Consider the following 115,343-nt stretch of genomic DNA (forward strand, 5'->3'; position numbering starts at 1 on the left):
CCCCCGTGGCGGTAGAGCGGCGCGGGATCCCGCGGCGACGAGAAGTAGGGCACCAGCGCCTCGTACAGCGACTGGAGGCGGGCGGCCAGCGGGTCCTGGCCGCCCGCCGGCCGCTGCGCCCGCTCGCGTCCGCGCCAGGCGCCGGCCGCCAGCAGGGCGGCCGCGGCGAGCGGCGGCCCGTAGGGCACGAGGGCGACGATGATGACGCAGGAGGCGGCCAGCAGCAGGGCGGCGCCGCGCTGGTCGCGCGGCGTGCGCTGCCAGCCGCGCCGCCCGGCCGCGGCCAGCGACCGCAGGCCCCGGGCGACGGTGATCACCGGGTGCAGCACGTCCCGGGCGCCGTCGGCGACGGTACGGGCCAGCTCCCGGCCGCGGGGGAGCGGGGACCCGCCGGGTATGGCGCGGCCGGACGGCGTGCGGTCGGGCAGGGCGCGGGAGATCCCTCGTCGGCCCATCACGGCCTCCTGTGGACGACGTTCGGAACGGGGGGCACGCCCCGGGGCTAGAACCTGAGGCCGCCGAGCAGCCCGGCGAGGCTGGCGCCGCCCGCCTTGATGCTGGGGGCGATGGCCGTGCCCGCGAGGTAGAACCCGAACAGGGCGCAGACCAGGGCGTGGGAGGCCTTCAGCCCGTCCTTGCGGAAGAACAGGAACACGACGATGCCCAGCAGCACGACGCCGGAGATGGAGAGGATCATGGACGGTCTCCTGACTGGTGGGGCCTGACCGGTGGGCGGTCACCATGGGTCCTTCCAGAGTCACAGCAAGGCGGAACCGTGACATCCGGGAAGAGGCACACGAGTGACGGGCCGTCCGCCCGCCCGCGGACGGACCCGGACGCCCCGTCCGCGGGCGGGCACCCGCCGGCGGTACGTAGGGTGGGGCCGGAAGACCGGAACCGATCCCGAGGACGCGACCCATGCCCGAGCCCACCCCCGAGACCGAGCCCGCCCACGACCCCGAGGTGCTCCAGCTCGCGGCCAAGGTCTTCGACCTGGCGCGCCACGGCGACACCGACACCCTCGCCGCGTACGTGGACGCCGGTGTCCCCGTCAACCTCACCAACGACCGCGGCGACACCCTGCTGATGCTGGCCGCCTACCACGGCCACCCGCGCACCGTCGAGGCGCTCCTCGCCCGCGACGCCGACCCGGACCGCGCCAACGACCGCGGCCAGACGCCGCTGGCGGGCGCCGTGTTCAAGGCCGAGGACGAGGTCGTCCGGCTGCTCCTCGACCACGGGGCGGACCCGGCCGCGGGGACGCCGTCGGCGATCGAGACGGCGGGGATGTTCGGGCGCCAGGACCTGTTGGAGCTGTTCACGGGGAAGTGACCGGCGGGCGTGGGAGGGGGCTCTTAGAAAGCTCTTACGCCCTGCCGATATCAACTTCCCCATGCGCCACACCACTTCACGTCATGCCGTCCTGCGCGCCGCCGCCGTGGCCCTCGCGGTCACCCTGCCCTGCGTCGCGCCGGCCCCCTCCGCCGGCGCGGCGCCGGCCGCCGCCCCGTCCGCGGTCACCGTCCACGGCGGCCTCGTCGACATCCCCGTCCGGGGCGGCACCGCCACCGTGGACCCCGCCACCCTGCGGGTGACCGCCCGCACCGCGGCGGGGACGGTCGAACTGTCCGCGCCCGCCGCGCAGTCGCCCGGCCGGCCCGGCCGCGTCGCCGTCACCGACGGCGGCGCGCGCTGGACCTACGCCGGGACCGGACGGACCGTCACCGCGCGGGCCGAGCACGGCCGGCTGCTGGTCTCCGTGCGCTCCGACGGCGCCGCCGACGGGACCCTGGCCTGGCCCGTCACGGGCGCCGACCCGGCGGCCACCGCCCTCCAACTGCCGCGCGGCGAGGGCCTGTCGCTGCCCGTCGCCGACCGCTTCTGGAACTCCGGCCGCGCCGGGCTCGCGGGGAGCGCGATCGGGATGGACTCCGGGCTGTCCCTGCCGCTGTGGGGCTACACCCTGGGCAAGGGCCTCGGCGCGAGCTACCTCGTGCCCACCGACATCGGCACCACGCTCCGCGTCGCCTCCGAGCGCGGGCGGCTGCGCGCCACCGCCGAACACCGCTTCTCGCGGGGCGAGGGCACCACGGACTACACGGTCGCCTTCGCCCTCACCGACGGCTCCCCGGTCGCCCCGGCCGCCGACCACCGCTCCTGGCTCCAGGAGAACGGACGGCTCGGCAGCCTCCGCGACAAGATCCGGGCCAACCCGGCCGCGGGCGGGCTGCTCGGCGCCTTCCACGCCTACACCTGGGGCGAGGCCCGCACCGCCGACGGGATCAAGGCGCTGCGCGCCCTCGGCGTCGACCGCATGTGGCTCGGCTACGACGCCGACGAAAAGGGCATGTCCGCCGGGGCGGTGGCCGCCGCGAAGAAGGCCGGCTACCTCGTCGGCCCGTACGACTCCTTCGCCAACGGGCAGGACCCCAAGGCAGCCGACGCCCCCACCTCGGTCTGGCCCGGCACCGTCCACCCGGACTTCTGCGTCCGGCGCGCCGACGGCACGCCCGAGCCGGGCTTCCACGACCGCGGCTGCTACCTCAGCTCCGAGGCGTTCGAGAAGGACGCCCGGGGCCGGGGTTACCTCGCCGACCGGACGCGGGCCATGACCGCCAACGGCGCCGACAGCTACTTCCTCGACGTGGACGCGGCGGGCGAGCTCTTCCGCGACCACAGCGCCGCCCACCCCATGACCAAGTCCCGCGACCGCGCCAACCGCCTCGCCCGCATGAAGCGCGCGGGCCGCGGCCTCGTCCTCGGCTCCGAGTCGGCCGGCGCGTGGGCCAACCAGGTGCTCGCCTACGACCACGGCTCGGGCACGCCGGTGGCCGACGGGCTCTGGAAGGCCGAGCGCGACAAGGAGAAGTGGGGCGGCTACGCGCCGGCCAAGGCGCCGGCCGTGTTCTTCAAGCCGGCGGAGCTGCCGGCCGACGTCGCCAAGGCGATGTACGACCCGGCGTACCGCGTCCCGCTGTACGAGACGGCGCTGCACGACTCGCTCGTCAACGTCGAGCGGTGGGAGCTGCCCTACGACAAGCTGCCGCGCCAGAAGACGGACCGGGCGCTGCTGGCCATGCTCTACAACACGCCGCTCAACTTCGTCCTCGACGGGCCGTCGTTGCGGTCGCGCGGCGCCGAACTGGCCGCCCTCCAGAAGTACTTCTCGCCCCTGCACAAGGCGGCGGGCACGGAGGCGATGACGTCGTTCCGCACGCTGACGGGGGACCGGACCGTGCAGCGGACGGTCTTCGGCGACGGAGTCCTCACCGTGACCGCGAACTTCGGGACGAAGGAGTGGCGGGGGCTGCCGGGCGGGTGCGTGGACGCGTCGCTGAAGGGGGAGGGGAAGCCGCGGCGCCTGTGCCCGGCGCAGGTCGACCGGGACGGCCCGTCCGGCACGTGAGGAGGAGCGGCGGCCGGGGCCCGGGGGGCGAAGCCCCTGCGGCAACGGATCAGGGCGGGGGCGGGGAAGCACCCCCCAGGACCGTCTCCACGGAATCGGCCTCCTCCGCCCGCTTGTCCTCGCGGTAGCGCACCACCCGCGCGAACCGCAACGCCACCCCCGCCGGATAGCGGGACGACCGCTGGAGGCCGTCGTACGCGATCTCCACCACCAGCTCCGGCCGGACGCGCACCACCCACCCGTCGTCGCTCACCGCCAGCTCCCGCAGCCGCCGCGTCTGCCACTCCAGCATCGCGTCCGTCAGGCCCTTGAAGGTCTTGCCGAGCATGGCGAACGTGCCGTCGGGGCGCCGGGCGCCCAGGTGGAGGTTGGAGAGGCGGCCGGTGCGGCGGCCGTGGCCCCACTCGGCGGCGAGGACGACCAGGTCGAGCGTGTGGACGGGCTTGACCTTCAGCCAGGAGGCCCCCCGCCGGCCCGCCGTGTAGGGCGCGGCGAGGGCCTTGACGACGACCCCCTCGTGCCCCCGGCGCAGCACCTCCGCCGCGAAGCCGCGGGCCGCCGCCCGGGCGGACGCGTCCGCGGGGTCGGGCACGGCCAGCCGCCGTACGCGCAGCGGTTCCGGCACGACGCGGGCCAGCTCCGCGTGCCGCTCCGCCGTCGTCAGGTCCAGCAGGTCGCGCCCGTCCACGGCCAGGAGGTCGAAGAAGACCGGCGAGAGGGGTAGGCCGGTGCCGGAGCGGGTGCCGACCCGCCCGGCGACGTCCTGGAAGGGGTGCGGCCGCCCGTCGGCGTCCAGGGCGATCACCTCGCCGTCGAGGACGGCGGAGGAGACCGGCAACGCGGCCGCCGCGGCGGTCACTTCGGGCAGGCGCGCGGTGATGTCGTCGAGCGTGCGGGTGTGGACGGTGACGGACGCCCCGTCGCGGTGCACCTGGACGCGGATGCCGTCCAGCTTCTCCTCCACCGCGCAGGGCCCGAGCCGGTCCAGCGCCTCGTCCACGTCCTTGGCCGTCTGCGCGAGCATCGGCAGCACCGGGCTGCCCACCCGCAGCCGGAAGCCGGCCAGCGCCGCGGGGCCGCTCGCCAGCAGCTCCCGGGCGACGGCGCCCAGCGAGCCGCCGAGCATCACCGCGCGCCGCACCTCGGCCGGGTCGGCGCCCGTGGCGGCGGCCACGCCCTCGGCGGCCAGCGCGTCCAGGGCGCCCTGGCGCAGCTCGCCGGCGATGAGCCGGAGCAGGAAGTGCTGTTCGCGCTCGGTGGCGCGCGCCAGGAGCGCGTCCACCAGGCGCTTGCGCTCGGCCTGCGCGCCCTGCCCGGTGACGGCCGCGAGGGCGCCGAGCGCGGCGTCCACCTCCAGGACGGTCAGCGAGGGGACGGCCGCGGGGGCGGGCGGATCCCGCAGGGTGCGCCAGCCGACGCGGGTCCGGCGCTGCGGCAGCCGTCCCGCCAGGTACGAGGCGACGAGCGGCGCCTCCTCGGGCTCCGCCCGGCGGAACAGCCCGGCCAGCAGCTCCGTCTTCGCCGTCCGCGACGGCACGGCCGACACCTCCGAGGAGACCCGGGCGAGGGCGTCCAGCAACATGCCCTCATCGTGCACCGGGGCCCGCCGGGCCGCCCCTCGGGCGGGCCGCGCTCCCGCTCGACGGGCGCTCCGCGGCCCCCGCCGCCCGGCTATTCCCGCCGCACCGGCGCCCGTTCGCGCCCGGCCGCGTCGCTGATCCTCAGCAGCAGGGCGATCATGAGCCAGTTGGCCACCAGGGAGGAGCCGCCCTTGGCGAGGAAGGGCAGGGCCTTGCCGGTCAGCGGGATCAGGCCGAGCACGCCGCCGGCCACCACGAAGACCTGGAGCGCCAGCGCGGCCGCGAGTCCGACGGCGAGCAGCGTGCCGAACGGGTCGCGGGAGCGCAGCGCGACGCTCAGACCGCGCTGGACGAGCAGCGCGTAGAGCAGCAGGACGGCCATCACCCCGGCGAGCCCGAGCTCCTCGCCGACGGTGGTGAGGATGAAGTCGCTGCGGCCCGCGAAGCCGATCAGTTCGGGGTGCCCCTCGCCCAGGCCCGTGCCCGTCACCCCGCCGCTGCCGAAGCCGAAGAGGGCCTGCGCGGCCTGGTCGGAGATGAGGCCCGGGGGCCGCCGGTCCTTGGGCAGGTAGATGTCGAAGGGGTGCAGCCAGGCGACGATGCGGCCCTTGACGTGCGGCTCGGTGGAGCCGACCGCGGCGGCGCCGACGGCGGCCATCAGCAGGCCGCAGACGACCCAGCTGGTGCGCTCGGTGGCCGCGTAGAGCATGACCACGAAGAGCCCGAAGAAGATCAGCGAGGTGCCGAGGTCGCGCTCCAGGACCAGGACCATCAGGCTCAGCACCCACACCGCGAGGATGGGCGCGAGCTGCCGCCCGGGCGGCAGGCGGAAGCCGAGGACCTTGCGGCCGGTGAGGGCGAGGGCCTCGCGGTGGGTGACCAGATAGCCCGCGAAGAAGATCGCGATCATGGTCTTGACGAACTCGCCGGGCTGGAACGACAGCGGCCCGAGGAAGATCCACCGCTTGGCGCCGTAGGTGTCGCCGGGGAAGGCCGCGGGTGCCATCAGCAGCACCAGGGCGACGGTCATCGTCAGGTAGATGTAGCGCTGGAGCCGGCGGTGGTCGCGCAGGACGAGCAGCACGCCCAGGCAGACCGCCACGCCGATCACGGTCCACAGCAGCTGTCCGGACGCGGTGCCGGGGGACTCGTAGCGCTTGGCGTAGGCGAAGTCCAGCCGGAACAGCAGCACCAGTCCGATGCCCGACAGCAGCGTCGCCAGCGGAAGGATCAGCGGGTCGGCGTCCGGGGCGAAGCGGCGCAGCACGAGGTGCGGCACCAGGGCCAGGCACACCATGCTCCCCGCGAAGCCGGCGAGCTGCGGGGGGATCTCCCCGGTGGTCGCCAGCCCGGCGTACAGGTAGCCGAAGGTGCTGATCAGTACGGCGAGGCAGAGCAGCACGGCCTCGCGGGCGCGGCGCCGGCCGCGGCCCTCCGCGGGCGGCGCGGCCGCCGCGTCGCCGTCGTCCTGCACGCGCACGGGTTCCACGGTCACACCCGTCATGTTGATCGGCTCCGGCCGCGGAAAACCCGTGCCGCTCCAAGAATCCTCGGCAATCCGGTGCGTCCCGTCTCATCCTCGACATTCGCTATGTGCACGCCACCAGCGTCACATATCCGACAAGGGGGACTGTCACCCGGCGCTCCGTGGTAGCGGTGCGTCAGGACGCGCCACCCACGGTGACGTCCGTAACCGCCCGGGGGCGCGGTGAGTTGACCTCACGGCGAGCGACCGGCACAGACACGGACCGGCACAGACACACCGAACAGCCCCGGCACACCGGAACAGGAGAGTGGTTCATGAGCAAGCGCCAGAAGGGCCGCAGGCACCGCAGGGTCAACCGCACCCCGAGGCCGGTCGGCCCGTCCCGCCCGCGCACCCGCCCCGAGCCGGAGCGGACGGTCGTCCCCGACCTCGGCCGGCACACGGCCAGGACCTGGGACGGCCTGTGCTCCTACGGGACGGGGGGCGCCTCCGTCGAGGAGCTGTGCGCCGCGGTCGGCTACCAGCCGCGCACCATCCTCAAGCACGTCTCCGGGCTCGCCGGGCAGGGCCTCGCGGAACAGCGCGGCGACCGCTGGTACGCGCGCGCCGGGGCCGGGGTGCTCGTGGCGGCACAAGGCGGCTGACCGGGCCGTTTCCCGGCTCCCGGCCCCGGCGCGTCATCCGCGCGGGTGAATACCCGTGATCCGGTGCGCAGTTGGGGTCCGATGATCTACTCTCGCCCGCATGCCGGACATGGATGAGATCATCGGACGGATCCGCCGTGACATGGACTCGCAGCTGCGCAAGAGGGCGCGCCGGGCGCTCGGCGAGGGGGTGGACCGGGCCGGCTGGGCCGCCGCCCGGCCGGACGCGCCCGCGGCGGCCGCGGCCGCCGCGGGAAGCGCCGTCCCCGGACCGCCCGAGGAAGGGCCCGTGCCCGCCCGTCCCCAGTGATCCGCCGGACGGGCGGCGCGGGCCCGCCGGATCAGCGCCGGGCCCGGGAGCGGTTCACGCCCATCCCCGCCAGGGCGAGCGCCGTCACGCAGCAGACGGCGCCGACGACGACGTTGCTGACGGTGGCGGCCGTGCCGAAGGAGTGGCCGGCCACGACCCAGGGCGAAATGATCGTCCAGACCCCCACGCCCAGGGCGGCCCAGCTCATGGAGTGGGTGCGCTCGTACGCGGAACCGAAACCGCCGGCCAGCAGCGCGAAGGCGATGCCGGTGATGAGGTTGTTGGCGGTCAGGGTGGTCGTGCCGTTGAAGCCCACGATCCAGGGCGAGGCGGCCAGGTAGACGCCGCACAGGAGGGCGAGTGCCTCGACGGCCTGGGCGACGGGGAGCGCCGTCGTCTCCTCCGAATGGGCGCGGAGGGCCATGATGTCCGGGTGCTGCTCGATCCGGGGTGACGTAGGGGCGGTCACGTCAGCCACCTTCTTTCCACAAGTGGAACGGAGAGTTCGGACCTTCTAGTAGTTTAACCGCAATGGTCGTTCTTCACCCTCGTGGCGGTGGATGGTCCGATCTGATGAGGTGCGATGTCCCGGGGGCGTACCGGACGGGTGTGCGGGGAAGGGTGTTCTTCCAGGGGCCGGTGCCCTTCCGGCCCGTGTCCCCGGACCGGCACCACACGGCTCGTCAGGGGGAGGTACCGCTCATGGAACAGCCCGCAGCGCAGGAAGAACGCCTGGCGGAGCGTTTACCCGGCCTCGGCGACGGACCGGCCGCGCCCGCGCCCGCCCGCGGCGGCCCGGCGCCCGGTGAGGCCGAAACCCCCCTGCCCGACGGCTTCGACGCCTTCCGTGCCTTCCGCGCCCCCGGTGACGGGGACGACGAACCGCACATCGTCCGCGGCATCGACTGACCGCCCCGCAGGGAGGCCGGGCGGAGGCCGTCCCGGCGCTCACGCGCCGTTCCCCGGACGGAAAGGTCCCCGTGGCTCCAGCCACGCCCCTGCTGTGGAGAACAGCGATATGCGGATCGCCGTCGTCACCGAATCGTTTCCGCCCGACGTCGGCGGTGCCGCCCACTGGGCCTGGCGGACCGTCGCGGCTGGACCTGCCGGCGCCGGTCTCCGCGCTGCCCGGCGTCCGGCTCGTCCTCGCCGGCGCCGGACCGCACGCGGCGGCGCTGCGCGCCGTCCTGCCCGGGGGCGCGCTTCCTCGGGTGCCGGACGGGGGATGAAGTCGCCCGTATCCACGCCTCCTTGGACGTCTTCGTCCATCCCGGGCCGGGGCGGGCCTCTTCCTTGAGCGGGCGGGAGGCGCCGGCGAGTGGGGGTGCCGGTGATCGCGCCCGCGAGTGGTGATCCCTGCGGTCCCGTGCGGCACGGGCGCACGGGGCTGCACGTGCGCCCCGGGGACGCGCAGGCGTTGCGCGAGGCGGTGCTGGCGCTGGAGTCGGGGGAGTCGGGGCGGAGGCGGCGGGCGCGTGAGTTCTGGCCCCATGGCCTCCCCCGGAGGGGGCACCCCCTCCGGGGGAGGGCCCGGGGCCAGAACTCACCCCCGCGCCGGCACGAACCGCACCCGCACCCCCGGCCCCGCCTGCCCCGCCTCCGCCAGCGCCGCCGCGCCGTCCACCACCCCGATCACGGGGTAGCCGCCCGTCGTCGGATGGTCCGCGAGGAAGACGACGGGCCGGCCGTCCGGCGGCACCTGGACGGCGCCCAGCACCATCCCCTCGCTCGGCAGTTCGCCGGCGACGACCCGCTCCAGCGCGGGCCCCTCCGTCCGCAGCCCGATGCGGTTGCTCGCCGCGGAGACGCGGAAGCGGCCGCCGGCCAGGGCGGCCAGCGCGCCGGGGGCGAACCAGTCGTCGCGGGGACCGGGGACGAGCGGGAGGACGAGTTCGCCGCGGGGCGGCCCCGGCCGGCGGACCGCGTCCGCCGTGGCCGGCGGCCCGCAGGGGGAGCCGAGCGGCAGGACCACACCGTCCGCGAGAGGCTCGGGCCCGAGACCGGAGAGCAGGTCGCGGGAGCGGCTGCCGAGCACCGGCGGCACGTCCACCCCGCCCGCGAAGGCGACGTAGCTGCGCAGTCCCGCCGTCGCGGCCCCGACGTCGAGGACGGCACCGGCCGGCAGCCGCACCGGGGCGCCCCAGGCGACGGGCCGGCCGTCCGCCCGGACCGGGCAGGGGGCACCCGTCACGGCCGCCGTCACGGCCGAGGAGACGCACACCGCGCAGCCGTTGACCGTGGTCTCCAGGGTCGCGAGCCCGTCCGGATTGCCGACGAGCCGGTTGGCGAGCAGGTGGGCCGGACGGTCGAGGGCGCCGGAGCGGGGGACGCCGAGGTGCGCGTGGCCGGGCCGGCCCAGGTCCTGCACGGTCGTCAGCGCCCCGGCCCGGACGACCGTCAGCCGCGCGCTCACGCCAGCACCTCGAACCGCACCCGCCGCCCCGGCACCAGCAGCGCCGCGGGGTCGCGCCCGGTGTCCCACATCGTGACGTCCGTACGGCCCACGAGCAGCCAGCCACCGGGGGAGGAGCGCGGATAGACGCCGGTGTAGGCGCCGGCCAGGGCGACGGAGCCGGCGGGTACGGCCGTGCGCGGGGTCGCGCGGCGCGGCACGCGCAACTCGGGCGGCAGGCCGGTCAGATAGCCGAAGCCGGGGGCGAACCCGCAGAAGGCGACGCGGAATTCGAGCGCGGAGTGGACGCGCGCCACCTCCTCCTCGGCGACTCCCCACAGGCCCGCGACCTCGGCCAGGTCGGCGCCGTCGTAACGCACCCCTATGACCAGCGGGTCGCCCTCGGCCGGCGGCAGCGGCGGCACGGTCCACGTCGTGATCTCGGCGGCGAGGGAGCGGGGGTCGGCGAGGCCGTCCAGCAGGACGGTGCGCGCGGCCGGGACGATCTCCGTCACGGGCGGCAGCGTCCCGGCCTCCCGGCGGCGCAGCAGTTCGGCGTGGAGGGCCTGGGCCTCGGCGGTGCCGTCGACCTCGACGAGCAGGGCGTGGCGCCCGACGCGCCGCGGACGGGGGACGGCGGTCACGCGAACGCCTCCAGCCGGACGCCCGCGGCCTCCAGCGCGTCCCGGACCCGCCGGGCGAGCGCCGCCGCGCCGGGCGTGTCGCCGTGCAGGCACAGCGAGCGGGCGCGGACGGTGACGTCCTCACCGGTCAGGGCGGTGACGGTGGCGTCACGGGAGAGGCGGACGGAGCGGGCCACCACGGCCTCGGGATCCGTGACCACCGCGCCCTCGGTGCCGCGCGGGACGAGCGTGGCGGCGGAGGTGTAGGCGCGGTCGGCGAACGCCTCGGCGACGACGGGCAGTCCGGCCTTGTCGGCGGCCTCGTGCAGCCGGGAGCCGGGCAGGCCCAGGACGGGCAGCGCGGCCCCGGCGAGCAGGACGCCCGTCACGACGGCGGCGGCCTGTGCGGCGTCGTGGACGGTGCGGTTGTAGAGGGCGCCGTGCGGCTTCACATACGCCACGTCGGCCCCGGCCGACCGGGCGAAGACGCGCAACGCGCCTATCTGGTAGGCGATTTCGTCGGCTAGCTCGTCCTCGGGGACGTCCATGGCGCGGCGCCCGAAGCCGGCCAGGTCGCGGTAGGAGACCTGGGCGCCGATGCGGACCCCGCGCGCGGCGGCGAGCTCGCACACGCGGCGCATCGTCGAGGGGTCGCCCGCGTGGAAGCCGCAGGCGACGTTGGCGCTGGTGACGACGGACAGCAGGGCCTCGTCGTCGGTCAGCCGCCAGCGTCCGAAGCCCTCGCCCAGGTCGGCGTTGAGATCGAGGACGGTCACCGTCGTTCCTCCCGCATGGTGTCGACTATCAGCTGCCGGGCGTCGTCCAGATAGGTGGTCAGTTCGGTCTCGGCGCGCGCGTACTCGCCCTTGGCCAGGAGCTGTTCGATGGCGCGGTTGCGGACGAGGAACGGCTCGTGGAAGCGGCGGGGCGAGGGCATCGTGTGGAAGGCCAGGCGGAGTTCGGCCAGCAGCCGGTCCATGGCGGCGTCGACGCGGGGGCTGGCGGAGAGCCCGGCGAGCGCCCGGTGGAAGGCCAGGTCCGCGGTGGCCACGGCCGGCCAGTCGCCGTCGTCGGCCGCCCACTCGGCCTCCGTGACCGCGGTGGTCACCGCCTCGCGCAGCGCGGGGGGCGCGAGGGCGGCGGCGCGCACGCCGGCGGACTCCAGGGCGCCGCGCACCCGGTAGATGTCGATGACGTCGTCGGGGCCGAGCACGCGGACGAACACCCCCCGGTTCAGCCGGTGTTCGACGAGGCTCTCGTGGGCCAGCAGACGGAACGCCTCCCGCAGGGTGTTGCGCGAGACCCCGAGGTCGAGGCCGAGCGCCTCCTCCGAGAGCTGGCTCCCGGGCGGCAGGTCGCCGCGTTCGACGCGTTCGCGGAGGACGGCGGCGACGCGCTGCGCTGTGGAACGGGTCATGACATCTCCTCAGGAGAGGTGACCGGGCGCAAACCCTTGAGGATTGTTGAACAACATCCTAGCCTCCTCGCCAGTCGCCTCACCCGGTCGAGTGAGGTCCGAGATGCGAAAGGCGGGGCGCATGCTCGTACTTCTGGGCGTCCTCGTGGTCGTGGCCGGATTCGCCGCACGCCGCAACCCCCTGCTCGTCGTCGGGGCCGCGGGCATCGTCACCGGTCTGCTGGGCGGGCTGACGCCGCGTGAGGTGCTGGCCGCCTTCGGCACCGGCTTCGCCTCCAGCAGGGGAGTGACGATCTTCGCCGTCACCCTGCCCGTCATCGGACTGCTCGAGCACCACGGCCTCCAGGAGCAGGCCCGCCGGGTCGTCGCCCGCTTCGCCTCCCTGACCGCCGGCCGCTTCCTCGCCCTCTACCTGCTACTGCGCCAGGTGACGTCGGCGGTCGGGCTGGGCGGGGTGCTCGGACACGCCCAGACCGTACGGCCGTTGGCCGCGCCGATGGCCGAGGCGGCGGCCGAGCGGGCGCACGGGCCGCTGCCGGCGAAGGTCCGCGAGCGGATCCGTTCGTTCGCCGCCAGCGCCGACAACGTCGGCTTCTTCTTCGGCGAGGACGTCTTCCTGGCCGTCGGCTCGATCCTGCTCATCACGGGCTTCGTCAACACCACGTACCACACGCGTCTCGAACCGCTCGACCTCGCGCTGTGGGCGGTCCCGACGGCCGTGTGCGCCCTCGCGGTGCACGGCTGGCGGCTGGTGCGGCTGGACGGCAGCCTGTCCGCCGCCGGGCCGGCGGCGTGGGACCGGAAGGCGGCCGTCAAGTGATCGAGGCGGAGTGGTTCCACTGGCTCGTCGGCGGGCTGTTCCTGGTGATGGCCGCCCAGATGCTCACCGACCGCACCAATCCCCGGCGTTACGGCAGCGCCCTCTTCTGGGGGCTGCTGGGACTGGGGTTTGTCTACGGGACGTGGGTGGCCGACCACCGCGCCCCGGCCGAACCGCTGGGCGCCGCCGTCCTCGTCATGGTCTGCCTCGCGGGCTTCGGCCGTACCGGGCGCGGGGCGCCGCCCGAGGGCGCGGCGGAGCGGCGGGCGGCTGGCGCGGAGCGGTTCGGCGGGCGGCTGTTCGTCCCCGCCCTGACGATCCCCGCCGTGGCCCTCGCCTGCGCCGTCGGGCTCAAGAGGGTCCACTGGGGCGGCGGTCCGCTGCTCCAGAAGGGCAGTGAGACGGTGCTCGGGCTCGGCATCGGCTCGGTCGTCGCGCTGGCCGTCGGGATGGTGATGCTCCGCGAGCGGCGGATCTCCACGCCGCTGCACGCGGGCCGTTCGCTGCTGGAGTCCATGGGCTGGGCGATGCTCCTGCCGCAACTGCTCGCCACGCTCGGCGCGATCTTCGCCTCCGCCGGGGTGGGCGACCAGGTCCGGCGGGTCACCACCGCGGTGCTGCCCGGCGGTTCGGTCTTCCTCGCGGTCGTCGTCTACTGCGTCGGCATGTTCCTGTTCACCGTCGTCATGGGCAACGGCTTCGCCGCCTTCCCCGTGATGACGGCCGCCGTCGGCTGGCCCGTCCTGGTCGAACAGGCCCACGGCAACGCGCCCGCCGTGCTCGCGGTCGGCATGCTCGCCGGGTTCTGCGGGACGCTGGTGACGCCGATGGCCGCGAATTACAACCTCGTCCCGGCGGCCCTGCTGGAGCTGAAGGACCAGTACGGCCCCATCAAGGCCCAACTGCCCACCGCCTTCATCCTCCTTGGGTGCAATATCTCCGTTATGTTCCTTTTTGCGGTGTGAGGGCGCGGGCGGCGGGCCCGGGGAACCGTGCCGTTTCGGCCGATGTCAGTGCGACCGCTTACTCTGTGCGACGTGACATCTCCAGCCCCGGCGGCCGTTCCGCCCCAGCTCAACGGGCCCCACCGCCCTGCCCCGGGTCCGGCCGCCGACGAGGGCCTGGCCCGCCGGCTGCGCGCGCTCGCCTGCACGGCGCCCCTGCACGACCTCGACGCGCGCAAGGCCAACCTCGCGGGCGAGTACGGGGTGTACGCGATGGCCGAGGTGGCCCTGGCCGCCATCGACCTCGTCACGCTCACCATGGACTTCGACACCGGCGCGGACCACGAGCAGATAGTGACCCGCCTCCTGCCGCGGGTCGCCGCCCAGGCCCCCGAGCGGCCGCAGTCCGAGCACGAGCGCGTCGCCCGCTGGGTCCTGGAGAACCTCATCAACGTCGGCAGCGCCGACCGCGGGTTCCGCGTCGTCTACGGCACGTTCGGCACCGACGGCGCCTACGTCCGCCGTGACTACGACTTCAAGCTCATCGAGGAGGTCCCCGGCCCCGGCGGCACCGTCTTCCTGCGCGCGACCGACGAGGCCGTCAACGTCCTCGTCGGCGCGCTCGACACGGACGTCACCAGCGCCCAGATCGCCGCCGAGGTCAAGCTGGAGGTCCTCGTCAGCCGCGGCCGCCTCGCCGACGCGCAGCTCGCCGCCGAGCAGGCCCGCTACCGGACGGTTCAGTACGCCGAGACCCTCCGCAAGACCCTCGACGCCACCCGCCGCAACGTCCGCGCCGTCGACTGGCTCAACACCGTCCCCGACATGATCGCCGAGGCGCTCGACCACGTCGCCGACCGCTACCGCCACGAGAACGCGATCCTCACCAACATCCGCAAGGTGCGCGACGAGGCGGCCTCCGGCGTCGACCCCGAGCACAAGCGGCGCGCGGCCGAGCTCGTCGACATCGTCAAGGACTGCATCCGCCGGCACACCCAGCTCCAGTCCCGGCTGCTGGAGGCCGGCCCGCTCTTCCGCGCCGAGCAGGACCGCCAGGCGTTCGCCTCCCCCGCCGCCCGCTCCGGCCTCGACCTCTACGGGCAGCTGCTCGCGCCCGTCCTGACCCTGCCGCTGGAACGGGCCGGGCGCGTCACGGACGCCTTCTTCGCCCGCGGCACGGGGCTGCGCACGCCCTCGTCCGTGCGCGTCGGCGACCTCGTCGAGCTGCTGCTCACGCCCCCGGCCGAACGGGAGCACCTCGGCGCCGAGATGCCCGAGCCCGATCTCATCGCCACCCCCGACGACAGCCGCTTCAGCGAGGAGCAGCTCGCGAGCGCCATGGAGCTGCTGACGCTGCCGGCGGACGCGCCGCGCCGGCTCTCCGGCCTCCTCGCGGACGCGCGCCTGCGCGATCCCGAACTGCCCTACCTCGTCGCCCTCCTGGCCGTCCACGCGGCGAGCCCCGCCGTGGGCACGGCCTATCGCCAGGGCGAGTCCTCCCTGCTGTTCGCCGTCGACGACGGCACGCCGCTCGACGACCCCGGGTTCGGCGGGGCCGACCTCATCGTCGGGACGGCGCTGCTCGACGCGGCGGGGATGGCGGCGGACCGGTCGGAGGGGGTGTGATGATGCGGTGTGCGGCGGGGGGTGCGGGCGCGGGGGGCCGCCCGGGAGAGGGTTCGCCCCCGCCCGCCCTTTCTCCGCTTCTTCCAGGGCTGCGCCCCATGCCCCCATGCCGCGCTCCGCGCGGGGCGGGGCACAACTCCCCACCCCCGGCCAGCGCAGCGACCACGCACCACCAGGAGCACCAACCGTGACTGACGACCACGACGTCGACGAGACACCGGCACAGGCCCCGGCACAGGCACAGGCTCCGGCCCAGCCGGACGCCCCCTCCCCAGCGGGAAGCACCCCCCTCACCCCCGCCGACGCCGCCGACGCCGCCCGCCTCATCGCCTTCGGGCTGCAGCCCAAGCTGCAGCCCGCCCGCGACGCCGAGTACACGGAGCTGCTGCGCCGCCACCGCGACGACCCCGCGTTCGCGCGGCTCGCCGACGCCGTCGCGGCGGGGCTCGGGCTCGTCGTGCTGGAGGTGTCGACGCGGGCGGGCATGGCCGTCACCGCCGCCGACGACTCGGTGTTCGCGGTCCGGATGGGCGACTACGCCCGCCGGGCCACCGCCGACTCCGGCGACCGCTTCCTGCACGGACTGGCCCACCTCGCCGTGGCGGCCATGGCCTTCCCGCGCCCGGAGGACCTCGCCGACGACGGCTACATCGGCCGCGTGACCGTCAACGGCGTGGACGCGTTCGTCCGCCAGGCGTGCCGCCGGCTGGAGGAGCGGGCCGCCGAGGGCGGGGAGAACACCGACCCCGCCAGCGACGCCCCGGGCCTGGAGGCCGCCTGGCGGGTCTACGCGCGGCGAACGGCCACCGGCGCGACCAAGGACGCCCGCCGGCTGGCCGGTTCGACGACGGGCATCATCGCGAAGGCCGTCGCCTTCCTCGTCGACTCCGGCTTCCTCCAGCGCACCGGCGACGACGCGGGCGGCACGTACCGCACGACCCCGCGCTACCAGCTCCAGGTGCGCGACATGGCCGGCAGCGCCGCCATGACGGAGCTGCTGGAGCTGGGCGTCGTACCGGTGGGCGACGGCCGCCCCACCCTGCTGCCGCCGGACGACGCCGACGACCTCGAACTGGTCGCCGACGCCGGCCTGCCCTTCCACTCCTGACGACCGACCACTCCTGACGACCGACCACTCCTGACGACCGACCACTCCTGACATCCGACCAGTCCTGACCCACCCGTCCTGACGACCGACCAGTCCTGACGAACCGACCATCCGCGAGCAACGAGAGTCCGCCGCCATGTACGAGCTGTCCCGGGTCCGCCTCTACTCCATCGGGCCCGCCGGTGCGCGCTACGCCGACACCGTGCTGGATCTGCGGGGGGTGGGCGCCCCGGTGCCCTCGCCCGCGCCGACGCAGGCGGAGTTCTTCGAGGAGGAGCCGGCCGGCCCGCCGCGCCGGCCCGCCCCGGCGGGCGTGCTCTTCCTGGAGAACGGCGGCGGCAAGTCCGTCCTGCTCAAGCTGATCTTCTCGGTGATGCTGCCGGGCCACCGCAACACGCTGGGCGGCGCGAGCTCCGGCGTGCTGCGCAAGTTCCTCCTCGCCGACGACTGCGGTCACGTCGCGCTGGAGTGGCAGCACGTCCTCACCGGCGAGACGGTCGTCGTCGGCAAGGTCAGCGAGTGGCGCGGCCGTCAGGTCTCCAACGACCCGCGCAAGTTCGCCGAGGCGTGGTACTCGTTCCGCCCCGGTCCGGGCATGAGCCTGGACGCGCTGCCGGTCGCCGAGTCCACCGCCATGCGCCCGGCGGCCGAGGGCGCCTCCGGCGCCCGGGGCCGGCGCCGCACGATGAAGGGCTTCCGCGACGCCCTCACCGAGGCCGGCAAGGCGTACCCGCACCTGGACGTGGTGTGGGAGGAGATCCACGAGCGCTGGAACGAGCACCTCGGCGAGCTCGGCCTCGACCCCGAACTCTTCCGCTACCAGCGGGAGATGAACGCCGACGAGGGCGAGGCCGCCGGCCTGTTCGCGGTGAAGAACGACTCCGACTTCACCGACCTGCTGCTGCGCGCCGTCACCGACACCCGCGACACCGACGGCCTCGCCGACCTCGTGCACGGCTTCGCCCACAAGCTCGGCCGCCGCGCCGAGCTGACCGCCGAGCGGGACTTCACCGCGGGCTCCCTGGAGCTGCTCTCCCGCATCGCCGAGGCCGGCGCCCGCCGGGACACCGCCCGCGGTGTCCACGCCGGGGCCGAGCGCCGCACCCGCGCCCTGGCCCGCCGCCTCTCGGCCCGCGCCGCCGAGGAGCGCGGGCGCGCCGCCGAGCTGGCCGAGCAGGTGGCCGGCGCCGCGCACCGCGTCACCGACGCCGAGGACGCCCGCGGCCGCGCCGCCGCGATCGCCGCCGAACTCGCCTACCGGCACGCCTCGTTGGCCCTGGCCGCCGCCGAGAAGTCGGCCGCCGCCCAGCGCCGCGAGCTCAACGACGCCCGTACGCTGCACTCCGCGTGGCAGGCCGCCGAGACCGTGCTGCGCCACCGTGCCGCGGCCGACCGCTCGGCCCGCGTGGCCGCCGCCATCCACGAGGCCGAGCGCGACGCGGCCCCCGCGCTGGAGGCCCGCTCCCGCGCGGCCGCCGCCCTGGTGCGCGCGCTCAACGCCGCGGCGGAGGACGCCGAGCGGCTCGCCAACGAGCAGGAGGAGCGCTCGGCGGTCCTCCAGGAGACCGGGGAGGCCGCCCACCGCGACGCCACCGCCGCCGCCACCGAGGCCCAGCGCGCCCGCAGCGAGTCCGGCCACCTGCGCCAGCGCCTCGCGGAGGTCGAGCAGGAGACCGCGGAGGCCGTCCGGGCCGGCTGGCTCGACGACTCGGCGCCCGACGCCGACCCGGCCCGCGCCGCGCTCGCCGCCAGCGACGCCGAGAAGTCCGCCTCCGCCGCGTACGAGACGGCCCGCGAGGCCGCCGCGCAGGCCGCCGCGCGGGCCAAGGAGACCTCGGGCGCCGAGTCGCGCGCCGAGCTGGCGGCGGCCCGGGCGGCCGACGCCGCGGCCTCCGCCGAGGCGGCGTACGAGGGCGAGCGGCGCGCCGCCGAGGCGCTCGGCGCCGAGCCCCGCATCGCCGAACTCCTCGGCCTGCCCGGCGGGCCGGCCGCCGGGCAGCTCCCGGCGCAGCGCTCCGGCGAGGCCCCGGCCCCGGGCCTGACCGCCGAGGAGCTCGACCGCAACGCGGACGCGCTGCGCGAGCTGCTGGAGGAGAACGTCGCAGGTGCCGAGCGCACCCTGTTCGACCTGCGCACCGCCGCCGCCGACGACTCCCGCATCCTGGGCGCCCTGGGCGACGGCGGACTGCTGCCCCCCGGCCCGGACGTCCTGGCCGCCGTCGAGTTCCTCGGCGAGCACGGCATCCCGGCGCTCCCCGGCTGGCGCTACCTGGCCCAGTCCGTGGACCCGGCCGAGCACGCCGCCGTCCTCGCCCGCCGTCCCGAGCTGGTGGACGGCGTCGTCATCACCGACCCCGACTCGCACGCCCGCGCCCGCGAAGTGCTGGGCGCCGCCTCGCTGTTGCCGCGGTCCGCCGTGGCCGTCGGCACCGCCGCCGCGCTCCTCGCCCCCGTCCCCGAGGACGGCGACGGCTCCGGGGTCTTCCTGGTGCCGCCGAACCCGGCCATGCACGACGAGCGCGCCGCCGACGAGGAGCGGCACGCCCTGCGCGAGCGGGCCGCCGCCCGCGACGAGGAGATCCGGGCGGTCGCCGCCCGGCTGGCGGCCGACCGCACCCTCGCCGCCCGGCTGTCCTCCTGGCGCGCCGGCTGCCCGGAGGGCCGGCTCGCCGAGCTCGCCGCCGAGGCCGAGCGCTGCCGCGCCGTCGCCGACGCGGCCCAGGAGGTGCTGACCGCGGCGCGTACCGCCCGGGCCGAGGCCGAGGAGGCCGCCGCCCGCACCGCCGCCCTGCGCGACGAGCGCCAGGAGGCCGCCCAGCGCGCCCGCCGCGTCGCCGACGCGCTGGCCGGCCTCGCCCACCGGCTGCGCGAGCGCGCCCACTGGCAGACCCGTCTGCGCGAACTCGCCGAGGAGGCCGCCGAGTCGGAGGAGCGGGCCGCCGCCTGCGTGGACCGCGCCCGCGCCGCCGACGAGGACCGCCGCACCGCCCAGCGCGCGGCCGACGACGCGCGCCGTACGGCGCGGGCGCTGCGCGCCGAGCGCGCGGAGATCGCCGGCGCCCCCGACGAGGCCGGCGAGGAGGAGTCCGGCTCCGCCGGCTCCCTGCCCGCGCTGCGCGAGGCGTACCGCGCCGCCTCCCAGCTCTACGAGAAGGTCGGCGTCGGCGCCGACCTGCGCGCCGAGCAGGCCCGGGCCGAGAGCGACGAGAGCGCCGCCCGGGCGGAGCTCGACCGCCTCACCAACAAGGTCCGCACCCGCGCCGCCCAGCTGCTGGAGAGCCCCGACGGCGCCGACGGCCCGTCCCGCCAGGCCGCCGCCGCCCGCGCGGAGGCCCTGGTGCAGCTGCTGGAGGGCCGCGCCTCGGCGGCGAGCGAGCAGCTCGGCCGGCTGCGCGGCGAGGCCGAGCGGCTCGCCCCGGCCGACGGCGACGCGCACGCCGAGCTCCCCGAGGAGCGCGAGCCCGCCGACGCCGAGCACGCCAAGGAGCTGCTGCGCACCGCCACCGCCGAACTGGCCGCCCGCGCCGACGCGTTGGAGGCCGCCCGCGCCGCCCACGCCGACCTGCTGCGCGCCCACCGGGCCGCCGAGGACGCGGCCGCCGGCTTCGACGACACCGCGGCCCTCCTGCGCGACCTGCTGCGCGACAACGCCGCCGAGGAGACGGAGGAGCGGCCCGAGCCGTACAGCGGCACGCTGGAGGAGGCCCGGCAGGCGGCCGCCGAGGCCCGCCGCTCGCTGCGCGGCTGCGCCGGCGACCTGTCGGCGGCCGAGGCGCAGGTCCGCGAGGCCAGCGACGTCCTCGTCCGGCACGCGAACTCCACCCGCTACGAGATGGTCCGCACCCCCGCCCGCCAGCAGATCCGAGAACTGCCCGCCGCGGCGCTCCCGGAGCACGCCGCGGCCTGGGCGGACGCCTTCGCGCCCCGGCTGCGGGTGCTGACCGACGAGCTGGAGCAGCTGGAGCGCAACCGCGACAGCATCGTCGACCGGCTGCGCGGCCTGGTGGAGTCCTCGCTGACCACGCTGCGTTCGGCCCAGCGGCTGTCGCGGCTGCCGGAGGGGCTGGGGGAGTGGTCCGGGCAGGAGTTCCTGCGGATCCGCTTCGAGGACCCCGACCAGAGCACCCTCACCGAGCGGCTCGGCGAGGTCATCGACGAGGCCACCCGCTCCGCCGTCAAGAAGAACTCCGACCTGCGCCGCGACGGCATGTCGCTGCTGCTGCGCGGCGTCCGGGCGGCGCTGCTGCCGCGCGGCGTGGCCGTCGAGATCCTCAAGCCGGACGCGGTGCTGCGCGCCGAGCGGGTGCCGGTCGGACAGATGGGCGACGTGTTCTCGGGCGGCCAGCTGCTGACGGCGGCCATCGCCCTGTACTGCACGATGGCGGCGCTGCGCAGCAACGACCGCGGCCGCGACCGGCAGAAGCACGCGGGCACGCTGTTCCTGGACAACCCCATCGGCCGGGCCAACGCCACCTATCTGCTGGAGCTCCAGCGGGCCGTGGCCGACGCGCTGGGCGTCCAGCTCCTCTACACGACGGGCCTGTTCGACACCACGGCACTGGCCGAGTTCCCGCTGGTGATCAGGCTGCGCAACGACGCGGACCTGCGGGCGGGCCTGAAGTACATCAGCGTCGAGGAGCACCTGCGGCCGGGCCTGCCGCAGCAGGACCCGGAGTCGGAGCCGGTGCACGGCGAGATCACGGCGACGCGGATGTTCCGCCGCCCGCCGGAGGCGGTCCCGCCCGGCGGGGACGAGCGCGAGCCGGTGCCGGCCCGGTAAGGGCCGTACGGGAGCACGGGTACGGCGGTCAGGGATAGCGCGGCCGCCGCACCCGGCGCACCTCGCGCGCCGTGCTGCTCGGCACCGAGACCACCCCGTGCCGCTGGCGCCACACCTGCCGCGTCACCCAGACGTCCAGCACGCACCACGTCGTCGCGACGACGCCGGCCACGGTGGACAGCAGCACGGGGAACGCCCACCAGGAGCCGGCGAGGGTGAGGAGCAGCACGACCATCGCCTGCAACAGCGTCAGCGCCACGAGGAGCACCGCGCGCACCGCCGCGGCGCGCACGGGGTCGGGCATCCGGGGCCGGTGGACCGGTTCCTCGATCCACAACGGTCTGCGCGCCCCGGGACGTTCCACCCGGCGTGTCCCGTCCATGACGGCTCACCTCCCCCAGTGGCTGCCCGTGCTCGGGCTTTTCCCGCAGGTGTGCCCAAAATAACCCGGGCGGCGGGCCCGCGTGCGCCGGCGCCGGACAGCGTCCGGGGTCTCCGCCCGGAGGGTACGCGGCGACGGCCGGCCCGGTGCGCGAACCGGCGTGCACGTCCGGCCACTTGGGCGGGGGACGGGCGGCACGGTGGGCGTCCGCTGTCGCACCGAACCGGAATTTTTCCCTCCAACGGGTGGCCGCGCCAAGAACGGACGGAAGAAGTCCGGGAATCCCGGGAGAAGTCGGACGACTTGCTCAACGCCCCTGCTCCGCAGGGGCGTACAGCCCTTCGAGCCCTCATCCCGCAGTAGTAGGCTCACGCACCGCATCACTGTCGGAGCACCACCCCCGTGCCACGGGGTGCAGTGGGGGAGGCCATGCCCTTTCGCGGGAACGTGCCCTTTCGCGGGAAGTCGATCCGCCGGAAGATCGTGGGACTGCTGCTGGTGCCCCTGCTGTCCCTGACCGTGCTGTGGGCCTTCGCCACGGCGATCACCGGCAAGGAGGCCGCCGACCTGCTCACCGCCGCGAAGGTCTCCCGCGCCCTCGGCGACCCGGCCGAGGACGTCATCACGGCCCTGCAGACCGAACGCCGCCAGGCCCTCGTCGTCCTCGCCACCCCCCGCCCCCGCCCCGGCGCCGCGCCCTCCCGCGCCCGCGCCACCGCGCTCACCGCCCTGCGCCGGGCCGAGGGCGCCACCGACCAGGCCCGCGCGGCCCTGCGCTCCGGCGCCGGCCGCGACGTCCGGGACGACATGAGCCCCGCCGCCGCGGACTGGTTCGCCGCCATGGAACGCCGCCTCGACCGCCTCCCCGCCCTGCGCTCCCAGGTCCGCGCCGACTCCGTCCCGCACGACGCCGCCTCCCGGACGTACGACGCCGTCATCGAGGCCCACATCGACTTCCTCACCCTCCTCGGCTCCGTCAGCGACGCCGGCCTCGAACAGCAGCGGCGTGCCCTGGTCGGCCTCGGCTCCTCCCGCGAGGCGCTCTCCCGCGCGGACGCCCTCTTCGCCGCCGCCTCCGCCGGCGAGGGCATGGACGCGCGCCGGCTCCGCGCCTTCTCCGACCACATCGCCGAACGCACCGTCCTCTACCGGACCAACGTCGCCGTCCTGCCCGCCGAGGACCGCGAGATGTTCGACGACTACTGGCGCGGCACCGAGGCCCGCGCCCTGGAGGACGCCGAGAACGCCGTCGTCCTCGCCGGGCCCGGCCGCGCGGCCCGCGCCGTGGCCGCCGCCCGCTGGCGGACCGCCGCGAGCACCGTCCTCGCCGACCTCGCCCGGCTCGACGCCGAGGCCAACCGCCGCCACCAGGACCGCCTCGACCCCGTCGCCACCTGGGTGCTCACCAAGGCCGCCCTCGCCGGCGTCCTCGGCCTCGCCGCGCTCGTCGCCTCCGTCGTCGTCTCCTGGCGCACCGGCCGCGGACTCGTCCGCGACCTGCGCCGCATCGGCCGCGACGCCCACGAGGCGTCCGGCGTCCGCCTCCCGGCCGTCCTGCGCCGCCTCGCCGCCGGCGAACCGGTGGACGTGGAGGCCGAGGCACCCCGCCGCGACCACCCCGACGACGAACTCGGCCAGGTCGGACGGGCCTTGAACACCCTCGAACGCGCCGCCGTCGAAGCCGCCGTCAAACAGGCCGACCTGCGGCGCGGCGTCTCCGACGTCTTCGTCAACATCGCCCGCCGCTCCCAGGTCCTGCTGCACCGCCAGCTCGCCCTGCTCGACACCATGGAACGGCGCACCGACGACCCCGACGAACTCGCCGACCTCTTCCGCCTCGACCACCTCACCACCCGCATGCGGCGCCACGCCGAGGGCCTCGTCATCCTCTCCGGCGCCGCGCCCTCCCGGCAGTGGCGCCGGCCCGTGCGGCTGATGGACGTCGTCCGCGCCGCCGTCGGCGAGGTCGAGGCGTACGAGCGCATCGAGGTGCGGCGGCTGCCCGCCCTCGCCGTCCAGGGGCCCGCCGTCGCCGACCTCACCCACCTGCTGGCCGAACTCCTGGAGAACGCGACCGTCTTCTCCCCGCCGCACACCGCCGTCCAGGTCGTGGGCGAGCGGGTGCCCAACGGCTTCACCCTGGAGATCCACGACCGCGGCCTGGGCATGGACCCGGACGCCCTCACGGAGGCCAACCTCGGCCTCGCCGAGGCGCCGGAGTTCGAACTCTCCGACACCGACCGGCTCGGGCTGTTCGTCGTCAGCCGCCTCGCCCGCCGCCAGGGAGTGCGCGTCTCCCTCCAGCCGTCCCCCTACGGCGGCACGACCGCCGTCGTCCTCCTCCCCGCGGCCCTCCTCTCGGACGCGCGGCCGGCCGGGCCCTCCCTCGTCGAGCCCGTCGAACTCGCCCCCCGGCCCGGCCCGTTCGAGACGCCCTCCCACGAACGCCCCGGCGACCACGACGAGGACACCCCCGTCCTGCCCCGGCGGGTGCGCCGCACCGCACCCGCCGCGCGCCCGGCGGAACGTTCCGCCCATGAGGCGGTGCGCGACGCCGAGGACGTCCGCGCCCGCATGGCCTCCCTCCAGCGGGGCTGGCGCCGCGGCCGGGCGGACGCGACCGAGCACGAGAACGACACCACGGGAATCACGGGAACCACCGGAACCACTGACGAAAGGGACGGTCGATGACCGCCATACGCAACGCATCGGCAGCCGCGGAACCGGCGACGGACGCCGGCGGCAACCTCAACTGGCTCCTCGACGACCTCGTCGAGCGCGTGGCCGACATCCGCAAGGCCCTCGTCCTGTCCGGCGACGGCCTGGCCCTCGGCGCCTCCAAGGACCTCGGCCGCGAGGACGGGGAGCACCTGGCCGCCGTCGCCTCCGGCTTCCACAGCCTCGCCAAGGGCGTCGGACGCCGCTTCGACGCCGGGGAGGTCCGCCAGACCGTCGTCGAACTCGACGGCGCCTTCCTGTTCGTCACCGCCGCCGGGCACGGCAGCGCCCTCGCCGTGCTCGCCGCCGCCGACTCCGACATCGGGCTCGTCGCCTACGAGATGACCCTGCTCGTCAAGCGCGTCGGAGCCCACCTGGCCAGCGCCCCGCGCACCGGCGAGGCCGCCGGCGGATGACGGACCGGACGGACGGGCACTGGTACGACGACGCAGCCGGACCGGTGGTCCGGCCGTACGCGATGACGCGGGGGCGCACACGGGGCGGGGCGGAAGGACGGCTCGACCGGACGGCGTTCGTCATCGCCCTGCGATCCGTCGGCGGCACGGACACCCATCTCGGCCCCGAGCACATCGGCATCGCCGAGCTCACCGCTCCCCGCCCCCGCTCCGTCGCCGAACTCACCGACCTGCTGGAACTTCCGCCGGGCGTCGTCCGCGTCCTCGTCGGCGACCTCCTCGAAGCGGGCGTCGTCCGCATCGACCGACCGATCCCCCCGGCGGAACTGCCGGAGGAGAGCGTGCTGCGCCTGGTGATAGCGGGCTTGCGCGCCTTGTGACAGGTGCCCCGGTGCCCCTCCGGGGGAGGCGACCGGGGCGCACCCCCTCAAACACCCCGCACCCGCACCCGATAGCCCACCTCGCCCCCACCCTCCCGCCCCACCACCACAGCCCCCTCCCGCCACCCCGTCACAAACCGCTCCACCACCCCGGCCGGCTCCACGACCACCACCCCACCCTCCGAACGCCCCACACCCACCCCCGGCGCCGGCGCCCACACCTCCAACTCCACACCCCCGCCACCGGAGGACGAGGCCACCGGAATCACACACCCCGCCCGCGCCAGCACCGGGATCCGCGACAACGGCGCGTCCAGCAGCACCTGCCCGGGCCCCTCGTACGCCCGCTCCGTCGCCACGTCGTACCACCGCCCCCGCGGCAGCCGCACCGCCCTCCGCGAGGCACCCGGCTCCAGCACCGGAGCCACCAACAACGCGTCCCCCAACAGGAATTGATCCTCGCAGTCACGCAGCGCCCGGTCCTCCGGAGAACGCCACCACACGGGCCGCGCGTACGGCGCGCCGGTCAGCCGCGCCAGATGCGCGAGCGTGACGAAGTACGGCAGCAGCCGCACCCGCTCCCGCAGCGCCGCCGCCGCGTGCGCCAGCACCTCCGCCCCGAACTCCCAGGGCTCCCGCCGCCCCGCCGAGATCGCCGAATGCGTACGGAACAACGGCAGAAAGGCGCCCATCTGGAACCAGCGCAGATACAGCTCCGGCGACGGAGACCCCGTGAAACCCCCCACGTCCGGCCCGGAGTACGGCACCCCGCACAGCCCCAGCCCCAGCACCAGGGCCAGCGACGCCCGCAGCCCGGGCCAGCCCGTCACCACGTCCCCCGACCACGTCCCCCCGTACCGCTGCATCCCGGCCCAGCCGGACCGCGAGAAGAGGAACGGCCGTTCGTCCGGCCGCAGCGCCCGCAGCGCCTCGTAACCGGCCCGCGCCATGCACAGCGCGTACACGTTGTGCGCGGCGCGGTGGTCACCGCCCGCGCCGTCCAGCGCGTGCCGCGCCGACCGCGGCAGCGTGTGCTCGCCGAACGCGGCGAACGCCGCCGGCTCGTTCATGTCGTGCCAGAACCCCGAGAAGCCCTGCGCCAGCCGCTCCGCGTACAGCCCGCCCCACCACTCCCGCGCCCGCGGATCGGTGAAGTCGGGGAAGACCGACGTCCCGGCCCACACCTCGCCGCGCACCACCCGCCCCCGCGCGTCGCGGACGAACGCGTCCGCCGCCAGCCCGCCGTCGAAGACCTCCCACCCCGGCTCCGCCTTCACCCCGGGGTCCACGATCGACACCAGCCGGACGCCCCGCTCCCGCAACTCGGCCGCCAGGCCGGGCAGATCGGGGAACCGCTCACGGTCCACCGTGAACACCCGGTGCCCCCGGTAGTGATCGATGTCCAGATGCACCGCGGACAGCGGCAGCCCGCGCTCCCGGTACCCCGCCACCACCCGCCGCACCTCGTCCGCGCTCCCGAACCCCCAGCGCGCGTGCTGCGGACCCAGCGCCCACGCGGGCGGCACGGCCGCACGGCCCGTCAGCGCCGACCAGCCGCCCAGCACCCGCGCCGGCGTACCGGTGATCACCCAGGTGCGCAACGGCCCGCCGGCCGCGCGCACTTCGCACCGGCCCGGCCGGTCGTGCCCCGACCCCCCGCCCTCCTCGCCCTCCCACAGCGTCACCCGGCCCTCCCAGGAGTTGTCGTGGAAGACCAGGTGCGTCCCGGCGTCGGCCACCACCAGTTGCACCGGCATGGTGATGTAGAGCGGATCGTCCCCGGGCCCGAACGACCCGCCCGGATCCTCGTTCCACAGCAGGTACGTCCCGTCCCGCAGCCGCGGCCCGGCCGACCGGCCGCCCAGGCCGAAGAACCGCGCGTCGGCGGGGACTTCGGAGCGCTGCGCCCAGCGCGGCCCCGCCCCGCCCGCCGCCCGTCCCGCCGGACCCGCCGCGTCCGCCCGGTCCCACCAGCGCGGCGGATGGTCGCGCCGCAGCACCACGCCGCCCGGCGTCCGCACCTCCACCGCCCCGTGCCGCGACACCGTCACCAGCACCCGCTCGGACACCACCCGCCAGCCCCCGTCCCGGTCGGGCTCCAGCACCGCCCGTTCGTCCGCCTCCGGCACCGGACCGGCCAGCGCGTACGAGGGCTCGGGCGCCGCCCCGTCCCAGCCGCAGAACACCGCGCCGCCCGCCGCCACCCGCACCCGCAGCGAGGACCGCGCGAAGTGCACGACACCCCCGCCCGGCGCCGGTTCGGCGCCCCGCGCCGCACCGGGCACCCGCGCCCGCTCGGGCCCCGGCCCGGCGAGCCCCACCGCGTCCGCGCGCCGCCGCCACCAGGCGGCCCGCACCGAACGCAGCACCCGCGCCGCCCCCACCGTCCTGAACGACGTCACCCATTTGACCGACCGTCCCAGGTCATGCGCATCCATGCGCCCCACCCTGCCACCGGCGGACCACCGGACGGGGCGCCTTCGGCCGCCGTTCACCCGGGGAAGGCCCGCTGCCCGCCGGCCGCCGCCGGATGTGAGCCGACACCCCTGGTGCGGAAGTCGATCACGTGGCATCGTCCTGGTCAGCCGCGCACCCGCGCCCACCCGGCCCGCGCGGCCCCCCGCCCACGACGCGCAGAGCCGGGAGCAGCCGATGACCACCGCACCGCACCCCGCCGACCAGCACGAACCCCTCTGGCGGCCGGACGCCGACCGTGTCGCCCGCGCCCGGATCACCCGCTTCCACGCCCGGGTGGCCGAGGAGCACGGCGCCCCCGCCCCCGTGCCCGGCGACCCCGCCGCGAGCTACGCCGCGCTGCACCGCTGGTCCGTCGCCGAACCCGAGCGCTTCTGGCGGGCCCTGACCGAGTGGTGCGACGTGCGCTTCTCCACCCCCAGCGAGCGCGTGCTCGCCGACCGGTCGATGCCCGGCGCCGTATGGTTCCCCGGCGCGACCCTCAGCTACGCCGAGCACGCCCTGCGCGCCGCCGAGGACCCCGCCCGCGCCGGCGAACCGGCCCTGCTGCACACCGGCGAGAACCACGAGCCGCAGCCCGTCACCTGGGCCGAACTCCGTTCGCAGGTCGGCTCGCTGGCCGCCGCCCTGCGCCGGCTCGGCGTCCGCCCCGGCGACCGGGTCAGCGGCTACCTGCCCAACGTCCCCGAGGCCGTCGTCGCCCTGCTCGCCACCGCGGCCGTCGGCGCCGTGTGGACGTCCTGCGCGCCCGACTTCGGCGCCCGCAGCGTCCTCGACCGCTTCCAACAGGTCGAACCCGTCGTCCTCTTCGCCGTCGACGGCTACACCTACGGCGGCAGGCGGCACGAGCGCGCCGACGTGGTGGCCGAGCTGCGCGGGCAACTGCCCACCGTGCGCGCCGTGGTGCACGTCCCGCTGCTGGGCACCCCCGCCCCCGAGGGCGCCCTGGAGTGGTCGGCGCTCACCTCCGACGCCACCGAGCCCGTCTTCGAGCAGGTGCCCTTCGACCACCCGCTGTGGGTGCTCTACTCCTCCGGCACGACCGGCCTGCCCAAGGCCATCGTCCAGTCCCAGGGCGGCATCCTCGTCGAGCACCTCAAGCAGCTCTCCCTCCACTGCGACCTGGGCCCCGGCGACCGGTTCTTCTGGTACACCTCCACCGGCTGGATGATGTGGAACTTCCTCGTCTCCGGCCTGCTCGTGGGCGCCACCCTCGTCCTCTACGACGGCAGCCCCGCCCACCCGGGCACCGACGCCCAGTGGCGCGTCGCCGAACGCACCGGCACCACGCTCTTCGGCACCTCCGCCGCCTACGTCATGGCCTGCCGCAAGGCCGGCGTCCACCCCGGCCGCGACCTCGACCTCTCGCGTGTGCGCTGCGTCGCGACGACCGGTTCGCCGCTGCCGCCCGACGGCTTCCGGTGGATCCACGACGAGGTCGCGTCCGACCTGTGGATCGCCTCCGTCAGCGGCGGCACGGACGTGTGCAGCTGCTTCGCGGGCGCCGTCCCGACGCTGCCGGTGTACGCCGGCGAACTCCAGGCGCCGGCCCTCGGCACGGACCTCCAGGCGTGGGACGAGGCGGGGAAGCCCGTGACGGACGAGGTCGGCGAGCTGATCGTCGCCGCCCCCCTGCCGTCCATGCCCGTCCGCTTCTGGAACGACCCCGGCGACAAGCGCTACCGCGAGAGCTACTTCGAGACCTTCCCCGGCGTCTGGCGGCACGGCGACTGGATCACCCTCACCTCGCGCGGCACCGTCGTCATCCACGGCCGCTCCGACTCCACGCTCAACCGGCAGGGCGTCCGCATGGGTTCGGCCGACATCTACGAGGCCGTCGAGCGGCTCCCCGAGATCCGCGAATCGCTCGTCATCGGGGTCGAGGAGCCCGACGGCGGCTACTGGATGCCGCTCTTCGTCCACCTCGCCCCCGGCGCCACGCTCGACGACGACCTCCTCGCCCGCATCAAGAGCACCATCCGCGCGGAACTGTCCCCCCGGCACGTCCCCGACGAGGTCGTCGAGGTCCGCGGCATCCCCCACACCCTCACCGGCAAGCGCCTCGAAGTCCCCGTCAAGCGCCTCCTCCAGGGGACGCCGCTGGAGAAGGCCGTCAACCCCGGCTCGGTCGACGACGTCGAACTGCTCCGCTTCTACGTGGACTTGGCCAAGGCCCGCGGCCGCGTCTGAACCCCCGGGCCGGGGGCGTTGTCAGTGCCTCCCACTACGGTGAGTGAGCACAGGTCACACGCCGTTGAGGGGGAGTGGAAACATGATGGCGCGCACCGACGACATCCGGAAGCGGCAGAGCGCACGCCGCAGACTGCGCAGGGAGACGCCGAGCACGGTGGCCGTCCTGGCCGACGAGCGGGACTTCGCCGCGATGCGGAGATACCCGAGCTTCGGCTTCGACGACCACCCGGCCTACCTGCGGCACGTCGAGGGCCTGCTCCGCGCCCTCGCCGCCCGGGGCACGCCCACCAGCGTCGCCCTCTTCGACCCCGGGGAGTTCGCGGACTACTGCGACCGGGCGGGCCTCGACCCGGACAGCCCCGCGAGCCGCACCCGCTACATCGCCGAAGTCGCCGCCGCGGGCGGCACCGTCGCCTACGAGGGCCAGCCCGTCGCCCGCCTCCTGCCCCGCCTCGTGGACGAGGCCTGCCGGCAGGCCACCTGGGAGTACGCCACCCGGCTGCTCGCCCGCTCCGGCTGCCCCGCCTGCGGCGACGACCCCGGCAGAGAGCCCTTCGCCCGCGCCTTGCGCGCCCTGCGCGCCATCCTGGAGGCGCTGGGCGGCGGGACGCACCACCTGGTGTGCAGCGTCCCCACCGAATCCGGCGCCCCGCTGGTCGCCGTCCTCGGGGCCCACTGCGACGACACGGGCGGCCTCCGGCTGGACGAGCCGTCGGCGCTCCTCTTCTGCACGGTCCTGGCCGCCAGCGCGACCACCGAGCACCCCGGCGGCATCGTCGTCCGCAGCCACCGCCCCGGCCGGCAGGACACCGTGCGGGGCTGGAGCCTGCGCCGCGGGCGGACCCGCCCGCTCGACGAGGCCCAGGTCTTCGCCGCCTACTGCACCGACCCGGTCACCGGGGAGCCCGTCCCGCCCGAGCCCGGCGTCGCCTACGAGGCGGGCATCGCCCTCGACCCCGGGGAGGACGACGGGAAGGAGACGTGAAAGCGGGAGGGGTGCCCCGCCGTCACGGCGGGACACCCCTCCCGACTCACCTACGGGTCTCAACTCACCCAAGGGACCGGCTCATTCGCCGGACAGCACCGCCTGCGCGGCCAGCCGCGCCTCCTCGGCCGTGTCCGTCGCACGGGCCGCGGCCGCCGCACGCTCGCACTGGGCCAGCGTGTGCTTCGCCAGCGTCGCGCGGACGTAGGGGATCGAGGCCGCGCCCATGGACAGGCTGGTCACCCCGAGACCCGTCAGGACACAGGCGAGCAGCGGGTCCGCGGCGGCCTCGCCGCACACGCCGCAGCTCTTCCCCTCGGCCTTCGCCGCCTCCGCCGACGCCGCGACCAGGTCGAGCAGCGCGGGCTGCCACGGGTCCTGGAGACGGGAGACGGCACCGACCTGACGGTCCGCCGCGAAGGTGTACTGCGCCAGGTCGTTGGTGCCCAGCGAGAGGAACTCGACCTCCTGGAGGATCGAGCGGGCCCGCAGCGCGGCGGACGGAATCTCCACCATCGCGCCGAACTTGGCCTGCAGCCCGGCCTCCCGGCACGCGTCCGCGAACGCCTTCGCGTCGGTGCGGTCCGCCACCATCGGGGCCATGACCTCGAGGTAGACCGGCAGCCCCTCGGCGGCCTTGGCCAGCGCGGTGAGCTGCGTGCGCAGCACCTCCGGGTGGTCCAGCAGGGTCCGCAGACCCCGCACGCCCAGCGCCGGGTTCGGCTCGTCCGCCGGCGTCAGGAAGTCCAGCGGCTTGTCGGCGCCCGCGTCCAGCACGCGCACGACGACCCGGCCCTCCGGGAACGCCTCCAGCACCTTGCGGTACGCCTCGACCTGCTTCTCCTCGGACGGCGCCTTCTGGCTGTCGTCCAGGAAGAGGAACTCCGTGCGGAACAGCCCGACGCCCTCCGCACCCGCCTCGACCGCCGCCGGGACGTCCCCTGGACCACCGACGTTGGCGAGCAGCGGCACTTTGTGACCGTCGGATGTGGCGCCCGGACCGGACGACGCGGCGAGCGCGGCCTTCCGCTCCTCGGCGGCGCGCGCCAGCTCGGCCCGCTTCTCCTGGCTCGGGTTGACGAAGACGTCGCCCGTGCTGCCGTCCACCGCCACGACCGTGCCCTCGGCCAGCTCACCCGCACCCGGCAGCGCCACGACCGCGGGCACGCCCAGGGCGCGCGCCAGGATGGCGCTGTGGCTGGTGGGCCCGCCCTCCTCGGTCACGAAGCCGAGCACCAGCGTCGGGTCCAGCAGCGCCGTGTCGGCGGGAGCCAGGTCCCGGGCGATCAGCACATAGGGCTCGTCGCTGTCGGGCACACCCGGCATCGGCACGCCCAGCAGGCGGGCGACGATGCGGTTGCGCACGTCGTCGAGGTCGGCCACCCGGCCGGCCAGGTACTCGCCGGCCCCGGCGAGGAGCGCCCGGTAGGCGGCGAAGGCGTCGTACACCGCGCGTTCCGCGGTGCTGCCCACGGCGATCCGCCGTTCGACGTCGGCCATCAGCTCCGGGTCCTGGGCCATCATGGCCTGGGCCTCGAGCACGTGCTGGGCCTCGCCGCCGGCGAGGTTGCCCCGCGCGATCAGGTCGGCGGCCACAGCCTCCACGGCCTGGCGCGCGCGCCCCTGTTCGCGCGGCGCCTCGTCCGTCGGAATCTGCTTGGCCGGCGGCTCCAGGACCGCCGTGCCCATGTGCCGGACCTCGCCGATCGCCACACCGTGGCTCACGCCGACGCCTCGCAGCGTTGTCTCCATCATGTCCTCTCGAACGGGACCACCGTCAGAAGCCGGTGTCTGTCCCTGACTGACTGGGTTCAGCTGAACCGTTACTGCGACTACTGCCAGCTGAACAGCTGGTCGCCCGCCTTGACGTCGCCGTCCACGCGCAGGTCGCCGAGAGAGTCGGCGGTGGCCTCGAGGGCGATCACGGGGGAGATCGGCGACTTGCCGGCCGCCTCGACCGCGGCCGGGTTCCAGCGCACGACGGCCTGGCCGCGGGTCACGGTGTCACCCTTGTTGACGAGCAGCTCGAAGCCCTCGCCGTTGAGCTGGACGGTGTCGATGCCCAGGTGCGTCAGGACGCCGTGCCCCTCGGCGTCGACGACGACGAACGCGTGGGCGTGCAGCGAGACGATGACGCCGTCGACGGGGGCGACGGCCTCACAGGGCTCGCGCACGGGGTCGACCGCGGTGCCGGGTCCCACCATCGCGCCGGAGAAGACCGGGTCGGGCACAGCCGCGAGCCCGATGGCGCGTCCGGCGATCGGGGACGTCACGGTGGTCATGGGAAGCCTCCCAGGGGTGGAGATTCATCACGCACCGTCACTACCTGTCCTGGACGGTGCACTGCCCAGAGCCTAAGTCATAGGAACTGAGGGTTCCGCACGAGTGCGCCCACCCTCGTCCGGTGCGCTCCGTAACCGATTTGCCTCGTCCCGCCGGGGAGCTGTACTGTCGGATCCCTGCCCACGACCGGGGCCCGCAGCGACTGCGGGCGAGGCGCGGGCGGCACTCCATTCAGAAGTGATCCCGATCCTCGGGCCGCCTTTGTCTGCTCGTCTTGCTTTTGCATGCGAAATGACGGTGGTGAGAGGGACGGAAAACGCCTGATAGAGTGTGAAACACCGAAGGGAAGCGCCCGGAGCGCCTGGTGAAACAGGAGCGAAGGAAGCGTCCGTTCCTTGAGAACTCAACAGCGTGCCAAAAGTCAACGCCAGACTATAAAACAACCCCGTTCCGGCCGGTTTGACCGGTTGGGATGAGGTTCCTTTGAAAAACACAGCGAGGACGCTGTGAACGGCCGGGCTTATTCCGCCTGGCTGTTCCGCTCAACGCGAGTGTTGAACCGGTATGAGTCCGGTAAGCATTCACGGAGAGTTTGATCCTGGCTCAGGACGAACGCTGGCGGCGTGCTTAACACATGCAAGTCGAACGATGAAGCCGCTTCGGTGGTGGATTAGTGGCGAACGGGTGAGTAACACGTGGGCAATCTGCCCTGCACTCTGGGACAAGCCCTGGAAACGGGGTCTAATACCGGATATGACCTGCCGAGGCATCTCGGTGGGTGGAAAGCTCCGGCGGTGCAGGATGAGCCCGCGGCCTATCAGCTTGTTGGTGGGGTGATGGCCTACCAAGGCGACGACGGGTAGCCGGCCTGAGAGGGCGACCGGCCACACTGGGACTGAGACACGGCCCAGACTCCTACGGGAGGCAGCAGTGGGGAATATTGCACAATGGGCGCAAGCCTGATGCAGCGACGCCGCGTGAGGGATGACGGCCTTCGGGTTGTAAACCTCTTTCAGCAGGGAAGAAGCGCAAGTGACGGTACCTGCAGAAGAAGCGCCGGCTAACTACGTGCCAGCAGCCGCGGTAATACGTAGGGCGCAAGCGTTGTCCGGAATTATTGGGCGTAAAGAGCTCGTAGGCGGCTTGTCGCGTCGGATGTGAAAGCCCGGGGCTTAACTCCGGGTCTGCATTCGATACGGGCAGGCTAGAGTTCGGTAGGGGAGATCGGAATTCCTGGTGTAGCGGTGAAATGCGCAGATATCAGGAGGAACACCGGTGGCGAAGGCGGATCTCTGGGCCGATACTGACGCTGAGGAGCGAAAGCGTGGGGAGCGAACAGGATTAGATACCCTGGTAGTCCACGCCGTAAACGTTGGGCACTAGGTGTGGGCGACATTCCACGTCGTCCGTGCCGCAGCTAACGCATTAAGTGCCCCGCCTGGGGAGTACGGCCGCAAGGCTAAAACTCAAAGGAATTGACGGGGGCCCGCACAAGCAGCGGAGCATGTGGCTTAATTCGACGCAACGCGAAGAACCTTACCAAGGCTTGACATACATCGGAAACGGCCAGAGATGGTCGCCCCCTTGTGGTCGGTGTACAGGTGGTGCATGGCTGTCGTCAGCTCGTGTCGTGAGATGTTGGGTTAAGTCCCGCAACGAGCGCAACCCTTGTTCTGTGTTGCCAGCATGCCTTTCGGGGTGATGGGGACTCACAGGAGACTGCCGGGGTCAACTCGGAGGAAGGTGGGGACGACGTCAAGTCATCATGCCCCTTATGTCTTGGGCTGCACACGTGCTACAATGGCCGGTACAATGAGCTGCGATGCCGTGAGGTGGAGCGAATCTCAAAAAGCCGGTCTCAGTTCGGATTGGGGTCTGCAACTCGACCCCATGAAGTTGGAGTTGCTAGTAATCGCAGATCAGCATTGCTGCGGTGAATACGTTCCCGGGCCTTGTACACACCGCCCGTCACGTCACGAAAGTCGGTAACACCCGAAGCCGGTGGCCCAACCCTTGTGGAGGGAGCCGTCGAAGGTGGGACTGGCGATTGGGACGAAGTCGTAACAAGGTAGCCGTACCGGAAGGTGCGGCTGGATCACCTCCTTTCTAAGGAGCACATAGCCGACTACGAGCGAATGTCTCGTACGGTTGCTCATGGGTGGAACGTTGACTAGTCGGCCGGCTTGGTGAGCCTTCTCTGTTAGTACTGCTTCGGCGTGGAACGCAGGTGGGGTGAACTGGTCTGGTCGGGCACGCTGTTGGGTGTCTGAGGGTACGGCCGTATGGCTGTCCTTCGGTGCCGGCCCCAGTGAACTCGATGCTTTGGTGTCGGGGTGGTGGGTGGCTGGTCGTTGTTTGAGAACTGCACAGTGGACGCGAGCATCTGTGGCCAAGTTTTTAAGGGCGCACGGTGGATGCCTTGGCACCAGGAACCGATGAAGGACGTGGGAGGCCGCGATAGGCCCCGGGGAGCTGTCAACCGAGCTGTGATCCGGGGGTGTCCGAATGGGGAAACCCGGCAGTCGTCATGGGCTGTCACCCGCTGCTGAACACATAGGCAGTGTGGAGGGAACGCGGGGAAGTGAAACATCTCAGTACCCGCAGGAAGAGAAAACAACCGTGATTCCGGGAGTAGTGGCGAGCGAAACTGGATGAGGCCAAACCGTATGCGTGTGATACCCGGCAGGGGTTGCGTATGCGGGGTTGTGGGATCTCTCTTCTGTCGTCTGCCGGCGGCAGGACGAGTCAGAAACCGTTGATGTAGGCGAAGGACATGCGAAAGGTCCGGCGTAGAGGGTAAGACCCCCGTAGTCGAAACGTCAGCGGCTCGTTTGAGAGACACCCAAGTAGCACGGGGCCCGAGAAATCCCGTGTGAATCTGGCGGGACCACCCGTTAAGCCTAAATATTCCCTGGTGACCGATAGCGGATAGTACCGTGAGGGAATGGTGAAAAGTACCGCGGGAGCGGAGTGAAATAGTACCTGAAACCGTGTGCCTACAAGCCGTGGGAGCGTCGCATCGAGTGCTTGCACTCGGTGTCGTGACTGCGTGCCTTTTGAAGAATGAGCCTGCGAGTTTGCGGTGTGTTGCGAGGTTAACCCGTGTGGGGAAGCCGTAGCGAAAGCGAGTCCGAAGAGGGCGACCTAGTAGCGCGCCCAAGACCCGAAGCGGGGTGATCTAGCCATGGGCAGGTTGAAGCGGAGGTAAGACTTCGTGGAGGACCGAACCCACCAGGGTTGAAAACCTGGGGGATGACCTGTGGTTAGGGGTGAAAGGCCAATCAAACTCCGTGATAGCTGGTTCTCCCCGAAATGCATTTAGGTGCAGCGTCGTGTGTTTCTTGCCGGAGGTAGAGCACTGGATAGGCGATGGGCCCTACCGGGTTACTGACCTTAGCCAAACTCCGAATGCCGGTAAGTGAGAGCGCGGCAGTGAGACTGTGGGGGATAAGCTCCATGGTCGAGAGGGAAACAGCCCAGAGCATCGACTAAGGCCCCTAAGCGTACGCTAAGTGGGAAAGGATGTGGAGTCGCAGAGACAACCAGGAGGTTGGCTTAGAAGCAGCCACCCTTGAAAGAGTGCGTAATAGCTCACTGGTCAAGTGATTCCGCGCCGACAATGTAGCGGGGCTCAAGCGTACCGCCGAAGTCGTGTCACTGCAGCATGAGACCTAACGGTTGTTGTGGTGGGTAGGGGAGCGTCGTGTGCCGGGTGAAGCAGCGCCGGAAGGTAGTTGTGGACGGTTCACGAGTGAGAATGCAGGCATGAGTAGCGATACACACGTGGGAAACGTGTGCGCCGATTGACTAAGGGTTCCTGGGTCAAGCTGATCTGCCCAGGGTAAGTCGGGACCTAAGGCGAGGCCGACAGGCGTAGTCGATGGACAACCGGTTGATATTCCGGTACCCGCTTTGAAGCGCCAAACATCGAATCCCGATGCTAAGTCCGTGAAGCCGCCCTGAGCTCTTCGGAGTGTAGGGGAGTGGTGGAGCCGGTGACCAGATTGTAGTAGGTGAGTGATGGGGTGACGCAGGAAGGTAGTCCAGCCCGGGCGGTGGTTGTCCCGGGGTAAGGGTGTAGGCCGTGTGATAGGCAAATCCGTCACACATGGGGCTGAGACCTGATGCCGAGCCGATTGTGGCGAAGTGGATGATCCTATGCTGTCGAGAAAAGCCTCTAGCGAGTTTCATGGCGGCCCGTACCCTAAACCGACTCAGGTGGTCAGGTAGAGAATACCGAGGCGTTCGGGTGAACTATGGTTAAGGAACTCGGCAAAATGCCCCCGTAACTTCGGGAGAAGGGGGGCCATTCCTGGTGATGAGTTTTGCACTCGGAGCTGGGGGTGGCCGCAGAGACCAGCGAGAAGCGACTGTTTACTAAAAACACAGGTCCGTGCGAAGCCGTAAGGCGATGTATACGGACTGACGCCTGCCCGGTGCTGGAACGTTAAGGGGACCGGTTAGCTCCATTTCGGTGGGGCGAAGCTGAGAACTTAAGCGCCAGTAAACGGCGGTGGTAACTATAACCATCCTAAGGTAGCGAAATTCCTTGTCGGGTAAGTTCCGACCTGCACGAATGGCGTAACGACTTCTCGACTGTCTCAACCATAGGCCCGGTGAAATTGCACTACGAGTAAAGATGCTCGTTTCGCGCAGCAGGACGGAAAGACCCCGGGACCTTTACTACAGCTTGATATTGGTGTTCGGTTCGGCTTGTGTAGGATAGGTGGGAGACTGTGAAGCATGCACGCCAGTGTGTGTGGAGTCGTCGTTGAAATACCACTCTGGTCGTGCTGGATGTCTAACCTGGGTCCGTGATCCGGATCAGGGACAGTGTCTGGTGGGTAGTTTAACTGGGGCGGTTGCCTCCTAAAGGGTAACGGAGGCGCCCAAAGGTTCCCTCAGCCTGGTTGGCAATCAGGTGTTGAGTGTAAGTGCACAAGGGAGCTTGACTGTGAGACCGACGGGTCGAGCAGGGACGAAAGTCGGGACTAGTGATCCGGCGGTGGCTTGTGGAAGCGCCGTCGCTCAACGGATAAAAGGTACCCCGGGGATAACAGGCTGATCTTCCCCAAGAGTCCATATCGACGGGATGGTTTGGCACCTCGATGTCGGCTCGTCGCATCCTGGGGCTGGAGTCGGTCCCAAGGGTTGGGCTGTTCGCCCATTAAAGCGGTACGCGAGCTGGGTTTAGAACGTCGTGAGACAGTTCGGTCCCTATCCGCTGTGCGCGTAGGAGTCTTGAGAAGGGCTGTCCCTAGTACGAGAGGACCGGGACGGACGAACCTCTGGTGTGCCAGTTGTTCTGCCAAGGGCATGGCTGGTTGGCTACGTTCGGGAGGGATAACCGCTGAAAGCATCTAAGCGGGAAGCCTGCTTCGAGATGAGGACTCCCACCCACTTGATGGGGTAAGGCTCCCAGTAGACGACTGGGTTGATAGGCCAGATATGGAAGCCGGGTGACCGGTGGAGTTGACTGGTACTAATAGGCCGAGGGCTTGTCCTCAGTTGCTCGCGTCCACTGTGTTGGTTCTGAAACCACGAACGACCTTTGCCGGTTGGTTTGTTGATTGTTTCATAGTGTTTCGGTGGTCATAGCGTTAGGGAAACGCCCGGTTACATTCCGAACCCGGAAGCTAAGCCTTTCAGCGCCGATGGTACTGCATGGGGGACCGTGTGGGAGAGTAGGACGCCGCCGAACTAAATTTGAAGAAAAGCCGTGGGCTTCGTATCCGAGAAATCGGTACGGGGCCTACGGCTTTTCTGCGTTTACCGGTACGGTGACGGCCATGAGCGGTCGCGCACAGCTGATGTGGGACGAGGCGGTCACCGGTTACGACTTCGGCCCCGGACACCCCATGGACCCGGTACGGCTCTCCCTGACCATGCGTCTGGTCGAGGCGCTCGGTCTGCACAAGGCGATGGACGTGGTGGCCGCCCGGCCCGCGGGGGAGTCGACGCTTCGGCTGGTGCACCGTCAGGACTACATCGAGGCCGTGCGCACGGCGTCCTCCGATCCCCGCGCGGCCGACGCCTCGTACGGCCTCGGGACGGCCGACGATCCGGCCTTCGCGGGCATGCACGACGCCGCCGCGCTGATCGCCGGGCAGTCCGTCGGGGCGGCCGAGGCCGTCTGGCGGGGCGACGCCCGGCACGCCGTCAACTTCGCCGGCGGGCTGCACCATGCGATGCCCGGAGCGGCGTCCGGCTTCTGCGTCTACAACGACGCCGCCCTCGCCGTCGCGCGGCTGCTCGAACTCGGCGCGGAACGCGTCGCGTACGTCGACGTGGACGTGCACCACGGCGACGGCGTCCAGGCCGCGTTCTGGGAGGACCCGCGGGTGCTGACGGTCTCGCTGCACGAGCACCCCCACACGCTCTTCCCGCAGACGGGCTGGCCCGAGGAGACCGGGGCGCCCGGTGCGGAGGGCTCGGCGGTCAACGTGGCGCTGCCGGCCGGGACGGGTGACGCGGGGTGGCTGCGGGCCTTCCACGCCGTCGTCCCCGAGCTGCTGGCGGCGTTCCGGCCTCAGGTACTGGTGACCCAGCACGGCGCGGACACCCACTTCGAGGATCCGCTGGCCCATCTGACGGTGTCCCTGGACGCACAGCGGATGGTCGCCGAGGCCTGTCACGCCCTGGCCCACGAGCACGCCGGGGGCCGCTGGGTGGCCCTCGGCGGGGGCGGCTACGCGGTCGTCGACGTCGTGCCGCGGGCCTGGGCCCATCTGTGCGCCGTCGCCGCCGGCCGGCCGGTGGATCCCGAGTCCGGGGTGCCGGAGGAGTGGCGGGACGAAGTCTTCCGGCGGACACGGCAGTTGGGGCCGCTGCGGATGACCGACGGACTGCGGCCGGCCTGGCGGGACTTCGCGGCCTCCGGCTACGACCCGGCCGACCGCCTCGACCAGGCGGTCCTTGCGACCCGCCGCGCGGTCTTCCCGTCCCACGGCCTCCTCCCCTGAACGTCCTCCCCGTCCCCGGGATCCCCGCGCCCGGGATCCCCGCGCCCGGGATCCCCGCGCCCGGGATCCCCGCGCCCGGGATCCCCGCGCCCGGGATCCCCGCGCCCGGGATCCCCATGCCCGGAATCCCCATGCCCCGGACCCCCGTCCCCCGGACCCCCGTCCCCCGGCCCCTCCCGTAGCCCCCTTCCCGCCCCCGCGTTAGTCGGTGCGTGGAACGCCTGCGCGCACACCTGCTCGCGTCCGGTCTCGCCGGACCCGTGGCCACGACCCGGGAGCGGAGCCTCGCCCGCTACCGGTGGTTCGTCGCCCGCGACCCCCGGGTGCTGATGGGACTGGAGCCGGAAAGTGACTGGTGCTTTAAGGAGTTGTTGCGCCTGATGGGTCGTCGGTGTGGAGTTTCGGCCGATCCCGCACACACTTCCGGGCATGATGTGATCGACCCTGATCGCACGCTGGAGGCACTCGGTGCCTTCGCCGAGCGGGTCGCCACGGCCGCCGCGACGGGCGCTCCGGTGCTGATCGGCACCGGCCACCCCCACCGGCTCCTGGGTTTCTACGCCGGGTTGGCCGCCGGCCTCTCAGCGATGGGATGTGCTGTCCTCACCCCTGCGCAGGGTCGAAGTATCGACATAACGACCCGGTTTGGCGTACGCACATACAACCTTGACTACGTCCGAGGAGTCGCGATGGTGCGCGAACCCGGCGCGTGCGCCACCGCGAACGAGCCCGGCGCACATACGCATTCACCCCTCCCGCTTCGTACTGCGCTCGCTGCGGCGGGAGATGGCGACGGGCCCCTTCCGAGCCTGGTCATCGGGGACCACGGTTGGCTCTGCGGGGCAGGTCAACTGGGCTTTGAGGCCATCGGACTGGCGGATTCCGACGACCCGGCCCCGTTCGTCGCAGAGGCCGAGGGGCGGGTGTCCGTCGTCGTTCCGCTTGATGACACTGTGCGGTCTGATTACTACCGACCGCTTACTCGCTATGTACTCAATCGAGCGTGTCTGTCACGGTAGGCGGCCGATGGCTGCTCCTCTTCCCCACTCGCATCACCCGCCCCTAATCTGGGGAGTGAGCGCGCAGCGACGAGGAGTCACCGGAGGGGAAGCCGGTGCGCGTCATGTGCGGAAGGTTCAGGTGTGTCATGGCTGCTGGCGAAAGGCCTCTCAACGAGGTCGTGTTCCTGACCGTGGCGGAAGTCGCCGCGGTGATGCGCGTGTCCAAGATGACCGTGTACCGCTTGGTGCACAGCGGTCATCTGCCGGCGATCCGGGTGGGTAGGTCCTTCCGGGTCCCAGAGCAGGCGGTGCACGAGTACCTCCGTGAGTCCTTCGTGGGGGTGGAAACCGCCTGACGAGGACCTCGGATTACGCTGTTCGCCCGGTGCCGGGTAGGCTGGCCCGATGTAGGTCGTGTGGGCTCGGACGCCCCGCACCGAGTGAATCGATGTAAGCGAGGGTAGTCGTGGGCTCTGTTATCAAGAAGCGGCGCAAGCGGATGGCCAAGAAGAAGCACCGCAAGCTGCTCAAGCGCACTCGCGTTCAGCGCCGCAACAAGAAGTAAGCAGCGTCGCTGTGTTCGTCCCGCAGCCCTCCCTCCGCTCCGGCGGCGGGAGGGCTGCGGTGCGTCCGGGGGCCGTGCGCGGAGGGCGGCGGCCTGCGGCGCGTCGCGGTGCGTGAGGCGCTCGCTACGGCTTGAAATGTCGCCCTGGGCGGCAAGCGCCCGTCACAGCGCCGCGGCGACCCGCTACGGTGGCCGCCAACAGGGCAGCCGTTCCCCGGGTGAGGGAGGGCCCGACGGAAGGGAAGGCACTGATCTTGGGCAGGGTCGTGCTCGTCACCGGAGTCGCCCGCAGGCTGGGCGGCCGCTTCGTCCGCCGTCTGACGCGCGAGCCGGGCGTCGACCGGGTCGTCGGGGTGGACGCGGTGCCACCCGGACACCACCTGGGCGGGGCCGATTTCGTACAGGCGGACATCCGCCACCCGGCGATCGCCCGGGTCCTCACCGAGCACGCGGTGGACACGGTCGTCCACCTGGACGTCAACGGCACCCCCCTCGGCAAGCGCGGCAGCCGGGCGGCGGTCAAGGAGACCAACGTCATCGGCACCATGCAGCTGCTGGGCGCCTGTCAGAAATCCCCGGCCGTGAAGCGGCTGGTCGTGAGGTCCACCACCAGCGTCTACGGTTCGGCGCCGCGCGATCCGGCGGTGTTCACCGAGACCACGCCCCCCAAGTCGCTGCCCGGCGGCGGCTTCGCCAAGGACGCCGTCGAGGTCGAGGGCTATGTGCGCGGCTTCGCCCGGCGGCGGCCGGACGTGGCGGTGTGCGTGCTGCGCCTCGCCCACCTCATCGGGCCCGGCGCGGACTCGCCGCTCGCCGAGTACTTCTCGCTGCCCGTGCTGCCGACGGTCCTGGGCTTCGACCCGCGGCTGCAGTTCGTGCACGAGGACGACGCCGTCGAGGTGCTGCGGATCGCCGCCGGAGAGCCCGCCAGGGGCACGCTCAACAGCGGGACGTTCAACATCGCCGGGGACGGCGTGGTGCTGCTCTCCCAGGCCGCCAGGCGCCTCGGGCGTCCCACCCTCCCGTTCTTCGTCACCGGCGTCACCTGGGCCGGCTCCGCGCTGCGCGCGCTGGGCATGCTGGACTTCTCCGCGGAGCAGATCCGGCTGCTCACCCACGGCCGGGTCGTGGACACCACCCAGATGCGGGAGACACTCGGCTTCCACCCCCGGTACACCTCGGCCGGGGCCTTCGCCGACTTCACCCGCAGCCGCGGCACGGGGCTGCTGCCGCCGCACGCCCTCGCCCGTACCGTCGACCGGATCGCCGCCGCGGTGCCCGCCGGCCGCGGCCTGAACTGAGGAGCGCACGCAGCATGTCGGACGCGAAGGTCATCCCGTTCGGCGAGGAGCCGCGCTCCAAGCGGCGCTCCAGGCGCGGCGGTACGGGCCGTACGCACCGGGCGGCGGCGCCGCTCGCGCCCGTCCCGCAGCCGCGCGAGGAGAGGCGGTCAGCGGGCCCGCAGGAGCCCGTGGAGCGGCCCGCCGCGGCCTCCGGCGGGTCGCCGTCCGCGGCGGGCCCGGGCTGGGAGCGCAGGCTCGCCCACGGGCTCGAGTTCCTGCGCCGCCGGATCACCGGCGACTACGAGGTCGACGAGTTCGGCTTCGACCGCGAACTCACCGACCAGGTCCTGATGTCGGCGCTGCGCCCGCTCTACGAGAAGTACTTCCGGGTCGAGGTGCGGGGCGTCGAGAACATCCCCGAGAAGGGCGCGGCCCTGGTCGTCGCCAACCACTCCGGGACGCTGCCCGTCGACGGGCTGATGCTCCAGGTCGCCGTGCACGACCACCACCCGGCCGGGCGGCACATCCGGATGCTCGCCGCCGACCTGGTCTTCGCGCTGCCGGTGGTCAACGAGATCTCCCGCAAGCTCGGGCACACCCTGGCCTGCGCGGAGGACGCCGGGCGGCTGCTGGAGCGCGGCGAGGTGGTCGGGGTGATGCCGGAGGGCTTCAAGGGGATCGGCAAGCCGTTCTCCGAGCGGTACCGGCTGCAGCGCTTCGGCCGGGGCGGTTTCGTCTCCACGGCGCTGAGGGCGGGGGCGCCGATCGTGCCGTGCTCGATCGTGGGGGCGGAGGAGATCTACCCGATGGTCGGCAACTCCAAGACGCTGGCGAGGCTGTTGGGGCTGCCGTACTTCCCGCTGACGCCGACGTTCCCCTGGCTGGGGCCGCTCGGGGCGGTGCCGCTGCCGACGAAGTGGACGATCCAGTTCGGCGAGCCGGTGCCCACGGACGGCTATCCGCCGGAGGCGGCGGACGATCCGATGCTGATGTTCAACCTGACCGATCAGGTGCGGGAGACGATCCAGCACACGCTCTACAAGCTGCTCGTGCAACGGCGGTCGGTGTTCTTCTGACGGCGGTGCGTTTTCCGGCACCGACCGTCATGACACCGACCGCCGTGGGGCCCGAAGGGAAGTGATCGCGGCTGACGGCCGCGATCACTTCCGGTACCGGGCGATCACCTCTGGTCGTCGCCGTGGATGCCCAGCCCCGGGAGGATGTCCGGGAGCAGCGGCGGGACGATGACGTCCGGCTGCTTGGACGGCTTGCCGTCCTTGCCGTGCGGCGTGCCCGACGGGCTCTGGCTCTGGCCCTGGCTCTCCGGCGGGGAGGCCGGGCGCAGCAGGCCCGTGCCGCCGAGGAGCCCCTCCTGGTCCTCCTGGCCGCTCGTGGACGGCTGGGCGGGGCGCTCGGCCGCGTGCTTGCCGCCGGCGGACCTGTGGGGGGACGGGGCGCCGTGGGACGGGCTGCCCGGGGTGCCGGGCCGGGACGGGGTGCCGCCCTTGCCGTGGGCCGGGCGGTGGTCGTGGCCCTGCAGCAGGGACTGCAGCGGCTCGATCTCGTCGTCTATGGCCCTGAACGCCGAACTGACCTGGTCCCGCACGTCGTTGAGGGGAAGCGGCAGCCGGTCGCGGAGCTGGGTCCAGCCCTCGCGGTGCGAGGCGTTGAACGAGGAGAGGAGCTTGAGCGGGCCGAGGGAGCCGTCGCGCTCGTAGGCGGCGCGGAGCAGGCGGTGGCCCTCGGAGACGTCCTGGCGCATGCCCGACAGGGTCCGGCGGATCTCGCCCAGCGACTCGTGGTCCAGATGGCCGGAGCGGCCGCGCTCCATGAGGCGGCGGGCCTCCTGGAGCCGGGTGGACGCCTGGTCGAGGAGGATGCCGCCGCGCTCGGAGTCGCTGTCGGCCATGCCGAGCTTCAGATCCTCCATGCCGCGCTTGAGGCCGTAGAGGGTGTCGCCGGGAAGGGCGTTGGAGCTGGCGGCGGCGACGCCGCCGAGCGCCCCGGCGGCCACGCCCACGGTGAGCCCGCCGGCCGCCAGCCCCTTGGACCAGCGGGAGCGCGGCCTGAGGCGGCCGAGCGGGCCGGCCCGGTGGGCCCCGCGCCCGGCCGCGCGGTCGCCCGGGGCCCTGCGGGGCTCGGGGACCGTCGTGGCGCCTCCGGCGAACTGGGCCTCCATGGCGGCGATCAGCTGCGCCCGCTGCACGGTCCTGACCTCGGGGTCGAGCTCAGGGGCGGGCAGCCGCGACAGCCCGCTCGCCAGCGTCAGCAGCTTCCCCTGCTCGCCCTGCTCGGCGTCGTCCGCCGGGGGGCCGGTCCGTGCGGCCGCCTCGCCCTGGACGTCCTGCTCCTCCAGGGCCTGGGCGAAGGCGTTCGCCCGCCGGTGCGCCGAAACGTTCGCGATCACTGGCGGCACCTCCTCTCGTCATGACGATCGACTCCCCCGAATACCTGGAGGTTGCACGCCTTGAGGGCATCCACTCGATCGAGTGAGTGATTGCGGGGCATGGCGCGACGCGGGAAGTCTGCATCCCGGACAACGAGCGGCGTGGCAGTCGGGTTACGCGCCGGTCGTCAGCGGGCGTCGTCGGGGAGGAGCCGGGCGAGGGTGCGCACGGCGCGGTACTGGAGGGTCTTGATGGCGCCCTCGTTCTTCCCCATGACGCGGGCGGTCTCGGCGACCGACAGGCCCTGGAGGAAGCGGAGGGTCACGCACTCCTGCTGCTGGGGGTTGAGCTTGCGCACCGCCTCCAACAGGGCGGCGTTGGACAGGGATTCGAGGACGGAGTCCTCGGGGCTGCGCTCGACCTCGTTGGCGTCGAGCATCTCGCCGGTGGTGACCTCCAGGCGGAAGCGGGAGGACTTGAAGTGGTCGGCGACGAGGTTGCGGGCGATGGTCACCAGCCAGGCGCCGAAGTCGCGGCCCTGCCAGGTGAAGGTGCCGATGCGGCGCAGGGCGCGCAGGAACGTCTCGCTGGTCAGGTCCTCGGCCGTGGCCCGGCCTCCGACGCGGTAGTAGATGTAGCGGTAGACGGTGTCGGCGTACTGGTCGTAGAGCCGGCCGAAGGCCTCGGCCTCGCCGGCCTGGGCGCGCTCGACCAGGTCCAGCATCCGGGCGCTGTCGCTGTCGGCGCTGGGGCGGCGGGTGGTGGTGGCCGCGCCGGTGCCGCGCCGGGCGCGTCTGCCCACCGCGGCGCCGGCCTCGGCGAGGGCGTAGCAGGGGCTCCGTTGCCCGGCAGAGCCTACGGCTACCGCGGGGGCGAGCGTGGCGAAGGCGGGGACGGCGTACGCGGTGGGGACGAAGCCGCGCAGACGGTCGATGACCGCTGCGCGCAGCGTAGCCAGGCCCGAGGCGTCAACCCCGACGTGTGGGTACACGGGACTCCCAGAGGCAGAGCTTCCATCACGTGCAGTGCCGGACCGTTCACTCGTCGTAGGGACAAGCGGGGTACCGGTTTGCGTCTGAGGAGAATAACCCTTCGTACAGGCAGCGCTACGCCGAGTTGCTCAATTCATCGTTTCCGTTCGCTCTCTCGCCTATTGCCGCCCGTTCAAATATCGAACCGCTAACAGAAGTTGACCGTATTTGCTGTGGGTGTGGCCGATTGGGCAGCGTGTTGTGGTAATCCGGACACGGCAGGACTGTCGGGGGTTGTGTGGGGGTATGACAACCGGATTGCCCGTGGGGGACGCGTGGTGACGCTGTGTCGCCGCGGCGGCGTCGGCGGCTCGTCTGCGTGATCGCCCGATCCGGTGACGGGCGTGTCCGCGGTGTTCCGGGCCGGGGCGGCCGGCCCGGTCAGCGACGGCGGCGGTGCAGGGCGACGGCCGCGGCCGCGCCGCCCGCGAGGGCGCCGAGGCCGACCGCGGCGGGGATGCCGACGCGGGCCGCCTTGCGGCCGGTGCGGTAGTCGCGCAGCCGCCAGCCGCGCTCGCGGGCGTGCTTGCGCAGCCCGGCGTCGGGGTTGACCGCGCAGGGGTGGCCGACGAGGGAGAGCATCGGGATGTCGTTGGCGGAGTCGCTGTAGGCGGCGCAGCGGGAGAGGTCCAGGCCCTCGGCCGCGGCGAGCGCGCGGACGGCCTCGGCCTTGGCCGGGCCGTGCAGCATCTCGCCGACGAGCCGCCCGGTGTAGACGCCGCCGACGGACTCGGCGACGGTGCCGAGGGCACCGGTCAGGCCGAGCCGGCGGGCGATGATCGTGGCGGTCTCCACCGGGGCGGCGGTGACGAGCCAGACCTTCTGGCCCGCGTCGAGGTGGGCCTGGGCGAGGGCGCGGGTACCGGGCCAGATGCGCTCGGCCATGTACTCGTCGTAGATCTCCTCGCCGACGGCCATGAGTTCGGAGACGCGGTGGCCCTTGACGATGGACAGGGCGCTGTCGCGGGCGTCCTGGATGTGCGCGGGGTCCTCGATGCCGGCGAGCCGGAACCAGGTCTGCTGCCAGGCGAAGCGGGCGAGTTCGCGCTTGCGGAAGAAGTGCCGTTTGTAGAGGCCGCGGCCGAAGTGGAAGAGGGCGGCGCCCTGCATCACGGTGTTGTCGAGGTCGAAGAAGGCGGCGGCCTTCACGTCGCCGGCGACGGGGAACTCCGGCTCGGGGGGCGGCGCGGCCTCCTCCCGCCGCTCGCGCTCGTGCTCCTGGGCGGACTTGCGGGCTGCCTCCGCCGCCGCTTCGCCCGCCCGCACGCTGCGGGCGGTGGCGGGGCGGCGGGGCGCGAGCCGGGTGAGCCATCCAAGTGCGGCCATGCCGCGAGCATAGCCAGTTTGTTCGGGGGGCTCGGTGCGGGAGCAAAGCCTTGGCGTGAACTCTACGTGTCGGTAACGTCACATGACCCCGCGGGCCCGGGTCAGCCGCCGAGCGCCTTGCGCAGCCGGGCCGGGTCCACCCGCCAGAAGTCGTGCTGTTCGCCGTCGATCAGGACGACGGGGATCTGCTCCCAGTACTTCCGGTGGAGCTCCTCGTCCCGGGTGATGTCCTTCTTCTCCCAGGGGGTGCCGAGCTCGCCGCAGACGGCCGAGATGACGGACTCGGCGTCGTCGCAGAGGTGGCAGCCGGGCTTGCCGACGAGGGTGACCAGGCGGTCGGCGGGGTTCTTGCGGCGGCGCAGCAGACTCATGGGCCCATTGTGCCCGGGGGCGGCCGGCGGTCCGGCGGGGTTCCGCGCGGGCCGGTTTCGATGCCTGAGTCGACTACCATCGTGGGCGTTTTGTTGGTGTCCGGGAGTTTTCCGGCCGGCGGATGAGGAGTGAGCGTCCATGCGCCCGTCCGCCGAACCCTGGTGCGCGTGTGGCGGGTGTGACCGTCGCCGCACGGGGCCCAATGGTTCCCCGAACGGGCCGAAAGGCCGCGTGACACCCATCACTTTGCCCGGACAAAGCGGACACCATCTTTGTGCACGCGTTCACAAAGACATAGCCTGCATACGACGGGGCGGTCCTGGGACGAGGCGCCGCCCGCAGCCCCGCTCTACCCGCAGGAGCACCGTGGCAACTGGCCGAACTCACCGACCGGCGACCCGAAGCCGAGGGATTCCCGAGGCCACCGTCGCCCGGCTTCCGCTGTATCTGCGCGCGCTGACCGCGCTCTCCGAGCGCTCGGTCCCCACGGTCTCCTCCGAGGAGCTCGCGACGGCGGCGGGCGTCAACTCCGCCAAGCTCCGCAAGGACTTCAGCTACCTCGGCTCGTACGGCACCCGCGGGGTCGGCTACGACGTCGAGTACCTCGTCTACCAGATCTCCCGCGAGCTCGGCCTGACCCAGGACTGGCCGGTCGTGATCGTCGGCATCGGCAACCTGGGCGCGGCCCTCGCCAACTACGGCGGCTTCGCCTCCCGCGGCTTCCGCGTCGCGGCCCTGATCGACGCCGACCCCGCGATGGCGGGCAAGCCGGTGGCCGGCCTGCCGGTGCGGCACACCGACGAGCTCGAGGAGATCGTCACCGAGAACGGCGTCTCCATCGGCGTCATCGCCACCCCGGCCGGCGCCGCCCAGCAGGTCTGCGACCGCCTGGTCGCCGCCGGGATCACCTCGATCCTCAACTTCGCGCCCACCGTGCTCTCCGTGCCCGACGGCGTGGACGTGCGCAAGGTCGACCTGTCGATCGAGCTCCAGATCCTCGCCTTCCACGAGCAGCGCAAGGCCGGCGACGAGACCGCCGCCGTGCGCCGCACCGGCACGGCGGGCCGGCCCGCCGCCGCGGCCCGCGAGGGCCGGAAGGGACCCGACGGGGACGTTCCCGCCGTGATGCCGGCATGAGTCTCCTCGTCGTCGGACTCAGCCACCGCACCGCGCCGGTGAGCGTGCTGGAGCGGGCCTCCCTCGGTCAGGAGGCGCGGGCCGCGCTGGCGCACGACGTCCTCGCCGCCGAGCCGGCCACCGAGGCCGCCGTGCTCGCCACCTGCAACCGCATCGAGCTCTACGCCGACGTGGACAAGTTCCACGCCGGTGTCGCCGAGCTGTCCACGCTGCTCGCCCGGCACTCGGGCGTCGGCCTCGACGAGCTCACCCCGCACCTGTACGTCCACTACGAGGACCGCGCCGTCCACCACCTCTTCTCGGTGGCCTGCGGCCTGGACTCGATGGTCGTCGGCGAGGGCCAGATCCTCGGCCAGATCAAGGACGCGCTCGCCCTCGGGCAGGAACTGCATACCGCCGGGCGGCTGTTGAACGACCTCTTCCAGCAGGCGCTGCGGGTCGGCAAGCGGGCGCACAGCGAGACCGGCATCGACAAGGCCGGCCAGTCCCTCGTCACCTTCGGCCTGGAGCAGCTCGCCCCGGGCGGCGACGTTCCCGGCTGGGCGGCGGGCAAGCGCGCCCTGGTGATCGGCGCCGGCTCGATGTCCTCGCTTGCCGCCGCCACGCTCGCGCGCGCCGGGGTGGCCCACGTCGCCGTCGCCAACCGGACGGTGGAGCGCGCCGAGCGGCTGGCGCGGATCCTGACCGAGCCCGGCGCGGGCCACCGCGCGACGGCCGCCGCCGTCGAGATGTCCGCCGTGCCCGAGGAGCTCGCGGCCGCGGACGTCGTGGTCTCCTGCACGGGCGCCACCGGCCTCGTCCTGACCGCCGCGACGGTCGCCGCCGCGCTGGCCGCCAAGGACGGCGACCTGTGCCCGGTCGACGACGACTGCGCGACCGCCCCGGCCGCCGGCGTCCGCCTCGCCTTCCTCGACCTCGCCATGCCCCGCGACGTCGACGCCGCCGTGCACGGCCTCGACGGCGCCCGCCTGGTGGACATCGAGACCCTGGCCGAGGCGTCCGCGGACGCGCCGATGGCGGCGGACGTGGACCAGGTCCGGTCCATCGTCGCCGACGAGGTGGCCGCCTTCGGCGCCGCCCAGCGCGCCGCCCACATCACCCCCACCGTGGTCGCCCTGCGCACGATGGCCGCGGACGTGGTGCGCAGCGAGATGGCCCGGCTCAACGGCCGGCTGCCCGGCCTCGACGACAAGCAGCGCGCCGAGATCACCCAGACCGTCCGCCGCGTCGTCGACAAGCTCCTGCACGCCCCCACCGTGCGGGTCAAGGAACTGGCCGCCACCCCCGGCGGCGCCGGCTACGCCGACGCGCTGCGGGAGCTCTTCGACCTCGACCCGCAGGCCGTCGCGGCCGTCAGCCGGGCCGACGCACGGCCCGCCACCGAGAACAACGCACGGGAGTCGGCATGAACGGCAATCCCTCCACCCCGCTGCGCCTGGGCACCCGGCGCAGCCAGCTGGCCATGGCCCAGTCCGGCCAGGTGGCCGACGCGGTGCGGGCCGTGACCGGCCGGCCGGTCGAGCTGGTGGAGATCACCACCTACGGGGACGTCTCGCGCGAGCACCTCGCGCAGATCGGCGGCACCGGCGTCTTCGTCTCCGCGCTGCGCGACGCGCTGCTCGCGGGCGACATCGACTTCGCCGTGCACTCGCTCAAGGACCTGCCGACCGCCCAGCCGGACGACCTCGCCCTGGCCGCGGTCCCGCGCCGCGAGGACCCGCGCGACGCGCTGGTCGCCCGCGACGGGCTCACCTTCGAGGAGCTGCCCGACGGGGCCCGCGTCGGCACCGGTTCGCCGCGCCGCATGGCCCAGCTCAACGCCTGGGCCAGGACGCTCGGCAAGGAGATCGAGACCGTCCCGATCCGGGGCAACATCGACACCCGGCTCGGCTTCGTGGCCAAGGGCGAGCTGGACGCCGTCGTCCTCGCCGCCGCCGGTCTGAACCGGATCGGCCGCAGCGACCGGGTCACCCAGTACCTGGAGCCCGACACGGTTCTGCCCGCCCCCGGCCAGGGGGCCCTGGCGATCGAGTGCGCCGCGGACAACGCGCCGCTCGTCGCCGCGCTCGCACAGCTCGACGACCCGCGCACGCGGGCCGCCGTGACCGCCGAGCGTTCCCTGCTCGCCGCCCTGGAGGCCGGCTGCTCCGCACCCGTGGGAGCGCTGGCCGACCTTCTGGGAGCCGAGCAGTCTGTCACCGAAATGCGCCTGCGCGGCGTCGTCGGCACCACCGACGGCACCACGCTGGTGCAGCTGTCCACCACCGGTCCCGTACCCGCGTCGCACCACGACGCCCTGGCCCTCGGCCGCGAACTCGCGGCGGAGATGCTGGACAAGGGTGCGGCCGGTCTGATGGGGGAGCGAGCACTTTGAACCCCACCGCCCCGAACCACCCCGCGCACGGGCACGTCACCTTCCTCGGTGCGGGCCCCGGAGACCCGGGACTGCTGACGCTGCGCGCCGTCGAGGCGCTGGCGGCCGCCGACGTCCTGGTGGCCGATCCACAGGTGCTGGATGTGGTGCGTGCGCATGCCCGCCCGCAGGTGGACATGCCTGCGCAGACGGTCGCTGACGAGACGTCACGGGCCGCCGACGTCCCGGTGCTCCGGGACACCGCCAATCTTGTCATGTCGGCCGCGCGCGGCGGCAAGCGGGTCGTGCGTGCGGTCCTCGGCGACCCCGGGCTCGACGGCGACGCGGCGGACGAGATGCTCGCCTGCGCCGCCGAGGGCATCACCTTCGAGGTGGTCCCGGGCATCGCGACCGCCGTCGGCGTCCCCGCCTACGCCGGTGTCCCGCTGCGCGACGGCAAGGGCGCGGACGTGCGCTTCGTCGACGCCCGCAGCGCCACGGACACCTGCTGGTCCGAGGCCGGCGCGAGCGAGGCCACGGTCGTGGTGACGACCACCCTCGACGCGGTGGCCGCGGCCGCCGGCGAGCTGGTCTCCGCCGGCCGCAAGCCCGAGACCCCGCTGAGCGTCACCGTCGCCGGCACCACCACCCGCCAGCGCACCTGGACGGCCACCCTCGGCAGCATCGCCCAGGTCCTCAAGGCCGCCAAGGTGCTGCCGTCGCCGGACGGCGGCCGGCCGGTGATAGCCGTGGTCGGCGAGCACAGCGCGGCCGAGCGGCGCGAGCCGCTGTCGTGGTTCGAGTCCAAGCCGCTCTTCGGCTGGAACGTCCTGGTGCCGCGCACCAAGGAGCAGGCCGCCTCGCTCTCCGACCAGCTCCGCTCCTACGGCGCCGTGCCGCACGAGGTGCCCACCATCGCCGTCGAACCGCCGCGTACCCCGCAGCAGATGGAGCGCGCGGTCAAGGGTCTGGTCACCGGCCGCTACGAGTGGATCGCCTTCACCTCCGTCAACGCGGTCAAGGCGGTGCGCGAGAAGTTCGAGGAGTACGGGCTCGACGCCCGGGCCTTCGCCGGCATCAAGGTCGCCGCGGTCGGCGAGCAGACCGCCAGGTCGCTGATCGAGTTCGGCGTCAAGCCGGACCTGGTGCCGAGCGGCGAGCAGTCGGCCGCGGGCCTGCTGGACGACTGGCCGCCCTACGACCCGGTCTTCGACCCGATCGACCGCGTCTTCCTGCCGCGCGCCGACATCGCCACCGAGACCCTGGTGGCCGGCCTGATCGAGCTGGGCTGGGAGGTGGACGACGTCACGGCCTACCGGACCGTGCGCGCCTCGCCGCCGCCGGCCGAGACCCGCGAGGCGATCAAGGGCGGCGGCTTCGACGCCGTGCTCTTCACGTCCTCGTCCACCGTGCGGAACCTGGTCGGCATCGCCGGCAAGCCGCACAACGTCACCGTCATCGCCTGCATCGGCCCGGCCACCGCGAAGACCGCGGAGGAGCACGGGCTGCGGGTGGACGTGCTGTCGCCCGAGCCCTCGGTGCACAAGCTCGCCGAGGCGCTCGCGGAGTTCGGGGCCGCGCGGCGCGACGCCGCGATCGAGGCCGGGGACCCGGTCACGCGCCCGAGCGAGCGACGGCCCGGATCGCGCAGAAGGGCACGGAGTTGAGCACGTACGGATCGTTTCCCGGCAGCCGCCCGCGGCGGCTGCGCACCACGCCGGCCATGCGCCGGATGGTCGCCGAACACCGCCTGCACCCCGCGGAGTTGATCCTTCCCGCCTTTGTGCGGGAGGGCGTCTCCGAGCCGGTGCCGGTCTCCTCGATGCCGGGCGTCGTCCAGCACACGCGGGACACGCTGCGCAAGGCCGCCGCGGAGGCGGTCGAGGCCGGGATCGGCGGGATCATGCTGTTCGGCGTGCCCGAGCACAAGGACGCGACCGGCAGCGCCGGGACGGACCCCGACGGCATCCTCCAGGTCGCGATCCGCGACGTGAAGGCCGAGGTCGGGGACGACCTCATCGTCATGTCCGACCTCTGCCTGGACGAGTTCACGGATCACGGGCACTGCGGTGTGCTGGACTCCGAGGGCCGGGTCGACAACGACGCGACGCTGGAGCGGTACGCGGAGATGGCGCGCGTCCAGGCGGACGCGGGCGTCCACGTCGTGGGCCCGAGCGGCATGATGGACGGTCAGGTCGGCGTCGTCCGTGCGGCGTTGGACGCGGCGGGTCACCAGGACGTGTCCATCCTCGCCTACACCGTGAAGTACTCGTCGGCCTTCTACGGGCCGTTCCGCGAGGCGGTCGCCTCGTCGCTGCGCGGCGACCGCAAGACGTACCAGCAGGACCCGGCCAACGCCCGGGAGGCCCTGCGGGAGTTGGCGCTCGACCTCGCCGAGGGCGCGGACATGGTGATGGTGAAGCCGGCGCTTCCGTACCTCGATGTGCTCCATCGGGTGGCGGAGTCGGTGGACGTGCCGGTGGCGGCCTATCAGATCTCCGGTGAGTACGCGATGGTGGAGGCCGCGGCGGCGAACGGCTGGATCGACCGGGACGCGGCGATCCTCGAGACCCTGACGGGTGTCAAGCGCGCCGGGGCGAACATGATCCTCACGTACTGGGCGACGGAGGTCGCGCGGCGCCTGCGCTGAGGGCGGGTGCCCCCTCCGGGGAGGGGCCGGGGCTCGACCCTCCTCCCCGGGCGCACCCGTCGCGCCCGTTTAAACCTCGCGTGTCACCCACATAGGTCGTCTCTCGTCGAATGCGGGCAGTCCTGGCACGGGCAAACCGAACATGACTACCGTGCGTGGCAGACCGCTCACTCTACGGAGGCGTGCATGAGTCATGAGAGCCCCGAGTCCCATCTCGCGGACGACTGGGAGTACACGCTCCAGGTTCCCTCCGACCCGATGGCGCCGTGCATCGCCCGGCGCACCCTGCGCACCATCTTCGAGGAGCACGGCTTCCTCGAACTGGCCGACACGGCCGAGCTGTTGACGTCCGAGCTGGTCACCAACGCCTACCGGTACTCCGACGGGCCCGCCTCGGTGCGGGTGCGCAGGGAGGGCGGCAGGGTGCGGGTCGCGGTGTGGGACACCAACCCCCGGCTGCCCGTGCTCGACCGCGTCCCCTCGGCGCTCGGCCCCGACGACGAGGCCGAGCGGGGCAGGGGGCTCGGCCTCGTCCAGCGGTGCGCCGACAGCTGGGGCGGGTTCGCGCTGCGCGACCAACCCCAGGGGCTGGTGGGGAAGTTGATCTGGTTCGAGCTCAGTGAGCGCTAGAGGCGCTCGGGGGTGCGGATGCCCAGCAGGGCCATGCCCTGGCGCAGCGTGCGGGCGGTGAGGTCGCAGAGGAAGAGGCGGTTCTCCCGCAGCTCCGCGGACTCGGCCCGCAGCACCGGGCACTGGTCGTAGAAGGCCGTGTACAGCGAGGCCAGCTGGTACAGGTAGCCGGCGAGCTTGTGCGGCGCGTACTCCGCGGCGGCCTCGGCCACCGTCGCGGCGAACTGGTCGAGGTGCAGGCCGAGCGCCCGCTCGGCGGGGGCCAGCGCGAGCTCCGGGTGCGCCGCCGGCTTCGCCTCGCCCGCCTTGCGGAGGATCGACTGGATACGGGCGTACGCGTACTGGAGGTAGACCGACGTGTCGCCGTTGAGCGAGACCATCTGGTCCAGGTCGAACTTGTAGTCGCGGGCCGCCGAGGTGGACAGGTCCGCGTACTTCACCGCGCCGATGCCGACCTGGGCGCCCCGCTCGGCGATCTCCTCCTCCGTGAGGTCCTGCGCCTTGTCGCGGACGATCGCCGACGCGCGGTCGATCGCCTCGTCCAGCAGGTCCACCAGGCGGACGGTCTCGCCCTCGCGGGTCTTGAACGGCTTGCCGTCCTTGCCGAGGACGGTGCCGAAGCCGAGCTGCACGGCCTTGACGTCGTCGGTCAGCCAGCCGGCCCGGCGGGCGGTCTCGAAGACCATCTTGAAGTGCAGGGACTGCCGGACGTCCACCACGTACAGCAGGGTGTCGGCCTTGAGGTTGAAGACGCGGTCGCGGATCGCGGACAGGTCGGTGGCCGCGTAGCCGAAACCGCCGTCCGACTTCTGGACGATCAGCGGGACGGGGTTGCCCTCGGGGCCCTTGACGTCGTCGAAGAAGACGCAGAGCGCGCCCTCGGAGCGGACCGCGACGCCGGACTCCTCCAGCAGGCGGCAGGTCTCGGCGAGCATGTCGTTGTAGCCGGACTCGCCGACGATGTCCTCGTCGCGGATCTCGACGTCGAGCTTGTCGAAGACCGAGTAGAAGTAGATCTTCGACTCGTCGACGAACTTCTGCCAGAGGGCGAGGGTCTCCTCGTCGCCCGCCTGGAGGTCCACGACCCGGCGCCGGGCGCGGGCCTTGAAGGCGTCGTCGGAGTCGAAGAGGGCGCGGGACGCCTTGTAGAGCCGGTTGAGGTTGGACATGGCCTCCTCGCCGGAGACCTGCTCGTCCTTGTGGTCCAGCTCGTGCGGGTGCTCGATCAGGAACTGGATGAGCATGCCGAACTGGGTGCCCCAGTCGCCGATGTGGTGGCGGCTGACGACCTTCTCGCCGGTGAACTCCAGGATCTTCACGACCGAGTTGCCGATCACCGAGTTCCGCAGGTGGCCGACGTGCATCTCCTTGGCCACGTTGGGCTGGGCCCAGTCGATGACCGTGGTGCCGGGGTGCTCCTTGAGGGGCACGCCCAGCCGCTCGTCCGCCGCGCGCGCGGCCAGCGTCCGCGTGATCGCGCCGTCGGCGACGGTGACGTTGAGGAAGCCGGGGCCGGAGACCTCGACGCCGGCGAGCAGCTCGTCCTCCGGGAGCCGCTCGACGACCTTGCCGGCCAGCTCACGGGGGTTCCCCTTGAGCTTCTTGGCCAGCGCCAGCATCCCGTTGGCCTGGAAGTCCGCCCGGTCGCTCCGTCGCAGCAGCGGGTCGGCGGCACCGGCCTCCGGCAGGGCTGCCGAGAGGGCGTCCGCGATGCGCTGGTGGACGGTGGAAGCGAGGGAGGGGACCTGAGCCATGGGGTGCGTGCCATTCCGGTAGGCGGCAGTTTTCGGTGCTCCCCGAGTATCCCATGCGGATATCACGGGCCCGGAGCCGTTTTCGCCCGCCGGCGGGCAACCAGGTGGCCCCCCGGGCCGTCTGGGACAATGGTCATGCCAGACCTGTAAGGAAGGAAGTGCCGTGGCACAGGCTCAGAGCACCGAGGCCGACTGGGTCTCCCGTTTCGCCGACGAGGTCATCGCCGAGAGCGAGCGCCGCGCGCCCGGCAAACCCATCGTCGTCGCCTCCGGCCTGTCGCCCTCCGGCCCGATCCACCTGGGCAACCTCCGCGAGGTCATGACCCCGCACCTGGTCGCCGACGAGATCCGCCGCCGGGGCCACCGGGTCCGGCACATCCTGTCCTGGGACGACTACGACCGCTACCGCAAGGTCCCGGCGGGCGTCCCCGGCATCGACGAGTCGTGGGCCGAGCACATCGGCAAGCCGCTGACCTCCGTCCCGGCCCCGGCCGGCTCGGCGTACCCGAACTGGGCCGAGCACTTCAAGGCCGCCATGGTCGCCTCGCTCGCCGAGCTGGGCATCGAGTACGACCCGATCAGCCAGACCGAGCAGTACACCTCGGGCGCCTACCGCGAGCAGATCCTGCACGCGATGAAGCACCGCGGCGAGATCGACGCGATCCTCGACCAGTACCGCACCAAGGACAAGGCCACCGGCAAGCCGAAGGCCAAGCAGCAGCAGAAGCCGGTCGACGAGGCGGAGCTGGAGGCGGCCGAGGGCTCCGGCGCGGCCGCCGAGGACGACGGCAGCGCGGGCGGCGCGGGCTACTTCCCGTACAAGCCGTACTGCGGCGCCTGCGAGCGCGACCTGACCACCGTCACCGCGTACGACGACGCCACCACCGAGCTCACCTACACCTGCGTCTGCGGCCACACCGAGACCGTGCTGCTCAGCGAGTTCAACCGCGGCAAGCTGGTCTGGAAGGTCGACTGGCCGATGCGCTGGGCGTACGAGGGCGTGATCTTCGAGCCGTCCGGTGTGGACCACTCCTCGCCCGGCTCGTCCTTCGTCGTCGGCGGCCAGATCGTCCGCAAGGTCTTCGGCGGCGAGCAGCCGATCGGCCCGATGTACGCCTTCGTCGGCATCAGCGGCATGGCCAAGATGTCGTCGTCGAAGGGCGGCGTGCCCACCCCGGGCGACGCGCTGAAGATCATGGAGGCGCCGCTGCTGCGCTGGCTGTACGCCCGCCGCAAGCCCAACCAGTCCTTCAAGATCGCCTTCGACCAGGAGATCCAGCGGCTCTACGACGAGTGGGACAAGCTGGAGGCCAAGGTCGCCGACGGCACCGTGCTGCCGGCCGACGCCGCCGCGTACGCCCGCGCCGCCCGCACCGCCGCCGGCGAGCTGCCCCGCACGCCCCGCCCGCTGCCGTACCGCACGCTCGCCTCGGTGGTCGACATCACCGCCGGCCACGACGAGCAGACCCTGCGCATCCTCGCCGACCTGGACCCGGAGAACCCGGTCACCTCGCTGGACGAGACCCGCCCGCGCCTGGACCGCGCCGAGCACTGGATCAACACCCAGGTCCCGGCCGAGCAGCGCACCATCGTCCGCGAGGAGCCCGACACCGAGGCCCTGGCCGCGCTGGACGAGCGGGCCCGCGAGTCCCTGCGGCTGCTCCTGGACGGGCTGGAGTCGCACTGGTCGCTCGACGGCCTGACGACCCTGGTCTACGGCGTGCCCAAGATCCAGGCCGGTCTCGACCCGGAGGCCAAGCCGACCCCCGAGCTCAAGGTCGCCCAGCGCTCCTTCTTCGCGCTGCTCTACCAGCTCCTCGTCGGCCGGGACACCGGGCCGCGCCTGCCCACGCTGCTGCTCGCGGTGGGGGCGGACCGGGTGCGCAAGCTCCTGACCGTCTGACGCCGCCGCGCACACGCGAGGGCCCGCTTCCCCTGGGGGAGGCGGGCCCTTCCGCTGCGCGCGCCGGCTACCTCTTGTTCGCGGCGGCGACCGCCGCCACCGCCTCCTTGGCCGCGCCCTGCGCGTCCTTCAGCAGGTCGGCGACGTCGGGGGCCTTCGCGCCCTCCAGGCCCGCGCCGCTGTACTTCAGCGTCACCACCACGTTGGCCGTCCGGGTGATCACGGTGGCGTTGTGGTACTCGACGCCCTTCTTGGTGGTCGTGGTCGTGACCGTGGACGCCCAGTCGCCGATGCCGCTCGCCGCCTGGTTCTTGACGTCCTTGGGGGAGTCCTCCCCCATGGCCTTCTTGACCTGCTGCCGGGCGAACTCCTGGGCGCGCTTGTCGGCCGAGCCCAGGGCCGGTTCCGAACTCAGGCCGTTGTACTGGAGGTTGAGGTCGCGGTACTGGATGTCGTCGGCCTTCTCGTCGTTCAGCCCCCACCAGAAGCAGCTTCCGGTGAGCGCCTTGCCGCCCTTGTCCTTCACCTTCGGCACCAGGTCGTCGATCGTCTTGGCCGGGAGCGCCTTGCAGGTGTCGGGCAGCTTCGGGTACTTCGCCGCGGCCAGCGACGGCGTGGCCGAGGGCTTCGCCGTGGCGGACGGCGCGGACGGCGTGCTCTCGCTCTTCTTCCCGCCCCCCGAGTCGGAGCAGCCGGCGACGAGCACCATCGGTACGGCGGCGCAGGCGAGGATTCGGGCGAGTCGCGGGGCTGTTCGTCGGTGCATGGGTCCTTCGCTCAATCGGTGCGGGGCCGGACAGGATCTCCTCGCACGGTACGCGGCCCGGCCGGAATGGGGGCGGTACTCGCCGGGCTAGTTGTTGAAGTGGCCCGCGTCGATCTCCCGGGCCAGGCCGTGCGCCTTGCTCCGGAGGTCCTGGCCGTCGGGCACGTGCCGGCGGTCCGCGCTGCCCTGCGAGTAGGCGATGGTGACCAGCACGTTCGCCGACCGGAAGACGATCGTGACGTCCCGGTGGACGTCCGTCCCGCCGGAGGCCAGCCGGTCGTCGACGAAGGCGTCGTCGCCGACGTCGTCCAGGGCCAGGGAGCCCGGCTCCGGCCCGGTCGAGGGCGTGGTGGACGTCGAGGGCGGGGCGGCGGTGGCGGAGGAGGTGGCGGTGGCGGCGGGGCGGGAGGAGGCGCCCGCCGCCTTCGGGTCGTTCCCGCTCTTCTTCCCCTTGGCGTCCTTCGCGCCCTTGGCGTCCTTGGCGCCCTTCGCGGGGGAGGAGGGAGGGGAGGACGAGGGCGGGGTGGCCGACGGGGTGGACGAGGACACCGGGACGTGGGCGGCCTCGGCCCGCTTCGCGTACAGCTGCTGCGCCCGCTCCTCGTCGCTGGTCCCCGGCTGGTAGGAGACCACGCGCTCGAAGTCGACGGAGAGGTGGCGGGTGTCGTCCGGGGTCTTCCAGCGGCAGCCGACGCGGCGGTCCGCGTCGTAGGTGATGGTGGCCTGGCCCTTGAAGGCCTTGTCGGCCTCCTGCTCGGTCTCGTCGGTGCCCTCGCCGGGCAGGCCGGGGAGGAGGCGGCGCAGGGTGTCGCGGGCGACGTACGCGCAGGGGTCGGGGAGGCTGTGGTACTTGCCGGGCTCGGCCGCGGGGGCCGTGGAGCCGCCGGTGCCCGGCTTGGGGTCGTCGTCCCCGCCGCCGCCCCCGGAGCCGCCGCCGCACCCGGCGAGGCCGGCCGCGAGCACGGTGGCGGCCAGTGCGGCTGCCGGTGCGTACGCCCTCCGCTGCACGGTCCCGAGGCTCCCTTCCGCCCGCTTTCCGCCCGTTCCGGAGCGAAAACTGGTTGCTGCGGCTGGGTGGCCGCTGGACACAATGTCTACCGCACGCGCCGCCGCACCGCTGGCCCGCCGTCGTGAATCAACTCATTGATCCGGCTTTTGCGTTTTACGCGTCATCTCACTTTTTGGGGGAATGGGGAAGATATGTCGTTCACCGAGCTGCCTGGCGCCCGGGTGCCGATCCGCATGTGGGCGGATCCGGCCACCGTCGAGGACGTCGCCATGCGGCAACTGCGCAACGTGGCGACGCTGCCGTGGATCGAGGGCCTCGCCGTGATGCCCGACGTCCACTTCGGCAAGGGGGCCACCGTCGGCTCCGTGATCGCGATGCGCGGAGCGGTGTGCCCGGCGGCGGTGGGCGTCGACATCGGCTGTGGCATGTCCGCGGTGAAGACCTCCCTCACCGCCAACGACCTCCCCGGCGATCTCTCCCGCCTCCGCTCCGAGATCGAGCGCGCCATCCCCGTCGGCTTCGCCATGCACGACGACGCGGTCGACCCGCGCCGCCTGCACGGGCTGCCGACGGCGGGGTGGGACGACTTCTGGGGGCGGTTCCAGGGGGTGGCCGAGGCGGTCAAGTTCCGTGAGAGCCGGGCACTGAAGCAGATGGGAACGCTCGGAGGCGGTAACCACTTCGTCGAAATGTGCCTCGACGAGGCGGGTTCCGTCTGGCTGATGCTCCACTCCGGTTCGCGGAACATCGGCAAGGAGCTGGCCGAGCACCACATCGGCGTGGCGCGGCGGCTCTCCCACAACCAGGACATCGTCGACCGCGACCTGGCCGTCTTCCTCGCGGGCACCCCGCAGATGGACGCCTACCGGCACGACCTCTTCTGGGCCCAGGAGTACGCGCGGCACAACCGCGAGATCATGATGGCGCTCCTCAAGGACGTGGTCCGCAAGGAGTTCAAGAAGGCCAGGCCGATGTTCGAGCCGGAGATCTCCTGCCACCACAACTACGTGGCGGAGGAGACCTACGAGGGCGTCGACCTGCTGGTCACCCGCAAGGGCGCGATCCGCGCGGGCGGCGGCGAGTACGGCATCATCCCGGGCTCGATGGGCACCGGTTCGTACATCGTCCGCGGCCTCGGCAACGAGGCGGCGTACAACTCCGCCTCGCACGGCGCCGGCCGGCGGATGAGCCGCAACCAGGCGAAGAAGCGGTTCTCCGCGCAGGACCTGGCGGAGCAGACGCGGGGCGTCGAGTGCCGCAAGGACCACGGGGTCGTCGACGAGATCCCGGCCGCCTACAAGCCGATCGAGCAGGTCATGGAGCAGCAGCGGGATCTGGTCGAGGTGGTGGCGAAGCTCAAGCAGATCGTCTGTGTGAAGGGGTGAGCCGGTGGGGGCGGGCTGCCGCGCCCGCCGCCCCGCCGCCCCACCGCCTCAGCCGCCGGACGTCTCGCGGTGGACCTTGTAGTTGCTCGCCTGGGCCCGGGGGCGGAGGACGAGGAGGTCGACGTTGACGTGCGGCGGGCGGGTGACCGCCCAGGTGATCGTGTCCGCGACGTCCTCGGCGGTCAGGGGCTCGCTGACGCCCGCGTAGACGGCCGCGGCGCGCTCCTCGTCGCCGCGGAAGCGGTTGAGGGCGAACTCGTCCGTCCTGACCATGCCGGGGGCGATCTCGATGATCCGGACCGGCAGGCCGTTGAGCTCCAGGCGCAGGGTCTCGGCCATGACGTGGGCGCCGTGCTTGGCGGCGACGTACCCGCCGCCGCCCTCGTAGGTGGCGAGGCCGGCGGTGGAGGAGACGATCACGACCGTGCCGGGCGAGGTCTTCCAGAGGGGGAGCAGCGCCTGGGTCATGTGGAGCGTGCCGAGGACGTTGACCTCGTACATGGCCTGCCAGTCGGCGGGGTCCGCGGTGGCGACGGGGTCGGTGCCCAGCGCTCCGCCGGCGTTGTTGACCAGGACTTCCACGGGGCCGAGGTCGTCGAGGAAGAGGGCGAAGACGCCCACGGCGGCGCGGTCGGTGACGTCGAGCCCGTAGGCGACGGCCCGGTGGCCGGCCTCGGTGAGCTCGGCGGCGAGGGCGTCGATGCGGTCCTTGCGGCGCGCGGTGAGGACGACGCGGTAGCCGGCGGCGGCCAGGCCGCGCGCGGTGGCGGCGCCGATGCCGCTGCTGGCGCCGGTGATCACTGCGGTGGGGATGGTGGTCATCGGGTCTCCCGGAGGACTGGCTCAGCGCCCGCGTGGCGCGTACATGATCAAACCTACCCCGACGAGGCAGACCAGCGCGCCCAGCACGTCGTAGCGGTCCGGCCGGTAGCCGTCGGCGACCATGCCCCAGGCCAGCGAGCCGGCGACGAAGACGCCGCCGTACGCGGCGAGGATGCGGCCGAAGTGCGCGTCGGGCTGGAGCGTGGCGACGAAGCCGTACGCGCCGAGGGCCAGGACCCCCGCGCCGATCCAGGCCCAGCCCTTGTGCTCGCGCGCGCCCTGCCAGACGAGCCAGGCGCCGCCGATCTCCAGGACGGCGGCGAGCAGGAAGAGGGCGACGGAGCGGAGGACGGTCACGGCCAGACCAGGCAGTACGGCTGGTGGCCGGCCTCGTGGAGCCGGTGCGAGAAGTCCTGCCACTCGTGGAGCAGCCGGTAGACCGTGAAGGCGTCGCGCGGGCCGCCCCGGTCGGGGACGGTGGACCAGATGAACGCGGCGGCGCCCACGGACTCCTCGCCGATGCCGCGCAGCGGGTCGACCACGGTCATGGGGAGCTTGACGACGGCGTAGTCGGGGTGGAGGACGACCAGTTCGAGCGGGGGGACCTTGTGCAGGGGTATGCCCTCGATGCCCGTGAGGACCATCGCGGCGACCGTCTCGGGCTTGATCCGGGTGAACATCCCGCCCATGCCCAGCTCGTCCCCGCCCAGCTCCTCCGGGCGCATCGAGATCGGCACACGCGCGGCCGTGGCCCCGTTGGGCGCCCCGAAGTACTTGTAGGTCACCCCCATGCGGCCGCTCCTGCTCACGCTGTTGCCCCCGCCGTCGCCGCCGGCCCGCTCGGGGCCGCCGGTGCGGGGCTGTTCCCTCCGCCGGTGCCGGCCCCCGCGGGGCGGCCGGGCTCGCTCGGGGCCGAGGTCGTCGGTGCCCTCGCCCAGTCCGCCACCGCGATGCATATCTCCACCCGATCGCTTTTTTACGCAGCACAGCCCCCGCCGCGCAACCCGATCATCGTCTCAGACACCTCCCCCGTGCGGAGCGCGCGAAACGCCCGGACACGAGTGCCCACGGGGCTCTGAGACCATGGGTGGCGTGAGCTACCCCTCCCGGCCCCCAGTGTTCCAGACGCGCGGGGGCTGACACCCGGCCGACAGCACCAGCAGGGCCCCAAGCCGGGGCGCGCGGCCACCGTCGCCGTCGGCGTCCCTCCCTACGACTCGCGCAGGCAGGAACAGAGTGCCTTATCCATATGAAGCCCCAGTGTCCCAGACGCTCTTCGAGCGCGCGGCGGTCGTGACGCCCGGTGGCGTGAACTCTCCGGTGCGCGCGTTCCGGGCCGTGGGCGGAACGCCCCGGTTCATGGTCTCCGGTGCCGGTCCGTACCTCACGGACGCGGACGGCCGGGAGTACGTGGACCTGGTGTGCTCCTGGGGACCGATGATTCTCGGCCATGCTCACCCCGAGGTGATCGCGGCCGTCCAGGACGCCGTCGCGCGCGGCACCTCCTTCGGCACGCCCGGGGAGGGCGAGGTCGCCCTCGCCGAGGAGATCGTCGCCCGGGTCGCCCCGGTCGAGCAGGTGCGCCTGGTGTCCTCCGGCACCGAGGCGACGATGTCCGCGATCCGGCTCGCCCGTGGCTTCACCGGCCGCTCCAAGGTGATCAAGTTCGCCGGCTGCTACCACGGGCACGTGGACGCGCTGCTGGCCGCCGCCGGCTCCGGGGTGGCCACCTTCGGGCTGCCGGACACGCCGGGCGTCACCGGCGCGCAGGCCGGCGACACGATCGTCCTGCCGTACAACGACCTGGAGTCGGTGCACGAGGCGTTCCACCGCTTCCCGGGCGAGATCGCCTGTGTGATCACCGAGGCGTCGCCGGGCAACATGGGCGTCGTCCCGCCGGGCCCCGGCTTCAACGAGGGCCTCAAGCAGGCGTGCGCCAAGAACGGCGCGCTGTTCATCTCCGACGAGGTCATGACGGGCTTCCGCGTCTCGAAGTCCGGCTGGTACGGCATCGACGGCGTCACGCCGGACCTGATGACCTTCGGCAAGGTCATGGGCGGCGGCTTCCCGGCCGCGGCCTTCGGCGGCCGCTCCGACGTGATGGCGCACCTCGCCCCGGCGGGCCCGGTCTACCAGGCCGGCACGCTCTCCGGGAACCCGGTGGCGACGGCGGCGGGCCTGGCCCAGCTGCGGCTGCTGGACGACGCGGCGTACGAGCGGGTGGACGCGGTCTCGCTGGAGATCCGCTCGCTGGTGACCGAGGCGCTGGCCAAGGAGGGCGTGGCGCACCGCCTCCAGACCGCGGGGAACATGTTCTCCGTCTTCTTCACCGACCGCGAGGTCACGGACTACGAACTGGCCAAGGGCCAGCAGGCGTTCCGCTACACCGCGTTCTTCCACTCGATGCTGGCGCAGGGCGTCTACCTGCCGCCGTCCGCCTTCGAGTCGTGGTTCGTCTCGACGGCCCACGACGACGCGGCGGTCGAGCGGATCGCGGCGGCGCTGCCGGCGGCGGCGCGGGCGGCGGCCGAGGCCAAGGAGGAGACGCTGTGAGCGAGCGCGACGACATCACCGTCGTCCATCTGATGCGGCACGGCGAGGTGCACAACCCCGAGGGTGTGCTCTACGGCCGCCGGCCCGGCTACCACCTGTCCGACCTGGGGCGGGAGATGGCCGACCGGGTGGCCGAGCACCTGTCCGGGCGGGACGTCACCCATGTCGTGGCCTCCCCGCTGGAGCGGGCGCAGGAGACGGCGACGCCGATCGCCAAGGCGCACGGCCTGGACCTGGCGACGGACGAGCGGCTGATCGAGGCCGCGAACGTCTTCGAGGGCAAGACCTTCGGCGTGGGCGACGGCGCCCTGCGCAAGCCGGCCAACTGGCGGCATCTGACCAACCCCTTCCGCCCGTCCTGGGGCGAGCCCTACATCGAGCAGGTCGTGCGGATGATGGGCGCGCTCAACGCGGCGCGGGACGCGGCCCGGGGCCACGAGGCCGTGTGCGTCAGCCACCAGCTGCCGATCTGGGTCGTGCGCAGCTTCGTCGAGCGGCGCCGGCTGTGGCACGACCCGCGCAAGCGGCAGTGCACCCTGGCCAGCCTGACGACCTTCACCTACCGCGGCGACAAAATCGTTTCGGTCGGCTACAGCGAGCCGGCCCGGGACCTGGTACCGGCCCATCTGCTGGCGGGCGCCAAGCCGGTCAAGGGCGGCCAGAAGGCGTTCGGCGCCTGACCCGGGCATCCCGCTTCCGCCGTATCCCAGCGCGCCCCCGCCCCCGGCCTCGTCTTATATGGACGGCAGAGGGCGGGGGCGCCGCGATACAGCTGCGAGACGAGCGGAGGCCGCGCATGCCGGACACGGGTATAGGCCGGCGCGCACTGCTGGGCGCGGCCCTGGCCGTGGGCGCCGCGGGCTGCGGGCTCGGCTCGGGCGAGGACCAGGTGGCGGTCCGGGCGAGGGCGCGGGCCAGGGCCCGGCCGATCGGCGACGGTTCGACGGCGGACGCGGGGCCGCAGCCGCTGCAGCCCCCGCCGCCCGAGCGGCTGGAGCCGGGGCAGAAGCCGCCGCAGTTCGTCGTCTTCTCCTGGGACGGCGCCGGCGAGACGGGCAACGGTCTCTTCCCGCGCTTCCGCAGGCTCGCCCGCGACCACGGCGTGCGGATGACGTTCTTCCTCACCGGCCTCTACTGCCTGCCCGAGTCCCGCAAGTCGCTCTACCGGCCGCCCAACAACCGCCCCGGCGCCTCCGCCATCGGCTACCTCGGCGACGACCACATCCGCGAGACGCTGCGCAACATCCGCGAGGCGTGGCTGGAGGGCCACGAGATAGGCACCCACTTCAACGGGCACTTCTGCTCGGGCCCCGGCTCGGTGGCCCGGTGGACACCCGCGCAGTGGGAGTCGGAGATAGAGCAGGCCGTCTCCTTCGTCACCTCGTGGCGGACGAACACCGGCTTCACCGACCTGGAGCCGCTGCCCTTCGACTACCGCAAGGAGCTCGTCGGCGGCCGCTCCCCCTGTCTGCTGGGCCAGCGGAACCTGCTGCCGGCGGCGGCGCGGCTCGGCTGGCGCTACGACGCCAGCTCCCCGGGCGGGCGCCAGGTCTGGCCGCGCCGGCGGATGGGCGTCTGGGACTTCCCGCTCCAGCTCATACCCCTGCCGGGGCACTCCTTCGAGCTGCTCTCGATGGACTACAACCTGCTGGCCAACCAGTCCCGCAACTCCACCAAGGCCCCTCCCGTCCACTACCCGGCCTGGCGGCGGCAGGCCACGGAGGCGTACCTGGCCGGTTTCCGGCGCGCGTACGAGACGAACCGGGCGCCGTACTTCATCGGCAACCACTTCGAGCAGTGGAACGGCGGGATCTACATGGACGCCGTCGAGGAGGCGGTCAAACGCATCGCCGACGAGAAGCACCGCGACGTACGGCTCGTCTCCTTCCGGCAGCTGTGCGACTGGCTCGACGCCCAGGACCCGGCGGTCCTGGAGGGGCTGCGGCGGCTGAAAGTCGGCGAGAAGTGGGCGCCCGCGGGCTGACCTCAGGTGTCGTCCGGGGCGAGGGGGGCGCGCAAGATCCCGGAAATCGCCATGCGAAACTTTTCACATGAGTGCCTGCCGCGCCAACCGACGCCAACGAAGCCGCCGTCGTACCACCGTGCCGGTCATCGGCGCCGCCCTCGCCGCGCTGGTGCTGAGCGCCTGTGGTTCCGGGGGCACCTCGGGCGGGGGCGGCGAGACCCAGTTCGTGCAGGGCAAGGGCGGGGTCGACGTCGTCAAGGCCAGGAGCGCCCGGCAGGAGGCGCCGGAGCTGTCCGGGAAGACCCTCCAGGGCGAACAGCTCAACGCCACCGAGAAGTTCAAGGGCAAGGTCATCGTCTTCAACGTCTGGGGCTCCTGGTGCCCGCCCTGCCGGGCGGAGGCGAAGGGCTTCGGCAAGGTGGCCCGGGAGTACAAGGCCAAGGGCGTCGAGTTCGTCGGCCTGAACACCCGCGACCCCAACCCGGCCCCGGCCAAGGCGTTCGAGCGGGAGAACGACGTCCCGTACCCGAGCCTCTTCGACTCGGCGGGAAACCTGATCCTCCGCTTCCCCAAGGGCAGCCTCAACCCGCAGGCCATCCCCTCCACGGTCTTCATCGACCGCGAGGGGAAGATCGCCGCGCGGGCCATCAAGCCGATGAGCGAGGACGAGCTGCGCGAGACGCTCGATCCGCTGGTCGCGGAGAAGTGACGCCGTGACCGCCGCGTCGATCACCCTCGCCAGCGCCGACGGCCTGAACCACACCGTGCTCTCCGGGGCGCTGATCCTGGCCCTGCCGATCGCCCTGCTCGGCGGGCTGGTCTCCTTCTTCTCCCCCTGCGTCCTGCCGCTCGTGCCGGGCTACCTGTCGTACATGACGGGGGCGGGCGGCGCGGACCTGGCGCAGGCGAAGCGCGGGCGCCTGCTGGCGGGATCCGTGCTCTTCGTCCTGGGGTTCAGCGTCCCGCTGGTGTCGGCCGGGGCGCTCTTCGGCTACGCGGGCCGGACGCTCCAGGAGTACAAGGAGACGATCGCCGTCGTCCTCGGGATCGTGATGATCCTGCTCGGCCTGGTCTTCATGGGCCTGCTGAACCGATTCGGCCAGCGGGACGTGCGCTTCCGCGTGAAGACCTCGATGGGGCTGCTGGGCGCCCCCCTGCTGGGCCTCGGCTTCGGCGTCGGCTGGACGCCGTGCATCGGCCCCACCCTGGCGTCCGTCAACGCCCTCAACGCCTACGACGCGAGCGCGACCCGCGCCGCCGTCCTGACCTTCGCCTACTGCCTCGGCCTCGGACTGCCCTTCATCGTGGCGGCCCTCGCCTTCCGCCGGGCGCTCGGCGCCTTCGGCTGGGTCAAGAAGCACTACGCATGGGTCATGCGGATCGGCGGTGGCATGCTCGTCGCCGTCGGCCTGCTCCTGGTCACCGGTGCGTGGGACTACCTCGTCCAGGACCTCCAGACGTGGACGAGCGAATACAACCCCGGGATCTGATCGATGTCCAAGACTGAAAGCACCCCCGCCCCCGAGGCCCCCGAGGCCGGCGCGGACGACGCGGCCGCCGGTGCCCGGATGTCCACCGCCCCCGCCCAGGAGGGGGACCGGACCGTCCCGGGCTCGTTCGGCGGCGTCCGCGCGCCCGGCGCCCTCGGGTGGCTGGCGTGGGCGGGCCGGGAGGCCACCGGCTGGCTGCGCTGGATCTGGCGCCAGCTGACCTCGATGCGGGTCGCGCTGATCCTCCTGCTGCTCCTCTCCCTCGCGACCATCCCCGGCTCGCTCATCCCGCAGACCAGTGTCGACTCGATCAAGGCCGACAACTGGAAAGAGGCGCACAAGACGCTGACGCCGGTCTACGAGAAGCTCCAGCTCTTCCACGTCTACAGCTCGGTGTGGTTCTCCGCGATCTACATCCTGCTGTTCGTCTCGCTGATCGGCTGTATCGTCCCGCGCACCTGGCAGTTCGTCGGCCAGCTGCGCGCCCGCCCGCCGAAGGCGCCGCACCGCTTCGACCGGCTCCCCGCCCACACCGGCTGGAGGACCGACGCCGACCCCGAGCAGGTGCTGGCGGCTGCGCGGCGGGTGCTCAAGCGCAAGTGGTTCCGCACGAGCGCGGACGGCGACGCCGTCGCGGCCGAGAAGGGCTACCTGCGCGAGGCCGGCAACCTGCTCTTCCACGTCTCGCTGATCGTGATGCTGGTGGCCTTCGCCTCCGCGCAGCTGTGGAAGTACGAGGGCGGCAAGCTCGTCGTCGAGGGCGACGGCTTCGCCAACACCCTCACCCAGTACGACGACTTCAAGTCCGGCTCCTTCTTCAGCCCGGACGACCTGCCCCCGTTCGGCTTCACGCTCAACGGCTTCAGCGGGACGTACGAGCGCACCGGCCCCCAGCGGGGCTCCGCACGCGACTACCGGGCGCACGTGACGTACTGGAACGGCGCCGACGGCGAGAAGCGCGACACGACCATCAAGGTCAACGAACCCCTGGAGATCGGCGGTTCGAAGGTCTACCTCCAGGGCCACGGCTACGCGCCCAAGGTCACCGTCCGCGACGGCAAGGGCAACATCGCCTACCAGGGCGCGGTGGCCTCGCTGCCGCTGGACAACAACGTCACCGAGACGACCGTCCTCAAGGTGCCGGACTACCAGGACAAGGACGGGAAGAAGGACCAGCTGGGCTTCACCGGCTACTTCATCCCCACCTTCGACCCGCGCTCCGGGACGATGTTCTCCCAGTTCCCGGCCCTCGACAATCCGATGCTGGTGCTCACCGCCTACCGCGGCAGCCTGGGCATCGACTCGGGCGTGCCGCAGAGCGTCTACAAGCTCGACACGTCCAAGATGAAGCAGTTCAAGGAGGGGAAGCGGGCCTTCTCGCGGGCGCTCAAGCCGGGCGAGACGCTGACGCTCCCGGACGGCGCGGGCACGCTGACCTTCGACGGCATCAAGAGCTGGGCGACGTTCCAGATCTCGCACAAGCCGGGTGACGGTCCGGCGCTGGCCGGTGCCATCGCCGCGATCGCGGGTGTGGCCGCGTCGCTGTTCGTCCAGCGCCGCCGGGTGTGGGTGCGTGCCGTCCGCGGCGCCGACGGGCGTACCGTCGTGGAGCTGGGCGGCCTCGGCCGCAGCGAGTCGGCGAAGGTGGCCGAGGAGCTCGCGGACATCGCGGTCGCCCTCCAGCCCGACGCACCCCCCGTCGCCGACGAGCCCGCAGAGGAGCCCGCCGACGAGCCCGTTCGACCTGCCGAACCCTCCGAATCCTCCGAAGGAGCGCGCGCGTGAATCTCGCGGCCGCGGCCAACGAGAACATGGCCCATACCAGCAATGTGCTGATCTACTCGGCGATCGCCGTCTACACCCTCGCCTTCCTCGCGCACATCGCCGAGTGGGTCTTCGGCAGCCGCAGCGCGGTCGGCCGCACCGCCGCGGCGATCACCACGGAGGCGGAGAAGGCCGCGGCCGCCGTCACCGTCAAGGTCAAGAAGGCCGGCGGCGGCACGGCGGTGCTCGAGCGCCCCAAGGTCGTCACCCGCTCCGCCCCGGGCGTACGGGACGACGTGCCCGACGGCCCCGGCGCCGCCGGCGGCAGCGAGAAGGGCGACCTCTACGGCCGCATCGCGATCTCGCTGACCGTGCTGTCCTTCGCCCTGCACGCGGGCGGGGTGCTCACCCGCGCCCTGTCCGTGGAGCGGGCGCCGTGGGGCAACATGTACGAGTTCTCGATCACCTTCGGCGTCTCCGCCGTCGGCGTCTACCTCGGTCTGCTCGCCGCGAAGAAGAACATCCGCTGGCTCGGTCTGCCGCTGGTCACCACCATCCTGCTCGACCTGGGCCTGGCCGTCTCCGTCCTCTACACCGAGAGCGACCAGCTCGTCCCGGCGCTGCACTCCTACTGGCTGTGGATCCACGTCTCCTGCGCGATCCTGTGCGGTGCGGCGTTCTACGTCGGGGCCGTCTCGACGTTCATGTACCGCCTGCGGGACGGCTACGAGGTGCGGCTGGCGGCCGGCCGGACCGGTCCCGGCGTGCTGGAGAAGAAGCTCCGCGGCCTGCCGTCCGACGCCTCCCTCGCCAGGCGCCTGGGCGTCCGCGTCCACATGGCGTACGACAACGCCCTGACCCGCATGCCGGCCGCCGCCACGCTGGACAAGTTCGGCTACCGGATCAACGCGACGGTCTTCCCGCTGTGGACGTTCACGATCATCGCGGGCGCGATCTGGGCCGAGGCGGCGTGGGGCCGCTACTGGGGCTGGGACCCCAAGGAGGTCTGGTCCTTCATCACCTGGGTCGCCTACGCGGCGTACCTGCACGCGCGCGCCACGGCCGGCTGGAAGGGCCGCAAGGCGGCGTACCTCGCCCTGGCCGCGTTCGCCTGCTACATCTTCAACTACTACGGGGTCAACTTCCTCTTCGGCGGAAAGCACTCCTACTCCGGGGTCTGACCAGGCCCCGCACGGCGGCCCGGGGCTCGGGAGGCGAGCGCCGGGCCGCCGTGGTGTGCTGGTGCCATGGAGATTCCGTCCCCCTACGGCGCCTCCGAGAGCCACGGCGACGTCCACACCCTCCGGTACGAACTGTCGCTGCCGTACCCGAGGGAGCGGGTGTGGGACGCCGTCGCCACGCCCGAGGGCCTGCCGACGTGGCTGGCCGCGGCCGAGCCGTTCGAACGGCGGGAGGGCGGGGCGATCACGCTGCGCTGGCTGAACGCGGCGGGCCCGGAGGGCACCGGCACGGTCGCCCCCGGGCGGGTGACCGCCTGGGATCCGCCCTCGCTGGCCGAGTACACCGTCGAGGTGCACGGCCGCATCCGCTTCGAGCTGGAGCGGGCGCCGGTGAGCGTGGGCGGGACGTTGCTGCACTTCACCAACGAGATGCCGGGGACGGACGACGAGCGGCTCGACTGCCTCGCGGGCTGGCACCACCACTTCGAGTACCTGCTCCAGGCGCTCGCCGGCCATCCGGCCGACTGGCCGACGTGGAGCGTGGAGCGGTGGCGGGCGCTGCGGGACGAGTACGAACGCGGCAAGCGGGAGCTGCCGTGAGGGATTCCCTCACCGCCGAGGCCGCCGGCCCCGCTCCTGCTCCGGGAAGCGCTGGGCGGCGCCCGGCAGCACCGGCCGGGGCAGGTGCGACACCTCCCACCGGGCCTCCTCCAGCTCCCGCTCCGTCCGCCGCGGCAGCCACGGCACCCGCCGCGTCGGCTCCCCGAAGTCGAACGCCGACGTCAGATCGCCGAACGTGCGCCGCCGCCACGCGCTGATGTTGGGCTCGCGCACCCCCGTCCACCGCTCCAGGAAGCGCAGCGCCGAGGTGTGGTCGAACGTCTCGCCGGCCACCCAGCCCCCCACCGTCCACGGGGACACGATCAGGCACGGCACCCGGAAGCCGCCGCCGATCGGGAGCCCGCCGACGAACTCGTCCTTGGTGCCGGGCGGCGGCACCGGCGGGGGGACGTGGTCGAAGAGGCCGTCGTTCTCGTCGTAGTTGAGGATGAAGACGGTCTTGGCCCACACCCGGGGGTTGTCGGCGATGGCCTCGATCTTCTTCGCCACGAAGTCGGCGCCGGCGGCCGGCAGGGAGTCGGGGTGCTCGGACGCCGGGCCGGTCGGGATGATCCAGGAGACCGCCGGCAGCCGGTCGTTGCGGGCGTCGTCCTCGAACGTGCCCTCCGGCAGGCGCCGCATCCCGCGCTCGTACAGCGGGTCGCCGGGGCGCGCGTCGCGGAAGCGCTGGAACCACTCCAGCATGTTGCAGCCGTAGTTGTCCTCCTGCTGGTACACCCGCCAGCTGATGCCGGCCCGTTGCAGCCGCTCGGCGTAGGTGGTCCAGCGGTACGGCGACCGCATGGTGTTGCTGATGACCGGGCCGCCCCTGGTGCCGCCGGGGTCGATGGTGCCGGTCATCCAGTAGAGCCGGTTGGGCCAGGTGGGGCCGAGGACGGAGCAGTGGTAGGCGTCGCAGAGGGTGAACGCCTCGGCGAGGGCGAACTGGAAGGGGATGTCCTCGCGGGTGTGGTACCCCATCACATACGGCCCGTTCTTCCCGTCCGCCTTGCGGTGCGCGGGGAGCCAGCGGTCCATCTTCCCGCCGTTCCACGCCTCGTGCTGCACGGACCAGGCGTGGCTGGTGGAGGGGATGGCCTGGGCGCTCGTGCGGCGGGTGTCGAGGCGGAAGGGGAGCAGGTAGCCCTTGGGGTTCTGCGGGTCGGGCTGGTGGAAGACGCTCCGGCCGGTGGAGAGCCGCAGGGCGTCCGGGTCGGCGAAGCCGCGTACGCCGCTGAGGGTGCCGAAGTAGTGGTCGAACGAGCGGTTCTCCTGCATCAGCATGACCACGTGCCTGATGTCCCGCAGGGAGCCGCGGCGCGCCGGGCCGGCCGCCACGGCCCGCCGGACGCTGGGCGGCAGCAGCGCGAGTGCGGCGCCGCCGACGGCGCCCGCGGCCGAGCCGAGGAGTCTTCGCCTGCTCATGAACTCGGGCATCGCATCTCCCTGAGGTCGTGTCAGGCCACAGTGTGGCCGTTACGACTCTCCCGGTCCGGCAGTGCCGGGGACAGGGGGGTGCGGGGGAATGTCCCGTCAACCGGGCGTGGACAGGGGGGAGTTGGGGGCCGGGCAGGCGCCGATGAGTTGATCGTATTACCCGATCGGGGGATGGCGTGCTGGGCCGTCGGGCGGAACGGGGACCCCCGGACGGGCCCGTCGGTCAGCCGCGGTCGTCGCCGTCCGTACCCGGCCTGCGGTCCTTGCCGAGCGAGCGGAGGAACTCGGGGTTGTCGTCCGGCGCCACCCAGCCGCCGGCCGCGCCCCGCCGCCCGTAGACGTCCGCCGCGCGGCGGGGGCGGCCCACCGCGAGCCAGGCGACCGGGCCCAGCAGCACCTCGCCGAAGAGCAGGATGATGATCACCCACGCCGCCTTGGGCAGCTTGCGGACCTCGTCCTCCGGGGTGTTCAGGCAGTCGATGAACGTATAGATCCACAGGGCCAGGACCAGCAGGAACGGCAGATACCTGAGCATTGGCCGACGGACCCCCGGAGTGCGGCTGCGGGCCGCGGCGCGGCCCCGTGACAAGGCCAGGGTAGTGCGTGCTCGATACTGGAACGCATGGCTTACGACGATCTCCGCTCGTTCCTCAGAGCACTCGAGCGCGACGGCGACCTCAAGCGCGTCAAGGCCGAAGTCGACCCCTACCTCGAAGTGGGGGAGATCACCGACCGGGTGAACAAGGCCGGTGGCCCCGCGCTGCTCTTTGAGAACGTCAAGGGGTCGGCGATGCCGCTGGCCATGAACGTCTTCGGCACCGACCGGCGACTGCTCAAGGGGCTGGGGCTGACGTCCTACGACGAGATCGGCGAGAAGATCGGCGGGCTGCTCAAGCCGGAGCTGCCGCAGGGCTTCGTCGGCTTCCGCGAGGCGTTCGGCAAGCTGGGCGCGATGACGCACGTCCCGCCGCGGAAGGTGAAGGACGCGCCGGTCCAGGAAGTGGTCCTCACCGGCGACGACGTGGACCTCGACGCGCTGCCCGCGCTGTTCACCTGGCCCGAGGACGGCGGCTCCTTCTTCAACCTCGGCCTCACGCACACCAAGCACCCCGAGACCGGCGTCCGCAACCTGGGCCTCTACCGGCTCCAGCGCCATGACAAGCGCACGATCGGGATGCACTGGCAGATCCACAAGGACAGCCGCAACCACTACCAGGTGGCGGCGCGGCGCGGGGAGCGGCTGCCGGTCGCCATCGCCTTCGGCTGCCCGCCGGCCGTCACCTACGCCTCCACCGCGCCGCTGCCCGGCGACATCGACGAGTACCTGCTCGCCGGCTTCATCCAGGGCAAGCGGGTGGACATGGTGGACTGCAGGACCGTGCCGCTCCAGGTCCCGGCCAACGCCGAGGTGGTCCTGGAGGGCTGGCTGGAGCCCGGCCGGATGCTGCCGGAGGGGCCCTTCGGCGACCACACCGGCTTCTACACGCCGCAGGAGGACTTCCCGGCGCTCACCATCGACTGCGTCACCATGCGGCGGCGCCCGCTGCTCCAGTCGATCGTGGTCGGCCGGCCGCCGACCGAGGACGGCCCGCTCGGCCGTGCGACGGAGCGTTTCTTCCTGCCGCTGCTCAAGATCGTCGTGCCGGACATCGTGGACTACCACCTGCCGGAGTCCGGCGGGTTCCACAACTGCGCGATCGTCTCGATCGACAAGAAGTACCCCAAGCACGCGCAGAAGGTGATGCACGCGATCTGGGGCGCGCACATGATGTCCCTGACCAAGCTGATCGTGATCGTGGACGCGGACTGCGACGTCCGCGACCTGCACGAGGTCTCCTGGCGGGCGCTGGGCAACGTCGACTACGCCCGCGACCTCACCGTCGTCGAGGGCCCGGTCGACCACCTCGACCACGCCTCGTACCAGCAGTTCTGGGGCGGCAAGGCGGGCGTCGACGCGACGGCGAAGTGGCCCGGGGAGGGCTATACGCGGGACGGAGGATGGCCGGAAATGGTCGTTTCGGATCCGGAGACGGCGGCCAAGGTGACCCGGCGCTGGACGGAGTACGGCCTGTGAGCGCGTCCGCCGCCGCCGCGCCGAGCCCGGGGCGCACCCGCGCGTTCCTGCGGCTCGTGATGATCGAGCACTCCGTCTTCGCGCTGCCCTTCGCCTACATCGCCTCCCTGACGGCGATGTTCGAGCGGGACGGGCACGTCGACTGGTGGAAGCTCTTCCTGGTCACCGTCGCGATGGTCGGGCTGCGCACCTTCGCGATGGCCTGCAACCGCATCATCGACCGCGAGATCGACGCCCGTAACCCGCGCACCGCCAACCGCGAGCTGGTCACCGGCGCGGTCTCGGTGCGCTCGGCGTGGACCGGCGCCCTGGTGGCGGTAGTCCTCTTCCTGGGCGCGGCGGGGCTGCTCAACCCGCTGTGCCTGGCGCTGGCGCCGATCGCCGTGATCCCGATGGTGGTCTATCCGTACGGCAAGCGCTTCACCGACTTCCCGCACGCGATCCTGGGCCTGGCCCAGGCGATGGGCCCGGTGGGCGCCTGGCTCGCGGTGACGGGCGCGTGGTCGGGCGACGCGGTGATCCTGGGCCTCGCGGTGGGCATCTGGATCGGCGGCTTCGACCTGATCTTCGGCTGCCAGGACGTGGCCGCCGACCGGGCGCACGGGGTGAAGTCGACCCCCGCCCGCTTCGGGATCCCGGCCGCGCTGCACGGCGCCCGGGTCTGCCATGTGATCACGACGGCGCTGCTGGTCTGGTACGGCGTGGCGACGCACGCCGGGGGGTTCTTCTGGGCGGGCCTGGCGGTGGTCGCGATCGCGTTCGTGTACGAGCACACGATCGTGCGTCCGCACGACCTGTCCCGGCTGAACCGGGCGTTCTTCACGGTCAACGGCGTCATCGGGATCACGCTGTTCCTGTTCACCCTGGCGGACCTCGTCAACCGGGGCCTGGGCTGGTAGTCCGCCCGTCCGGCTAGGCTCGGGCCCGTGGAGCCGTACGAACACGCAACGCGACGACCGGAACGCCGGCCCTGGGTGGTCGGCGTTTCCGGCGCTTCCGGGACGCCGTACGCCGCCGCGGTGCTGCGCGGCCTGCTGGCGGCGGGGGAGGACGTGGACCTGGTGGTCAGCCGGGCCTCGCGGCTGACCCTGCTGGACGAGACGGGCCTGGCCTTCCGGGACGCGCACTGGCGCGAGGACCTGACGGCGTGGCTGTCCACGGGGGCCGACGGCAAGCCGCACGTGTTCGAGCCGGACGTCTCGCGGGTGCGGCACTGGACGGCGGGGGACCTGGCGGCCGGGCCGTCGTCCGGCTCGTACCCGGCCAAGGGGATGCTGATCGTCCCGGCGAGCACGGCGTGTGTGGCCGGGGTGGCGCTGGGGCTCTCGAAGGACCTGTTGCAGCGGGCCGCGAGCGTGACGCTCAAGGAGCGGCGGCCGTTGGTGGTTGCGGTGCGGGAGACCCCGCTGAACCGGCAGACGCTGCGGCAGCTGGTGGCGCTCGACGAGGCGGGCGCGATCGTGCTGCCCGCCTCTCCGGCGTTCTACGCGGGGGCGACGCACATCCAGGATCTGGTGGACTTCGTCGCCGGGCGGGTGCTGGACGCGGCGGGGGTGCCGCACCGCTTCTACCGCCGGTGGAAGGGGGAGCTCGGCGGCGGCCGCTCCCCGGAGGGGGGTTAGCGCTTCTTCGCGCGGCGCGGGCGGGCTTCGGCGGCCTCGGCACGGCGGGCGGCGGTGGACTGGTGGGCACGCGAGCGGTTGGCCAGGTCCTGCAGCTCACGCATGCGGGCGTAGGCCATCTCGATCGAGTACACGGGGTTCATCTCCTGAAGGATCGTTGGTGCCGCGAACGTTCGGTGAAAGATTTTCGGGGTAACGAACCCCCGATGCCTTAGATTCTACATGCAAGACGGCAAGTTCGCTGATTATTGAAAGGTTCCAGCCATGGACGCGGTGGACAGGCAGCTCATCCAGGCCCTCCGGGAGAACGGCCGGGCCTCGTACGCGGAGCTCGGCAGGCTCGTCGGCCTGTCCGGCCCGAGCGTCACGGACCGGATCAACCGGCTGGAGGCCGCGGGGGTCATCACCGGCTACCGCGCGACCGTCAACGCCGCCTCGCTGGGCCTGGGCGTCACGGCCCTGATCGGCATCCAGCTCTCCGACGCCGCCGACCACGAGGACGTCGCGCGCCGGCTGCGCGACCTGGAGGAGATCGAGGACTGCTGGTTCATCGCGGGCGACGACTCGTACATGCTCAAGGTCCGCGTCGGCGACGTGGACGGGCTGGAGCGCACCATCCGCCGGCTGTCCGGGACCAAGGGCGTCAGCCGCACCCGCACCACGATCGTGCTCTCCACCAAGTGGGAGAACCGGGTGGGAGAGCTGCCCGAGGGCATCTGAGGGCGGGGGAGTAGGCTCGGCAAGGCCGTACGGCCGTACTGACGAGGAGAGGCGAGACGGATGGACGCGGGGCTCAAGCGTGAGCTGGAGGAGAAGGTTCGCGCCGGCGAGCGGCTGACCCGCGAGGACGGCATCGCGCTCTACGAGTCCGACGACCTCGCCTGGCTGGGCGGCCTGGCCCACGAGGTGCGCACGCGCAAGAACGGCGACACGGTGCTGTTCAACGTCAACCGGCACCTCAACATGACCAATGTGTGCACCGCCTCGTGCGCCTACTGCTCGTTCCAGCGCAAGCCGGGCGAGAAGGACGCGTACACGATGCGCATCGAGGAGGCCGTCCGCCTGGCCAAGGCCATGGAGAACGAGCACCTCACCGAGCTGCACATCGTCAACGGCCTGCACCCCTCGCTGCCCTGGCGCTACTACCCGCGCTCGCTGCGGGCGCTCAAGGAGGCGCTGCCGCAGGTCTCCCTGAAGGCGTTCACCGCCACCGAGATCCACCACTTCGAGAAGATCTCGGGGATGCCCGCCTCCGAGATCCTCGACGAGCTGATCGACGCCGGTCTGGAGTCGCTGACCGGCGGCGGCGCCGAGATCTTCGACTGGGAGGTCCGGCAGCACATCGTCGACCACGACACCCACTGGGAGGACTGGTCGCGCATCCACCGCCTCGCGCACGAGAAGGGCCTCAAGGGCCCGTGCACCATGCTCTACGGGCACATCGAGGAGCCGCGCCACCGCGTGGACCACGTGCTGCGGCTGCGCGAGCTCCAGGATGAGACCGGCGGCTTCCAGGTCTTCATCCCGCTGCGCTACCAGCACGACTTCGTGGACATGAAGGACGGCAAGATCCGCAACCGGCTCCAGGCCCGGACCTCCATGGCCACCGGCGCCGAGGCGCTGAAGACCTTCGCCGTCTCCCGGCTGCTCTTCGACAACGTCCCGCACGTCAAGGTCTTCTGGGTCATGCACGGCCTCCAGACCGCGCAGCTCGCGCTCCAGCACGGCGCCGACGACATGGACGGCTCGGTCGTCGAGTACAAGATCACGCACGACGCGGACAACTACGGCACGCCGAACAAGCTCACCCGCGACGACCTGCTGGAGCTGATCCGCGACGCCGGCTTCCGCCCGGCCGAGCGCAACACCCGCTACGAGGTCATCCGCGAGTACGACGGCCCGGACCCCGACCGCCGCGAGTCGCCGCAGCCGATGCGGGTCTGAGCGTCCGCGCGAGGTGACAGCCCCGGTGCCCGGCGCCGGGGTTTTCCTTGCACCGGGGAAGACGTAATGGTTGCATCGCAGCCATGCCTCTTACGTTCGTCCGTGACCCCCAGCTCACCCCCGGCCTCCGCGAGGAATTCTTCCGGCTCTGGTACGACGTCTCCCAGGCCGGCGGCGCCGTCGGCTTCATGGCGCCGGTGACCGCGGAGCAGATCCGCCCGTACGCCGAGGCGCACACCGCCAAGGTCGCGGCGGGCCGGGTGCGGATGCTGGCCGGGTTCGAGGACGGACGGCTGGCCGCCACCGCGTTCCTGCAGCCCAACGACGACTACAAGACGGCCCACTGGGCCACCGTCGTCCTGGTCATGGTGGACCCGGCGCTCCAGGGCGGCGGCCGCGGCCGGCAGCTCGTGGAGGAGGCCGTCGCCATGGCCCGGGACGCGGGGCTGGAGGCGCTGCGCCTGGAGGTGCGCGGCGGCACGGGCACCGAGCGCTTCTACGAGGGGTCCGGCTTCAAGGAGGTCGGACGGCTGCCCGCCGCCCTGCGGTTCGGCGACGACTACCGCGACGACATCGTCATGTGGCTCCCGCTCGCCTGATCCACTGCTCGCCGTGCTTGACTGGTAGGGCCCGTTTGGTAGCCGCCTACGAAGAAGGTCCGTCCGTGAGTAGCCAGAACGTGAGTAGCCAGAAGTACGCCTCGCTCCGCTACACCGCCCTGCGGTTCGGCCTGCTCGTCGCCAGCTTCGCCGTGGTCTGGGTGCTCTGCTACGCGGGCCTGATCCCGCTCGGCGTCGGCAACTCGAACCTCTTCTGGATGGTGCTGCTCGCCCTCGTCATCTCGGCCCCGCTGAGCTGGGTGCTGCTGCGCAGGCAGCGCGACGCCATGGCCGAGCAGGTCGCCCGGCGCGTGGACCGCACGAAGGCGCGGCTCTCGGCGAACGCGGGCCAGGAGGACTGAGCGCCCCGCCCGCACGGCGCGTCCGAGCAACGAATCGGGAGCAAAAGGGCGTTTTTCATCACATCGCGCCGGTGGCCGGGCCGGGGAGCAGCCGCTCCCCGGCCCGGCCACCGGCGCTTTCGCGTGTCAGGAACGTGCCGGAACCCAAAGAGACCCTTTGGGTTCCTCAAAGTTGCAGTGTTAACGTATCGACATGAAGACAGCAGCAGCGCACCGCCTCCCCATGGGTCCCGCGCTCGTGGCGCGCCTGCACGTCGATCTTTGCCGCCGTCCGTCCGCGGCCTGTTGCCGCCGCTGACCCGCACCATGCGGCCGGAGATCCCGCACGTACGGACCTTCGGCGCCCCGCGCCCCTTTTTCGCCCCCCGTCTGTCCCGGAGTTTCCGTTGTCATCGACGCCCCCCGCCGCCACGGCCCCGTCCCGCGGGCCGCGGTCCTTCCCCGGCCGGATAGCCAAGGTGCCCTTCTGGGCCCAGATCCTCCTCGGTCTCGTCCTCGGTGCCCTCCTCGGCTGGGCCGCCCGCAGCGGCGACATCGGCTGGCTGCAGACCACCCTGGACAAGATCGGCGACCTCTTCGTCCAGCTGCTGATGGTCGTGATCGCCCCGCTCGTCTTCTTCGCGATCCTCGTCTCGATCACCAATCTGCGGAACGTCTCCAACGCCGCCCGGCTGGCGACCCGCACCCTGCTCTGGTTCATGATCACGTCGCTGATCGCGGTCAGCATCGGCCTGGCGATCGGCCTGCTCACCGACCCCGGCGCGGGCACCGGCCTCACCGCGGCCGACGGCGGCGACCCCAAGAAGAAGGGCTCCTGGCTCGACTTCCTCACCGGGATCGTGCCCACCGACGTCATCACGCCGTTCACCCGGCTGAACGTGCTCCAGATCGTCTTCATGGCCGCCGTCGCCGGCGTCGCCGTCCTCCAGGTCGGCGAGAAGGCCAGGCCCCTGCTGACGCTGAGCGAGTCCGTGCTGGAGCTGCTCCAGAAGGTGCTGTGGTGGGTCATCCGGCTCGCCCCGCTGGGCAGCCTCGGCCTCGTCGGCCACGCCATCCACACGTACGGCTGGGACCTGATCGGCCAGTACGCCACCTTCACCGCCGACATCTACGTCGGCTGCGCCATCGTCCTCTTCGTCGTCTACCCGCTGCTGCTGGCCGGCTTCGCCAAGGTCAACCCGCTGCAGTTCTTCAAGGGCGCCTGGCCCGCCATCCAGCTGGGCTTCGTCTCCCGCTCCTCGGTCGGCACGATGCCGCTGACCCAGAAGGTCACCGAGCGCCTGGGCGTGCCCAAGGAGTACACCGCCTTCGCCGTGCCCTTCGGCTCGACGACCAAGATGGACGGCTGCGCCTCCATCTACCCGGCCATCGCCTCGATCTTCGTGGCGCAGGTCTTCGACGTGCCGCTGGACCTGCGGGACTACCTGCTCATCGCCTTCGTCTCGGTGATCGGATCCGCCGCCACCGCGGGCCTGACGGGCGCGACCGTGATGCTCACGCTGACGCTGTCGACGCTGGGCCTGCCGATGGCGGGCGTGGGCCTGCTGCTGGCCATCGACCCGATCGTGGACATGGTCCGGACGGCGACCAATGTCGCCGGCCAGTCGGTGGTGCCGATCATCGTGGCCTCGCGGGAGAAGATCCTCGACCGCACCGCCTACGACACCGTCTCCGCCTCCGGCCTGGACCGGGAGGAGACCGCGCGGCCGGCCGCCGTGACCGCGGCGTAAAACTTCGCCACCTGATCGTTACGGCCTGATGGCCACCCTTGACGTCCCTCCCCTCCGTGATATTACCTGCCGGTAATGTAGCGGGGGCGGAGGGATGTTTCGTTGTGACCACTGCACATGTGACCACCGCGCGGACCAAACCCAAGGCCAGACGGATGCCCCGTGAGGTCCGCGAGCGGCAGATGCTCGACGCGGCCGTCCGCGTCTTCGCGCGGCGCGGCTACGGCGCGGCCTCCATGGACGAGATCGCGGAGCTGGCCGGGGCGTCCAAGCCGCTCGTCTACCTCTATCTGAACTCGAAGGAGGACCTCTTCACCGCCTGCGTCCGGCGCGAGGCGGACGTGCTCCTCGCCGCCGTCCGCGCCGCGGTGCGGCCCGAGGACCCGGCCGAGCGCCGACTGTGGAACGGCCTGCGCGCCTTCTTCGCGCACACGGCCGAGCACCCGGAGGGCTGGGCGGTGCTCAGCCGCCAGGCCCGCTCCTACGGCGAGCCCTTCGCCGGCCTCGTCGCGGAGCTGCGCGAGGGCGTCGTCGACATCATCGTCCGGCTGATCGAGGAGGCGGCCGGCACGGAGTCCCTGGACGGGTGCGAGGCGTCGGGCCTGGCGTACGCGCTGGTGGGCGCGGCCGAGTCGCTCGCGGACCGGGCGACCTGCCCGGAGGCGGACGCCCCCGCGGCGAGGGACGCCGCGGCGACGCTGATGAACGTGGCCTGGGTGGGCCTGGAGAATCTGGTGAACGGCCGGCGCTGGGGGGTGGTCAGGGCCTGACGAGAAGATCGTCGCAGCCGCAAACACACTGAATTTCGGCCGAACGGGTGTCCGGGAAATCGAGGCACTGTACGAAATGCGTCACGATGCCGACGGCCGAGGTGCCCGGGGGAATGCGACGGGCACGTGGAGAAAACGTGAATTCCCTGTTCCCGCCGGGTGCGGCCGGCCCGGCAAACGGCAGGAGCCCCGTCCGTGGGACGGGGCTCCTTGGGGTGCTGCATCAGCCGCGACGCGACCGCTCCCAGTTCAGGACTGGGGGGTGACGTTCTCCGCCTGCGGGCCCTTCGGACCCTGGGTGACGTCGAAGGTCACCTGCTGGTTCTCCTCGAGGGAGCGGAAGCCGGAGGCGTTGATCGCGGAGTAGTGGACGAAGACGTCGGGGCCCCCGCCGTCCTGGGCGATGAAGCCAAAGCCCTTTTCAGCGTTGAACCACTTCACGGTTCCGGTAGCCATAAAGCCCTCCTATGGGCCAAAGGGTTGCCCTGCTCCAGAACCTGCGAGAAGTCTGAAAACTACAAAAGCCTGCGGGTTACATGCTCCGCAGGCTCTGTACTGCAAGGGAAACCAAACTGCAACTTGCGCCGAGCGTAGCACGGGGGCTTCTCGCGGCGGAAGAGTCGAAGATCACGCTCAAGGTGGGTTTTCGGCCTCGCAAAGCCGGAAAAGATCGCGGGTCGGGCCGGAGGGGACCGGACCCCGGGCGGGGGCCTCCCCGGCGGCGGGACTAGCCTCCGGATGTGGACCATTCAGCACCCGACGCCCCGACCCCAGCCCCGGCGCCCCGGCGGGAGCACCGCAGCCGTCCGCGCGTCGGTCACATCCAGTTCCTCAACTGCCTGCCCCTGTACTGGGGGCTCGCCAGGACCGGCACCCTGCTCGACCTGGAACTGTCCAAGGACACCCCGGAGAAGCTCAGCGAGGCCCTCGTTCGGGGGGACCTCGACATCGCCCCGGTGACGCTGGTCGAGTACCTGCGCCACTCCGACGACCTCGTCGCCCTCCCCGACATCGCCGTGGGCTGCGACGGCCCCGTCATGTCCTGTGTGATCGTCTCCCAGGGGCCCCTGGAGAAGCTCGACGGGGCGCGCGTCGCCCTGGGATCCACCTCCCGCACCTCCGTGCGCCTGGCGCAGCTGCTGCTCACCGAGCGCATCGGTGTGCGCCCCGAGTTCTTCACCTGCCCCCGGACCTGGGCCAGATGATGCAGGAGGCCGAGGCGGCCGTGCTCATCGGCGACGCCGCGCTGCGCGCCTCGCTGCACTACGCGCCCAGGCTGGGCCTGGAGGTCCACGACCTGGGGCGGATGTGGAAGGAGTGGACGGGCCTGCCGTTCGTCTTCGCCGTGTGGGCCGTGCGGCGGGACTACCTCGCCCGGGAGCCGCGCACGGTCCGCGACGTCCACGAGGCGTTCCTGGCCTCCCGGGACCTGTCCCTGGCGGAGGTCGGCAAGGTCGCCGAACAGGCCGCGCGCTGGGAGGCGTTCGACGCCGAGCTGCTGGAGCGGTACTTCACGACGCTCGACTTCCGCTTCGGCGCCCGGCAGTTGGAGGGCGTGGCGGAGTTCGCCCGCCGCACCGGCCCGACGACGGGGTACCCGGCGGACGTACGGGTGGAGCTGCTGGGGTCCTGAGAACGGCCGGAGCCCCGGCCCCCGTCGACGGGGGCCGGGGCTCCGCGGTGCGCGGCGCGGGGCGTCAGCCGACCGGCTTCTGCATGTGCTCGCTGATCCACTGGATCAGGCCGCCGGTCTCCATGTTGGGCACGTACGTCTTGGCGTTGTGCTCGCCGTTCTGGATGACGTAGTACTTCGACTTCACCGGGCCCTTGTTGCCGTACTTGGCGACGAAGGCGTCGATCGGGGGCTTGACCGGCTCCTTGGCGCCGACCTGGAGGGCCAGGTAGACCTCCGGGCCGCCCTTGGCGATCAGCCGCTTGGCGAGCACCTTGGAGTTGTTGTCGGCCTGCTCCTTCTCGTGGCCCTTCCACAGGCGGGAGTCGGGGACGATGTCCGGGCCGGAGGCGATGACGGCCTTGAACTTGTCCGGCTTCTGCAGCACGGCCTTGAGGCCCGCGGTGCCGCCCGTGGAGGAGCCCATGAAGGCCCAGCCGTCACGGGACTTGATCGTCCGGAAGTTCTCCTTGATCAGCTGCGGGACGTCCTCGGTGAGCCAGGTGCCCATCTTCGGCTGGCCGGGGATGTCGCTGCCGTCCCAGTACAGGCCCGCCTTGGGGTCGTGCGGGTCCTTGTCGTGGTTCTCCGGGTTGAGCACCGGCATCGCGATGATGAACGGCAGGCTCTTGCCCTCCTCCGACCACTTCTGGACCGACGACTGGAGCTTGAGGTCCGTGCCCATCCAGTAGTTGTTCGGGAAGCCGGCGCCGCCGGGGAGCGCGATCAGGACGGGGAAGCCCTTGTCCTTGTACGCGGGGTCGTCGTACTGCTTGGGGGCCCAGACCCACACCTTGCCGGTGAAGCCGGACTTCTTGCCGGTGTACGTCGTGACGGCGATCTTGGTGCCGTTCTCCGGGACCGTGCCGGAGATCTTGAAGCCGGCGTCCGGGCCGAGCGGCATCAGGGCCTTCGACCCCTCCTTCTGCGGCCCGCCCTTGCCGTCGTTCGCGCCGAAGCTGATCGCCTCGCCCTTGTCCGAGAAGACCTCGAAGTAGTCGAGGACCGGGTAGGCGATCGCGCCGAGCAGGGCTATGCACACCGCGACCAGGGTCCAGCGCTTGGCGCGGGAGGCCCGGCGACGGCCCCGGGATTGGTAGGCACCGTTGGTCAACTGGCTCATCCTGTCCCTCTGGACGTGTCTCCTGTCCCGAAGGACATGACGGTCGGTCTACCGCGTTCGGTACGCGCTCTCCACCGCGATCAGGAGGCGGGGACCGGCCCCACCATCTGGTCGCTGATCCACTTGATGCTGCCCTCGTCCATGCCCTTCACATAGCTCTTGGCGTTGTGCGAACCGCCCTGGATGACCTGGAGGTGGGTGTGGATGGGGCCCTTGTTGCCATAGGTGGCGATGTACTTGTCGACCTTGGGCTTCACGGATCCCTCCAGCGTGCCGTACTGGAACGCGAGGTAGACCTCCGGGCCGCCCTTGGCGATGAGCTGCTTCGAGAGCACCTCGGGGTTGTTCGCCGCCTTCTCCTTCGGGTGGCCGTTCCACAGGCGGGAGTCGGGGACGATGTCCGGGCCGGAGGCGATGACGGCCTTGAACTTGTCGGGGTGCTTCAGCACGGCCTTGAGGCCCGCGAAGCCGCCGGTGGAGGAGCCCATGAAGGCCCAGCCGTCACGGGACTTGATCGTCCGGAAGTTCTCCTTGATCAGCTGCGGGACGTCCTCGGTGAGCCAGGTGCCCATCTTGGGCTGGCCCGGGATGTCACTGCCGTCCCAGTACAGGGGGTCGGCGTTCTGCGGGTTGAGGACCGGCATCGCGATGATGAAGGGCTTGCTCTTGCCCTCCTTCGACCACTTCGCGACGCTCGACTCCAGGCCGAGGTCGGTGCCCATCCAGTAGTTGACGGGGAAGCCGGGGCCGCCGGGGAGGGCGATCAGCACCGGGAAGCCGCTGTTCCTGTACTGCTCTTCCTTGTACTGCTTGGGGGCCCAGACCCACACCTTGCCGGTGAAGCCGGACTTCTTGCCGGTGTAGGTCACGACGCCGATCTCGGTGCCGTCGCTCAGCGTGTTCGCGTTCTTGAACGCGGCCGCGGGGCCGGTGGGCATCGCGACCTTGGAGTCGGCGGCCGGCTTGGCGCCGTCGTTGCCGCCGGCCTGGCCGCCGCCGGTGCCGTTCGCGGGGATGTCCTGGCCGAAGCTCACGGGTTCCCCCTTGCGGGAGAACGGGCCGATCTCGAAGTACTTCAGCACTCCGCCGGTGATCAGCCCGAGCACAGCTATGGAGGCCACCACTATGGTCCAGCGTTTGCCGCGGGAGGTCCTGCGGCGGCCCTGGGAGCGGTAGGCCCCGTTGGCTGAGTGCGTCATCGCGTCGCTCCGGACGATTCTGCTGCCCCGAAGGACATGACGGTTCGGTTTGTTCCGTCCTAGGGGATGGGCAAATGCGGGAGGCGGGTTCCTGGGACGGCTCATGAATTGAGTCATAGGCTGAAAATCGGCTCCGGCGGGGCGGGTGCGACGAGGGCCGGGGCGGGGCGGGAAGACCCCCGGGCCGACCCCTCGGCCGTGGCCGCCCACCCCGGCCGCGTACGCTGGATCGGACCTTACGAAACCCCTCCGAAGGGACGCACGGTGACGGAGAACGCCGACCTCACGCCCTCTGACATCGCGGCCGTCCTCGACCGCGCCGCCGACGGCGGCCGGATCACCCCGGAGGAGGCGCTCGCCCTCTACCGGCACGCCCCCCTGCACGCGCTGGGCGCGGCCGCCGATGCCGCGCGCCGCAAGCGCTACGCCGGCACCGAGCACATCGCCACGTACATCATCGAGCGCAACATCAACTACACGAACTCGTGCGTCACCGCGTGCAAGTTCTGCGCCTTCTACGCCCCGCCCAAGAGCGACAAGGTCTGGACGCGCCCGCTGGACGACATCCTGCGCCGCTGCGCGGAGACCGTGGAACTGGGCGGCACCCAGATCATGTTCCAGGGCGGCCACCACCCGGACTACGGCGTGGAGTACTACGAGGAGCACTTCTCGGCGATCAAGAAGGAGTTCCCGCAGCTCGTCATCCACTCCCTCGGCGCGTCCGAGGTCGAGCACATGTCGCGCATCTCGGGGGTCTCCGCCGAGGAGGCCATCCGCCGCATCCACGCCGCCGGCCTGGACTCCTTCGCCGGCGCCGGCGCCGAGCTGCTGCCCGCGCGGCCGCGCAGGGCGATCGCCCCGCTCAAGGAGTCGGGCGAGCGCTGGCTGGAGATCATGGAGCTCGCCCACAACCTGGGCGTCGAGTCGACCTCGACGATGCTGATGGGCACGGGCGAGACCAACGCCGAGCGGATCGAGCACCTGCGGATGATCCGCGACGTGCAGGACCGCACGGGCGGCTTCCGCGCCTTCATCCCGTACACGTACCAGCCCGAGAACAACCACCTCAAGGGCCGCACCCAGGCGACGATCTTCGAGTACCTGCGGATGATCTCCATCGCCCGGCTCTTCCTGGACAACGTCGCGCACATCCAGGGCTCCTGGCTGACCACCGGCAAGGAGATCGGCCAGCTCTCGCTGCACTACGGCGCGGACGACCTCGGCTCGATCATGCTGGAGGAGAACGTCGTCTCCTCCGCCGGCGCCAAGCACCGCTCCAACCGCATGGAGATCATCGACCTGATCCGCAAGGCGGGTCGCGTCCCGGCGCAGCGGACGACGACGTACGAGCACATCGTCGTCCACGACGACCCGGCGAACGACCCGGTCGACGACCGCGTCGTCTCCCACCTGTCGTCCACGGCGATCGAGGGCGGCACCGCCCACCCCGAGCTCAAGCTCCTCGACGCGCGCTGAGCGTGCTGACGATCCATGCGGCGGGGCTGCTGCTGACCGGCGCGGACGCGCCCGCCGTCCCGGACGGCGCCGTCGTCGTCGACGGCCCGGCCGTCGCGGCGCTCGGCCCGCTCGACGCGCTGGCCGCCGCGTATCCGGCGGCGCGGGTGCGCCGGTGGCCGGGCGTGCTCACGCCGGGGCTGCGGCAGTGGCACGGCGAGGCGCTGCTGGAGCGTACGTACCACCCCGATCCGCGCGAGTACGACGCGGTGGGCGACCGTCCGCTGACCGGCGAGCGGCTCGCGGCCCTGGAGATGAGCGAGACCCGCTGGGCGGGCAGCGTCCGGCGCGGCCTCCAGCGGCTCCTGCGGTACGGGACGACGGCGGTGGCCGGGGAGTTCACGGACCCGGTGGTGCGGACGGCGCTGGCGCGGTCCGGGCTGCGCGCCGTTCCGGGCGCCGGGGCGCCGGGTGGGGAGCCGGACCTCGATCCGCTCCGGGCCGCCGGGGGCCCGGCCGGCGCCCTCGCGGGCGCGCTGACCGTCGGCGGCCGGGCCGACCTCGCCGTCTTCGACGTCCCCGACGAGGCGGCGCTGACCGAGCGCGGCGCGGGGACGTGCGTGGCGACGGCGCTGGCGGGGCGGCTGGTGTTCCGGGGGCGGTGAGCCCGGCACGGAGAACCGGTGCCGTGCCGTCAACGATCCGTAAGGGCGACGGACCCCCACGTCAGGACCCCATCAAGAGGAATCCCTCCCACCGCCCCCACCGGGCAGGATGATCACCGCGGGGACGGCCGCTCCGGCCGCTCCGCGGTGCGACTTCGAGGGCCCGGCCGGCCGCTGGACGGCCGGCCGCAAGGACGCGCGCCACCGGCGCGGACCGCGCCGCCGACGGGCGGCGGGGAAACGGGGGAAGGCCGGTGGTCCCGGGGGGCGGGGGCCCACGGGAAGAGCGCGGTCCGCACCGCGGAGCGGTCGTCGATCCGGGGCGGCCGTCCCCGTCCAGAGCCCCCTGTGACGGAGGGGCCGGGCCGGGGGTGAACAATGGGGGAGTGACCCGAGCCTCCCTGGACAAGCAGCCGCACGAAGTCGCCGCGATGTTCGACGACGTGGCGGCCAAGTACGACATCACCAACGACGTGATCTCGCTGGGCCAGGCCCGGCGCTGGCGCAAGGACGTCGCCAGGGCCGTCGCGGCCCGTCCCGGGGAGAAGGTGCTCGACCTCGCGGCCGGCACCGGCACCTCCTCGCTCTCCTTCAGCGCGGACGGCGCCTACGTCGTCCCCTGCGACTTCTCGCTCGGCATGCTGCGCGAGGGCAAGAAGCGCCACCCCTGGATGCCGCTGACCGCCGGCGACGCCACGCGGCTGCCGTTCGCGGACGGCGTCTTCGACGCGGTGACGATCTCCTACGGACTGCGCAACGTCCACGACACGGACGCCGCGCTGCGCGAGATGCTGCGCGTCACCAGGCCCGGCGGGCGCGTGGTGATCTGCGAGTTCAGCCACCCCACCTGGGCGCCGTTCCGCACGGTGTACTCGGAGTACCTGATGCGGGCCCTGCCGCCGATCGCCCGGACGGTGTGCAGCAACCCGGACGCGTACGTCTACCTCGCCGAGTCCATCCCCACCTGGCCCGACCAGCCGGCGCTCGCCGCCCGGCTCCAGCGGGCCGGCTGGTCGAAGGTCGCCTGGCGGAACCTCGCGGGCGGGATCGTCGCGCTGCACCGGGGCGTCAAGCCCGCCGGGTGAACGGGCGCCGCCCGCCCGCGTCCTTTCCGGGGAGTGCCGACCCGGCGTCAACAACCCGTGCCCGTTCGCCCATGGGTGGCTCATAGACTCGTCTGAGGCCGAGGCGGCCCCGCCTCCAATCACCGAACGGGAGAGCCGACATGAGCGACGTCCCTGCCGAACACACCGCCGATGTGATCGTGGTCGGCGCCGGTCCCGCCGGCTCCACCACGGCGTACCACATCGCCAGGACCGGACTCGACGTCCTCCTCCTGGAGAAGACCGCGTTCCCGCGCGAGAAGGTCTGCGGCGACGGCCTGACCCCGCGCGCGGTCAAGGAACTCCTGGCGATGGGCATCGACATCTCGGAGGAGGCGGGCTGGCTGCGCAACAAGGGACTGCGCATCATCGCGGGCGGCAACCGCCTCCAGATGGACTGGCCGGAGCTGGCGTCCTTCCCTGAGTACGGACTCGTCCGCAAGCGCGACGACTTCGACGACCAGCTCGCCCGGCAGGCCGTCAAGGCCGGTGCCCGGCTGTACGAGCGCTGCAACGTCGGCGCGCCCGTCGTCGACGACCGCACCGGCCGGATCACCGGCGTGCACGCCAAGCTCGGCGAGGAGAAGAGGCCGGTCACCTTCCGCGCCCCGCTCGTCATCGCCGCGGACGGCAACTCCAGCCGGCTGTCCCTGGGAATGGGCCTGCACCGGCGCGAGGACCGCCCCATGGGCGTGGCCGTCCGCACCTACTTCACCTCGCCCCGCCACGACGACGACTACCTGGAGTCCTGGCTGGAGCTGTGGGACCGGCGCGGCACCGAGCCCCGGCTGCTGCCCGGCTACGGCTGGATCTTCGGCATGGGCGACGGCACCTGCAACGTCGGGCTCGGCGTCCTGAACACCTCCGACACCTTCAAGGACCTGGACTGGCGCGAGGTCCTCAAGGCCTGGTGCGCCTCCATGCCCGAGGACTGGGGCTACACCCCGGAGAACATGTCCGGCCCGATCCGGGGCGCCGCCCTGCCGATGGCCTTCAACCGCCAGCCGCACTACACGCGCGGCCTGCTGCTGGTCGGCGACGCCGGCGGGATGGTGAACCCGTTCAACGGCGAGGGCATCGCCTACGCCATGGAGTCCGGCCGGATCGCCGCCGAGGTCGTCGTCCAGGCCCACGGCCGCGCCGCGGCCCGGCGCGAGGTCGCCCTCCAGCGCTACCCGAAGGTCCTCAAGGACACCTACGGCGGCTACTACACGCTGGGCCGGGCCTTCGTGAAGCTCATCGGCAACCCCAAGGTCATGAAGATCGCCACCGAACGCGGCCTGACGCACCCGCTGTTGATGAAGTTCACGCTCAAGATGCTGGCCAACCTGACCGATCCGACGGGCGGCGACGCCATGGACCGGGTGATCAACGGTCTGAGCCGGATCGCGCCGCGGGCATGACGCGGGGCTGACCGCCAGGCGGGGGCGGGCCATGTCACGTCAGTTGTACGCACTTTGACGATGGAGATCCGCGTATGACCCTGTACGACACCGGCCTGCTCTCGCCCGTACGGGCCGGAACCCCCGTCGAGGAGGCCACCTCGGACACGGCCTGGGCACAGGCCATGCTCGACGCCGAGGCCGCGCTCGCCCGGGCGCAGGCCCGGCTGGGGACCGTGCCCGAGGCGGCGGCCGCGGTCATCACCGGCGCGGCCGACGTCGCGCTGCTGGACGTCCGGGCCCTCGCGCTGGCCGCGCGGGAGACGGCGAACCCCGTCGTCGGCCTGGTCGCCGCCTTCACGGCCGTGGTGGCCGAACGGGACGCCGCCGCGGCGGAGTACGTGCACCGGGGCTCCACCAGCCAGGACGTCTTCGACACCGGCGCGCTCCTGGTCACGGCCCGCGCGCTGCGGCTCGTCCGGGACGACCTGCGCCGCACCGCCGACGCGCTGGGCCGGCTCGCCGCCGCCCACCGCGACACGCCGGCGGCCGCCCGGACCCTGGCGCTCCAGGCCGTCCCCACCACCTTCGGCCTGCGCGCCGCGGGCTGGCGGCAGCTCGTCCTGGACGCCGGGGAGCGCGTCGCCCGGCTGCTGGACGGCGGCCTGCCCGTCGCGCTGGGCGGCGCGGCGGGCACGCTGGCCGGGTACATGGAGTACGCCCGGCTGGCCGGCGAACGCGACCTCGGCGCGTACGCCGGGCGGCTCGCCGCGCTCTTCGCGGAGGAGACCGGCCTCGCCCGTCCGCCCGCCGTGCCCTGGCACGCCCTGCGCACGCCGATGGCCGACGCGGCCGCGGCGCTGTCCCTGGCGGCGGGCGCGCTCGGCAAGTTCGCGCTCGACGTGCAGAACCTGACCCGGACGGAGGTCGGCGAGGTCGCCGAGCCGGCGGTGGCGGGGCGCGGCGCGTCCTCCGCGATGCCGCACAAGCGGAACCCGGTCCTCGCCACGATGATCCGCACCGCGGCGCTCCAGGTGCCGGCCTTCGCGCTCGTCCTCACCCAGCAGCTGCCGGCCGAGGACGAGCGCTCGGCGGGCGCCTGGCACGCGGAGTGGCTGCCGCTGCGGGAGTGCCTGCGGCTGGTGGGCGGGGCGGCGCGGACGGCGGTGGAACTGGCGGAGGGGCTGGAGGTGCGCGCCGAGCGGATGCGGGCCAATCTGGCCCTGACGGGCGGCCAGATGGTCTCCGAGCGGGTCGCGGCCGTGCTCGCGCGGCGGGTGGGGCGGGGGGCGGCGCGGCGGTTGCTGACGGAGCTTTCGGGGGAGGCGGCGCGGGTGGGGTGTTCGCTGGCGGAGGTTCTGTCCGCGGACGCGCGTACGGCCGCGTTCCTCTCCGCGGAGGAGTACGCGGAGCTGTGCGATCCGGAGCGGTATGTGGGGGGTGCGGGGGTGATGGTGGATGCGGCGCTGACGCGCGGGAGTTGAGCCCCGGTCCCGCCCTTTCACCGTTTCTTGCGCGGCTCCGCCGCGGACACCGCCCGGAGGGCGGTTCCCGCGCGGCAGCGCGGCAAGAAACGGTGAAAGGGCGGACCTGGGGCGAATATCCCTGTTCGGGCACCCCCGAAGGGCTTTGTGCCGAAGCGTATCCCTCCGGGAGACTCCACCCCGGACCGGACATCGGCCGGCCGGGTGCCCGCGCAGGACCGCACTGGGGGGAGGGCACCCGGCCGAGCCCGGTCCCGGAGATGCCGGAAGGGCCGTCGTCCCACGGGGGAACGACGGCCCTTCGAGGCGGTGCGGGGGGGCACCTCACATCACGCGCACGGCCCCCGTGGGCGGCGAGTAGCTGAGATCGCGCTCCACAACGCCCGTGCTCGGGTTCTGCGCACCGATGAACTTGCCGCCGCCGATGTAGACGCCGACGTGGTAGGCGCTGCCCGCGGCACCCCAGTAGAGGATGTCGCCCGGCTGGAGGTTGGAGAGCCCGACCTGGGTGCCGGCCGTCGACTGGTCCTGCGAGACGCGCGGCAGGCTGATGCCGATCTGCTGGTAGGCGGCCATGACCAGGCCGGAGCAGTCGTAGGAGGACGGGCCGGTGGAGCCCATCACGTACGCCTTGCCCACCTGCGCCTGGAGGAAGGAGACCAGCGTGGCGGCGTTGCCCGTCGCGCCGGTGGAGCTCTTCGACGAGGTGGAGGTCGAGGTGGAGGTGGACGTCGAGGTGCCGGAGTCGGACTTCGAGTCCGACTCGTCGGAGCCGGACTCCGAGGCGGAGGACGCCGTGGCGCTCTTCGCCGACAGAGCGGTGCGCTTGGCGTCCCGCGAGGCGCGCGCCTGCTCGGCCTCCCGCTTCTCCTTCGCCTCGGCGGCCTTGCGCTCGGCCTCGGCCTTGCGGTCGGCCTCCTGCTTGGCCTTCTTGGCGGCGGCGCGGGCGTGGTCCACCGCGTTGTCCACCTGCGCACGGACCTGGTAGTCGTTCGCGGTCTGCTGGGTGGCGACCGCGCTCTGCGCGATCGACGCCGAGAGGTCGGCGTTGAGCGCCGGCATCTCGATCGTCGCCTCCGCCGGCTTCTCCGCGGCAGTGGCCTGGGCGGCGCCCGTGACGGCCAGGGTGCTGAGGACGCCACCGGCAACACCCGTGCGGACGGCCCAGGACTGGGTCGCCGGGCGACGGGGCTTCCGGTGGCTGGTTATGTGCGCGTTGGGGGACATGGGACAAGGGCTTACCAGGCACCACAGGTTGAGTTCAATATGAGTGACGTGGACCACAAGTGGCCGTCGAACACCCCGATTTCGGGTCGCACGCCCCGGAACGCGACTCTCCGCGGACCGCCCGGGAAATCGTGATCATGCGGTTAAGCATGGCATTTGGGCACATGGGGGCGGTCGGCCGAGCGGTATATCACGTTCTGGTCTCGGCCGTCGACAAGAGTGGGGCTCCCCGGGCGCCCGGCGTGCGCGCGCGTGGCGGACTTCACGTGACGCGCCCGCGAAGGGGGTTGGTGAAGGAACGCACGAGCCGCCGCCTCGCGCGGCGGTGACGCGTCGTCCCACCGAGTGGCGCTCCATTACCAGTTGACGATTGCCGGTGTCAAAGCGCCCGGCACGCCACTGGCTTGATGGCCGCTCACCGTTCCGGCCAGTGGGTATGTCCGGAAATGCCGCTACTGGTGATCGTTCGAGCGCTTCGCCAGTGAAGATCACCGCTCATCCGACTTGATGATCGTTCGTCAGGTGGTGGAGATCACAAACACCGGCCCGTACGTCGTGTCGCAGATCACAGACCACCGGGCATAAGATGCCCTCGACCCGGGCTTGTGAACTGCCTCACATATTCGCGATCTTCGCAGAATCCTTCCGCGGTGTTCGCCCGTGAGCGGTCCTGCCGCCGGGGTCCCGACAGCCAGCAGTCAGCGTCGACTGGAAGGAGCGGGGAGGGATGAACGCCTACGCGCCCATCCTCGTACTGGGCGCCCTCGGTGCCGGCTTCGCGATCTTCTCCGTGGTCATGGCATCCCGCATCGGGCCCAAGAGGTACAACCGCGCCAAGCTCGAGGCCTACGAGTGCGGCATCGAACCGACCCCGCAGCCGTCCGGCGGCGGGCGCTTCCCGATCAAGTACTACCTGACGGCGATGCTCTTCATCGTCTTCGACATCGAGATCGTCTTCCTCTACCCCTGGGCCGTCTCGTTCGACTCACTCGGGCTGTTCGGGCTCGTCGAAATGCTGCTCTTCGTACTCACCGTCTTCGTCGCGTACGCCTACGTCTGGCGGCGCGGCGGCCTGGAATGGGACTAGGGGGCGAAACCGCACATGGGTCTTGAGGAGAAGCTGCCCAGCGGCTTCCTGCTGACCACCGTCGAACAGGCCGCCGGCTGGGTGCGCAAGGCGTCCGTCTTCCCGGCCACGTTCGGCCTCGCGTGCTGCGCCATCGAGATGATGACCAGCGCCGCCGGCCGCTACGACCTCGCCCGCTTCGGCATGGAGGTCTTCCGCGGCTCCCCGCGCCAGGCCGACCTGATGATCGTCGCCGGGCGCGTCAGCCAGAAGATGGCGCCCGTGCTGCGCCAGGTCTACGACCAGATGCCCAGCCCCAAGTGGGTCATTTCCATGGGCGTCTGCGCGTCCAGCGGCGGCATGTTCAACAACTACGCCATCGTCCAGGGCGTGGACCACATCGTCCCCGTCGACATCTACCTGCCCGGCTGCCCGCCGCGCCCCGAGATGCTCATGGACTCCATCCTCAAGCTCCACCGCAAGATCCAGGGCGAGAAGCTCGGCGCCCACCGGGTGGCGGCCGAACAGGAGGCGGAGGAGGCGGCGATGAAGGCCCTGCCCCTTATCGACATGAAGGGGCTGCTGCGATGACGGAGCAGAACGGCCACGTCCCCGTCCCGCGCGACGGCGCCGGCGAGGTCATCGACGTCCGCACCGGCATGTTCGGTGCCCAGGACGGCCAGGACACCAGCGGCTACGGCCGCCTGGTGCGCACCGTGCGCATGCCCGGCGAGGCCGTCCGGCCCTACGGCGGACCACGCGGCGGAGGCGCATATGGAGTCTTCGACGAGGTCGCCGACGAGCTGGAGGGCGCCCTGGAGGAGCAGGGCCTCCTCCCGTCCAACGCGATCGAGAAGACCGTCGTCGACCGCGGCGAACTCACCTTCCACATCGCCCGCGAGCACCTCGTCCGCGTCTGCCGGACGCTCCGCGACGACCCCGCGCTCCGCTTCGAACTGTGCACCGGGGTCAGCGGAGTGCACTACCCCGGCGACAAGGGCCGCGAGCTGCACGCGGTCTACCACCTGCGCTCCCTCACCCACGGCCGGCTGATCCGGCTGGAGGTCTCCGTCCCCGACGCCGACCCCCACCTGCCGTCCGTCTGCGACGTCTACCCGACGAACAACTGGCACGAGCGCGAGGCCTACGACTTCTTCGGGCTGGTCTTCGACGGGCACCCGGCGCTGACGCGGATCATGATGCCGGACGACTGGCAGGGCTTCCCGCAGCGCAAGGACTACCCCCTGGGCGGCATCCCCGTGGAGTACAAGGGCGCCCGGATCCCGGCTCCGGACCAGCGGAGGTCGTACACCTGATGTCCACTGCACCGTCTGGCCACGAGGCCCCCGGCCACGGCACGGCCGGCACCCGCGAGACCACCGAGGGCACCGTCTACACCGTCACCGGAGGTGACTGGGACGAGGTCGTCTCCTCGGTCCGCCGGACCGACGACGAGCGCATCGTCGTCAACATGGGCCCCCAGCACCCCTCCACGCACGGCGTGCTCCGGCTCATCCTGGAGATCGGCGGCGAGACCGTCACCGACGCCCGCGCCGGCATCGGCTATCTGCACACCGGCATCGAGAAGAACCTCGAGTACCGCACCTGGACCCAGGGCACCACCTTCGTGACGCGCATGGACTACCTCATGCCGATCGTCAACGAGACGGTGTACTGCATGGCCGTCGAGCGGCTGCTCGGCATCACCGACCAGGTCCCCGACCGCGCCACCGTCCTGCGCGTGCTCCTGATGGAGCTGAACCGAATCTCCTCCCACCTGGTCTACGTCGCCATGGGCGGCACGGAGCTCGGCGCCACCACCGTCGCCGTCTTCGGCTTCCGCGACCGGGAGATGTGCCTGGACGTCCTGGAACTCATCACCGGGCTGCGCATGAACCACGCCTACGTGCGGCCCGGCGGCCTCGCCCAGGACCTGCCGCCCGGCGCGGTCGACCAGGTCCGCGAGTTCGTCAAGAAGCTCCGCAAGAACCTCGTCGAGTACGACAAGCTCGTCGTCGGCAACCCGCTCTTCAAGGCCCGGATGCAGGGCATCGGCTACCTCGACCTCGCCGGCTGCCTGGCGCTCGGGGCCACCGGCCCGATCCTGCGCGCCGCCGGACTCCCGCACGACCTGCGCAAGTCCGACCCGTACTGCGGCTACGAGACGTACGACTTCGAGGTGCCCACCGTCGACACCTGCGACGCGTTCGGTCGGCTGCTGGTGCGCATGGAGGAGATCCACCAGTCGCTGCGCATCATCGAGCAGTGCCTGGACCGGCTGGAGCCCGGCCCGGTCATGGTCGCGGACCGGAAGATCGCCTGGCCCGCCCAACTCGCCCTGGGCCCCGACGGACTGGGCAACTCCCTCGACCACATCAAGAAGATCATGGGCACCTCGATGGAGGCCCTGATCCACCACTTCAAGCTGGTGACGGAGGGCTTCAGGGTCCCGCCGGGACAGGCGTACGCGGCCGTGGAGTCGCCCAAGGGCGAGCTGGGCGCCCACGTCGTCAGCGACGGCGGCACCCGGCCCTACCGGGTGCACTTCCGCGACCCCTCCTTCACCAACCTCCAGTGCATGGCGGCGATGTGCGAGGGCGGCCAGGTCGCCGACGTCATCGTCGCCGTGGCCAGCATCGACCCGGTCATGGGAGGTTGCGACAGGTGACAGGAATCCAGCTGGGGATGCCCCAACTGCCCGCCCCGGACTACCCGGAGGACGTGCGGCAGCGGCTGGCGGCCGACGCGAAGGAGGTGATCGACCGCTACCCCGACAGCCGCAGCGCGCTGCTGCCGCTGCTGCACCTGGTGCAGGCCGAGGAGGGCTACGTCTCCCGCACCGGCATCCGCTTCTGCGCGGACCAACTCGGCCTGACCACCGCCGAGGTGACCGCCGTGGCCACCTTCTACACCATGTACCGGCGCGAGCCCGGCGGCGACTACCAGGTCGGCGTCTGCACCAACACCCTGTGCGCCGTGCTCGGCGGCGACGCCATCTTCGACGCCCTCAAGTCCCACCTGGGCGTGGAGAACGGGCAGACCACCGCCGACGGCAAGGTCACGCTGGAGCACATCGAGTGCAACGCGGCCTGCGACTACGCGCCCGTCGTGATGGTCAACTGGGAGTTCTTCGACAACCAGACCGTCGAGAGCGCCAAGCGGCTCGTCGACGACCTGCGCGCCGGCCGCACCGTCGAACCCACCCGCGGCGCGCCGCTGTGCACCCACCGGGAGACCTCGCGGCTGCTCGCCGGGTTCCCCGACGAGCGGCCGGGCGCCGTGGAGGCGAGCGGCGGGGCCGGCCCCGCCTCGCTGGCGGGGCTGCGGCTCGCGCGCGGCGAGGACGGCCCCGCCCGCGTCGGACCCCCGCGCTCCGTCCCGCACGGGCGCGACGTGCGGGAGCCCGGTTCCGAGGAGGGGGAGGGATGACCGTGGCGGCCGAGATCCACGAGACGAGTCCGCAGAAGCTGCTCGCCCCCGTGCTGAGCGCCTTCTGGGACGAACCGCGCTCCTGGACCCTGGAGACCTACCTCCGGCACGACGGCTACCAGGGCCTGCGCAAGGCCCTGGGGATGACGCCGGACGACGTGATCGCCTACGTCAAGGAGTCCGGGCTCCGCGGCCGCGGCGGCGCCGGCTTCCCCACCGGGATGAAGTGGCAGTTCATCCCGCAGGGCGACGACAAGCCGCACTACCTCGTCGTCAACGCGGACGAGTCCGAACCGGGCACCTGCAAGGACATCCCCCTCCTCTTCGCCAACCCGCACGCCCTCGTCGAAGGCATGATCATCGCCTGCTGGGCGATCCGCTCCCGGCGCGCGTTCATCTATCTGCGCGGCGAGACCGTCCCCGTGCTGCGCCGGCTGCACGAGGCCGTGCGCGAGGCCTACGCGGCCGGGTACCTCGGCCGCGACATCCTCGGCAGCGGGCTCGACCTGGACATCACCGTGCACGCGGGGGCGGGCGCCTACATCTGCGGCGAGGAGACGGCCCTGCTCGACTCCCTGGAGGGCCGCCGCGGCCAGCCCCGGCTCCGGCCCCCCTTCCCCGCGGTCGAGGGGCTCTACGCGTGCCCCACCGTGGTGAACAACGTCGAGTCCATCGCCTCGGTTCCCGCGATCCTCAACAAGGGCAAGGAATGGTTCCGTTCGATGGGCAGCGAGAAGTCCCCGGGCTTCACGCTGTACTCGCTGAGCGGCCACGTCGCGGGCCCCGGGCAGTACGAGGCACCGCTCGGCATCACCCTGCGCCAGCTCCTCGCCATGAGCGGCGGCATGCGCCCGGGCCACCGGCTCAAGTTCTGGACGCCGGGCGGCTCCTCGACGCCGATCCTCACCGACCAGCACCTCGACGTCCCGCTCGACTACGAGGGCGTCGGCGCCGCCGGATCGATGCTGGGCACCAAGGCCCTGCAGTGCTTCGACGAGACCACCTGCGTCGTCCGCGCGGTCACCCGCTGGACGGAGTTCTACGCCCACGAGTCCTGCGGCAAGTGCACCCCCTGCCGCGAAGGGACGTACTGGCTCGTCCAGTTGCTCCGGGACATCGAGGCCGGCCGGGGCCGGATGTCCGACCTCGACAAGCTCGCGGACATCGCCGACACCCTCAACGGCAAGTCCTTCTGCGCCCTCGGCGACGGCGCCGCCGCGCCGGTCTTCTCCTCGTTCACGTACTTCCGGGCCGAGTACGAGCAGCACATCAAGGGCCGGGGCTGCCCCTTCGACCCGGCCAAGTCCACGGTGTGGGCCGACCAGTCGCACCCGGAGGTGCACGCATGACCGCCACGGCGAAGTCGACCGGCGCCCCGCCGGACGGGGAGCTGGTGTCCGTCACCATCGACGGCATCCCCGTCTCCGTCCCCAAGGGCACCCTGGTCATCCGCGCCGCCGAACTCGTCGGCGTGGAGATCCCCCGGTTCTGCGACCACCCGTTGCTGGACCCGGTCGGCGCCTGCCGGCAGTGCATCGTCGAGGTCGAGGGCCAGCGCAAGCCGATGGCCTCCTGCACCACCACCTGCACCGAGGGCATGGCCGTCCACACCCAGCTCACCTCGCCCGCCGCCGCCAAGGCGCAGAGCGGCGTGATGGAGCTGCTGCTCATCAACCACCCGCTCGACTGCCCGGTCTGCGACAAGGGCGGCGAATGCCCCCTGCAGAACCAGGCCATGACCGCGGGCCGCGCCGACTCCCGCTTCGAGGGCCGGAAGCGCACCTACGAGAAGCCGGTCCCCATCTCGCCGCAGGTGCTCCTCGACCGCGAGCGGTGCGTGCTCTGCGCCCGCTGCACCCGCTTCTCCCAGGAGATCGCCGGCGACCCGATGATCGAGCTGCTGGAGCGCGGCGCGCTGGAGCAGGTCGGCATCGGCGAGGGCGACCCCTTCGAGTCGTACTTCTCCGGCAACACCATCCAGATCTGCCCGGTCGGCGCCCTCACCTCGGCCGCCTACCGCTTCCGCGCCCGCCCCTTCGACCTCGTCTCCTCGCCCTCGGTGTGCGAGCACTGCGCCGGCGGCTGCGCCACGCGCACCGACCACCGGCGCGGCAAGGTGATGCGCCGGCTCGCCGCCGACGACCCCGAGGTCAACGAGGAGTGGCTGTGCGACAAGGGCCGCTTCGCGTTCCGCTACGCCCAGCGGCCCGAGCGGCTCGCGACCCCGCTCGTCCGCGACGAGGAGGGCCAGCTGCGGCCCGCGAGCTGGCCCGAGGCGCTGGAGGCGGCGGCCGCGGGGCTGCGCGCGGCGCGCGGCCGGGCCGGGGTCCTCACCGGCGGCCGGCTCACCGTCGAGGACGCCTACGCCTACGCCAAGTTCGCCCGGGTGGCGCTCGACACCCACGACGTCGACTTCCGCGCCCGGCCGCACAGCGGCGAGGAGGCCGACTTCCTGGCCGCCCGGGTGGCCGGCCGCGGCCGCGACCTGGGCGCGCCCGCCGTGACGTACGCCGGGCTGGAGCGGTCGCCCGCCGTGCTGCTCGTCGGCCTGGAGGCCGAGGAGGAGGCGCCCGCCGTCTTCCTGCGGCTGCGCAAGGCGTGGCGCAAGCGCGGCCTGCGGGTCTTCTCGCTGGCCACGCACGCCACCCCGGGGCTGACGAAGACCGGCGGCACGCTGCTGCCCGCCGCGCCCGGCACCGAGCCGCAGTGGCTCACGGCCCTCGCGGAGGGCACCGCGGAGGGGGAGGCGGCCCAAGCGCTGCGCCAGGAGGGCGCGTTGATCCTCGTCGGCGAGCGGACGGCCCTGGTGCCCGGGGCGCTGACCGCCGCCGTGGCCGCCGCGACGGCCACCGGCGCGACGCTCGTGTGGATCCCGCGCCGGGCCGGCGAGCGGGGCGCCGTCGAGGCGGGGGCCCTGCCGGGCCTGCTGCCCGGCGGCCGCCCGGCCACCGACCCGCGCGCCCGTGAGGAGACGGCCGCCGCCTGGGGCGTGCCCGACCTGCCGCGCAGCCCCGGCCGGGACACCGGCCAGATCCTGGAGGCCGCGGCCAACGGCGAGTTGGGCGCCCTGCTCGTCGGCGGCGTCGAGGTCGCGGACCTGCCCGACCCGGCGCGGGCCCGCGAGGCGCTCGACGCGGTCGGCTTCCTGGTCAGCCTGGAGCAGCGGCCCAGCGAGGTGTCGGACCGGGCCGATGTGGTCCTGCCCGTCTCGGCGGTCGCCGAGAAGCCGGGCACCTTCCTCGACTGGGAGGGCCGGGCCCGGCCGTTCGAGGCCGCGCTCAAGCCCGACCAGACGGCCGGCCGGCACGTGATGCCGGACGCCCGGGTGCTGCACCTGCTCGCCGACGCCATGGACGGCCGTCCGCTCGCCCTGCCGGACGTCCGGGCGGTCCGCGCCGAGCTGGCCCGGCTGGGCCGCTGGGCCGGACCGTACGCGGCCGACCCCGCCGAGCCGCCCGGCCGCGTCCCCGCGCCCGGCCCCGGCGAGGCCGTCCTCGCCGGTCACCGGCTGCTGCTCGACCAGGGCAGGCTCCAGGACGGGGACGAGGCCCTGGCGGCCACCCGGCACGCCGCCGTCGCCCGGCTCTCGCCGGCCACGGCCGCCGAAGCGGGCGTCGCGGACGGGGAGTTGCTGGAGGTGCGCGGCCCGGCCGGCGCCGTCCGGCTGCCGCTGCGGATCACCCCCATGCCGGACCGGGTGGTCTGGCTCCCGCTGAACTCCGCCGGCGGCGGCGTCGCCTCCGACACCGGGTCGCGGCCCGGGGACGTGGTGCGCGTCGCCCCCGGCACGGACGACGTTCCGGAGGTGCTGTCGTGAACGCGGGCTCCCTGCACGGCCTGGCCGCGGGCGACCTGTCGATGTTCGGCCACGACCCGTGGTGGCTGGTGGTCCTCAAGGCCGTCTTCTGCTTCGTGTTCGTCCTGGTGACCGTGCTGCTGACGATCGTCTTCGAGCGGAAGATCCTCGGCTGGATGCAGCTGCGCATCGGCCCCAACCGGCACGGGCCCTGGGGCCTGCTCCAGTCGCTCGCCGACGGCGTCAAGCTGATGCTCAAGGAGGACCTGGTCGTCCGGCGCGCGGACAAGGCGGTGTACGTCCTCGCGCCCGTCGTCGCGGCGATCCCGGCCTTCATGGCCATCGCGGTGATCCCCTTCGGCCCCGCGGGCGACGAGGTGTCGGTCTTCGGGCACCGCACCGCGATGCAGCTCACCGACCTGCCCATCGCCATCCTCTACATCCTGGCGACGGCCTCGGTCGGCATCTATGGCATCGTCCTGGGCGGCTGGTCCTCCGGCTCCACGTATCCGCTCCTCGGCGGCCTGCGCTCCTGCGCCCAGATGATCTCCTACGAGATCGCGATGGGCCTCTCCTTCGCGGCCGTCTTCCTCTACTCCGGCTCGATGTCCACCTCCGCGATCGTGGAGGCGCAGCACAACCGGTGGTACGTGCTGCTGCTGCCGGTGTCGTTCGTCATCTACGTCATCGCGATGGTGGGGGAGACGAACCGGGCGCCGTTCGACCTGCCGGAGTCCGAGGGCGACCTGGTCGGCGGCTTCAACACCGAGTACTCGTCCATCAAGTTCGCGATGTTCATGCTGGCCGAGTACGTCAACATGGTCACCGTCTCGTCGGTGGCGGTGACGCTGTTCCTGGGCGGCTGGCGGGCGCCGTACCCGCTGTCGCTGTGGGAGGGCGCCAACCACGGCTGGTGGCCGCTCCTCTGGTACGTCGCCAAGGTGGCCGCGCTGCTGTTCTTCTTCATCTGGATCCGCGCGACGCTGCCGCGGCTGCGCTACGACCAGTTCATGAAGCTGGGCTGGAAGGTCCTCATCCCGGTCTCGATGGTGTGGCTGATGCTCGTCGCGACGGTGCGGGCGCTGCGCAACGAGGACTACGACTTCCGCACGATCGTCCTGTACGTCGCCGGAGCGGTTCTGGTGATCCTGCTGCTGTCCTTCGTCGCCGACGTCTTCCGCGGCCGCGGCAAGGAGGATGCCGAACAGGCCGGGGACGGCGGGGAGTTCGACCCGATGGCGGGCGGGTATCCGGTGCCGCCGCTGCCCGGCCAGACCCTGCCGCCCGTGCCGCGCCGGGCCTCCCGGCGGGACCGGGAGCTCATTGTCAGTGGTGGGGTGGACACTGTGCGTGACGGAAAGGAGGGTGACGGTGCCTGCTGAGTCTTCCCGGGGGGACGCTGCGAAGCTCCCCCGCAAGAACCCCGTGGCCGGCTTCGGGGTGACGTTCAAGGACGTCTTCAAGAAACGCCTCACCGAGCAGTACCCCGAGTACAAGAAGCCCACGGCGCCGCGCTTCCACGGCCGCCACCAGCTCAACCGGCACCCGGACGGGCTGGAGAAGTGCATCGGCTGCGAGCTGTGCGCCTGGGCCTGCCCGGCGGACGCCATCTACGTCGAGGGCGCGGACAACACCGAGGAGGAGCGCTACTCCCCGGGCGAGCGCTACGGCCGCGTCTACCAGATCAACTACCTGCGCTGCATCCTGTGCGGCCTGTGCGTCGAGGCGTGCCCCACCCGGGCCCTGACCATGACCAACGAGTACGAACTGGCCGACCGCAGCCGGGAGTCGCTCATCTACACCAAGGAGGAGCTGCTCGCCGGCCTGGAGGACGGCATGGTCGACACCCCGCACGCGATCCACCCCGGCATGACCGAACAGGACTACTACCGGGGGCTGGTGACCGAGGCGGCGCCCGGCACCGAGCGCCAGCCGGCCCTCTCCAAGGGGGAGCGCCCGGCCGGCGAGGGGGTGGAGGCATGAACCTCGCGGCCGCCTCGACCACCTCGACGGGCGAGGCCGTGCAGTTCTGGGTCCTCGCCGTCGTCGCCGTGATCGGCGCGCTGGCCACGGTGCTGATGAAGCGCGCCGTGCACAGCGCCCTCTCGCTCGCCGGCACCATGATCGTGCTCGCGGTCTTCTACCTGGCCAACGGCGCGTACTTCCTGGGCATCGTGCAGATCGTCGTCTACACCGGCGCGATCATGATGCTGTTCCTCTTCGTGGTGATGCTCGTCGGCGTCACCGCGGCCGACTCGCTCAGGGAGACCATCCGGGGCCAGCGGTGGCTGGCCGCCGCGTGCGGGCTCGGCTTCGGGATCCTGCTCGTCGCGGGCGTCGCCAACGCCTCGCTGCGGCACTTCGACGGACTGGGCCGGGCCAACGCCGGGGGGAACGTCGAGGGCCTGGCCGCCCTCGTCTTCACCCGCTACGTGTACGCCTTCGAGATCACCGGCGCCCTGCTGATCACGGCGGCGGTCGGCGCGATGGTCCTCACCCACCGGGAGCGCACCGCCAGGGCGGCCACCCAGCGCGAGCTGTCCCAGGAGCGGACCCGCAAGGGCGCCTACGTCGCCCCCCTGCCCGCCCCCGGCACCTACGCCCGGCACAACGCCAACGACATCCCGGCGCTGCTGCCGGACGGCACGCCGTCCGACCTCAGCGTCAGCAAGGTGCTGCGCGACCGGGGCCAGGTGCGCGACGTCTCCCGGGAGGCGCTCGCGGACCTGGCGGCGCTGGAGCAGCGGTCCGCGGAGTGGCTGGAGCGCGGCCGCGACGAGGAGCCGAAGGGAGTCGCCCAGTGAATCCGGTCAGCTATCTCTACCTGTCGGCCCTGCTGTTCACCATCGGTGGCGTCGGGGTGCTCCTCCGGCGGAACGCGATCGTCGTCTTCATGTGCGTCGAACTCATGCTGAACGCCTGCAACCTGGCGTTCGTCACGTTCTCCCGGATGCACGGCAACCTCGACGGCCAGGTCTTCGCCTTCTTCACGATGGTGGTGGCCGCGGCCGAGGTCGTCGTCGGTCTCGCGATCATCGTGTCCGTCTACCGTGCCCGCCACTCGGCCTCGGTCGACGACGCCAGTCTGCTGAAGCTCTAAGGGGACGCTGACGTGGAGAACCTCATCGGACTGCTCGTCCTCGTGCCCCTGGCGGGAGCGGGAGCGCTGCTGTGCGGCGGACGGAGACTGGACCGCGGCGGGCCCTGGCTGGGCACGCTGGCCGCGGCGGTCTCCTTCGCCCTCGGCGTGGTGCTCTTCGCCGACATGCTGGGCAAGGGCGGCGAGGAGCGCACCCTCGACGTGACGGTGTTCCAGTGGGTGCCGGTCGGCTCCTTCCGCGCCGACGTCGGGTTCCACCTCGACCAACTGTCCATGACCTTCGTCCTGTTGATCACGGGCGTGGGGTCGCTGATCCACCTCTACTCGATCGGCTACATGGCGCACGACGAGCGCCGGCGCCGCTTCTTCGGGTACCTCAACCTCTTCCTCGCGGCGATGCTGCTGCTCGTCCTCGCCGACAACTACCTGCTGCTGTACGTCGGGTGGGAGGGCGTCGGCCTCGCGTCGTACCTGCTCATCGGCTTCTGGCAGCACAAGCCCAGCGCGGCGACGGCGGCGAAGAAGGCGTTCCTGGTCAACCGGGTCGGGGACATGGGCATGTCGATCGCCATCATGCTGATGTTCACGACCTTCGGCACCTTCGCCTTCGGCCCCGTCCTCACGGCGGCGGACCGCGCGGGCGAGGGGAGGCTGACGGCCATCGCGCTGCTGCTCCTGCTGGCCGCCTGCGGCAAGTCGGCCCAGGTGCCGCTGCAGAGCTGGCTCGGGGACGCGATGGAGGGCCCGACCCCGGTCTCGGCCCTCATCCACGCGGCCACCATGGTGACCGCGGGCGTCTACCTCGTCACCCGCTCCGGCGCGGTCTTCGAGGGCGCGCCGGACGCGCAGACCGCCGTCGTCACGGTGGGCGCGGTCACGCTCCTCTTCGGTGCGATCGTCGGTTGCGCGAAGGACGACATCAAGAAGGCCCTCGCCGGCTCGACGATGTCCCAGATCGGCTACATGATCCTCGCGGCCGGGCTCGGGCCCGTGGGCTACGTCTTCGCCATCATGCACCTGGTGACGCACGGCTTCTTCAAGGCGGGGCTCTTCCTGGGCGCCGGATCGGTCATGCACGGCATGAACGACGAGGTGGACATGCGCCGTTACGGCGGCCTGCGGAAGTACATGCCCGTCACCTTCGTCACCTTCGGCCTCGGCTACCTCGCCATCATCGGCTTCCCCGGCCTGTCGGGCTTCTTCTCCAAGGACAAGATCATCGAGGCGGCGTTCGCCAAGGGCGGCACCGAGGGCTGGATCCTCGGCGGCGCGGCCCTGCTCGGCGCGGCCATCACCGCGTACTACATGACGCGCGTGATGATCATGACGTTCTTCGGCGAGGAGCGCTGGCGCCCCGCCCCCTCGCCGGACGAGCCGAGCGCCGAGCCCGCCGCCGGCGACCGTGCCGGCGGGATGCCGCACCCCCACGAGTCGCCGAGGACCATGACGATCCCCATGATCGTCCTGGCCCTCGGATCGGTCTTCGCGGGCGGCCTGTTCAGCGTCAACGACGCCTTCCTGAAGTGGCTGGAGCCGGTCACCGGGCACGAGGAGGGCAACTCGCCCCTCGGCGCGCTCACGGTCACCGCCGCGACCATGGCCGTCCTCGTCCTGGGCGTCGCGCTCGCCTGGGCGCAGTACGGCCGCCGGCCCGTGCCGGCCACCGCGCCGCCCGGCTCCGCGCTCACCCGCGCGGCCCGGCGCGACCTGCTCCAGGACGACTTCAACCACGTCGTGCTCGTCCGCGGCGGCGAGCACCTCACCCGCAGCCTGGTCTACCTCGACCACAAGCTGGTGGACGGCGTCGTCAACGGCACCGCCGCCTCCGTCGGCGGCCTCTCGGGCCGGATGCGCAGGCTGCAGAACGGCTACGTCCGGTCGTACGCGGTCTCGATGTTCGGCGGCGCGGCGGTGCTGATCGCCGCGACCCTGCTGATGAGGGCGGTCTGAACCATGTCTTTTCCTCTGCTCACCGTCACGGCCGCGGTCCCCGCCGCCGGCGCCCTCGCCACCGCCGCCGTCCCGGCGGCCCGGCGCGCGGCCGCCAAGTGGACGGCGCTCGTCTTCTCGCTGGCGACGCTGGTGCTGGCCGGCGTCCAGCTCGCCCGCTTCGACCCGGACGCCGCGGGGCCCTTCCAGCTCACCGAATCGCACGCCTGGATCAGCGACTTCGGCGTCCGCTACGAGCTCGGCGTGGACGGCATCGGCGTGGTGCTCGTCGCCCTGACCGCGCTGCTCGTGCCCTTCGTCGTCCTGGCCGGCTGGCACGACGCCGACCCGCTGGAGCCGGCGACGCCCAGCCGCCGCTGGCGCCCCACCCAGGGCTTCTTCGCCCTGATCCTCATGGTCGAGGCCATGGTGGTCATCTCCTTCGAGGCCACCGACGTCTTCGTCTTCTACGTCTTCTTCGAAGCCATGCTCATCCCGATGTACTTCCTCATCGGCGGCTTCGGCGACCGCGCGGGGGAGCGCACCGAGGACGAGGCGGCGGCCCAACGCTCCTACGCGGCGGTCAAGTTCCTGCTCTACAACCTCGCGGGCGGGCTGGTCATGCTGGCCGCCGTCGTCGGGCTCTACGCGGTCACCGCGGACCAGCTCGGCCACGGCACCTTCTCGCTCACCGAGATCGTCCAGGCCCGCGGCTCCGGGCGGCTGCACTTCGCGACCGTCACCGAACGCGCCCTGTTCCTCGGCTTCTTCTTCGCCTTCGCGGTCAAGGCGCCGCTGTGGCCGGTGCACACCTGGCTGCCCAACGCGATGGGCGAGGCCACCGCGCCCGTCGCCGTGCTGATCACGGCGGTGGTCGACAAGGTCGGCACCTTCGCGATGCTGCGCTTCTGCCTCCAGCTCTTCCCGGGGGCCTCGACGTGGGCGACCCCCGTGATCGTCGTCCTGGCGCTGATCAGCATCCTCTACGGCGCGCTGCTCGCCGTCGGCCAGCGGGACATCAAGCGGCTGATCGCCTACGCCTCGATCTCCCACTTCGGCTTCATCATCCTGGGCATCTTCGCGATGACCACCCAGGGCCAGGGCGGCGCCACGCTCTACATGGTCAACCACGGCATCTCCACGGCCGCGTTGATGCTCGTCGCCGGATTCCTGATCTCCCGGCGGGGGTCGCGGCTCATCGCCGACTACGGCGGGGTGCAGAAGGTCGCCCCCGTCCTCGCCGGTACCTTCCTGGTCGCCGGTCTGGCCACCCTCTCGCTGCCCGGGCTCGCGCCGTTCGTCTCCGAATTCCTCGTCCTGGTCGGCACGTTCAGCCGCTACCCGGTCGCGGGCGCGGTCGCGACCGTGGGCATCGTCCTCGCCGCGCTGTACGTCCTGGTGCTCTACCAGCGCACGATGACCGGCCCGGTAGAGGAGTCCGTGCGCGCCATGCCCGACCTGCGCGTGCGTGAACTGGCCGTCGTCGCCCCGCTGATCGCCCTGCTGCTCTTCCTCGGCGTCTATCCCAAGCCGGTGACGCGGATCCTCGATCCCGCGGTCGAGCACACCATGTCGCAGGTCCACCGGACCGACCCTCAACCCGATGTTCGCGTGAGCAATGCGGAGGGCGCCAAGTGAGTCACGCAGCCGCTGTCCACAGGCTGTGGACGGAATTCCCGACGGCGGCGGCCGTCGACGCCCCGAAGAAGATCCCGGCGCCGCACATCGAGTACGCCCAGCTCTCCCCGACGCTGATCGTCCTCGGTGCCGCGGTCCTGGCCGTGCTCGTCGAGGCGTTCCTGCCCCGCCGCGCGCGCCACCTGACCCAGCTCGCCCTGTCGGTGGTGGGCCTGGCCGCCGGCTTCGCCGCCGTCGTCGCGCTCGCCGCCAAGGGCTACGGCACGGGCAAGGCGCACGCCGCGGCGATGGGCGCGGTCGCCGTGGACGGCCCCGCGCTCTTCCTCCAGGGCACGATCCTCCTCGTCGCCCTGGTCGCCGTCCTCGGCTTCGCCGAGCGCCGCCTCGACCCCGCCGCGCACGGCCGCCCGGTCGACTCCTTCGCCGCCCAGGCCGCCGCCGTGCCCGGCGGCGACGCCGAGCAGGAGGCCGTCAAGGCGGGCCGGACGACCAGCGAGGTCTTCCCGCTGCTGCTCTTCGCCGTCGCCGGCATGCTCGTCTTCCCGGCCGCGGACGACCTGCTGACCCTCTTCGTCGCGCTGGAGGTCTTCTCCCTCCCGCTGTACATCCTGTGCGCGCTGGCCCGCCGCAAGCGGCTCCTCTCCCAGGAGGCGGCCGTCAAGTACTTCCTGCTGGGCGCCTTCTCCTCCGCCGTGCTCCTCTTCGGCATCGCCCTCCTCTACGGCTACTCCGGCACGGTCGCCTACTCCGGCATCGCCGACGTCGTCAGCGGTGCCGTCCGCACGATGGACCCGGCGCTGGCCGCCACCACCGGCAACGACGCGCTCCTCCTCATCGGCGGCGCGATGGTGCTGATGGGCCTGCTCTTCAAGGTCGGCGCCGCGCCGTTCCACATGTGGACGCCGGACGTCTACCAGGGCGCGCCCACCCCCGTCACCGGCTTCATGGCCGCGGCGACGAAGGTGGCCGCCTTCGGGGCGCTGCTGCGGCTGCTGTACGTCGTGCTGCCGGGGCTGCGGTGGGACTGGCGGCCCGTGATGTGGGGCGTCGCGATCCTGACGATGCTCGTCGGGGCGATCGTCGCCGTCACCCAGACCGATGTGAAGCGGCTGCTGGCCTACTCGTCCATCGCCCACGCGGGGTTCATCCTCGCCGGTGTCATCGCGGTGAGCCCGGACGGGGTCTCGTCCGTGCTCTTCTACCTCGGCGCGTACGCGTTCGTCACGCTCGGGGCGTTCGCTGTCGTGACGCTGGTGCGGGATGCCGGGGGCGAGGCCACGCACTTGTCCAAGTGGGCGGGGCTCGGGCGGCGTTCGCCGCTCGTCGCGGCGGTCTTCGCGGTCTTCCTGCTCGCCTTCGCGGGCATTCCGCTCACGAGCGGCTTCGCGGGGAAGTTCGCGGTCTTCAAGGCGGCCGCGGCGGGGGGTGCGGTGCCGTTGGTGATCGTGGGTGTGGTGTCCTCGGCGGTGGCGGCGTTCTTCTATGTGCGGGTGATTGTGCTGATGTTCTTCAGCGAGCCGAAGGGGGATGGGCCTTCGGTGGCCGTGCCGAGTCCGCTGACGTCGACGGCGATCGGGATCGGTGTCGCCGTCACGATCGCGCTCGGGGTCGCGCCGCAGTATTTCCTTGATCTGGCGGGGCAGGCGGGGGTGTTCGTGCGCTGAGGTCGGCGAGGGTCTGCCCCGGACCCTCCCCCAGAGGGGGCACCCCCGTTTCACCGTTTCCGGCGCGGCTCCGCCGCGGAAGCGCCCTGCGGGCGCAACCGCGGCGGAGCCGCGCCGGAAGGCGTATCCCTAGGCGACCGCCGGGCGTACGCGGCCCGTCACCTCGCCGAGGCCCACGCGGGAGCCGCCGGGGCCCGGGGCCCAGGCCGTGATGGTGACCTCGTCGCCGTCCGCGAGCCAGGGCCCCTTGCCCCGGGTCAGCTCCAGCAGGCAGCCCAGCTGATCCGGCTCGGGACCGCTCACCGTCCCGGAGGCGAAGAGATCACCCGTCCTCAACGAGGCGCCGTTCACCGTCATATGGGCCAGCTGCTGGGCGGCCGTCCAGTACATGGACGAGAACGGCGGCCGCGAGACGGCCTCGCCGTTGACGCGGACCTCCAGCCGGAGGTCGAGCCCGCCCGGCTCGGACCCGGCGGCCGCGTCGTCGAGGTACGGCAGCAGCGGGTACGTACGGGCGGGCGGCGCGGTGCGGGCGGCGTCGAGCGCCTCCAGGGGCGTGATCCAGGCGGAGACGGACGTCGCGAAGGACTTGCCCAGGAAGGGCCCGAGCGGAACGTACTCCCACGCCTGGATGTCGCGCGCGGACCAGTCGTTGACGAGGCAGACGCCGAACACATGGTCGCGGAAGGCGGATTGCGGCACGGGCGTCCCGACGGCGGACGGCGTGCCGACGACGAACCCGACCTCGGCCTCGATGTCGAGGCGCTGCGACGGCCCGAAGGACGGCGCCGGGTCGGAGGGCGCCTTGCGCTGCCCCCGGGGCCGTACGACGTCCGTGCCGGAGACGACGACCGTGCCGGCGCGCCCGTGGTAACCGATGGGCAGGTGCTTCCAGTTGGGGGTCAGCGGCTCGCCGTCGGGGCGGAAGATCCGTCCCACGTTGGTCGCGTGGTGCTCGCTCGCGTAGAAGTCGACGTAGTCCGCCACCTCGAACGGCAGGTGCAGCGTCACGGCGTCCAGGGAACGGGCGTACGCGCCCGGCAGGACGCCCTGGTCGAGCCGGTCGCGGATCTCGGCGCGGACCGCCTCCCAGACCGGACGGCCCGCGGCCATCAGCGGGTTGAGGACGGGCTGGTCGAGCAGGTCGGCGTAGGCGGAGCCGTGGTCGCGGGCGGCCGTGGCCACGTCGAGGACGGACGCGCCGAGGCGTACGCCGATCCGGGGGTGTTCGGGGGCGTCGCGGGGCGTGAAGACGCCGTAGGGGAGCGTGTCCGGTCCGAAGGGGTCGCCCTCGGGGGTCTCGTGGGGGCTGTGCTGGGGCATGGGTGTCGCGGCCTCGCCTTCTCCACTCGGGGAAACCCGGGATGCACGGGAGCCTCACATTACGGGTTGACGGCCGACGGGCAAGAGATGTTCGATCACTGGTCCGGTCGGAGGGGAGTCCGAGGGAAAAGGTAGGGCAATGTCCGGTAACTCCTTGCTGGAGCCGTCGATTCCGAAGTAGCGTCCTAAGTCGGGTCACACACAGTGGGGGGCCGCTGAGGCGGGGTGGCCGAGGGGGGAGCTGGTGGCGAGCAGGAGCGCGTCCGTATCGGCGGACCGGTCAGTGCCCGGATTGATCGTGAAGTTCGGCAACTATCCCCTGCACCACGGCGGCGTCGGCGCGATCCGCAGCCTCGGCAGACTCGGCGTGCCCATGTACGCCATCACCGAGGACCGCTGGACGCCCGCCGCCGCCTCCCGCTATCTGACCGCCGGTTTCGTCTGGCCGACGACCGGCACGGAGCGGGCCGAGGAGCTGGTGGCGGGGCTGCTGCGGATCGGCGACCGGATCGGCCGGCCGGCGGTGCTGCTGCCGACGGACGAGGAGGCGGCCGTGCTGATCGCGGAGCACGCCGACGCCCTGGCGGGGCGGTTCCTCTTCCCGCCGGTGGAGCGGGAGTTGCCGCGGAGACTGGCGAGCAAGCAGGGGCTCCACGAGCTCTGTGTGGAGCACGGGGTGCCGGCGCCGGCGACCCTGTTCCCCTCCTCGTACGAGGAGGTGGAGAAGTACGCGGGCACGGCGGTCTTCCCGCTGGTGGCCAAGAACCGCGAGGCGTTCGAGCGGCGCCGCCGCCCCGCGGTGTCCGGCACCACCCGCATCCCCGACGCCCGCCGGCTGCTGGAGCTGGCGCGCGGCTGGGGCCCGTCCCCGGGGGTGATCCTCCAGGAGTACCTCCCCCGCGAGGAGGCGGAGGACTGGATCGTCCACGCCTACTTCGACGCGGACAGCACGCCGCAGGCCCTGTTCACCGGGGTGAAGGTGCGCTCCTGGCCGCCGCACGCGGGGATGACGGCCCATGCCTACATCGTCGACAACCCCGAACTGGCCGCCATGGCCGCCCAGTTCATCAAGCAGATCGGCTTCTGCGGGATCATCGACCTGGACTGGCGGTTCGACCGGCGCGACGGGCGGTACAAGCTGCTGGACTTCAACCCCCGGATGGGCGCCCAGTTCCGCATGTTCGAGAACGAGGCCGGCATCGACGTCGTCCGCGCGCAGCACCTGGACCTGACCGGCCGCCGGGTGCCGGAGGGCGAGCAGCTGGCCGGGCGGCGGTTCGTGGTGGAGAACATCGACCTGCCCGCCCTCGCCGCGTACCGGCGCAGCGGGTACACCACCCCGCACGCACCCGCCCGGGCGACGGGCACGGAGCTGGCCTGGGCCGCCCGCGACGACATCAAGCCCTTCTTCACCATGTGCGCCCGGCTCGTCCGGCCGGGCGTGCGGCACCTGTGGCAGATGTGGCGCTCGCGGCGCCGCGCCGCCGCGGCGGCCGCCGGCGAGTAGGACCGGCGGTCCCCGGACGGGCCGCCCGGCGGGGGCTCCGGGCCCGCCGGGACGTCCCGGGCCCCCGCGCCACGTGACGCAGCAGACCGGCCCGGCGGGCCGGGCAACGCCCTGGGAGGGGACACGTGACACTTCCGGTAGCAGTGATCGGGGCCGGTCCGTACGGCCTGTCGACGGCGGCCCATCTCAAGGCCCGCGGCGTTCCGACGCGGGTCTTCGGCTCGCCGATGGCGGCCTGGCGCGAGCAGATGCCCGCGGGGATGCTGCTCAAGTCGACCCCGGTGGCCTCGAACATCGACGCGCCCCAGCCGGGGCACACCCTGCTCGACCACTGCCTGGACGTGGGGGAGCGGCGGTACGAGTCGGACTGGGACGTCATCCCGGTCGAGACCTTCGCGGGCTACGGGCTGTGGTTCCAGCAGCGGCTGGTGCCGCACCTGGAGCAGGTGCGGGTCAAGTCGGTCGAACGGCGGCCGGGCGGCGGGGGCTTCGAGCTCAAGCTGGACTCCGGCGAGCAGTTCGCCGCCCGCGCCGTGGTGGTGGCCACCGGCCTGAGCGGGCTCGCCCGGGTGCCGGCCGAGCTGGCCGCCGCGGTGCCGGACGGTCCGGCGCCCGGCGGCCCGTTCTCGCACAGCTCGCACCACCGCGACCTGTCCGGCTTCGCCGGGCGCGACGTGGTCGTGGTCGGCGCCGGGCAGTCGGCGCTGGAGAGCGCCGTGCTGCTGGCCGAGGCGGGCGCCGCGTCCGTGCGGGTGGTCGCCCGGCGGCGCGGCGCGGTGCGGTTCGGGGCCGCGCCCGACGGGCAGTCGCCGCTCAAGCCGGACACCCCCTTCGGCCGGGCCTGGTCGCTGTACGCCTTCTCGTACCACGCGGACGGCTTCCGCCGGCTGCCCCCGCGGCTGCGGGAGTACCTGGTGCGCCGGGTGCTGGGGCCGCTCGGCGCGTGGTGGCTGCGCGAGCGCTTCGTCGGCCGGGTCGAGGTCACCGAGGGGAAGCGGATCGTCCGGGCCCGGGCGGCCGAGGGCCGGGCCGTCCTCACCCTGGCCGACGCGGCGGGCGAGGAGACCGAGCTGACCGCCGACCACGTCATCGCCGCCACCGGCTACCGCGTCGACCTGACCGCCCTGGACTTCCTCGGCGACAGCGTCCGCGCCCGGCTCGCGACCGGGGCGGGCGGCCCCCGGCTGGGCGCGGGCTACCACTCGTCGGTGCGCGGGCTCTTCTTCACCGGGCTGCCCGCGGCGGCGAGCTACGGTCCGGTGATGCGGTTCGTGTGCGGCACGGAGTACGCCTCTCCACGGCTCGCACGGGCCGTGGCGGCCCTCTGAGGGGGCCGCGGCCGGTGGGTGCGCCCGGGGCCCTCCCCGCCGGGGGAGGGCCCCGGAGCGCGCCCGGAGGTCCCGGGGAGGGTCGGTGACGGGTCGTCGTTCGGGCAGGCGGCCACGATGATCCAGAACCGACCGGATACGCTGACTTTTGGTGAAGACAGCGACACATCGACAATCCCCGTGATCGCAGGCAGACAGGAGTACCCCTCGTGACCGTCGTCGGGCCCTTCGGGCTGAGCGTGCGGGACCAGGCTCTTGAAGCCGATGTCCAGGCCGGGTTGGCCGCTGTCGAGGAAGGTCTCCTGGAGGCCACCAAGAGCGGCGTGCCCTTCATCACCGAGGCCGCGCAGCACCTCGTCCGCGCCGGAGGCAAGCGGTTCCGTCCGCTGCTGGTGACGCTCGCCGCCCAGTTCGGCGACCCGTACGCGCCGGGGGTGGTGCCCTCGGCGGTGGTCGTCGAGCTCACCCACCTGGCCACGCTGTACCACGACGACGTCATGGACGAGGCGGACATCCGCCGGGGCGCGCCCAGCGCCAACGCCCGCTGGGGCAACTCGGTGGCCGTCCTCACCGGCGACTTCCTCTTCTCGCGCGCCTCGCAGATCCTCGCCGACCTCGGCCCGGAGGCCGTCCGCATCCAGGCCGAGGCGTTCGAGCGCCTGGTCACCGGCCAGATCCTGGAGACGGCGGGCCCGCGCGACGGCCGCGACCCGATCGAGCACTACCTGGACGTCATCGCGGGCAAGACCGGCTCGCTGATCGCCGTGGCCGGCCGCTACGGCGCGATGATGTCCGGCGCGGACGAGCGCGTCGTCGAGATCCTCACCCATTACGGTGAGCGGCTCGGCACCGCCTTC

98 protein-coding genes, 3 rRNA genes and 2 pseudogenes (2 of these 103 running past the window's edge) are annotated in these 115,343 nt (G+C 72.3%); 72 read left to right on the forward strand and 31 right to left on the reverse strand.

Annotation, left to right across the window (positions count from 1 at the left end):
- Nucleotides 1-455, reverse strand: a pseudogene (locus AC230_RS34070) (hypothetical protein); its annotated part reaches 1,240 nt to the left of the window's first position; the annotation flags it as partial.
- Between the two features lie 47 nt (nt 456-502).
- On the reverse strand, nt 503-697 hold the full coding sequence (locus AC230_RS24710; protein ID WP_004948848.1) for a hypothetical protein: 195 nt from the start codon (nt 695-697) through the stop codon (nt 503-505).
- A gap of 221 nt (nt 698-918) precedes the next feature.
- Here AC230_RS24710 and AC230_RS24715 point away from each other — a divergent pair, with 221 nt between their 5' ends.
- A complete protein-coding gene (locus tag AC230_RS24715) occupies nt 919-1,332 on the forward strand; it encodes an ankyrin repeat domain-containing protein (RefSeq protein ID WP_049718515.1) in 414 nt (137 codons plus the stop codon).
- Between the two features lie 61 nt (nt 1,333-1,393).
- Nucleotides 1,394-3,406, forward strand: coding sequence for a glycoside hydrolase (locus AC230_RS24720; protein WP_053161370.1), 2,013 nt, complete (start codon nt 1,394-1,396; stop codon nt 3,404-3,406).
- A gap of 49 nt (nt 3,407-3,455) precedes the next feature.
- Here AC230_RS24720 and AC230_RS24725 read toward each other — a convergent pair whose 3' ends face one another.
- Together AC230_RS24725 and AC230_RS24730 are read right to left on the reverse strand one after the other, a co-directional pair.
- Nucleotides 3,456-4,988 carry an ATP-dependent DNA ligase gene (locus AC230_RS24725; RefSeq protein ID WP_049718516.1) on the reverse strand — a complete coding sequence of 511 codons (1,533 nt, stop codon included), beginning with the start codon at nt 4,986-4,988 and terminating at the stop codon, nt 3,456-3,458.
- Nucleotides 4,989-5,077: 89 nt separating this feature from the next.
- Complete coding sequence (locus tag AC230_RS24730; protein WP_078871548.1) at nt 5,078-6,490, reverse strand: FtsW/RodA/SpoVE family cell cycle protein; 1,413 nt, start codon at nt 6,488-6,490, stop codon at nt 5,078-5,080.
- Nucleotides 6,491-6,786: 296 nt separating this feature from the next.
- Between AC230_RS24730 and AC230_RS31485 the strand changes: the two genes are divergently transcribed.
- Together AC230_RS31485 and AC230_RS24740 are read left to right on the forward strand one after the other, a co-directional pair.
- Nucleotides 6,787-7,116: a hypothetical protein gene (locus AC230_RS31485; protein WP_078871549.1), complete on the forward strand. Its 330-nt coding sequence runs from the start codon at nt 6,787-6,789 to the stop codon at nt 7,114-7,116.
- Between the two features lie 100 nt (nt 7,117-7,216).
- Nucleotides 7,217-7,426, forward strand: coding sequence for a hypothetical protein (locus AC230_RS24740; RefSeq protein WP_049718517.1), 210 nt, complete (start codon nt 7,217-7,219; stop codon nt 7,424-7,426).
- A gap of 31 nt (nt 7,427-7,457) precedes the next feature.
- Here AC230_RS24740 and AC230_RS24745 read toward each other — a convergent pair whose 3' ends face one another.
- On the reverse strand, nt 7,458-7,895 hold the full coding sequence (locus tag AC230_RS24745; RefSeq protein ID WP_078871550.1) for an SPW repeat protein: 438 nt from the start codon (nt 7,893-7,895) through the stop codon (nt 7,458-7,460).
- A 233-nt stretch (nt 7,896-8,128) separates the two neighbouring features.
- Between AC230_RS24745 and AC230_RS24750 the strand changes: the two genes are divergently transcribed.
- On the forward strand, nt 8,129-8,335 hold the full coding sequence (locus AC230_RS24750) for a hypothetical protein (RefSeq protein WP_049718518.1): 207 nt from the start codon (nt 8,129-8,131) through the stop codon (nt 8,333-8,335).
- Between the two features lie 634 nt (nt 8,336-8,969).
- Here AC230_RS24750 and AC230_RS24755 read toward each other — a convergent pair.
- The 4 genes from AC230_RS24755 to AC230_RS24770 are packed head-to-tail and all read right to left on the reverse strand — an operon-like array spanning nt 8,970 to nt 11,858.
- A complete protein-coding gene (locus AC230_RS24755; protein WP_049718519.1) occupies nt 8,970-9,839 on the reverse strand; it encodes a 5-oxoprolinase subunit C family protein in 870 nt (289 codons plus the stop codon).
- Nucleotides 9,836-10,462: a 5-oxoprolinase subunit B family protein gene (locus AC230_RS24760; protein ID WP_049718520.1), complete on the reverse strand. Its 627-nt coding sequence runs from the start codon at nt 10,460-10,462 to the stop codon at nt 9,836-9,838. Before AC230_RS24760 ends, AC230_RS24755 begins: the two co-directional genes overlap by 4 nt.
- Nucleotides 10,459-11,217: a LamB/YcsF family protein gene (locus tag AC230_RS24765; RefSeq protein ID WP_049718521.1), complete on the reverse strand. Its 759-nt coding sequence runs from the start codon at nt 11,215-11,217 to the stop codon at nt 10,459-10,461. Before AC230_RS24765 ends, AC230_RS24760 begins: the two co-directional genes overlap by 4 nt.
- On the reverse strand, nt 11,214-11,858 hold the full coding sequence (locus AC230_RS24770; protein WP_049718522.1) for a GntR family transcriptional regulator: 645 nt from the start codon (nt 11,856-11,858) through the stop codon (nt 11,214-11,216). The genes AC230_RS24765 and AC230_RS24770 overlap by 4 nt, the downstream gene beginning before the upstream one ends.
- A 121-nt stretch (nt 11,859-11,979) precedes the next feature.
- On the opposite strand from AC230_RS24770, the gene AC230_RS24775 reads away from it, so the two are divergent.
- From AC230_RS24775 to AC230_RS24795, 5 genes are all read left to right on the forward strand, one after another.
- The gene (locus AC230_RS24775; protein WP_049718523.1) at nt 11,980-12,678 is read left to right on the forward strand and encodes a DUF969 domain-containing protein; all 699 of its coding nucleotides are present in this window, start codon (nt 11,980-11,982) and stop codon (nt 12,676-12,678) included.
- Nucleotides 12,675-13,643 carry a DUF979 domain-containing protein gene (locus AC230_RS24780; protein WP_049718524.1) on the forward strand — a complete coding sequence of 323 codons (969 nt, stop codon included), beginning with the start codon at nt 12,675-12,677 and terminating at the stop codon, nt 13,641-13,643. The genes AC230_RS24775 and AC230_RS24780 overlap by 4 nt, the downstream gene beginning before the upstream one ends.
- Nucleotides 13,644-13,715: 72 nt before the next feature.
- The gene (locus AC230_RS24785) at nt 13,716-15,248 is read left to right on the forward strand and encodes a hypothetical protein (RefSeq protein ID WP_049718525.1); all 1,533 of its coding nucleotides are present in this window, start codon (nt 13,716-13,718) and stop codon (nt 15,246-15,248) included.
- A gap of 106 nt (nt 15,249-15,354) precedes the next feature.
- Nucleotides 15,355-16,356, forward strand: a complete 1,002-nt coding sequence (locus AC230_RS24790; protein WP_422125628.1) for a hypothetical protein — start codon at nt 15,355-15,357, stop codon at nt 16,354-16,356.
- 136 nt (nt 16,357-16,492) lie between these two features.
- Nucleotides 16,493-21,136 (forward strand): coiled-coil domain-containing protein, encoded by a 4,644-nt coding sequence (locus tag AC230_RS24795; protein ID WP_049718527.1) that lies wholly within the window; start codon nt 16,493-16,495, stop codon nt 21,134-21,136.
- Between the two features lie 28 nt (nt 21,137-21,164).
- Here AC230_RS24795 and AC230_RS24800 read toward each other — a convergent pair whose 3' ends face one another.
- On the reverse strand, nt 21,165-21,518 hold the full coding sequence (locus AC230_RS24800) for a hypothetical protein (protein ID WP_049718528.1): 354 nt from the start codon (nt 21,516-21,518) through the stop codon (nt 21,165-21,167).
- A 447-nt stretch (nt 21,519-21,965) separates the two neighbouring features.
- On the opposite strand from AC230_RS24800, the gene AC230_RS24805 reads away from it, so the two are divergent.
- From AC230_RS24805 to AC230_RS24815, 3 genes are read left to right on the forward strand one after another with little or no spacing between them, the layout of a single operon-like run.
- Nucleotides 21,966-24,209 (forward strand): nitrate- and nitrite sensing domain-containing protein, encoded by a 2,244-nt coding sequence (locus AC230_RS24805; RefSeq protein ID WP_078871551.1) that lies wholly within the window; start codon nt 21,966-21,968, stop codon nt 24,207-24,209.
- On the forward strand, nt 24,206-24,652 hold the full coding sequence (locus AC230_RS24810; protein WP_049718529.1) for a roadblock/LC7 domain-containing protein: 447 nt from the start codon (nt 24,206-24,208) through the stop codon (nt 24,650-24,652). Before AC230_RS24805 ends, AC230_RS24810 begins: the two co-directional genes overlap by 4 nt.
- On the forward strand, nt 24,649-25,032 hold the full coding sequence (locus AC230_RS24815; RefSeq protein ID WP_049718530.1) for a DUF742 domain-containing protein: 384 nt from the start codon (nt 24,649-24,651) through the stop codon (nt 25,030-25,032). Before AC230_RS24810 ends, AC230_RS24815 begins: the two co-directional genes overlap by 4 nt.
- Nucleotides 25,033-25,079: 47 nt before the next feature.
- On the opposite strand, the gene AC230_RS24820 is transcribed toward AC230_RS24815, so the two are convergent.
- Nucleotides 25,080-27,470, reverse strand: a complete 2,391-nt coding sequence (locus AC230_RS24820) for a glycoside hydrolase family 31 protein (RefSeq protein ID WP_049718531.1) — start codon at nt 27,468-27,470, stop codon at nt 25,080-25,082.
- Between the two features lie 214 nt (nt 27,471-27,684).
- Here AC230_RS24820 and AC230_RS24825 point away from each other — a divergent pair, with 214 nt between their 5' ends.
- Together AC230_RS24825 and AC230_RS24830 are read left to right on the forward strand one after the other, a co-directional pair.
- Complete coding sequence (locus AC230_RS24825; RefSeq protein ID WP_049718532.1) at nt 27,685-29,697, forward strand: acetoacetate--CoA ligase; 2,013 nt, start codon at nt 27,685-27,687, stop codon at nt 29,695-29,697.
- Nucleotides 29,698-29,779: 82 nt separating this feature from the next.
- A complete protein-coding gene (locus AC230_RS24830; protein ID WP_107082232.1) occupies nt 29,780-30,685 on the forward strand; it encodes a hypothetical protein in 906 nt (301 codons plus the stop codon).
- Nucleotides 30,686-30,766: 81 nt separating this feature from the next.
- Here the strand turns inward: AC230_RS24830 and ptsP are convergent, their stop codons facing one another.
- On the reverse strand, nt 30,767-32,437 hold the full coding sequence (gene ptsP / locus AC230_RS24835; protein WP_049718533.1) for a phosphoenolpyruvate--protein phosphotransferase: 1,671 nt from the start codon (nt 32,435-32,437) through the stop codon (nt 30,767-30,769).
- Nucleotides 32,438-32,517: 80 nt separating this feature from the next.
- Nucleotides 32,518-32,967, reverse strand: a complete 450-nt coding sequence (locus tag AC230_RS24840; RefSeq protein ID WP_049718534.1) for a PTS sugar transporter subunit IIA — start codon at nt 32,965-32,967, stop codon at nt 32,518-32,520.
- Nucleotides 32,968-33,548: 581 nt separating this feature from the next.
- Between AC230_RS24840 and AC230_RS24845 the strand changes: the two genes are divergently transcribed.
- From AC230_RS24845 to AC230_RS24875, 9 genes are all read left to right on the forward strand, one after another.
- Nucleotides 33,549-35,074 (forward strand): 16S ribosomal RNA (locus AC230_RS24845).
- Nucleotides 35,075-35,355: 281 nt separating this feature from the next.
- Nucleotides 35,356-38,474, forward strand: a 23S ribosomal RNA gene (locus AC230_RS24850).
- A 78-nt stretch (nt 38,475-38,552) separates the two neighbouring features.
- Nucleotides 38,553-38,669, forward strand: a 5S ribosomal RNA gene (gene rrf, locus AC230_RS24855).
- Together the 16S, 23S and 5S rRNA genes form the textbook arrangement of a ribosomal RNA operon.
- Nucleotides 38,670-38,757: 88 nt before the next feature.
- Nucleotides 38,758-39,930 (forward strand): acetoin utilization protein AcuC, encoded by a 1,173-nt coding sequence (locus tag AC230_RS24860; protein WP_049718535.1) that lies wholly within the window; start codon nt 38,758-38,760, stop codon nt 39,928-39,930.
- 221 nt (nt 39,931-40,151) lie between these two features.
- Nucleotides 40,152-40,949, forward strand: a complete 798-nt coding sequence (locus tag AC230_RS31495; RefSeq protein ID WP_078871593.1) for a phosphatase — start codon at nt 40,152-40,154, stop codon at nt 40,947-40,949.
- A 128-nt stretch (nt 40,950-41,077) separates the two neighbouring features.
- A complete protein-coding gene (locus AC230_RS24865; protein WP_154080489.1) occupies nt 41,078-41,287 on the forward strand; it encodes a helix-turn-helix domain-containing protein in 210 nt (69 codons plus the stop codon).
- 110 nt (nt 41,288-41,397) lie between these two features.
- Nucleotides 41,398-41,496, forward strand: a complete 99-nt coding sequence (locus AC230_RS31500; protein ID WP_003948845.1) for a 30S ribosomal protein bS22 — start codon at nt 41,398-41,400, stop codon at nt 41,494-41,496.
- 254 nt (nt 41,497-41,750) lie between these two features.
- Complete coding sequence (locus tag AC230_RS24870) at nt 41,751-42,797, forward strand: NAD-dependent epimerase/dehydratase family protein (protein WP_078871552.1); 1,047 nt, start codon at nt 41,751-41,753, stop codon at nt 42,795-42,797.
- Between the two features lie 14 nt (nt 42,798-42,811).
- On the forward strand, nt 42,812-43,855 hold the full coding sequence (locus AC230_RS24875) for a lysophospholipid acyltransferase family protein (protein WP_049718537.1): 1,044 nt from the start codon (nt 42,812-42,814) through the stop codon (nt 43,853-43,855).
- Between the two features lie 104 nt (nt 43,856-43,959).
- Here AC230_RS24875 and AC230_RS24880 read toward each other — a convergent pair whose 3' ends face one another.
- The 4 genes from AC230_RS24880 to AC230_RS24895 all read right to left on the reverse strand — a co-directional run bounded on the left by AC230_RS24880 (nt 43,960) and on the right by AC230_RS24895 (nt 47,894).
- The gene (locus tag AC230_RS24880; protein ID WP_049718538.1) at nt 43,960-45,186 is read right to left on the reverse strand and encodes a DUF5667 domain-containing protein; all 1,227 of its coding nucleotides are present in this window, start codon (nt 45,184-45,186) and stop codon (nt 43,960-43,962) included.
- A 167-nt stretch (nt 45,187-45,353) separates the two neighbouring features.
- Entirely contained in the window at nt 45,354-46,157 is an 804-nt protein-coding gene (locus AC230_RS24885) for an ECF subfamily RNA polymerase sigma factor, BldN family (RefSeq protein WP_049718539.1), read from the reverse strand.
- A 421-nt stretch (nt 46,158-46,578) separates the two neighbouring features.
- The gene (locus AC230_RS24890; protein WP_049718540.1) at nt 46,579-47,523 is read right to left on the reverse strand and encodes an HAD family hydrolase; all 945 of its coding nucleotides are present in this window, start codon (nt 47,521-47,523) and stop codon (nt 46,579-46,581) included.
- Nucleotides 47,524-47,624: 101 nt separating this feature from the next.
- Nucleotides 47,625-47,894 (reverse strand): glutaredoxin family protein, encoded by a 270-nt coding sequence (locus tag AC230_RS24895; protein WP_049718541.1) that lies wholly within the window; start codon nt 47,892-47,894, stop codon nt 47,625-47,627.
- A gap of 367 nt (nt 47,895-48,261) precedes the next feature.
- Between AC230_RS24895 and AC230_RS24900 the strand changes: the two genes are divergently transcribed.
- The 6 genes from AC230_RS24900 to AC230_RS24925 all read left to right on the forward strand — a co-directional run bounded on the left by AC230_RS24900 (nt 48,262) and on the right by AC230_RS24925 (nt 54,665).
- The gene (locus AC230_RS24900) at nt 48,262-49,032 is read left to right on the forward strand and encodes a redox-sensing transcriptional repressor Rex (protein WP_049718542.1); all 771 of its coding nucleotides are present in this window, start codon (nt 48,262-48,264) and stop codon (nt 49,030-49,032) included.
- Nucleotides 49,029-50,441 carry a glutamyl-tRNA reductase gene (locus AC230_RS24905; protein WP_049718543.1) on the forward strand — a complete coding sequence of 471 codons (1,413 nt, stop codon included), beginning with the start codon at nt 49,029-49,031 and terminating at the stop codon, nt 50,439-50,441. The genes AC230_RS24900 and AC230_RS24905 overlap by 4 nt, the downstream gene beginning before the upstream one ends.
- Complete coding sequence (gene hemC, locus AC230_RS24910; protein WP_049718544.1) at nt 50,438-51,406, forward strand: hydroxymethylbilane synthase; 969 nt, start codon at nt 50,438-50,440, stop codon at nt 51,404-51,406. The genes AC230_RS24905 and hemC overlap by 4 nt, the downstream gene beginning before the upstream one ends.
- Nucleotides 51,403-53,052: a bifunctional uroporphyrinogen-III C-methyltransferase/uroporphyrinogen-III synthase gene (locus AC230_RS24915; protein WP_049718545.1), complete on the forward strand. Its 1,650-nt coding sequence runs from the start codon at nt 51,403-51,405 to the stop codon at nt 53,050-53,052. The genes hemC and AC230_RS24915 overlap by 4 nt, the downstream gene beginning before the upstream one ends.
- Nucleotides 53,049-54,035, forward strand: coding sequence for a porphobilinogen synthase (gene hemB, locus AC230_RS24920; RefSeq protein WP_049718546.1), 987 nt, complete (start codon nt 53,049-53,051; stop codon nt 54,033-54,035). Before AC230_RS24915 ends, hemB begins: the two co-directional genes overlap by 4 nt.
- A 186-nt stretch (nt 54,036-54,221) precedes the next feature.
- The gene (locus AC230_RS24925) at nt 54,222-54,665 is read left to right on the forward strand and encodes an ATP-binding protein (RefSeq protein WP_049718547.1); all 444 of its coding nucleotides are present in this window, start codon (nt 54,222-54,224) and stop codon (nt 54,663-54,665) included.
- Here AC230_RS24925 and argS read toward each other — a convergent pair.
- Nucleotides 54,662-56,419 (reverse strand): arginine--tRNA ligase, encoded by a 1,758-nt coding sequence (argS, locus tag AC230_RS24930; RefSeq protein WP_049718548.1) that lies wholly within the window; start codon nt 56,417-56,419, stop codon nt 54,662-54,664. The two genes, AC230_RS24925 and argS, sit on opposite strands and share 4 nt — an antisense overlap.
- 163 nt (nt 56,420-56,582) lie before the next feature.
- Between argS and lysS the strand changes: the two genes are divergently transcribed.
- Nucleotides 56,583-58,322 carry a lysine--tRNA ligase gene (gene lysS / locus AC230_RS24935; protein ID WP_049718549.1) on the forward strand — a complete coding sequence of 580 codons (1,740 nt, stop codon included), beginning with the start codon at nt 56,583-56,585 and terminating at the stop codon, nt 58,320-58,322.
- Between the two features lie 67 nt (nt 58,323-58,389).
- On the opposite strand, the gene AC230_RS24940 is transcribed toward lysS, so the two are convergent.
- Nucleotides 58,390-59,088, reverse strand: coding sequence for a DUF3558 domain-containing protein (locus AC230_RS24940; RefSeq protein ID WP_049718550.1), 699 nt, complete (start codon nt 59,086-59,088; stop codon nt 58,390-58,392).
- 87 nt (nt 59,089-59,175) lie between these two features.
- Complete coding sequence (locus tag AC230_RS24945; RefSeq protein WP_049718551.1) at nt 59,176-60,096, reverse strand: hypothetical protein; 921 nt, start codon at nt 60,094-60,096, stop codon at nt 59,176-59,178.
- A 192-nt stretch (nt 60,097-60,288) separates the two neighbouring features.
- On the opposite strand from AC230_RS24945, the gene AC230_RS24950 reads away from it, so the two are divergent.
- Nucleotides 60,289-61,482, forward strand: a complete 1,194-nt coding sequence (locus AC230_RS24950; RefSeq protein WP_049718552.1) for an RtcB family protein — start codon at nt 60,289-60,291, stop codon at nt 61,480-61,482.
- Nucleotides 61,483-61,530: 48 nt separating this feature from the next.
- On the opposite strand, the gene AC230_RS24955 is transcribed toward AC230_RS24950, so the two are convergent.
- From AC230_RS24955 to AC230_RS24965, 3 genes are read right to left on the reverse strand one after another with little or no spacing between them, the layout of a single operon-like run.
- Nucleotides 61,531-62,304 (reverse strand): SDR family oxidoreductase, encoded by a 774-nt coding sequence (locus tag AC230_RS24955; protein ID WP_049718553.1) that lies wholly within the window; start codon nt 62,302-62,304, stop codon nt 61,531-61,533.
- A gap of 21 nt (nt 62,305-62,325) precedes the next feature.
- Nucleotides 62,326-62,661 carry a YnfA family protein gene (locus AC230_RS24960; RefSeq protein ID WP_049718554.1) on the reverse strand — a complete coding sequence of 112 codons (336 nt, stop codon included), beginning with the start codon at nt 62,659-62,661 and terminating at the stop codon, nt 62,326-62,328.
- Nucleotides 62,658-63,260: a hypothetical protein gene (locus tag AC230_RS24965; RefSeq protein ID WP_078871553.1), complete on the reverse strand. Its 603-nt coding sequence runs from the start codon at nt 63,258-63,260 to the stop codon at nt 62,658-62,660. The genes AC230_RS24960 and AC230_RS24965 overlap by 4 nt, the downstream gene beginning before the upstream one ends.
- A gap of 280 nt (nt 63,261-63,540) precedes the next feature.
- On the opposite strand from AC230_RS24965, the gene hemL reads away from it, so the two are divergent.
- The 8 genes from hemL (at nt 63,541) to AC230_RS25005 (ending at nt 71,858) form a co-directional block, all read left to right on the forward strand.
- On the forward strand, nt 63,541-64,857 hold the full coding sequence (hemL, locus tag AC230_RS24970) for a glutamate-1-semialdehyde 2,1-aminomutase (protein ID WP_049718555.1): 1,317 nt from the start codon (nt 63,541-63,543) through the stop codon (nt 64,855-64,857).
- A 32-nt stretch (nt 64,858-64,889) separates the two neighbouring features.
- A complete protein-coding gene (locus AC230_RS24975) occupies nt 64,890-65,537 on the forward strand; it encodes a histidine phosphatase family protein (protein WP_049718896.1) in 648 nt (215 codons plus the stop codon).
- Between the two features lie 116 nt (nt 65,538-65,653).
- The gene (locus tag AC230_RS24980) at nt 65,654-66,841 is read left to right on the forward strand and encodes a polysaccharide deacetylase family protein (protein WP_049718556.1); all 1,188 of its coding nucleotides are present in this window, start codon (nt 65,654-65,656) and stop codon (nt 66,839-66,841) included.
- Between the two features lie 67 nt (nt 66,842-66,908).
- Entirely contained in the window at nt 66,909-67,532 is a 624-nt protein-coding gene (locus AC230_RS24985; protein WP_049718557.1) for a TlpA family protein disulfide reductase, read from the forward strand.
- Between the two features lie 4 nt (nt 67,533-67,536).
- A complete protein-coding gene (locus AC230_RS24990; RefSeq protein WP_049718558.1) occupies nt 67,537-68,313 on the forward strand; it encodes a cytochrome c biogenesis CcdA family protein in 777 nt (258 codons plus the stop codon).
- A 3-nt stretch (nt 68,314-68,316) separates the two neighbouring features.
- Nucleotides 68,317-70,098: a cytochrome c biogenesis protein ResB gene (gene resB / locus AC230_RS24995; protein WP_049718559.1), complete on the forward strand. Its 1,782-nt coding sequence runs from the start codon at nt 68,317-68,319 to the stop codon at nt 70,096-70,098.
- Entirely contained in the window at nt 70,095-71,258 is a 1,164-nt protein-coding gene (ccsB, locus tag AC230_RS25000) for a c-type cytochrome biogenesis protein CcsB (protein WP_049718560.1), read from the forward strand. Before resB ends, ccsB begins: the two co-directional genes overlap by 4 nt.
- A gap of 66 nt (nt 71,259-71,324) precedes the next feature.
- Nucleotides 71,325-71,858 carry an SRPBCC domain-containing protein gene (locus AC230_RS25005; RefSeq protein WP_049718561.1) on the forward strand — a complete coding sequence of 178 codons (534 nt, stop codon included), beginning with the start codon at nt 71,325-71,327 and terminating at the stop codon, nt 71,856-71,858.
- Nucleotides 71,859-71,867: 9 nt separating this feature from the next.
- Here AC230_RS25005 and AC230_RS25010 read toward each other — a convergent pair whose 3' ends face one another.
- Nucleotides 71,868-73,295: a phosphocholine-specific phospholipase C gene (locus tag AC230_RS25010; protein WP_049718562.1), complete on the reverse strand. Its 1,428-nt coding sequence runs from the start codon at nt 73,293-73,295 to the stop codon at nt 71,868-71,870.
- Between the two features lie 223 nt (nt 73,296-73,518).
- The gene (locus AC230_RS25015; RefSeq protein WP_049718563.1) at nt 73,519-73,830 is read right to left on the reverse strand and encodes a PLD nuclease N-terminal domain-containing protein; all 312 of its coding nucleotides are present in this window, start codon (nt 73,828-73,830) and stop codon (nt 73,519-73,521) included.
- Between the two features lie 87 nt (nt 73,831-73,917).
- Here AC230_RS25015 and AC230_RS25020 point away from each other — a divergent pair, with 87 nt between their 5' ends.
- Genes AC230_RS25020 through AC230_RS25030 form a run of 3 tightly spaced genes read left to right on the forward strand, consistent with a single transcriptional unit; the run spans nt 73,918 to nt 76,991 of the window.
- A complete protein-coding gene (locus AC230_RS25020) occupies nt 73,918-75,369 on the forward strand; it encodes a menaquinone biosynthesis decarboxylase (RefSeq protein ID WP_049718564.1) in 1,452 nt (483 codons plus the stop codon).
- A complete protein-coding gene (gene mqnP / locus AC230_RS25025; RefSeq protein WP_049718565.1) occupies nt 75,366-76,268 on the forward strand; it encodes a menaquinone biosynthesis prenyltransferase MqnP in 903 nt (300 codons plus the stop codon). Before AC230_RS25020 ends, mqnP begins: the two co-directional genes overlap by 4 nt.
- A gap of 27 nt (nt 76,269-76,295) precedes the next feature.
- Nucleotides 76,296-76,991, forward strand: a complete 696-nt coding sequence (locus AC230_RS25030; protein WP_049718566.1) for a UbiX family flavin prenyltransferase — start codon at nt 76,296-76,298, stop codon at nt 76,989-76,991.
- Here AC230_RS25030 and AC230_RS32760 read toward each other — a convergent pair.
- Nucleotides 76,988-77,134, reverse strand: a complete 147-nt coding sequence (locus tag AC230_RS32760; RefSeq protein ID WP_157868656.1) for a hypothetical protein — start codon at nt 77,132-77,134, stop codon at nt 76,988-76,990. The genes AC230_RS25030 and AC230_RS32760 overlap by 4 nt on opposite strands.
- Before the next feature lie 121 nt (nt 77,135-77,255).
- Between AC230_RS32760 and AC230_RS25035 the strand changes: the two genes are divergently transcribed.
- The 6 genes from AC230_RS25035 (at nt 77,256) to AC230_RS25060 (ending at nt 82,396) form a co-directional block, all read left to right on the forward strand.
- Complete coding sequence (locus tag AC230_RS25035) at nt 77,256-77,711, forward strand: Lrp/AsnC family transcriptional regulator (protein WP_049718567.1); 456 nt, start codon at nt 77,256-77,258, stop codon at nt 77,709-77,711.
- A 60-nt stretch (nt 77,712-77,771) separates the two neighbouring features.
- Entirely contained in the window at nt 77,772-78,935 is a 1,164-nt protein-coding gene (gene mqnE, locus AC230_RS25040; RefSeq protein WP_049718568.1) for an aminofutalosine synthase MqnE, read from the forward strand.
- Nucleotides 78,936-79,018: 83 nt separating this feature from the next.
- Nucleotides 79,019-79,534 (forward strand): GNAT family N-acetyltransferase, encoded by a 516-nt coding sequence (locus tag AC230_RS25045; protein ID WP_049718569.1) that lies wholly within the window; start codon nt 79,019-79,021, stop codon nt 79,532-79,534.
- A gap of 80 nt (nt 79,535-79,614) precedes the next feature.
- The gene (locus AC230_RS25050) at nt 79,615-79,896 is read left to right on the forward strand and encodes a DUF4229 domain-containing protein (RefSeq protein WP_049718570.1); all 282 of its coding nucleotides are present in this window, start codon (nt 79,615-79,617) and stop codon (nt 79,894-79,896) included.
- Nucleotides 79,897-80,282: 386 nt separating this feature from the next.
- A complete protein-coding gene (locus AC230_RS25055; protein ID WP_049718571.1) occupies nt 80,283-81,626 on the forward strand; it encodes a dicarboxylate/amino acid:cation symporter in 1,344 nt (447 codons plus the stop codon).
- A gap of 155 nt (nt 81,627-81,781) precedes the next feature.
- On the forward strand, nt 81,782-82,396 hold the full coding sequence (locus tag AC230_RS25060) for a TetR/AcrR family transcriptional regulator (protein WP_049718897.1): 615 nt from the start codon (nt 81,782-81,784) through the stop codon (nt 82,394-82,396).
- 249 nt (nt 82,397-82,645) lie between these two features.
- On the opposite strand, the gene AC230_RS25065 is transcribed toward AC230_RS25060, so the two are convergent.
- Nucleotides 82,646-82,852 (reverse strand): cold-shock protein, encoded by a 207-nt coding sequence (locus AC230_RS25065; RefSeq protein ID WP_049718572.1) that lies wholly within the window; start codon nt 82,850-82,852, stop codon nt 82,646-82,648.
- 284 nt (nt 82,853-83,136) lie between these two features.
- Between AC230_RS25065 and AC230_RS25070 the strand changes: the two are divergent.
- Nucleotides 83,137-84,029, forward strand: a pseudogene (locus AC230_RS25070) (menaquinone biosynthetic enzyme MqnA/MqnD family protein).
- Nucleotides 84,030-84,093: 64 nt separating this feature from the next.
- Here AC230_RS25070 and AC230_RS25075 read toward each other — a convergent pair.
- On the reverse strand, nt 84,094-85,191 hold the full coding sequence (locus AC230_RS25075; RefSeq protein ID WP_078871554.1) for an alpha/beta hydrolase: 1,098 nt from the start codon (nt 85,189-85,191) through the stop codon (nt 84,094-84,096).
- Between the two features lie 80 nt (nt 85,192-85,271).
- Nucleotides 85,272-86,390 carry an alpha/beta hydrolase gene (locus AC230_RS25080; RefSeq protein ID WP_107082233.1) on the reverse strand — a complete coding sequence of 373 codons (1,119 nt, stop codon included), beginning with the start codon at nt 86,388-86,390 and terminating at the stop codon, nt 85,272-85,274.
- A 264-nt stretch (nt 86,391-86,654) separates the two neighbouring features.
- Here AC230_RS25080 and mqnC point away from each other — a divergent pair, with 264 nt between their 5' ends.
- The 5 genes from mqnC (at nt 86,655) to AC230_RS25105 (ending at nt 92,479) form a co-directional block, all read left to right on the forward strand.
- A complete protein-coding gene (gene mqnC / locus AC230_RS25085) occupies nt 86,655-87,866 on the forward strand; it encodes a cyclic dehypoxanthinyl futalosine synthase (RefSeq protein ID WP_049718573.1) in 1,212 nt (403 codons plus the stop codon).
- Between the two features lie 2 nt (nt 87,867-87,868).
- Nucleotides 87,869-88,510, forward strand: a complete 642-nt coding sequence (locus AC230_RS25090) for an amidohydrolase family protein (protein WP_049718574.1) — start codon at nt 87,869-87,871, stop codon at nt 88,508-88,510.
- Between the two features lie 386 nt (nt 88,511-88,896).
- Nucleotides 88,897-89,595: a demethylmenaquinone methyltransferase gene (locus tag AC230_RS25095; RefSeq protein WP_049718575.1), complete on the forward strand. Its 699-nt coding sequence runs from the start codon at nt 88,897-88,899 to the stop codon at nt 89,593-89,595.
- Between the two features lie 140 nt (nt 89,596-89,735).
- Nucleotides 89,736-91,016: a geranylgeranyl reductase family protein gene (locus AC230_RS25100; protein WP_049718576.1), complete on the forward strand. Its 1,281-nt coding sequence runs from the start codon at nt 89,736-89,738 to the stop codon at nt 91,014-91,016.
- A gap of 74 nt (nt 91,017-91,090) precedes the next feature.
- A complete protein-coding gene (locus tag AC230_RS25105; protein WP_049718577.1) occupies nt 91,091-92,479 on the forward strand; it encodes a nitrosuccinate lyase in 1,389 nt (462 codons plus the stop codon).
- Nucleotides 92,480-92,803: 324 nt separating this feature from the next.
- On the opposite strand, the gene AC230_RS25110 is transcribed toward AC230_RS25105, so the two are convergent.
- Nucleotides 92,804-93,706, reverse strand: a complete 903-nt coding sequence (locus tag AC230_RS25110) for a C40 family peptidase (protein ID WP_049718578.1) — start codon at nt 93,704-93,706, stop codon at nt 92,804-92,806.
- Between the two features lie 727 nt (nt 93,707-94,433).
- On the opposite strand from AC230_RS25110, the gene AC230_RS25115 reads away from it, so the two are divergent.
- The 14 genes from AC230_RS25115 to nuoN are packed head-to-tail and all read left to right on the forward strand — an operon-like array spanning nt 94,434 to nt 110,328.
- Entirely contained in the window at nt 94,434-94,793 is a 360-nt protein-coding gene (locus AC230_RS25115; protein WP_049718579.1) for an NADH-quinone oxidoreductase subunit A, read from the forward strand.
- Between the two features lie 15 nt (nt 94,794-94,808).
- Nucleotides 94,809-95,363 (forward strand): NuoB/complex I 20 kDa subunit family protein, encoded by a 555-nt coding sequence (locus tag AC230_RS25120; RefSeq protein ID WP_049718580.1) that lies wholly within the window; start codon nt 94,809-94,811, stop codon nt 95,361-95,363.
- Complete coding sequence (locus tag AC230_RS25125) at nt 95,360-96,088, forward strand: NADH-quinone oxidoreductase subunit C (RefSeq protein ID WP_049718581.1); 729 nt, start codon at nt 95,360-95,362, stop codon at nt 96,086-96,088. The genes AC230_RS25120 and AC230_RS25125 overlap by 4 nt, the downstream gene beginning before the upstream one ends.
- Nucleotides 96,088-97,440 carry an NADH-quinone oxidoreductase subunit D gene (locus tag AC230_RS25130; protein WP_049718582.1) on the forward strand — a complete coding sequence of 451 codons (1,353 nt, stop codon included), beginning with the start codon at nt 96,088-96,090 and terminating at the stop codon, nt 97,438-97,440. The genes AC230_RS25125 and AC230_RS25130 overlap by 1 nt, the downstream gene beginning before the upstream one ends.
- 17 nt (nt 97,441-97,457) lie before the next feature.
- Nucleotides 97,458-98,201, forward strand: a complete 744-nt coding sequence (gene nuoE / locus AC230_RS25135) for an NADH-quinone oxidoreductase subunit NuoE (RefSeq protein ID WP_241833379.1) — start codon at nt 97,458-97,460, stop codon at nt 98,199-98,201.
- Nucleotides 98,198-99,550 carry an NADH-quinone oxidoreductase subunit NuoF gene (gene nuoF / locus AC230_RS25140; RefSeq protein ID WP_049718584.1) on the forward strand — a complete coding sequence of 451 codons (1,353 nt, stop codon included), beginning with the start codon at nt 98,198-98,200 and terminating at the stop codon, nt 99,548-99,550. Before nuoE ends, nuoF begins: the two co-directional genes overlap by 4 nt.
- Nucleotides 99,547-102,018 carry an NADH-quinone oxidoreductase subunit G gene (locus AC230_RS25145; protein ID WP_049718585.1) on the forward strand — a complete coding sequence of 824 codons (2,472 nt, stop codon included), beginning with the start codon at nt 99,547-99,549 and terminating at the stop codon, nt 102,016-102,018. The genes nuoF and AC230_RS25145 overlap by 4 nt, the downstream gene beginning before the upstream one ends.
- A 41-nt stretch (nt 102,019-102,059) precedes the next feature.
- A complete protein-coding gene (nuoH, locus tag AC230_RS25150) occupies nt 102,060-103,379 on the forward strand; it encodes an NADH-quinone oxidoreductase subunit NuoH (protein WP_078871594.1) in 1,320 nt (439 codons plus the stop codon).
- A complete protein-coding gene (nuoI, locus tag AC230_RS25155) occupies nt 103,369-103,980 on the forward strand; it encodes an NADH-quinone oxidoreductase subunit NuoI (RefSeq protein WP_049718587.1) in 612 nt (203 codons plus the stop codon). The genes nuoH and nuoI overlap by 11 nt, the downstream gene beginning before the upstream one ends.
- On the forward strand, nt 103,977-104,801 hold the full coding sequence (locus AC230_RS25160; protein WP_049718588.1) for an NADH-quinone oxidoreductase subunit J: 825 nt from the start codon (nt 103,977-103,979) through the stop codon (nt 104,799-104,801). Before nuoI ends, AC230_RS25160 begins: the two co-directional genes overlap by 4 nt.
- The gene (nuoK, locus tag AC230_RS25165) at nt 104,798-105,097 is read left to right on the forward strand and encodes an NADH-quinone oxidoreductase subunit NuoK (protein WP_049718589.1); all 300 of its coding nucleotides are present in this window, start codon (nt 104,798-104,800) and stop codon (nt 105,095-105,097) included. Before AC230_RS25160 ends, nuoK begins: the two co-directional genes overlap by 4 nt.
- 12 nt (nt 105,098-105,109) lie before the next feature.
- Nucleotides 105,110-107,047 (forward strand): NADH-quinone oxidoreductase subunit L, encoded by a 1,938-nt coding sequence (gene nuoL, locus AC230_RS25170; RefSeq protein WP_049718590.1) that lies wholly within the window; start codon nt 105,110-105,112, stop codon nt 107,045-107,047.
- Between the two features lie 3 nt (nt 107,048-107,050).
- Nucleotides 107,051-108,664, forward strand: a complete 1,614-nt coding sequence (locus tag AC230_RS25175; protein WP_049718591.1) for an NADH-quinone oxidoreductase subunit M — start codon at nt 107,051-107,053, stop codon at nt 108,662-108,664.
- Nucleotides 108,661-110,328 (forward strand): NADH-quinone oxidoreductase subunit NuoN, encoded by a 1,668-nt coding sequence (gene nuoN, locus AC230_RS25180; RefSeq protein WP_049718592.1) that lies wholly within the window; start codon nt 108,661-108,663, stop codon nt 110,326-110,328. Before AC230_RS25175 ends, nuoN begins: the two co-directional genes overlap by 4 nt.
- Before the next feature lie 129 nt (nt 110,329-110,457).
- On the opposite strand, the gene fahA is transcribed toward nuoN, so the two are convergent.
- Nucleotides 110,458-111,651: a fumarylacetoacetase gene (fahA, locus tag AC230_RS25185; RefSeq protein ID WP_049718593.1), complete on the reverse strand. Its 1,194-nt coding sequence runs from the start codon at nt 111,649-111,651 to the stop codon at nt 110,458-110,460.
- A gap of 244 nt (nt 111,652-111,895) precedes the next feature.
- Here fahA and AC230_RS25190 point away from each other — a divergent pair, with 244 nt between their 5' ends.
- The 3 genes from AC230_RS25190 to AC230_RS25200 all read left to right on the forward strand — a co-directional run.
- Nucleotides 111,896-113,158, forward strand: a complete 1,263-nt coding sequence (locus tag AC230_RS25190) for a carboxylate--amine ligase (protein ID WP_049718594.1) — start codon at nt 111,896-111,898, stop codon at nt 113,156-113,158.
- Between the two features lie 125 nt (nt 113,159-113,283).
- Nucleotides 113,284-114,486: an NAD(P)-binding domain-containing protein gene (locus tag AC230_RS25195; RefSeq protein WP_049718595.1), complete on the forward strand. Its 1,203-nt coding sequence runs from the start codon at nt 113,284-113,286 to the stop codon at nt 114,484-114,486.
- Between the two features lie 209 nt (nt 114,487-114,695).
- Nucleotides 114,696-115,343, forward strand: partial view of a polyprenyl synthetase family protein gene (locus AC230_RS25200; RefSeq protein WP_049718596.1) — the 5' portion only. The gene runs 363 nt beyond the window's last position; the window shows 648 of its 1,011 coding nt (coding positions 1-648); its start codon is at nt 114,696-114,698; its stop codon lies beyond the right edge, outside the window.

Source organism: Streptomyces caatingaensis, assembly GCF_001187435.1.
GTDB lineage: Bacteria > Actinomycetota > Actinomycetes > Streptomycetales > Streptomycetaceae > Streptomyces > Streptomyces caatingaensis.

Bases quoted from the DNA above. Each gene is read 5' to 3' on its own strand.
- AC230_RS24710 (WP_004948848.1), bottom strand. From the start codon at position 697: ATGATCCTCTCCATCTCCGGCGTCGTGCTGCTGGGCATCGTCGTGTTC.
- AC230_RS24715 (WP_049718515.1), top strand. From the start codon at position 919: ATGCCCGAGCCCACCCCCGAGACCGAGCCCGCCCACGACCCCGAGGTG.
- AC230_RS24720 (WP_053161370.1), top strand. From the start codon at position 1,394: ATGCGCCACACCACTTCACGTCATGCCGTCCTGCGCGCCGCCGCCGTG.
- AC230_RS24725 (WP_049718516.1), bottom strand. From the start codon at position 4,988: ATGTTGCTGGACGCCCTCGCCCGGGTCTCCTCGGAGGTGTCGGCCGTG.
- AC230_RS24730 (WP_078871548.1), bottom strand. From the start codon at position 6,490: ATGACGGGTGTGACCGTGGAACCCGTGCGCGTGCAGGACGACGGCGAC.
- AC230_RS31485 (WP_078871549.1), top strand. From the start codon at position 6,787: ATGAGCAAGCGCCAGAAGGGCCGCAGGCACCGCAGGGTCAACCGCACC.
- AC230_RS24740 (WP_049718517.1), top strand. From the start codon at position 7,217: ATGCCGGACATGGATGAGATCATCGGACGGATCCGCCGTGACATGGAC.
- AC230_RS24750 (WP_049718518.1), top strand. From the start codon at position 8,129: ATGGAACAGCCCGCAGCGCAGGAAGAACGCCTGGCGGAGCGTTTACCC.
- AC230_RS24770 (WP_049718522.1), bottom strand. From the start codon at position 11,858: ATGACCCGTTCCACAGCGCAGCGCGTCGCCGCCGTCCTCCGCGAACGC.
- AC230_RS24775 (WP_049718523.1), top strand. From the start codon at position 11,980: ATGCTCGTACTTCTGGGCGTCCTCGTGGTCGTGGCCGGATTCGCCGCA.
- AC230_RS24790 (WP_422125628.1), top strand. From the start codon at position 15,355: ATGCCGCGCTCCGCGCGGGGCGGGGCACAACTCCCCACCCCCGGCCAG.
- AC230_RS24795 (WP_049718527.1), top strand. From the start codon at position 16,493: ATGTACGAGCTGTCCCGGGTCCGCCTCTACTCCATCGGGCCCGCCGGT.
- AC230_RS24800 (WP_049718528.1), bottom strand. From the start codon at position 21,518: ATGGACGGGACACGCCGGGTGGAACGTCCCGGGGCGCGCAGACCGTTG.
- AC230_RS24810 (WP_049718529.1), top strand. From the start codon at position 24,206: ATGACCGCCATACGCAACGCATCGGCAGCCGCGGAACCGGCGACGGAC.
- AC230_RS24815 (WP_049718530.1), top strand. From the start codon at position 24,649: ATGACGGACCGGACGGACGGGCACTGGTACGACGACGCAGCCGGACCG.
- AC230_RS24820 (WP_049718531.1), bottom strand. From the start codon at position 27,470: ATGGATGCGCATGACCTGGGACGGTCGGTCAAATGGGTGACGTCGTTC.
- AC230_RS24825 (WP_049718532.1), top strand. From the start codon at position 27,685: ATGACCACCGCACCGCACCCCGCCGACCAGCACGAACCCCTCTGGCGG.
- AC230_RS24830 (WP_107082232.1), top strand. From the start codon at position 29,780: ATGATGGCGCGCACCGACGACATCCGGAAGCGGCAGAGCGCACGCCGC.
- ptsP (WP_049718533.1), bottom strand. From the start codon at position 32,437: ATGGAGACAACGCTGCGAGGCGTCGGCGTGAGCCACGGTGTGGCGATC.
- AC230_RS24840 (WP_049718534.1), bottom strand. From the start codon at position 32,967: ATGACCACCGTGACGTCCCCGATCGCCGGACGCGCCATCGGGCTCGCG.
- AC230_RS24860 (WP_049718535.1), top strand. From the start codon at position 38,758: ATGAGCGGTCGCGCACAGCTGATGTGGGACGAGGCGGTCACCGGTTAC.
- AC230_RS24865 (WP_154080489.1), top strand. From the start codon at position 41,078: ATGGCTGCTGGCGAAAGGCCTCTCAACGAGGTCGTGTTCCTGACCGTG.
- AC230_RS24875 (WP_049718537.1), top strand. From the start codon at position 42,812: ATGTCGGACGCGAAGGTCATCCCGTTCGGCGAGGAGCCGCGCTCCAAG.
- AC230_RS24890 (WP_049718540.1), bottom strand. From the start codon at position 47,523: ATGGCCGCACTTGGATGGCTCACCCGGCTCGCGCCCCGCCGCCCCGCC.
- AC230_RS24895 (WP_049718541.1), bottom strand. From the start codon at position 47,894: ATGAGTCTGCTGCGCCGCCGCAAGAACCCCGCCGACCGCCTGGTCACC.
- AC230_RS24905 (WP_049718543.1), top strand. From the start codon at position 49,029: ATGAGTCTCCTCGTCGTCGGACTCAGCCACCGCACCGCGCCGGTGAGC.
- hemC (WP_049718544.1), top strand. From the start codon at position 50,438: ATGAACGGCAATCCCTCCACCCCGCTGCGCCTGGGCACCCGGCGCAGC.
- AC230_RS24925 (WP_049718547.1), top strand. From the start codon at position 54,222: ATGAGTCATGAGAGCCCCGAGTCCCATCTCGCGGACGACTGGGAGTAC.
- argS (WP_049718548.1), bottom strand. From the start codon at position 56,419: ATGGCTCAGGTCCCCTCCCTCGCTTCCACCGTCCACCAGCGCATCGCG.
- AC230_RS24940 (WP_049718550.1), bottom strand. From the start codon at position 59,088: ATGCACCGACGAACAGCCCCGCGACTCGCCCGAATCCTCGCCTGCGCC.
- AC230_RS24950 (WP_049718552.1), top strand. From the start codon at position 60,289: ATGTCGTTCACCGAGCTGCCTGGCGCCCGGGTGCCGATCCGCATGTGG.
- AC230_RS24955 (WP_049718553.1), bottom strand. From the start codon at position 62,304: ATGACCACCATCCCCACCGCAGTGATCACCGGCGCCAGCAGCGGCATC.
- AC230_RS24965 (WP_078871553.1), bottom strand. From the start codon at position 63,260: ATGCATCGCGGTGGCGGACTGGGCGAGGGCACCGACGACCTCGGCCCC.
- AC230_RS24975 (WP_049718896.1), top strand. From the start codon at position 64,890: ATGCGGCACGGCGAGGTGCACAACCCCGAGGGTGTGCTCTACGGCCGC.
- AC230_RS24980 (WP_049718556.1), top strand. From the start codon at position 65,654: ATGCCGGACACGGGTATAGGCCGGCGCGCACTGCTGGGCGCGGCCCTG.
- AC230_RS24985 (WP_049718557.1), top strand. From the start codon at position 66,909: ATGAGTGCCTGCCGCGCCAACCGACGCCAACGAAGCCGCCGTCGTACC.
- resB (WP_049718559.1), top strand. From the start codon at position 68,317: ATGTCCAAGACTGAAAGCACCCCCGCCCCCGAGGCCCCCGAGGCCGGC.
- AC230_RS25005 (WP_049718561.1), top strand. From the start codon at position 71,325: ATGGAGATTCCGTCCCCCTACGGCGCCTCCGAGAGCCACGGCGACGTC.
- AC230_RS25010 (WP_049718562.1), bottom strand. From the start codon at position 73,295: ATGCCCGAGTTCATGAGCAGGCGAAGACTCCTCGGCTCGGCCGCGGGC.
- AC230_RS25015 (WP_049718563.1), bottom strand. From the start codon at position 73,830: ATGCTCAGGTATCTGCCGTTCCTGCTGGTCCTGGCCCTGTGGATCTAT.
- AC230_RS25020 (WP_049718564.1), top strand. From the start codon at position 73,918: ATGGCTTACGACGATCTCCGCTCGTTCCTCAGAGCACTCGAGCGCGAC.
- AC230_RS32760 (WP_157868656.1), bottom strand. From the start codon at position 77,134: ATGAACCCCGTGTACTCGATCGAGATGGCCTACGCCCGCATGCGTGAG.
- AC230_RS25035 (WP_049718567.1), top strand. From the start codon at position 77,256: ATGGACGCGGTGGACAGGCAGCTCATCCAGGCCCTCCGGGAGAACGGC.
- mqnE (WP_049718568.1), top strand. From the start codon at position 77,772: ATGGACGCGGGGCTCAAGCGTGAGCTGGAGGAGAAGGTTCGCGCCGGC.
- AC230_RS25045 (WP_049718569.1), top strand. From the start codon at position 79,019: ATGCCTCTTACGTTCGTCCGTGACCCCCAGCTCACCCCCGGCCTCCGC.
- AC230_RS25060 (WP_049718897.1), top strand. From the start codon at position 81,782: ATGCCCCGTGAGGTCCGCGAGCGGCAGATGCTCGACGCGGCCGTCCGC.
- AC230_RS25065 (WP_049718572.1), bottom strand. From the start codon at position 82,852: ATGGCTACCGGAACCGTGAAGTGGTTCAACGCTGAAAAGGGCTTTGGC.
- AC230_RS25075 (WP_078871554.1), bottom strand. From the start codon at position 85,191: ATGAGCCAGTTGACCAACGGTGCCTACCAATCCCGGGGCCGTCGCCGG.
- AC230_RS25080 (WP_107082233.1), bottom strand. From the start codon at position 86,390: ATGACGCACTCAGCCAACGGGGCCTACCGCTCCCAGGGCCGCCGCAGG.
- AC230_RS25100 (WP_049718576.1), top strand. From the start codon at position 89,736: ATGAGCGACGTCCCTGCCGAACACACCGCCGATGTGATCGTGGTCGGC.
- AC230_RS25105 (WP_049718577.1), top strand. From the start codon at position 91,091: ATGACCCTGTACGACACCGGCCTGCTCTCGCCCGTACGGGCCGGAACC.
- AC230_RS25110 (WP_049718578.1), bottom strand. From the start codon at position 93,706: ATGTCCCCCAACGCGCACATAACCAGCCACCGGAAGCCCCGTCGCCCG.
- AC230_RS25115 (WP_049718579.1), top strand. From the start codon at position 94,434: ATGAACGCCTACGCGCCCATCCTCGTACTGGGCGCCCTCGGTGCCGGC.
- AC230_RS25120 (WP_049718580.1), top strand. From the start codon at position 94,809: ATGGGTCTTGAGGAGAAGCTGCCCAGCGGCTTCCTGCTGACCACCGTC.
- AC230_RS25125 (WP_049718581.1), top strand. From the start codon at position 95,360: ATGACGGAGCAGAACGGCCACGTCCCCGTCCCGCGCGACGGCGCCGGC.
- AC230_RS25130 (WP_049718582.1), top strand. From the start codon at position 96,088: ATGTCCACTGCACCGTCTGGCCACGAGGCCCCCGGCCACGGCACGGCC.
- nuoE (WP_241833379.1), top strand. From the start codon at position 97,458: ATGCCCCAACTGCCCGCCCCGGACTACCCGGAGGACGTGCGGCAGCGG.
- nuoF (WP_049718584.1), top strand. From the start codon at position 98,198: ATGACCGTGGCGGCCGAGATCCACGAGACGAGTCCGCAGAAGCTGCTC.
- AC230_RS25145 (WP_049718585.1), top strand. From the start codon at position 99,547: ATGACCGCCACGGCGAAGTCGACCGGCGCCCCGCCGGACGGGGAGCTG.
- nuoH (WP_078871594.1), top strand. From the start codon at position 102,060: ATGTTCGGCCACGACCCGTGGTGGCTGGTGGTCCTCAAGGCCGTCTTC.
- AC230_RS25160 (WP_049718588.1), top strand. From the start codon at position 103,977: ATGAACCTCGCGGCCGCCTCGACCACCTCGACGGGCGAGGCCGTGCAG.
- AC230_RS25175 (WP_049718591.1), top strand. From the start codon at position 107,051: ATGTCTTTTCCTCTGCTCACCGTCACGGCCGCGGTCCCCGCCGCCGGC.
- fahA (WP_049718593.1), bottom strand. From the start codon at position 111,651: ATGCCCCAGCACAGCCCCCACGAGACCCCCGAGGGCGACCCCTTCGGA.